108 protein-coding genes and 1 pseudogene (1 of these 109 cut by a window edge) are annotated in these 115,343 nt (G+C 70.3%); 88 read left to right on the top strand and 21 right to left on the bottom strand.

All coding sequences use genetic code 11. The features are described from left to right. The 7 genes from AB0383_RS31590 to AB0383_RS31560 all read left to right on the top strand — a co-directional run. On the top strand, positions 1-752 hold the 3' portion of the coding sequence (locus AB0383_RS31590; protein ID WP_364171596.1) for a UDP-N-acetylmuramate dehydrogenase. 319 nt of this gene lie to the left of the window's left edge; 752 of the gene's 1,071 nt are visible here — the last part of the coding sequence; its start codon lies beyond the left edge, outside the window; the stop codon is at positions 750-752. Between the two features lie 190 nt (positions 753-942). Continuing rightward, positions 943-2,115, top strand: a complete 1,173-nt coding sequence (locus AB0383_RS31585) for an Ig-like domain-containing protein (protein ID WP_364171595.1) — start codon at positions 943-945, stop codon at positions 2,113-2,115. Between the two features lie 21 nt (positions 2,116-2,136). Continuing rightward, positions 2,137-2,958, top strand: a complete 822-nt coding sequence (locus AB0383_RS31580; RefSeq protein ID WP_364171593.1) for an alpha/beta hydrolase — start codon at positions 2,137-2,139, stop codon at positions 2,956-2,958. Positions 2,959-2,980: 22 nt separating this feature from the next. Further along, complete coding sequence (mshA, locus tag AB0383_RS31575; RefSeq protein ID WP_364171591.1) at positions 2,981-4,288, top strand: D-inositol-3-phosphate glycosyltransferase; 1,308 nt, start codon at positions 2,981-2,983, stop codon at positions 4,286-4,288. Further along, positions 4,285-4,797 carry a YbjN domain-containing protein gene (locus AB0383_RS31570; protein ID WP_364171589.1) on the top strand — a complete coding sequence of 171 codons (513 nt, stop codon included), beginning with the start codon at positions 4,285-4,287 and terminating at the stop codon, positions 4,795-4,797. The genes mshA and AB0383_RS31570 overlap by 4 nt, the downstream gene beginning before the upstream one ends. Before the next feature lie 65 nt (positions 4,798-4,862). Continuing rightward, positions 4,863-5,801 carry a DUF4349 domain-containing protein gene (locus AB0383_RS31565; RefSeq protein ID WP_366189288.1) on the top strand — a complete coding sequence of 313 codons (939 nt, stop codon included), beginning with the start codon at positions 4,863-4,865 and terminating at the stop codon, positions 5,799-5,801. A 433-nt stretch (positions 5,802-6,234) separates the two neighbouring features. After that, positions 6,235-6,984 (top strand): phosphoglyceromutase, encoded by a 750-nt coding sequence (locus AB0383_RS31560; protein WP_364171585.1) that lies wholly within the window; start codon positions 6,235-6,237, stop codon positions 6,982-6,984. A 352-nt stretch (positions 6,985-7,336) separates the two neighbouring features. Here AB0383_RS31560 and AB0383_RS31555 read toward each other — a convergent pair whose 3' ends face one another. Continuing rightward, positions 7,337-8,239: a hypothetical protein gene (locus tag AB0383_RS31555; RefSeq protein ID WP_364171583.1), complete on the bottom strand. Its 903-nt coding sequence runs from the start codon at positions 8,237-8,239 to the stop codon at positions 7,337-7,339. Then, entirely contained in the window at positions 8,236-8,883 is a 648-nt protein-coding gene (locus tag AB0383_RS31550; RefSeq protein ID WP_364171581.1) for a DNA-binding response regulator, read from the bottom strand. Before AB0383_RS31550 ends, AB0383_RS31555 begins: the two co-directional genes overlap by 4 nt. 100 nt (positions 8,884-8,983) lie before the next feature. Between AB0383_RS31550 and AB0383_RS31545 the strand changes: the two genes are divergently transcribed. From AB0383_RS31545 to AB0383_RS31485, 13 genes are all read left to right on the top strand, one after another. Continuing rightward, a complete protein-coding gene (locus tag AB0383_RS31545) occupies positions 8,984-9,868 on the top strand; it encodes an aldo/keto reductase (protein ID WP_366189287.1) in 885 nt (294 codons plus the stop codon). Between the two features lie 137 nt (positions 9,869-10,005). Beyond that, positions 10,006-11,265 (top strand): ATP-binding protein, encoded by a 1,260-nt coding sequence (locus tag AB0383_RS31540; RefSeq protein WP_364171577.1) that lies wholly within the window; start codon positions 10,006-10,008, stop codon positions 11,263-11,265. Next, positions 11,262-11,951, top strand: coding sequence for a response regulator transcription factor (locus tag AB0383_RS31535; RefSeq protein WP_204091841.1), 690 nt, complete (start codon positions 11,262-11,264; stop codon positions 11,949-11,951). Before AB0383_RS31540 ends, AB0383_RS31535 begins: the two co-directional genes overlap by 4 nt. 197 nt (positions 11,952-12,148) lie before the next feature. Further along, positions 12,149-13,132 carry a Ppx/GppA phosphatase family protein gene (locus AB0383_RS31530; protein ID WP_364171575.1) on the top strand — a complete coding sequence of 328 codons (984 nt, stop codon included), beginning with the start codon at positions 12,149-12,151 and terminating at the stop codon, positions 13,130-13,132. Continuing rightward, the gene (locus AB0383_RS31525; RefSeq protein WP_364171573.1) at positions 13,129-13,287 is read left to right on the top strand and encodes a hypothetical protein; all 159 of its coding nucleotides are present in this window, start codon (positions 13,129-13,131) and stop codon (positions 13,285-13,287) included. Before AB0383_RS31530 ends, AB0383_RS31525 begins: the two co-directional genes overlap by 4 nt. Further along, positions 13,284-15,095 (top strand): hypothetical protein, encoded by a 1,812-nt coding sequence (locus tag AB0383_RS31520; RefSeq protein ID WP_366189286.1) that lies wholly within the window; start codon positions 13,284-13,286, stop codon positions 15,093-15,095. Before AB0383_RS31525 ends, AB0383_RS31520 begins: the two co-directional genes overlap by 4 nt. Positions 15,096-15,596: 501 nt before the next feature. Continuing rightward, a complete protein-coding gene (locus AB0383_RS31515) occupies positions 15,597-16,370 on the top strand; it encodes a sugar phosphate isomerase/epimerase family protein (RefSeq protein ID WP_366189316.1) in 774 nt (257 codons plus the stop codon). 121 nt (positions 16,371-16,491) lie between these two features. Then, positions 16,492-17,346, top strand: a complete 855-nt coding sequence (locus AB0383_RS31510; protein ID WP_364171570.1) for a thioesterase family protein — start codon at positions 16,492-16,494, stop codon at positions 17,344-17,346. A 24-nt stretch (positions 17,347-17,370) separates the two neighbouring features. Further along, positions 17,371-18,183 carry a pyrroline-5-carboxylate reductase gene (proC, locus tag AB0383_RS31505; protein WP_364171568.1) on the top strand — a complete coding sequence of 271 codons (813 nt, stop codon included), beginning with the start codon at positions 17,371-17,373 and terminating at the stop codon, positions 18,181-18,183. A 186-nt stretch (positions 18,184-18,369) separates the two neighbouring features. Then, positions 18,370-18,585, top strand: a complete 216-nt coding sequence (locus tag AB0383_RS31500; RefSeq protein WP_101436173.1) for a helix-turn-helix domain-containing protein — start codon at positions 18,370-18,372, stop codon at positions 18,583-18,585. 197 nt (positions 18,586-18,782) lie between these two features. Continuing rightward, positions 18,783-18,884: an AURKAIP1/COX24 domain-containing protein gene (locus AB0383_RS31495; protein ID WP_007030867.1), complete on the top strand. Its 102-nt coding sequence runs from the start codon at positions 18,783-18,785 to the stop codon at positions 18,882-18,884. Between the two features lie 273 nt (positions 18,885-19,157). Beyond that, positions 19,158-20,204: an NAD-dependent epimerase/dehydratase family protein gene (locus AB0383_RS31490; protein WP_366189285.1), complete on the top strand. Its 1,047-nt coding sequence runs from the start codon at positions 19,158-19,160 to the stop codon at positions 20,202-20,204. After that, on the top strand, positions 20,201-21,220 hold the full coding sequence (locus AB0383_RS31485; protein ID WP_366189284.1) for a lysophospholipid acyltransferase family protein: 1,020 nt from the start codon (positions 20,201-20,203) through the stop codon (positions 21,218-21,220). Before AB0383_RS31490 ends, AB0383_RS31485 begins: the two co-directional genes overlap by 4 nt. A gap of 411 nt (positions 21,221-21,631) precedes the next feature. Here AB0383_RS31485 and AB0383_RS31480 read toward each other — a convergent pair whose 3' ends face one another. The 3 genes from AB0383_RS31480 to AB0383_RS31470 form a co-directional block, all read right to left on the bottom strand. After that, a complete protein-coding gene (locus AB0383_RS31480) occupies positions 21,632-22,540 on the bottom strand; it encodes an HAD-IB family hydrolase (protein WP_220247323.1) in 909 nt (302 codons plus the stop codon). Between the two features lie 122 nt (positions 22,541-22,662). Beyond that, a complete protein-coding gene (locus tag AB0383_RS31475; protein WP_366189283.1) occupies positions 22,663-23,745 on the bottom strand; it encodes a DUF5667 domain-containing protein in 1,083 nt (360 codons plus the stop codon). A gap of 123 nt (positions 23,746-23,868) precedes the next feature. Beyond that, on the bottom strand, positions 23,869-24,573 hold the full coding sequence (locus AB0383_RS31470; RefSeq protein WP_366189282.1) for a sigma-70 family RNA polymerase sigma factor: 705 nt from the start codon (positions 24,571-24,573) through the stop codon (positions 23,869-23,871). Positions 24,574-24,892: 319 nt separating this feature from the next. On the opposite strand from AB0383_RS31470, the gene AB0383_RS31465 reads away from it, so the two are divergent. From AB0383_RS31465 to AB0383_RS31455, 3 genes are all read left to right on the top strand, one after another. After that, on the top strand, positions 24,893-26,383 hold the full coding sequence (locus AB0383_RS31465) for an AMP-binding protein (RefSeq protein WP_366189281.1): 1,491 nt from the start codon (positions 24,893-24,895) through the stop codon (positions 26,381-26,383). 26 nt (positions 26,384-26,409) lie between these two features. Then, a complete protein-coding gene (locus AB0383_RS31460; protein ID WP_364171556.1) occupies positions 26,410-26,649 on the top strand; it encodes a glutaredoxin family protein in 240 nt (79 codons plus the stop codon). 82 nt (positions 26,650-26,731) lie between these two features. Beyond that, complete coding sequence (locus AB0383_RS31455; protein WP_364171554.1) at positions 26,732-28,297, top strand: molybdopterin-dependent oxidoreductase; 1,566 nt, start codon at positions 26,732-26,734, stop codon at positions 28,295-28,297. 727 nt (positions 28,298-29,024) lie between these two features. On the opposite strand, the gene AB0383_RS31450 is transcribed toward AB0383_RS31455, so the two are convergent. Then, the gene (locus AB0383_RS31450) at positions 29,025-29,408 is read right to left on the bottom strand and encodes a hypothetical protein (RefSeq protein ID WP_366189280.1); all 384 of its coding nucleotides are present in this window, start codon (positions 29,406-29,408) and stop codon (positions 29,025-29,027) included. Between the two features lie 495 nt (positions 29,409-29,903). On the opposite strand from AB0383_RS31450, the gene AB0383_RS31445 reads away from it, so the two are divergent. The 15 genes from AB0383_RS31445 to AB0383_RS31375 all read left to right on the top strand — a co-directional run bounded on the left by AB0383_RS31445 (position 29,904) and on the right by AB0383_RS31375 (position 42,384). Further along, positions 29,904-30,809, top strand: coding sequence for a redox-sensing transcriptional repressor Rex (locus AB0383_RS31445; RefSeq protein WP_364171548.1), 906 nt, complete (start codon positions 29,904-29,906; stop codon positions 30,807-30,809). Continuing rightward, positions 30,806-32,122: a glutamyl-tRNA reductase gene (locus tag AB0383_RS31440; protein WP_364171546.1), complete on the top strand. Its 1,317-nt coding sequence runs from the start codon at positions 30,806-30,808 to the stop codon at positions 32,120-32,122. The genes AB0383_RS31445 and AB0383_RS31440 overlap by 4 nt, the downstream gene beginning before the upstream one ends. A 3-nt stretch (positions 32,123-32,125) precedes the next feature. Next, positions 32,126-33,076, top strand: a complete 951-nt coding sequence (hemC, locus tag AB0383_RS31435; RefSeq protein WP_220245941.1) for a hydroxymethylbilane synthase — start codon at positions 32,126-32,128, stop codon at positions 33,074-33,076. A 101-nt stretch (positions 33,077-33,177) separates the two neighbouring features. Further along, positions 33,178-34,710 (top strand): bifunctional uroporphyrinogen-III C-methyltransferase/uroporphyrinogen-III synthase, encoded by a 1,533-nt coding sequence (locus AB0383_RS31430; RefSeq protein ID WP_220245942.1) that lies wholly within the window; start codon positions 33,178-33,180, stop codon positions 34,708-34,710. Between the two features lie 67 nt (positions 34,711-34,777). Continuing rightward, positions 34,778-35,008, top strand: coding sequence for a type II toxin-antitoxin system CcdA family antitoxin (locus tag AB0383_RS31425; protein WP_364171542.1), 231 nt, complete (start codon positions 34,778-34,780; stop codon positions 35,006-35,008). Further along, positions 35,001-35,402, top strand: a complete 402-nt coding sequence (locus tag AB0383_RS31420; protein WP_364171540.1) for a type II toxin-antitoxin system VapC family toxin — start codon at positions 35,001-35,003, stop codon at positions 35,400-35,402. Before AB0383_RS31425 ends, AB0383_RS31420 begins: the two co-directional genes overlap by 8 nt. 122 nt (positions 35,403-35,524) lie before the next feature. Next, entirely contained in the window at positions 35,525-36,496 is a 972-nt protein-coding gene (gene hemB, locus AB0383_RS31415; RefSeq protein ID WP_364171538.1) for a porphobilinogen synthase, read from the top strand. A 25-nt stretch (positions 36,497-36,521) separates the two neighbouring features. After that, positions 36,522-37,193 (top strand): hypothetical protein, encoded by a 672-nt coding sequence (locus AB0383_RS31410; protein WP_364171536.1) that lies wholly within the window; start codon positions 36,522-36,524, stop codon positions 37,191-37,193. After that, on the top strand, positions 37,193-37,645 hold the full coding sequence (locus AB0383_RS31405) for a hypothetical protein (protein ID WP_364171534.1): 453 nt from the start codon (positions 37,193-37,195) through the stop codon (positions 37,643-37,645). The genes AB0383_RS31410 and AB0383_RS31405 overlap by 1 nt, the downstream gene beginning before the upstream one ends. Before the next feature lie 32 nt (positions 37,646-37,677). Further along, positions 37,678-38,013, top strand: coding sequence for a hypothetical protein (locus AB0383_RS31400; protein ID WP_220245946.1), 336 nt, complete (start codon positions 37,678-37,680; stop codon positions 38,011-38,013). 85 nt (positions 38,014-38,098) lie between these two features. Then, on the top strand, positions 38,099-39,397 hold the full coding sequence (locus AB0383_RS31395) for an HlyD family efflux transporter periplasmic adaptor subunit (protein ID WP_366189279.1): 1,299 nt from the start codon (positions 38,099-38,101) through the stop codon (positions 39,395-39,397). Beyond that, positions 39,394-40,098 (top strand): ABC transporter ATP-binding protein, encoded by a 705-nt coding sequence (locus AB0383_RS31390; protein WP_364171530.1) that lies wholly within the window; start codon positions 39,394-39,396, stop codon positions 40,096-40,098. The genes AB0383_RS31395 and AB0383_RS31390 overlap by 4 nt, the downstream gene beginning before the upstream one ends. Beyond that, the gene (locus AB0383_RS31385; protein ID WP_364171528.1) at positions 40,095-41,297 is read left to right on the top strand and encodes an ABC transporter permease; all 1,203 of its coding nucleotides are present in this window, start codon (positions 40,095-40,097) and stop codon (positions 41,295-41,297) included. The genes AB0383_RS31390 and AB0383_RS31385 overlap by 4 nt, the downstream gene beginning before the upstream one ends. Positions 41,298-41,309: 12 nt before the next feature. Further along, the gene (locus tag AB0383_RS31380; RefSeq protein ID WP_366189278.1) at positions 41,310-41,981 is read left to right on the top strand and encodes a DUF5666 domain-containing protein; all 672 of its coding nucleotides are present in this window, start codon (positions 41,310-41,312) and stop codon (positions 41,979-41,981) included. Between the two features lie 172 nt (positions 41,982-42,153). Continuing rightward, positions 42,154-42,384, top strand: coding sequence for an acyl-CoA dehydrogenase family protein (locus AB0383_RS31375; RefSeq protein ID WP_366189277.1), 231 nt, complete (start codon positions 42,154-42,156; stop codon positions 42,382-42,384). Here AB0383_RS31375 and AB0383_RS31370 read toward each other — a convergent pair. After that, positions 42,351-42,965, bottom strand: coding sequence for a TetR/AcrR family transcriptional regulator (locus AB0383_RS31370; protein WP_366189276.1), 615 nt, complete (start codon positions 42,963-42,965; stop codon positions 42,351-42,353). The genes AB0383_RS31375 and AB0383_RS31370 overlap by 34 nt on opposite strands. A gap of 74 nt (positions 42,966-43,039) precedes the next feature. Here AB0383_RS31370 and AB0383_RS31365 point away from each other — a divergent pair, with 74 nt between their 5' ends. Further along, entirely contained in the window at positions 43,040-44,068 is a 1,029-nt protein-coding gene (locus AB0383_RS31365) for a hypothetical protein (protein ID WP_364171520.1), read from the top strand. A 133-nt stretch (positions 44,069-44,201) separates the two neighbouring features. Here AB0383_RS31365 and AB0383_RS31360 read toward each other — a convergent pair whose 3' ends face one another. After that, positions 44,202-44,690 carry a TspO/MBR family protein gene (locus AB0383_RS31360; RefSeq protein ID WP_366189275.1) on the bottom strand — a complete coding sequence of 163 codons (489 nt, stop codon included), beginning with the start codon at positions 44,688-44,690 and terminating at the stop codon, positions 44,202-44,204. A 229-nt stretch (positions 44,691-44,919) separates the two neighbouring features. On the opposite strand from AB0383_RS31360, the gene hemL reads away from it, so the two are divergent. The 7 genes from hemL to AB0383_RS31325 all read left to right on the top strand — a co-directional run bounded on the left by hemL (position 44,920) and on the right by AB0383_RS31325 (position 52,336). Further along, a complete protein-coding gene (gene hemL, locus AB0383_RS31355; protein ID WP_366189274.1) occupies positions 44,920-46,224 on the top strand; it encodes a glutamate-1-semialdehyde 2,1-aminomutase in 1,305 nt (434 codons plus the stop codon). After that, positions 46,221-46,847, top strand: a complete 627-nt coding sequence (locus AB0383_RS31350; RefSeq protein ID WP_220245956.1) for a histidine phosphatase family protein — start codon at positions 46,221-46,223, stop codon at positions 46,845-46,847. The genes hemL and AB0383_RS31350 overlap by 4 nt, the downstream gene beginning before the upstream one ends. Then, the gene (locus tag AB0383_RS31345; protein WP_366189273.1) at positions 46,844-47,422 is read left to right on the top strand and encodes a TlpA disulfide reductase family protein; all 579 of its coding nucleotides are present in this window, start codon (positions 46,844-46,846) and stop codon (positions 47,420-47,422) included. The genes AB0383_RS31350 and AB0383_RS31345 overlap by 4 nt, the downstream gene beginning before the upstream one ends. Positions 47,423-47,537: 115 nt before the next feature. Next, a complete protein-coding gene (locus AB0383_RS31340) occupies positions 47,538-48,311 on the top strand; it encodes a cytochrome c biogenesis CcdA family protein (protein ID WP_364171512.1) in 774 nt (257 codons plus the stop codon). Next, a complete protein-coding gene (locus tag AB0383_RS31335) occupies positions 48,308-49,912 on the top strand; it encodes a cytochrome c biogenesis protein ResB (protein ID WP_364171510.1) in 1,605 nt (534 codons plus the stop codon). The genes AB0383_RS31340 and AB0383_RS31335 overlap by 4 nt, the downstream gene beginning before the upstream one ends. Positions 49,913-49,915: 3 nt before the next feature. Continuing rightward, positions 49,916-50,893: a c-type cytochrome biogenesis protein CcsB gene (ccsB, locus tag AB0383_RS31330; protein WP_364171508.1), complete on the top strand. Its 978-nt coding sequence runs from the start codon at positions 49,916-49,918 to the stop codon at positions 50,891-50,893. A 90-nt stretch (positions 50,894-50,983) separates the two neighbouring features. After that, positions 50,984-52,336 (top strand): AAA family ATPase, encoded by a 1,353-nt coding sequence (locus tag AB0383_RS31325; RefSeq protein ID WP_366189272.1) that lies wholly within the window; start codon positions 50,984-50,986, stop codon positions 52,334-52,336. Positions 52,337-52,399: 63 nt separating this feature from the next. Here the strand turns inward: AB0383_RS31325 and AB0383_RS31320 are convergent, their stop codons facing one another. Then, the gene (locus tag AB0383_RS31320) at positions 52,400-52,585 is read right to left on the bottom strand and encodes a hypothetical protein (protein WP_220245962.1); all 186 of its coding nucleotides are present in this window, start codon (positions 52,583-52,585) and stop codon (positions 52,400-52,402) included. Between the two features lie 286 nt (positions 52,586-52,871). Continuing rightward, positions 52,872-53,084, bottom strand: coding sequence for a BldC family transcriptional regulator (locus tag AB0383_RS31315; RefSeq protein WP_072474890.1), 213 nt, complete (start codon positions 53,082-53,084; stop codon positions 52,872-52,874). A gap of 376 nt (positions 53,085-53,460) precedes the next feature. Between AB0383_RS31315 and AB0383_RS31310 the strand changes: the two genes are divergently transcribed. From AB0383_RS31310 to AB0383_RS31300, 3 genes are read left to right on the top strand one after another with little or no spacing between them, the layout of a single operon-like run. Then, a complete protein-coding gene (locus AB0383_RS31310; protein WP_220245963.1) occupies positions 53,461-53,934 on the top strand; it encodes an Lrp/AsnC family transcriptional regulator in 474 nt (157 codons plus the stop codon). An 11-nt stretch (positions 53,935-53,945) separates the two neighbouring features. After that, entirely contained in the window at positions 53,946-54,257 is a 312-nt protein-coding gene (locus AB0383_RS31305) for a DUF4229 domain-containing protein (protein WP_364171503.1), read from the top strand. Then, positions 54,254-55,330 carry a PLP-dependent cysteine synthase family protein gene (locus AB0383_RS31300; RefSeq protein WP_364171501.1) on the top strand — a complete coding sequence of 359 codons (1,077 nt, stop codon included), beginning with the start codon at positions 54,254-54,256 and terminating at the stop codon, positions 55,328-55,330. Before AB0383_RS31305 ends, AB0383_RS31300 begins: the two co-directional genes overlap by 4 nt. A gap of 232 nt (positions 55,331-55,562) precedes the next feature. Here AB0383_RS31300 and AB0383_RS31295 read toward each other — a convergent pair whose 3' ends face one another. Genes AB0383_RS31295 through AB0383_RS31280 form a run of 4 tightly spaced genes read right to left on the bottom strand, consistent with a single transcriptional unit; the run spans position 55,563 to position 58,741 of the window. Further along, positions 55,563-56,432 carry a 1,4-dihydroxy-2-naphthoate polyprenyltransferase gene (locus tag AB0383_RS31295; protein ID WP_364171499.1) on the bottom strand — a complete coding sequence of 290 codons (870 nt, stop codon included), beginning with the start codon at positions 56,430-56,432 and terminating at the stop codon, positions 55,563-55,565. A gap of 34 nt (positions 56,433-56,466) precedes the next feature. Beyond that, positions 56,467-56,598, bottom strand: a complete 132-nt coding sequence (locus tag AB0383_RS31290; protein WP_285970766.1) for a hypothetical protein — start codon at positions 56,596-56,598, stop codon at positions 56,467-56,469. Between the two features lie 51 nt (positions 56,599-56,649). Then, positions 56,650-57,801 carry an o-succinylbenzoate--CoA ligase gene (menE, locus tag AB0383_RS31285; protein WP_366189271.1) on the bottom strand — a complete coding sequence of 384 codons (1,152 nt, stop codon included), beginning with the start codon at positions 57,799-57,801 and terminating at the stop codon, positions 56,650-56,652. 16 nt (positions 57,802-57,817) lie between these two features. Further along, a complete protein-coding gene (locus AB0383_RS31280) occupies positions 57,818-58,741 on the bottom strand; it encodes a 1,4-dihydroxy-2-naphthoyl-CoA synthase (RefSeq protein WP_364171495.1) in 924 nt (307 codons plus the stop codon). Between the two features lie 96 nt (positions 58,742-58,837). Between AB0383_RS31280 and menD the strand changes: the two genes are divergently transcribed. Continuing rightward, positions 58,838-60,523, top strand: a complete 1,686-nt coding sequence (gene menD, locus AB0383_RS31275) for a 2-succinyl-5-enolpyruvyl-6-hydroxy-3-cyclohexene-1-carboxylic-acid synthase (RefSeq protein WP_366189270.1) — start codon at positions 58,838-58,840, stop codon at positions 60,521-60,523. 3 nt (positions 60,524-60,526) lie between these two features. Here the strand turns inward: menD and AB0383_RS31270 are convergent, their stop codons facing one another. Next, positions 60,527-60,865 carry a hypothetical protein gene (locus tag AB0383_RS31270; protein WP_366189317.1) on the bottom strand — a complete coding sequence of 113 codons (339 nt, stop codon included), beginning with the start codon at positions 60,863-60,865 and terminating at the stop codon, positions 60,527-60,529. Further along, positions 60,853-61,251, bottom strand: a pseudogene (locus AB0383_RS31265) (phosphotransferase); the annotation flags it as partial. The pseudogene AB0383_RS31265 and the gene AB0383_RS31270, both read right to left, overlap by 13 nt. Positions 61,252-61,390: 139 nt before the next feature. Here AB0383_RS31265 and AB0383_RS31260 point away from each other — a divergent pair. Together AB0383_RS31260 and AB0383_RS31255 are read left to right on the top strand one after the other, a co-directional pair. Beyond that, entirely contained in the window at positions 61,391-62,908 is a 1,518-nt protein-coding gene (locus AB0383_RS31260; protein WP_364171489.1) for a M1 family metallopeptidase, read from the top strand. 17 nt (positions 62,909-62,925) lie between these two features. Continuing rightward, positions 62,926-63,399, top strand: coding sequence for a DUF3592 domain-containing protein (locus tag AB0383_RS31255; RefSeq protein WP_364171487.1), 474 nt, complete (start codon positions 62,926-62,928; stop codon positions 63,397-63,399). Positions 63,400-63,601: 202 nt separating this feature from the next. On the opposite strand, the gene AB0383_RS31250 is transcribed toward AB0383_RS31255, so the two are convergent. Then, a complete protein-coding gene (locus tag AB0383_RS31250; protein ID WP_220245973.1) occupies positions 63,602-64,444 on the bottom strand; it encodes an inositol monophosphatase in 843 nt (280 codons plus the stop codon). 224 nt (positions 64,445-64,668) lie between these two features. Here AB0383_RS31250 and AB0383_RS31245 point away from each other — a divergent pair, with 224 nt between their 5' ends. The 20 genes from AB0383_RS31245 (at position 64,669) to AB0383_RS31150 (ending at position 88,294) form a co-directional block, all read left to right on the top strand. Then, a complete protein-coding gene (locus AB0383_RS31245) occupies positions 64,669-65,739 on the top strand; it encodes a glycosyltransferase family 1 protein (RefSeq protein ID WP_366189269.1) in 1,071 nt (356 codons plus the stop codon). 3 nt (positions 65,740-65,742) lie between these two features. Next, the gene (locus AB0383_RS31240) at positions 65,743-66,846 is read left to right on the top strand and encodes a glycosyltransferase (RefSeq protein WP_366189268.1); all 1,104 of its coding nucleotides are present in this window, start codon (positions 65,743-65,745) and stop codon (positions 66,844-66,846) included. Positions 66,847-67,995: 1,149 nt separating this feature from the next. After that, a complete protein-coding gene (locus AB0383_RS31235) occupies positions 67,996-68,700 on the top strand; it encodes a demethylmenaquinone methyltransferase (protein WP_366189267.1) in 705 nt (234 codons plus the stop codon). Further along, positions 68,697-69,989 (top strand): geranylgeranyl reductase family protein, encoded by a 1,293-nt coding sequence (locus AB0383_RS31230; RefSeq protein ID WP_366189266.1) that lies wholly within the window; start codon positions 68,697-68,699, stop codon positions 69,987-69,989. Before AB0383_RS31235 ends, AB0383_RS31230 begins: the two co-directional genes overlap by 4 nt. Before the next feature lie 504 nt (positions 69,990-70,493). Continuing rightward, positions 70,494-70,910, top strand: coding sequence for an NADH-quinone oxidoreductase subunit A (locus tag AB0383_RS31225; RefSeq protein ID WP_354884578.1), 417 nt, complete (start codon positions 70,494-70,496; stop codon positions 70,908-70,910). Between the two features lie 4 nt (positions 70,911-70,914). Then, positions 70,915-71,463, top strand: a complete 549-nt coding sequence (locus AB0383_RS31220; RefSeq protein ID WP_220245978.1) for an NADH-quinone oxidoreductase subunit B family protein — start codon at positions 70,915-70,917, stop codon at positions 71,461-71,463. A 5-nt stretch (positions 71,464-71,468) separates the two neighbouring features. After that, on the top strand, positions 71,469-72,245 hold the full coding sequence (locus AB0383_RS31215) for an NADH-quinone oxidoreductase subunit C (RefSeq protein WP_364171478.1): 777 nt from the start codon (positions 71,469-71,471) through the stop codon (positions 72,243-72,245). Then, complete coding sequence (locus tag AB0383_RS31210) at positions 72,242-73,615, top strand: NADH-quinone oxidoreductase subunit D (protein WP_364171476.1); 1,374 nt, start codon at positions 72,242-72,244, stop codon at positions 73,613-73,615. Before AB0383_RS31215 ends, AB0383_RS31210 begins: the two co-directional genes overlap by 4 nt. Then, entirely contained in the window at positions 73,612-74,475 is an 864-nt protein-coding gene (nuoE, locus tag AB0383_RS31205) for an NADH-quinone oxidoreductase subunit NuoE (RefSeq protein ID WP_364171474.1), read from the top strand. The genes AB0383_RS31210 and nuoE overlap by 4 nt, the downstream gene beginning before the upstream one ends. Continuing rightward, the gene (gene nuoF / locus AB0383_RS31200; RefSeq protein ID WP_366189265.1) at positions 74,475-75,764 is read left to right on the top strand and encodes an NADH-quinone oxidoreductase subunit NuoF; all 1,290 of its coding nucleotides are present in this window, start codon (positions 74,475-74,477) and stop codon (positions 75,762-75,764) included. Before nuoE ends, nuoF begins: the two co-directional genes overlap by 1 nt. Then, positions 75,761-78,226 (top strand): NADH-quinone oxidoreductase subunit G, encoded by a 2,466-nt coding sequence (locus AB0383_RS31195; RefSeq protein WP_366189264.1) that lies wholly within the window; start codon positions 75,761-75,763, stop codon positions 78,224-78,226. The genes nuoF and AB0383_RS31195 overlap by 4 nt, the downstream gene beginning before the upstream one ends. An 11-nt stretch (positions 78,227-78,237) precedes the next feature. Then, on the top strand, positions 78,238-79,566 hold the full coding sequence (gene nuoH, locus AB0383_RS31190; protein WP_364171997.1) for an NADH-quinone oxidoreductase subunit NuoH: 1,329 nt from the start codon (positions 78,238-78,240) through the stop codon (positions 79,564-79,566). Continuing rightward, positions 79,553-80,095: an NADH-quinone oxidoreductase subunit NuoI gene (gene nuoI / locus AB0383_RS31185; RefSeq protein ID WP_364171470.1), complete on the top strand. Its 543-nt coding sequence runs from the start codon at positions 79,553-79,555 to the stop codon at positions 80,093-80,095. The genes nuoH and nuoI overlap by 14 nt, the downstream gene beginning before the upstream one ends. Next, positions 80,092-80,967: an NADH-quinone oxidoreductase subunit J gene (locus AB0383_RS31180; RefSeq protein WP_366189263.1), complete on the top strand. Its 876-nt coding sequence runs from the start codon at positions 80,092-80,094 to the stop codon at positions 80,965-80,967. Before nuoI ends, AB0383_RS31180 begins: the two co-directional genes overlap by 4 nt. Then, entirely contained in the window at positions 80,964-81,263 is a 300-nt protein-coding gene (gene nuoK, locus AB0383_RS31175; RefSeq protein ID WP_326567987.1) for an NADH-quinone oxidoreductase subunit NuoK, read from the top strand. Before AB0383_RS31180 ends, nuoK begins: the two co-directional genes overlap by 4 nt. Before the next feature lie 10 nt (positions 81,264-81,273). Beyond that, positions 81,274-83,181 (top strand): NADH-quinone oxidoreductase subunit L, encoded by a 1,908-nt coding sequence (gene nuoL, locus AB0383_RS31170; RefSeq protein ID WP_364171466.1) that lies wholly within the window; start codon positions 81,274-81,276, stop codon positions 83,179-83,181. A 1-nt stretch (position 83,182) separates the two neighbouring features. Then, positions 83,183-84,733, top strand: a complete 1,551-nt coding sequence (locus AB0383_RS31165) for an NADH-quinone oxidoreductase subunit M (RefSeq protein WP_364171464.1) — start codon at positions 83,183-83,185, stop codon at positions 84,731-84,733. 18 nt (positions 84,734-84,751) lie between these two features. Next, entirely contained in the window at positions 84,752-86,329 is a 1,578-nt protein-coding gene (gene nuoN, locus AB0383_RS31160; RefSeq protein WP_364171995.1) for an NADH-quinone oxidoreductase subunit NuoN, read from the top strand. A gap of 178 nt (positions 86,330-86,507) precedes the next feature. After that, on the top strand, positions 86,508-87,587 hold the full coding sequence (locus AB0383_RS31155) for an AAA family ATPase (protein ID WP_366189262.1): 1,080 nt from the start codon (positions 86,508-86,510) through the stop codon (positions 87,585-87,587). Then, positions 87,584-88,294, top strand: a complete 711-nt coding sequence (locus AB0383_RS31150; protein WP_364171460.1) for an HNH endonuclease — start codon at positions 87,584-87,586, stop codon at positions 88,292-88,294. The genes AB0383_RS31155 and AB0383_RS31150 overlap by 4 nt, the downstream gene beginning before the upstream one ends. Before the next feature lie 56 nt (positions 88,295-88,350). Here the strand turns inward: AB0383_RS31150 and AB0383_RS31145 are convergent, their stop codons facing one another. After that, the gene (locus AB0383_RS31145; RefSeq protein ID WP_364171456.1) at positions 88,351-89,001 is read right to left on the bottom strand and encodes a hypothetical protein; all 651 of its coding nucleotides are present in this window, start codon (positions 88,999-89,001) and stop codon (positions 88,351-88,353) included. A gap of 290 nt (positions 89,002-89,291) precedes the next feature. Here AB0383_RS31145 and AB0383_RS31140 point away from each other — a divergent pair, with 290 nt between their 5' ends. Together AB0383_RS31140 and AB0383_RS31135 are read left to right on the top strand one after the other, a co-directional pair. Beyond that, on the top strand, positions 89,292-90,341 hold the full coding sequence (locus AB0383_RS31140) for a polyprenyl synthetase family protein (protein WP_364171993.1): 1,050 nt from the start codon (positions 89,292-89,294) through the stop codon (positions 90,339-90,341). A 14-nt stretch (positions 90,342-90,355) separates the two neighbouring features. Then, positions 90,356-91,648: a hypothetical protein gene (locus AB0383_RS31135; protein ID WP_364171454.1), complete on the top strand. Its 1,293-nt coding sequence runs from the start codon at positions 90,356-90,358 to the stop codon at positions 91,646-91,648. Positions 91,649-91,869: 221 nt separating this feature from the next. On the opposite strand, the gene AB0383_RS31130 is transcribed toward AB0383_RS31135, so the two are convergent. The 3 genes from AB0383_RS31130 to AB0383_RS31120 all read right to left on the bottom strand — a co-directional run bounded on the left by AB0383_RS31130 (position 91,870) and on the right by AB0383_RS31120 (position 95,713). Beyond that, positions 91,870-92,934, bottom strand: a complete 1,065-nt coding sequence (locus AB0383_RS31130) for a 2-oxoacid:ferredoxin oxidoreductase subunit beta (protein ID WP_364171452.1) — start codon at positions 92,932-92,934, stop codon at positions 91,870-91,872. Continuing rightward, entirely contained in the window at positions 92,931-94,874 is a 1,944-nt protein-coding gene (locus tag AB0383_RS31125; RefSeq protein ID WP_364171450.1) for a 2-oxoacid:acceptor oxidoreductase subunit alpha, read from the bottom strand. Before AB0383_RS31125 ends, AB0383_RS31130 begins: the two co-directional genes overlap by 4 nt. Positions 94,875-95,266: 392 nt before the next feature. Then, positions 95,267-95,713, bottom strand: coding sequence for an Lrp/AsnC family transcriptional regulator (locus AB0383_RS31120; RefSeq protein WP_220245995.1), 447 nt, complete (start codon positions 95,711-95,713; stop codon positions 95,267-95,269). 74 nt (positions 95,714-95,787) lie between these two features. Here AB0383_RS31120 and ddaH point away from each other — a divergent pair, with 74 nt between their 5' ends. From ddaH to AB0383_RS31050, 14 genes are all read left to right on the top strand, one after another. Next, entirely contained in the window at positions 95,788-96,639 is an 852-nt protein-coding gene (gene ddaH / locus AB0383_RS31115; RefSeq protein WP_366189261.1) for a dimethylargininase, read from the top strand. An 88-nt stretch (positions 96,640-96,727) separates the two neighbouring features. Next, complete coding sequence (locus AB0383_RS31110; protein WP_364171446.1) at positions 96,728-97,378, top strand: polysaccharide deacetylase family protein; 651 nt, start codon at positions 96,728-96,730, stop codon at positions 97,376-97,378. Positions 97,379-97,695: 317 nt separating this feature from the next. Next, positions 97,696-98,406 (top strand): glycoside hydrolase family 75 protein, encoded by a 711-nt coding sequence (locus AB0383_RS31105; protein WP_366189260.1) that lies wholly within the window; start codon positions 97,696-97,698, stop codon positions 98,404-98,406. A gap of 235 nt (positions 98,407-98,641) precedes the next feature. After that, a complete protein-coding gene (locus AB0383_RS31100) occupies positions 98,642-99,973 on the top strand; it encodes a nucleotide sugar dehydrogenase (protein ID WP_366189259.1) in 1,332 nt (443 codons plus the stop codon). Then, a complete protein-coding gene (locus AB0383_RS31095) occupies positions 99,954-101,150 on the top strand; it encodes a glycosyltransferase family 4 protein (RefSeq protein WP_366189258.1) in 1,197 nt (398 codons plus the stop codon). The genes AB0383_RS31100 and AB0383_RS31095 overlap by 20 nt, the downstream gene beginning before the upstream one ends. Before the next feature lie 143 nt (positions 101,151-101,293). Next, positions 101,294-102,643 (top strand): exopolysaccharide biosynthesis protein, encoded by a 1,350-nt coding sequence (locus tag AB0383_RS31090; protein ID WP_366189257.1) that lies wholly within the window; start codon positions 101,294-101,296, stop codon positions 102,641-102,643. After that, on the top strand, positions 102,640-104,376 hold the full coding sequence (locus AB0383_RS31085; RefSeq protein WP_364171436.1) for a Wzz/FepE/Etk N-terminal domain-containing protein: 1,737 nt from the start codon (positions 102,640-102,642) through the stop codon (positions 104,374-104,376). Before AB0383_RS31090 ends, AB0383_RS31085 begins: the two co-directional genes overlap by 4 nt. Before the next feature lie 14 nt (positions 104,377-104,390). Next, positions 104,391-106,316: an asparagine synthase (glutamine-hydrolyzing) gene (asnB, locus tag AB0383_RS31080; protein ID WP_366189256.1), complete on the top strand. Its 1,926-nt coding sequence runs from the start codon at positions 104,391-104,393 to the stop codon at positions 106,314-106,316. 7 nt (positions 106,317-106,323) lie between these two features. Then, entirely contained in the window at positions 106,324-108,504 is a 2,181-nt protein-coding gene (locus AB0383_RS31075; RefSeq protein ID WP_366189255.1) for a bi-domain-containing oxidoreductase, read from the top strand. After that, on the top strand, positions 108,504-110,417 hold the full coding sequence (locus AB0383_RS31070) for an alginate lyase family protein (protein WP_366189254.1): 1,914 nt from the start codon (positions 108,504-108,506) through the stop codon (positions 110,415-110,417). The genes AB0383_RS31075 and AB0383_RS31070 overlap by 1 nt, the downstream gene beginning before the upstream one ends. 18 nt (positions 110,418-110,435) lie before the next feature. After that, positions 110,436-111,959 (top strand): right-handed parallel beta-helix repeat-containing protein, encoded by a 1,524-nt coding sequence (locus AB0383_RS31065; protein ID WP_366189253.1) that lies wholly within the window; start codon positions 110,436-110,438, stop codon positions 111,957-111,959. 2 nt (positions 111,960-111,961) lie between these two features. Then, positions 111,962-113,206, top strand: a complete 1,245-nt coding sequence (locus AB0383_RS31060) for an O-antigen ligase family protein (protein WP_366189252.1) — start codon at positions 111,962-111,964, stop codon at positions 113,204-113,206. Then, positions 113,203-114,396, top strand: coding sequence for a glycosyltransferase (locus AB0383_RS31055; protein ID WP_366189251.1), 1,194 nt, complete (start codon positions 113,203-113,205; stop codon positions 114,394-114,396). Before AB0383_RS31060 ends, AB0383_RS31055 begins: the two co-directional genes overlap by 4 nt. A 143-nt stretch (positions 114,397-114,539) precedes the next feature. After that, complete coding sequence (locus tag AB0383_RS31050) at positions 114,540-115,181, top strand: phosphatase PAP2 family protein (protein WP_366189250.1); 642 nt, start codon at positions 114,540-114,542, stop codon at positions 115,179-115,181. The last annotated feature ends 162 nt before the right edge of the window (positions 115,182-115,343 follow it).

Here is a 115,343-nt window from a genome sequence, read left to right as displayed (position 1 = left end):
GCATCGGCGGGCTCGAGTGCCTGTCCGGCATCCCAGGCTCCGTCGGGGCGACACCGATCCAGAACGTCGGCGCGTACGGCTGCGAGGTCGCCGAGTCCATCGTCTCGATCGAGCTCTACGACCGCGCCGCGCGCGAGGTGCGCACGGTCAAGGCCGACGAGCTCGGCTTCGCCTACCGCACCAGCGTGCTCAAGGGCACCGACAGCGGCGTGGTGCTCAGCGTGCGCTTCCGCATCGACCCGGCCGGCGAGTCCGCGCCCATCCGCTACGCCGAGCTCGCACGCACGCTCGGTGTCGAGATCGGCGCGAAGGTCCCCGCCGCCGCCGCGCGCTCCGCGGTCCTGGGCCTGCGCCGCGGCAAGGGCATGGTCCTCGACCCGGCCGACCACGACACGTGGAGCGCCGGCTCGTTCTTCACGAACCCGATCCTCCCTTCGTCCGACGTCGAGGCCGTGCTCGCGCGGATCACCGCGGTCGTCGGTGCCGATGTCGCCGTGCCCCAGTACCCGGCCGACGCCGGCGTGAAGCTCTCCGCCGCTTGGTTGATCGAGCGCGCCGGCTTCGCCAAGGGCCACCCGGGCCCCGGCGGCCGCGCGTCGCTGTCGACGAAACACACCCTCGCCCTGACCAACCGCGGCACCGCCACGACCACCGACCTGCTCACCCTCGCCCGCGAAGTCCGCGACGGCGTCCAGTCCCGCTTCGGCGTGACGCTGCACCCAGAACCGCTGCTGATCGCCTGTTCGTTCTGATCCCGTCACAACGCTGTCACCAGCGGAACCGCCCGGCGGATGAAACGTCTTGTCGACATGACGCGGGCCGCACTCACTGGGTGAACCCGGCGTCGGCAGGTAACGTCGAGGCGCTCACCGGCGCTGACAGCGTGGAAGCATCGGCTGGTGCGGGCACGGCGTTGTTCAAGAACAGGGGAGGTTCACGGGGATGGAACGGCGCACGGTGTTCAAGGCGGTGCTCGCCGCGGGGGCGGGGGCACTCGCGGCCGCGTGTTCGACCACCACGAACGGCACGGCGTTGCCGCTCGGCGGGAGCGGGGAGGACGGCGGCAAGCCCGTGGACCCGGTGGCGAAGATCACCGCCACGCCGGCCGTGAACGCCAAAGACGCTGACGTCCGCGAGCCCGTGGTCATCAAGGTGACCGACGGCAAGCTCAGCGAGGTCAAGGTCACCAACTCCGACGGCGACGCCGTCAAGGGTGACCTCGCGGCCGACGGCCTCACCTGGAAGAGCTCAGAATCCCTCGGCTACGGCAAGACCTACACCTACGCCGCCAAGGCCACCGGCACCGACAACCGGCCCGTGGAGCTCAAGGGCTCCTTCGCGACGGTCAACCCGGCCAAGCAGCTGCGCGCCACGCTCAACCCGGCCGACGACGCCCACGTGGGCGTCGCGATGCCGATCAGCGTGAAGTTCAAGGAAGCGCCCAAGGACCGCGCGGCCGTGGAGAAGGCGTTGAAGGTGAAGACCGACGTCGAGGGCTCGTGGGGCTGGCTCTCGGCCACGCAGGTGGACTGGCGGCCGAAGGAGTACTGGCCCGAGAACACGACCGTGGAGGTCGAGGCCAACCTCTACGGCGTCGACCTCGGCAACGGCGCCTACGGCAAGGCTGACGTGACCACGAAGTTCAAGATCGGGCGCAACCAGGTCGTGAAGGTGAACACCCCCGACCACGTGATGAAGGTCTACCGCGGCGGCTCCGAGTACAAGAGCTACCCGTGCGCCAACGGCCTCGACTCCGATGTGAACCGCAACACACCCAACGGCACGTTCATCGTGATGTCGAAGGAGCCCACGGCGGTGTTCGACAACGCCCGCTACGGCTACACGAACGTCAACAAGAAGTGGGCCTGCCGCATCTCCAACCACGGCGAGTACATCCACGAAAACCAGGACAACGCAGCCAACATCGGCAAGACCAACAACTCCCACGGCTGCGTCAACCTGCTGGAAGCCGACGCGAAGGACTACTTCGACTCCGCGCTCATCGGCGACCCGGTGGAGGTGACCGGTTCGCAGCTTTCCAGCCCCACCGGCTCCGACGTCAAGGACTGGTTCTACGACTGGTCCACCTGGAAGACGCTGTCGGCGGTCAAGTGAAGCGTGCTACGAACTGACGTCGTGAACACCGAAGTGGTCGGTACCTCCGGCGTGCGTATCGCGTTGCGCGTCGAGGGTGCCCAGAACTCGCGTCCGATCGTCTTCGTGCATGGCTGGGCCCAGTCGTCGCGCGCGTGGGCAGCCCAGCTGGCCGACCCGGCGCTCACGGAGCGGTTCCGCCTGGTGGCGATGGACCTGCGGGGCCACGGTGCGTCCGACGTCCCGGCGGCCGGCTACGACGACCCGCGCCAGTGGGCCGACGACCTCGCCGCCGTGCTCGATTTCGCCGGCCCCGACGCGATCGTCGTCGGCTGGTCCTACGGTGGGCTCGTGATCGCCGACTACCTGCGGGTGCACGGAACGGCACGGCTGGCCGGGATCGTGCTCGTCGGTGCCATCACCGAGATCGGCCGGGGCCGCGAAGGCGGTAAGACCGGATCGGTCATGCGGGCCGCGCTGCCCGCGGCGCTCTCGGACGATCCCGAGGTCGCCGTGCCGGCGTTGGTGGAGTTCACCCGTGCCCAGGCGAACGCCTCGGTGCCGGGCACGTTCGCGCAAGCCCTGCTCGGGATGTCCTTGGCGGTGCCGCCGGCTGTCCGCGCGGCGCTGTTCAAGCGCGACGTGGAGAGCTCGGAAGAGCTGGCCAAGATCGACAAACCGGTACTGGTCGTGCACGGCACGGCCGACCGCGTGGTCGATCCGTCGGCAGCGGAATATTCGGCCGGGAAGATTCCAGGGGCCGTTCTGCGTTGGTTCGTTGATGCGGGGCATCTGCCGTTCGTCGAGGACGCGGGGGAGTTCAACTCCGCGCTGCGGCGGTTCTCCGGGGAAACAGCCGAGTAGCGCACACAGGAGTAGTGACCAGGTGACCATCTCCTCTCTGTCGGGGTTCCGCGCTGCGCCGCGTCGCATCGCGGTGCTGTCCGTGCACACCTCGCCGCTCGAACAGCCGGGCACCGGCGACGCGGGCGGAATGAACGTGTACGTGCGCGAGACCGCCACCGAGATGGCGCGCCGCGGCGTCGAGGTCGAGGTGTTCACCCGCGCGACCTCGTCGGACCAGCCGCCGCTGGCCGAGCTGGCGCCGGGCGTGACCGTGCGCCACGTGCAGGCCGGCCCGTTCGAGCCGCTGGGCCGCGACGAGCTGCCCGCGCAGCTGTGCGCGTTCACCTCGGGCGTGCTGCGGGCCGAGGCGTTTCACGAGCCCGGCTACTACGACCTCATCCACTCGCACTACTGGCTCTCGGGCCAGGTCGGCTGGCTCGCGCGCGACCGCTGGGGCGTGCCGCTGGTCCACACCGCGCACACGCTGGCGAAGGTCAAGAACTCACTGCTCGCCGACGGCGACAAGCCCGAGCCGCGCACGCGCGTGATGGGCGAGGACCAGGTGGTGGCCGAGGCCGACTGCCTGGTCGCCAACACGCAGGTCGAGGCCCGCCAGCTCGTGGACCTCTACGGCGCCGACCCGCACGCGGTGCACGCCGTGCCGCCGGGCGTCGACCTCGACCGCTTCACGCCCGGTTCGCAGGCGCTGGCGCGCGACGCGTTCGGACTGCCGCGGGACGCCGTGGTGCTGGCGTTCGCGGGCCGGATCCAGCCGTTGAAGGCGCCGGACGTGCTGCTGCGCGCGGCCGCCGAGCTGCTGACCCAGCGGCCGGAGCTGCGCTCGAAGCTCGTGGTGCTCGTGGTCGGGGGGCCGTCGGGTACCGGGCTGGAGCAGCCACAGGCGCTCAAGGAGCTGGCGTGGACGCTGGGCATCCAGGAGCAGGTGCGCTTCCTGCCTCCGCAGCCGGGGCAGAAGCTCGTGGACGTGTTCCGCGCGGCCGACGTGGTCGCCGTGCCGAGCTACAACGAGTCGTTCGGGCTCGTGGCGCTGGAGGCGCAGGCCTGCGGCACCCCCGTGGTGGCCGCCGAGGTCGGCGGGCTGCCGGTCGCGGTGCCGCACGGCGTGTCGGGACTGCTCGTGCCTTCGCACACGGCCACCGACTGGGCCGACGCGCTGGCGGCCGTCGCGCTGCGGCCGGAACGCCGGCGTGAACTCGGTGCCAACGCCGTGCTGCACGCCCACCGCTTCTCCTGGAGCCGCACCACGGACTCGCTGCTGGAGATCTATGCTCAGGCGACCAAGGCGTTCCGCGGAGCGCTCGAAGTGCGGGCGGAGGTGGCCGTGTGAGCCTGGACGCGACGATCAAGTCCACTTTGGACGCCGCCGAGCTCACGTACGACCGGCGTGGCGAAGGAAAGTACTTCGTGACGTTGCCGGGCACGAAGAAGCTCCAGACCAACTGCTGGCTCGTGGACGGCGACCACGCGTTCTCCGTGGAGGCGTTCGTGTGCCGCCGTCCGGACGAGGCGCACGAGCAGGTGTACCGCTTTCTGTTGCAGCGCAACGCCCGGCTCTACGGTGTGCACTACACAGTGGACAGTATCGGCGACATCTACCTCGTCGGGCGCTTCGGCAAGGAGACCGTGACCGACGCCGAGCTGGACAAGATCCTCGGGCAGGTGCTCGAAGCCGCCGACGGTGACTTCAACACGTTGCTGGAGATCGGGTTCGCGTCATCGATCAAGCGCGAGTGGGACTGGCGTGTGTCGCGCGGGGAGTCGCTGGCGAACCTCCAGGCGTTCAAGCACCTCGTGGCGCCCGAGAAGCCGCACGAGCCGGGCTTGACCGAGTCGTGACTCGGCCCGTGCAACGCCGCTGACGCCGGGGTCCGTCCGTCTGCCACCCGAGTGGAGGAGGACGGATGAGAACTCGATGGAGATGGGTGCTGGCCGGCGCCGGGTTGCTGGTGGCGCTGGCGGGGTGCACGGCGAACGGGCCGAGCTCGACGGAGGCCGACAGCGGGGTGGCCGCCGGGCGCGCGGCCGTGCCCCAGCAGGGACTGCCTCAGCAGGGGGTGGCGCAACCCGGTGTGCCGCAGCAGGGCCTGACCACGAAGGGCCCGGTTCCGCCGGCGGTGGGGGTCGCGGGGACCACCGACCGCAAGCTCGCCCGAAGCGCACGACTGGACCTCTCGACCCCGAAGCTCGACGATGTCGTCTCGCGGGCGCGGGTGATCGCGACCGGAGCCGGCGGGTACACGGGCCAGGAGAGCACGCTGGAGTCGTCCGCGACCCTGAGCCTCGCCGTGCCCGCCGAAAAGCTCGACGGGGTGCTCGACCAGCTCGCCGGGCTCGGCAAGGTCACCAAGCGGGAGCTGAGCTCCCAGGACGTCACCGCCCAGGTGGTCGACGTGGACGCGCGCCTGGCGACGCAGCGCGCGAGCGTCGACCGGATCCGGGCGTTGCTGGCGAAGGCGACGTCGATCTCCGAGATCGCGAGTGTGGAGAGTGAGCTCACCAACCGCGAAGCCGCGCTCGAGTCACTCGAACAGCAGCAGAAGGCGCTCGCGGGGAGTGTCGCGATGGCGACAGTGGCACTGTCCGTGACCGCCGAGGTCGTGACCGGTCCCGGGCAGACATCCGATGACTTGCCCGGCTTCCTCGCGGGGCTCGCCGGTGGCTGGGACGCGTTCCTGACCTTCGGCGGCGGCGTCCTGACGGCGCTGGGGGCGATCGCACCGTTCGCCGTGGTGCTCGGGATCCCGGCCGGGGCGGTGTGGTGGTGGGTGCGCAAGCGGCGCCGTTCACGGCCGGCCGGTGACACGGCAGACGCGGCTGTCCCCGCCGGACCTGCGGGATAACGGGAAAGGCGGGACGGCTCGAGGGAGGGGGGAGTCGCGATCTCGAGCCGCCCCGCTGAAGTTCCCGCCGATCAAGGACCCGGTGACGAGGGGGATGCCAACGGGGCCGGCGGGCCGCGGCTCGGCAGGGGGGAGACGAGCCGCGGTCATAGCCCGCCGTCAGCCGGGGAGTGCGTGGAATCCGGCTGAGCGGGACATGCCAAACCTGTCAGATGTCCACCTGTAATCACAAGACTACTCGTTACTCTATTCGAGTGAACTTCGCGAAGCGGGATAACAGCGCGCAGCACATTGCACCCTTTTCGCGGCTTGTTGACGGGCTGACTTCTGTTCGGGTGAAGGTGTTACTATAGGGTAACACACTCTCTGTAGAACATCGTTCAAGCGGGACTCACCAGTCACGAACCTGGTCCGCTCTGGCAGGCTGTGGGCCATGGCCGAACTTGGGACGCTGGTGCTGCTGCGTCACGGACAGAGCACGTGGAACGCGGAAAACCTGTTCACCGGATGGGTGGACGTGCCGCTTTCGGAGACGGGCGAGCGCGAGGCTCGCCAGGGTGGCCAGCTGCTGGCCGAGGCGGAGCTGCTGCCGGACGTGGTGCACACGTCGCTGCTGCGCCGCGCGATCGGCACGGCAAATATCGCCCTCGACGCCGCCGACCGGCACTGGATCCCCGTCAAGCGCGACTGGCGGCTCAACGAGCGCCACTACGGTGCGCTGCAGGGCAAGAACAAGAAGCAGACGCTGGAGGAGTTCGGCGAGGAGCAGTTCATGCTCTGGCGCCGCTCCTACGACACCCCGCCGCCCGCCATCGACCCGGCCGACGAGTTCAGCCAGGCCGGCGACGCGCGCTACGCCGACCTCGGCGACAACGCGCCCCTGACCGAATGCCTCAAGGACGTCGTCGAGCGCCTCCTGCCGTATTGGGAGTCCGCGATCGTCCCCGACCTGCGCGCGGGCAAGAACGTCCTGGTCGCCGCGCACGGCAACTCGCTGCGCGCGCTCGTCAAGCACCTCGACGGCATCTCCGACACGGACATCGCGGCCCTCAACATCCCCACCGGCATCCCCCTGCGCTACGACCTCACGGACGACCTCCAGCCCATCAAGCCGGGCGGCCTGTACCTCGACCCGGAGGCGGCGGAGGAAGCCGCTGCCGCGGTGGCGAACCAGGGTCGCTGAGCCTCACCAACTCACGGACGAAGGGCCACTGCGCGAGCTGCGCGGTGGCCCTTCGGCATGTCAGAGGGCCGCGGACGTCCGGAGTCGCGGCGCCGTGCGGCGGGCACGGGGGCTGAGGTCGAGCGACCGTCGCTTGTCGCCGAGCCGGCCTGGAGGCCGCGGGGTAAGGCACCGCGGCGGTGGATTGGTCGAGCTGGCGCTGAGGTGTGGCGGCGAATGTCGCGGAGTCAACCGGCGCCCTGATCGGAAGCCGCGGCCGTTGCGAAACCGGCGCGAGTGAGCCTCACCCAGTCACGGACGAAGGGCCACTGCGCGAGCTGCGCGGTGGCCCTTCGGCGTAGACGGGAGTGGCTCAGGCAGCGTTCAACGGGTCGATCGCCGACACCTTCCAGCCGCCGTCCGATTGGCGGGCCAGGGTGAGGCGGACGGGGATGGTGCGGTCCTGTGGGCCGCCCTGTTGCCGGGTCGAGACGACGGCGTCGAGGAGGACCGTGGCGGTCTTGCCGTCCGCGGAGGCCGACGACACGGCGGCCGCGGACTGGGGGTTGAAGGAAGCCTTGGCGCCGCTGCTTTTCATGCTGTCGACGGTGGTCTGGCGGGTCGCGCGGAACTGCGTGAGGAGCGGGTCGACGGCGACGCTCTCGTAGCCGTCGTACACGGCGTCGGCGTTCTGGGCGTCGACGGTCAGCAACACCGAGCCGGCGTGCCGGGCGGCGGTGAGGGCGGAGTCGCGGGTGACGGCGGGGCGCGGGGCGCCCGGGTCGGCCGCCGGGCCGAGGGTGCCGCGCGGGTTGAGGTTCAGGTCGCTGACGCGCCAGTGGTCGCCGGCCGGCGCGGCGGTCACGAGGACGACCGCGAGCGCCGCGTTGGTCTTGCCGTCGGGGGTCTGGCTCTGCTGCTTGATCGCGGCGAGCACCGTGGCCCCGCTCGGCGACAGGGCGGCGACGCCCGAATCGATCACGTGCGTCTGCGTCTTCACCGGAGTGGTCTTGATCTGTGCGAAGGTCTGGTCGAACTGCGTGCGGGCGTTGCCGGTGAAGTACTCCTGCTCGTTCTTCGCCACCGCGGCCGTGTCCGTGGAGTCGAAGCTGAACACGGTCTCCATGGCCTTCTTGATCCCCGCGGTAGCGTCGCTCGTGGCCTTCGCGTCGACGTAGGCCAGGTTGGCGGGCTGTGGCGGAACCACGGCCTTCCCGCCCACCGCCGAGCTGCACCCGGCAGCGAATAGGGCGAGCACCACGACACCACGCTTCACAGCAGACCGGCCTCCTTCGCGCGCGCCCCGGCCTGGAACCGCGACGTCGCCCCCAACGCTGCCATCAGCTCCGCGACGTAGCGTCGGTAGGTCCGCAGGCCGACGCCCATCGTGCGCGCCGCGGTCTCGTCGGTGCAGCCCGACAGCAGCAAGTCCAGCAGCTGCGGCGTGTGCCGGCGCAGCTCGGCGTAGCGCGTTTCGAACGCCGCGAGATCCGTCGACGACCGCCACGCGGCCTCGAACAACGACGAGATCCCGTTGACGAGGTCGGGTCGCGAAAGGACGGTGTAGCTGCGCCCGTCCGGCGTGACCTCGGCGGCGAGGATCGCGAGGCGCCCGTCGAGGATGATCGTCTCGTTGATCTCGCGCTCGGTGATCCGGATCTGCGCGCCGGCCTCGCGCAGGAGGCGCAGGTGCTCGACGCTCGCCTCGTCCAGCAGCACGCTCGGCACGTAGATCTTGCGCGCCCGCCGGCCTTGCAGGTCGGGCACCGGGGGCACGCCGGTGCCCGGGCGCGAAGCCGCCCAGGTGAAGAGGGTGTTCGCGGCGCACGCGATGTCCGTGGCGCTGCCGAACAGGTGGGCGGTGCGGTCGAAAAGCTCGCGTTCGCCGCGCACGGTCACGACGTCGTCGACTCGAGTCACGCACTCCAGTGTCACCTCGTGGAGCGACCGCGGCCACTGCCGGGTGGCAGCTTCCTGCCAATCCGGGCGACGCGAAAGCCGCCGGGTCACGCTGGAAGTCATGACCCAGACAGCACTTCCCGCCGCGGCCGCCGGCACGTGGCAGCTCGGTTCCCTGACCGTCAACCGTCTCGGCTTCGGCGCCATGCGGCTCGTCCCGTTCGCGGGCGGCACCGGCGCCGACCGCGAGCGCGCCCTCACCGTCCTGCGCCGCGCGCTGGAGCTCGGCGTGAACCACATCGACACGGCGGCGTTCTACTTCACGCCGGAGTTCTCCTCCAACGAGATGATCAACACGGCGCTCTCGCCGTACGCCGACGACCTGGTCCTGACCACGAAGGTCGGCCCCGGCCGCGACCCGTCCGGCGAGTTCCTGCCCTTCGCACGGCCCGACCAGCTGCGCGGCCAGGTCGAGGAGAACCTGCGCCAGCTCGCGCGCGACCACATCGACGTGGTCAACCTGCGCATCGGCACGGGCCTCGGCCGCGGCTCGGGCTCCATCACCGAGCACTTCGGCGCCCTGGCCGAGCTGCGCGAGGCCGGCCTCATCCGCGAGCTGGGCATCTCCAACGTCGGCCCGGAGCACCTCACGGAGGCGCTGGCGATCGCGCCCGTGGTCTGCGTGCAGAACCAGTACGGCCTCACCGCGGTCCGCGAGGACGACGAGCTGCTGCGGCTCTGCGGCGAGCACGGCGTGGCCTTCGTGCCGTGGTTCGCCGTCGCGAGTGGACAAACCGACGAAACGGCCGTCGAAGAGCGGGTGGCGACGGTCGCGAAGCGCCACGACGCGACCTCGGCCCAGGTCCGTCTCGCGTGGACACTCGCTCAAGGTGATCACGTGCTCGCGATCCCGGGCACGGGCAACCCGGACCATCTGGCACAGAACGTCGCCGCCGCGCAGCTGCGCCTGACGGCCGACGATCTTGCCGAGCTCGACGGAGCGTGAACATTTGTCCGGAAGATCTCGGCCGGGTGAACGGGGCCTGACACCAGGGCGAACTTGTCCCCTGTAGGTGTCACGCGCCTCACGACCGGGCTTCCAGGACTGGTCCGAAAGGCTACCGGGATGCTTACGATTCCCTCGTGACCACGCCTGTTGCCCTGATCTCGGCCATCGGCGCTCTTGTCGTCGGCGCGGTCGTCGGGTTCCTCATCGCCCGGGCTCGGGCCCGGAAGGAGACGGCACGGCCGGCGGGACCGACCGTGGCGGAGCTCCTCGAACGGCTGATCCGGTCGTCCCGGAGCGGCGTTGTCGTCCTCAACCGCTTCGGTGACCTCGTGCTGCACAACCCGAGGGCCTACGAGCTCGGCCTGGTGCGCGTGAACCAGGCCGACCCGCGGGCCCGCGCCGCCGCCGAGCAGGTGGTGGAGACCGACGAGCCGATGGAGATCGACCTGTCGCCGCTCGAGAACCGCGGGCGGCGACAGCCCGAGGCGGTGCTCGGCGAGGTCCGCCCGCTCGGCGACGGCTTCACCGTGGTCGAGGCCGTGGACCACTCCGAGGCCATCCGCCTGGAAGCCGTGCGGCGCGACTTCGTGGCCAACGTGAGCCACGAGCTCAAGACCCCGGTCGGCGCGATCGCGCTGCTCACCGAGGCCGTGCTCGACGCCGCCGACGACGTGGACGAGGTCCGCCGCTTCGGCAGCAAGATCCTCCGCGAGTCGACCCGGCTGGGCACGCTCGTGACCGAGCTCATCGCGCTTTCGCGCCTGCAGGGCGCCGAACGGCTGCCGGACCTCAACGTCGTCGAGGTCGACGCCGTGGTGCGGGAGGCGCTCGGCCGGACAACGTTGTCAGCGGAGTCGGCGGAGATCACCATCACCACCGACACGGCGAGCGGCCTGCTCATCGAGGGCGACCGGACACTGCTGGTCACGGCGCTGTCGAACCTGCTGGAGAACGCGGTCGCGTACTCGTCGCCGGGCAGCCCGGTGTCGATCTCGCGCCGGCTCGCCGACGGCATGGTCGAGATCGCCGTGACCGACCGCGGCATCGGCATCGCCGAAGACGAGCAGCAGCGCGTGTTCGAGCGCTTCTACCGCGCGGACAAGGCCCGCTCCCGCGCCACCGGCGGCACGGGGCTGGGCCTGGCGATCGTGAAGCACGTCGCGGCCAACCACGGCGGTTCGGTGGGCCTGTGGAGCCGACCCGGCACCGGGTCCACGTTCACGCTGCGGATCCCCGCGCACGTCAGCCCCGAGCCCGGCGGCGACGGCGCGCGTGGCAAACAGCAGACCCAGCCCGCCACCGTGGTGCGGCAGGACAAGACCCCCGAGCGGACACCCCGGCTCGTGGCAACCGGGCAGGAGCTCTCCGGCCCAGACCATGGAGGAAACCTGTGACGAGGGTTCTCATTGTCGAGGACGAAGAGTCCTTCGCCGACCCGCTCGCCTTCCTGTTGCGAAAGGAAGGTTTCACGGCCGCGGTGGCCGGGACGGGACAGCAGGCGCTCGAGGAGTTCGACCGCAACGGTGCCGACATCGTGCTGCTCGACCTCATGCTCCCAGGCATGAGCGGCACGGACGTGTGCAAGCAGCTGCGCCAGCGTTCGGCCGTGCCGGTGATCATGGTGACGGCGCGCGACAGCGAGATCGACAAGGTCGTGGGTCTCGAGCTCGGCGCCGACGACTACGTGACGAAGCCCTACTCGGCCCGGGAGCTCATCGCGCGAGTGCGCGCGGTGCTGCGCCGCGGCGGCGAGCCGGGCGCGGAGGGCGAGCTGGCGCCGCTGGTGCTCTCGGCCGGGCCCGTGCGGATGGACGTCGAGCGGCACGTGGTGACCGTGGACGGCGCCGAGGTTTCGCTGCCGCTCAAGGAGTTCGACCTACTGGAGTACCTGCTGCGCAACGTGGGCCGCGTGCTCACGCGCGGCCAGCTGATCGACCGCGTGTGGGGCGCCGACTACGTCGGGGACACCAAGACCCTCGACGTCCACGTGAAGCGCCTGCGCTCGAAGATAGAGCCCGACCCGGGCTCCCCTCGCCACCTCGTGACGGTGCGCGGCCTCGGGTACAAGTTCGAGACGTGAGCCGCCGGTAGGGAAAACACCGGAACACGGCCGGGGTGGCGGGGTTTTTTCTTGCCGCTCCGGCCGTTTTGGGTCCCTGGGGAAACGCTTCATTTTTCACCCTGTGCGGGCGTCCGGCCACGCAGAGTCGAGCCCGGACCGAGTGGTGTTGGTTACAGTTTCGAGACCTGGCTGTGGGACCGGTACGCTGGATCCTCGTGCGCCTAGGGGTACTCGACGTCGGGTCAAACACCGTCCACCTGCTGGTGGTCGACGCCCATCGTGGTGCGCACCCGACGCCCATGCACTCGGAGAAGGCCGTGTTGCGCCTCGCCGAGCAGATCACGCGATCCGGCGAGCTCAGCCGTGCGGGCTCCGACGAGCTGGTCCGGGCCGTGGAGTCGGCGCGCGCCGCGGCCGTCCGGCTCGGGTGCGAAGACGTGCTGGCGTTCGCGACGTCGGCCGTGCGAGAAGCCAAGAACGCGGCGAAGGTGCTGGCCAGAGTCGCGGAAGAGACCGGCGTCGAGCTGAGGGTGCTCTCCGGCGTCGACGAGGCGCGCCTGACTTTTCTGGCCGTGCGGCGGTGGTTCGGCTGGTCGGCCGGCCAGGTGCTGGTGCTCGACATCGGCGGCGGCTCGCTGGAGGTCGCGATGGGCCGCGACGAGGAACCCGTGCTCGCGGAGTCGTTGCCGCTGGGAGCCGGGCGCACCACGCGCACACGTTTCCGCCACGACCCGCCCACGCGCTCGGAGGTCGTGGCCACCTCCGCGTGGCTGGAGGGCGAGCTCAGCGGGCTCGCGAAGAAGGTCGCGAAATGGGGTGAACCCGATCGGGTGGTGGCGACGTCGAAGACGTTCCGCTCCCTGGCCAGGCTCACCGGTGCGGCCCCCTCGGCGGCAGGCCCGCGCGTGCGCCGTACGCTCACGGACACCGCGTTGCGCCAGCTCATCGCCTTCATCTCGCGCATGCCCGCAGCGGACCTCGCGCAACTCGAGGGGGTCAGCTCGAGCCGGTCGCACCAGCTCGTGGCGGGTGCGCTGGTGGCGCAAGCCGCCATGCGGGCGCTCTCCCTCGAAGAACTCGAGATCTGCCCGTGGGCACTGCGAGAGGGTGTCATTCTGCGACGGCTGGACCATTCCAACGGCGCGGACGAAACTGGGGCCGCCCTCACCGGCGTTTCGGCGAACGGGGAGGACCGGTGACAGCAGTGGACTGGACTTCGGTGACGGAAAACAGGCACGGTGGAGAGGTGACGGATATGCACAGCACGGTGTTCAGCGCGCGCGGCGCCGCCTGCGTCCGGCCGCCGGCACGTGCCGTGGCCAACCCCGAGCGCGCTTTGGACAGCACGGTATGACCGACGAGAACGGCGCCCCGCCCCAGAAGACCGTGGCCGAACTGCTCGCCCAGCACGGGCAGCAGGTCGAGGGCTCACGGCGGCGCAGGCGGCGCGCAGCCGACGACGACGAAGCCCCCGAGCAGCAGCCGGAGAGCGGCCGTCGCGCCGCGGGTGTGAGCGACACCGCCCCGCAGGCGATCATCGACCGCGTGACCAGCGACGGCGGCACTCCGCCGCCGCCTTCGCGCTCGGCGGGTGGCCGTCGTCGTTCGGACGGGCCCGCGGCCCCCGCGCCGCGGGCGGTGCCGCAGGAGTCGGGGCCGTTGCAGCGTCCGCCTGCTGCTCCTGTGCCGCCTGCCGGTCCTCAGGGACCGGGTGGGATGGCTGGTCCTGGTCCTGGTCCTGCGGGTCCGGGTGGCCCGGGTGGCCCTTCCGGCCCGCCGACGCGGTCGGTCCGGCCGGTGAACGGGCAGCAGGACTCAGGGTTCGTTCGTCAGCCTTCGCCCGAGTCGGGGCAGTTCGCCCGACCGCCGGCTCCGCCGCAGGAGTCCGGGCAGTTCGTGCGGCCGCAGGAGACGGGGTACACGCGCCCGCCGGCTCCGCCGCAGGAGTCGGGTCAGTTCGTACGGCCGCAGGAGTCGGCGCAGCTCCCGGTTCCGCCTTCGCCGTCAGCCGAGTCGAGCCAGTTCGTGCGTCCGCCGGCGCCGCCGCAGGAGTCCGGCCAGATGCCGGTGCCGCCGCGCGGCCGTCCGACGCGGCAGCAGCCGGTGCCGCCGCCGGGTGCGGAAGAGACCCGCAACCAGGTGCCGCCGGTCCGCCGACGTCCCGGTCCGCCACCCGCGCCGGGCGGCACGCTCGCGTCGCGGCTCGACGGTCTTGACGGCACGCCCGACGCCGACGTGCCCGAGCCGCCCATGGCCAGTGGCGCGTTCCCCACGGGTGCGCCGCAGCGTCCGCGCCGCGCGCCGGCCCGCCGTCCCGCGCCGCAGCAGGACCCGCACACGGAGCAGTTCGACGCCGTGGCCGGGGTGGAGCCGGCGGCGCCCGAGGTGGCTCCCGGTCCTGGGCCGGGTGGTCCCGGCCCCGGCGGTCCTGGCCCGGGTGGCCCTCCCGCTCAACCGCCGGGCTTGGCGGGTTGGCGCAAACGTCGTCAGCAGGAACAACTCGAGGACACCGAGATCGGCGTGATGCCGGTCGTCCCGGGCGAGTCCGCCGACGCCTACGCCGACGAGGATTACGCGGCCGACGACTACGCCGAGCCGTACGCCCCCGAGGGCGACTACGACGGTGGCCCGCCCACCATGGCCGCCCCCGCCGACTTCGACGCCGGCCCGCCCACCGCGGGCTACCCGGCGCCCATGCCGTTCGCCCCTGGCGGCGGCCCCGTCGACGACGACCTGTCCGAGTACGAGCGCGAGTTCGCCCAGCCGGGCTCCCCGGACTTCGACGGCGACGACTACGGCTACGACCAGCACGGCGACTACGAGGACGACTACGACGACGACGTCGCCCCCGAAGAGCCCGCCGCCGCTCCCGTGGCCGCCGAGCCGGCCCTCGAAGGCTCCCCTGGCAAACAGTGGCTCACCCTCGCGGGCCAACTGGCCCTCGGCGTCGTCGGCGGCGCCGCCGTGTGGCTCGGCTTCAACTGGCTCTGGGTCAACCTCGCGCCGGCCGCCCTCGTCGGTGCCCTGCTGGTGATCGTGGCGCTGGTGTGGATCGTCCGCAAGATCCGCCGCGCGGAAGACCTGCAGACGACGCTGCTGGCCATCCTGGTGGGGCTGGTGGTGACGGTGTCACCTGCCGCCCTGTTGCTGGTGGGGCGCTAGCCGTTTATCGCGTCGGGACTCCCGGTCTCCGCTTCGGCGGGCCGGGAGTTCTCGCGTTTCGGCCCGCGGGCGCTTTGGCCCCCACTCACCAGCCAGCCGCCTGCCAACTCACCACCCACGCAAGCCACACCCACCCTCGCAACCGCCGCCCACCCACGCGACGAAACCTGCACCCAGCCCCACCCTGGCACCCCGATCCGAAGCCTCCTTGCGGCCGGCGACGTGTCGTCAAGGCACGCTTTCCCGCCTTGACAACACGTCACCGGCCGTCAACACAATCCAGCTTCGGGGTGCACTCCCAACGCGAGCCGCCCTGCGAGGACACCGACCTCCCCAACGCAAGCCGCCCTGCGAGGACAACGACCTCCCCAACGCAAGCCGCCCTGCGAGACCCTGCTTTCAGCCGAGGACACTTCCCACCCAACCCGCACCCGACCACGCCCACCCCTGGCAAGGCAGGATGTCCCCGTGAACGCGCCTGAGAAGCCGATACCCGTGGGACTGAGCACTGCGTCGGTGTGGCCCCTGCGGGCCGGGGCGGCGTTCGAACTAGCAGCAGAACTCGGCTACGACGGCGTCGAAGTCATGGTCTGGGCCGACCCCATCAGCCAGGACGTCGCCGCAGTGCGTCGCTGGTCGAAGCGCACAAACGTACCCATCCTGTCGATCCACTCACCGTCGCTGTTGATCACGCAGCGGGTCTGGTCGCCGGATCCCGAGATCAGGCTGCGGAAGTCCGTGGAGGCCGCGGAGCAATTGGGGGCGCGGACGGTCGTCGTGCATCCGCCGTTCCGGTGGCAGCGGCGCTACGGGGACGCGTTCGGGGACCTCGTGGACGAGCTGGAAGAGAAATCCGGCATCGAGGTCGCCGTGGAGAACATGTTCAAGGTGCGTCCGCCGGGTGGGTCGCGGAATACACGGGTGTCGGCGTTCCGGCCGTCGATCGATCCCACGGACGTCGGGTTCCGGCACTACACGCTTGATCTTTCCCACAGCGCCGCCGCGAGGATGGACGCGCTCGCGCTGGCCGAGCGGATGGGGGAAGGCCTGAGCCACGTCCACCTCGCCGACGGCACCGGCGTGCCCAAGGACGAGCACCTCATTCCGGGCCACGGGGGCCAGCCGTGCGCCGAACTGCTGGAAAAGCTGGTCAGCGACAGCTTCACCGGTCAGGTCGTGCTCGAAGTCAACACACGCCACGCCATCGCAGGCGCTGAGCGGGCCCGCGCCCTCGCGGAGGCGCTGCTGTTCGCCCGGTTACACCTCGGACAGTGACCCGGCCGTTAGCATGATCGGCTGTCCGGGCGGTCCCAGGCCCGCCGACACCCTCTTCCGGCTCATCGACACGTAAAGTGCCGACCGTGAACTCGTTGCGATCGTTGAACTTCTCCGCCACATGCGCCGCCGTGGCCGGCCGTTCGTGAGCCGGGCCGAACAGACGGCGACGGCGTTCGACGCGGCCAGCGCGGTCCGTTCCCTCGGAGACGGCACCTTCACGGCCACGCTGAGGGCGGAATGGGCGATCGCGAACCACCCCCACGGAGGGTTCCTCCTGGCCCTGCTCGCCAAGGCCGCCACGGCTGTGCTCGGTGAACGCGGCGAACCCACAGCCGAGCCGCTGGTCGTCAGCGCCGAGTTCCTGCACGCACCGGCGCTGGGTCCGGTGCTGCTGCGCACCGACGTCCGCAAGGTCGGCCGCCGCGCGTCGGTGGTCGGGGTGCGGCTGGAGCAGCGCGGGCGCAGCTGCGTGGAGGCGCGCGTGACGACCGGGCGGCTGCCGATGCGCCGCCCGGACTGGAGCGACCTGCCGCAGCTGCCGGCCGAACCGCCTTCGGGCGCGGTGCCGCTGGGCGCCGAAACCTCCGAAGGCGTGTTCAACCTCTCCTCCAGCTGCGAGATCCGCGTGGACCCGGCCACGGCGGGGTACCTCGCCGGGCGCGCCGGCGACCCACCGCGGCTGAAGTTGTGGGCACGTCCGCGAGACGGGATCGGCGACGTCTACTTCGCACTCCTCGCGGGCGATCTCAACCCGCCGGTGGTGGCCAACCTCGGCCGCGTCGGCTGGGCGCCCACGGTGCAGCTCACGGCCTTCCTGCGCACCCGCCCGGCCCCCGGCTGGCTGCGCATCCTGGTGGAATCGCGTTCGGTGCACGAGGCCTGGTTCGACTCCGACGCCACGGTGGTCGACTCCCAGGGCCGCCTCGTCGCGCAGGCGCGCCAGCTCGCGCTCGCCCCGGCACCCGGAGCCTGACGCGCGTTTGGCACTCTCAGTGGCATGAGTGTGATTGCGGTGCTGGGCGCGGGAAAGATCGGCGAAGCCCTCCTGTCGGGGCTGCTGCACGGGGGCCACGCGCCCGGCGACCTGCTCTTCACCGAGCGCTACGAGGGCCGCGTCCGCGAGCTCGAGGAGCGCTACCCGGGCATGCGCGCGGCCACGGTGGAGGACGCCGCCAAGCGCGCGGACGTGCTCGTGGTCGCCGTGAAGCCGCAGGACATCGAGCCGGTGCTGGCGGAGCTGGCGCCGCTGCTCGGCGCGTCCTCGCTGGTCGTCTCGCTCTGCGCGGGGCTGCCGACGGCGCTGTACGAGCGGCGCCTGGCCGACGGGGTGCCTGTGGTCCGCGTGATGCCGAACACTCCGATGCTGGTCGGCGAGGCCATGAGCGCGATGTCGCCCGGCCGCTACGCCACCGCCGAACACCTCGCCACGGTCCACGAGCTGCTCTCGCACGTCGGCCAGGTCGTCGAGGTACCCGAATCGCAGCAGGACGCCGTCACGGCCCTCTCAGGCTCGGGACCGGCCTACTTCTTCTACCTGGTCGAGGCCATGATCGACGCCGGCATCCTGCTCGGCCTGCCGCGCGCGCTCGCGGGGCAGCTGATCATCCAGTCGGCCGTGGGCGCCGCCAAGATGCTCGCCGAGGGCAAGGACCACCCCGTGCTGCTGCGCGAGGCCGTCACGTCGCCCGCCGGCACCACCATCAACGCGATCCGCGAGCTCGAAAAGCACGGCGTCCGGGCGGCTCTGCTGGACGCGATCGAGGCCGCGCGTGACCGCTCGGAAGAGCTCGGCCGCGCCCACGAGGACTGACAAAACCGGCAAATCAGACCCAAGTGGGTAATCCGTGCGGCGAAAACCCGCAGGTAGGGGCCCATCTCGGTGACAGCCGTCGCACTAGTCCCACGTGTCCCGCTACCCTCTGGAAGAGCACGTGCGTGTCGATACCACAGGTGGGGAAGCCTCGTGGCGCGACACGTGTCGAAGGACGCGGTAATCATGTCGCCGAACAAGAAGGAGGATTTGCCCTCGGTCGGGCAGGTCCAGTTTTTGACGGTCGCCGAGGTGGCCACGCTGATGCGGGTCTCGAAGATGACCGTGTACCGGCTGGTGCACTCGGGTGAGCTCCCCGCTGTGAGAGTGGGGAAGTCGTTCCGGGTTCCCGAAAAGGCCGTGCACGAGTACCTGCAGGGTGCCTACTTCGACGTCGGATAGCAGCTCAGTGCGGCGCGCCGCTCCGTTGAGGGCGGCGGCGGGGCGGGGTCTGATCGGTCGCCGGGCATGTGCTCACCCATGCCCGCCGACCGGCCCGCGTCGGCACGCGGGTAACCTGGTAAATCGCTCGTGCCTGTGCGCTCCACCCGTTGGACGCTGCGCCGGGCAGCGTGACCGACGACAACTGAGGAGCGCCCATGGGTTCCGTGATCAAGAAGCGCCGCAAGCGCATGTCCAAGAAGAAGCACCGCAAGTTGCTTCGCCGTACGCGAGTGCAGCGTCGCAAGGCCGGCAAGTGAGCCAGCCCCACAGCTGATGCGCCGTGGCCCGTCCAGTCTCTGGACGGGCCACGTCCATTTCGTGGGCCTTCTCCCCCGATCGAGTGAGGCGTGAGCCGCAATTCTCTGGTGGAGTTGTAAATACGAAGTAAGACCTGGTCAGGGCATCCCCTGGCGCCGGTAACATCGGTGGGGCGTCCGCGCGATGCTTCCAATGAGTGCAGGCTCGTGCACTTCGGGTGATCATCCACCCCCTTACGCCCAGCCGAACAGCCCAGCCGCACAGGGAGTCCCATGCCGTCGAACATCGTGCTCGTCACCGGGGTCGCGGGAGACCTGGGCGGGAAGCTGCTCGCCCGCCTCGGCACCAACTCCGCCTTCGAGCGCGTGATCGGCGTCGACACCGCGCCGCCCGCGAAAGACGTCCTGCAGCGGATGGGCAGCGCCGAGTTCGTGCGCGCCGACATCCGCAATCCGCTGATCGCCAAGGTCATCAGCAGCGCCGGCGTCGACACGGTCGTGCACACGGCGTGCCTGGCCCACCCGGCCGGCCCGAGCCGCCGCTCCGCCGTCAAGGAACTGAACGTGATCGGCACCATGCGGCTGCTGGCTGCCTGCCAGAGCTCGCCGAAGTTGCGCAAGCTCGTGGTCAAGTCCACTGCGGCCGTCTACGGCGCGGGGGCGCGTTCGCAGGCCGTGTTCACGGAGGACTCGGAGCTGATCCCGGCGTCGTCCAGCGGCTACGCGAAGGACGCCGTGGAGATGGAGGGCTACGTGCGCGGCCTCGCCCGCCGCCGGCCCGACGTCACGGTCACGCTCGCGCGCTTCGCCAACATCATCGGGCCCGAGGTCGACACGGTGCTCTCGCGCTACTTCGCGCTGCCGGTCGTGCCCACCGTCTTCGGCTACGACGCGCGCCTGCAGCTGCTGCACGCGTCCGACGCGCTGGGCGTGCTGGAGCAGGCCGTGCTGCAGGACAAGCCGGGCGTGTTCAACGTCGCGTCGGAAGGGGTGCTCGGGCTGTCCCAGGCGATCCGCCGGGCGGGCCGGGTGGGGCTGCCGATGCCGAGCGCCGTGGTGCCGTCCGTGGGCAAGGTCCTGCGGGGCGCGCGGGTGGTCGACTTCTCGGCCGACCAGGTCCGCCTGCTGAACTTCGGGCGGGTCGTGGACATCACGAAGCTCAAGAAGGAGTTCGGCTACCAGCCGCGCTTCACCACGCGCGAGGCGTTCGACGACTACACCGCGGGTCGCGGCCTGCGCCCGGTGTTCGACGGCGCCCGGCTGGCCTCGCTGGCCGGCAAGGTCGTCGTGGCCGCCGCGACCGGGCAGGCCGGCCGATGAGCCCCGTGACCGGAAGTGAGGCGCACACCGTGAACGGAGCCGAGGCTCAGGTGATCCCGCTCCGCAGCCCGGGACGGGTTTCGCCGCCTGCCGCGCCGCCGGCGTCGTCTTCGGAACCGTCTTCGGACGCGCCGGTGGTGGCCTTCCCTGCCGCCCCGCCGTCTCCCGCCGAGCCGGAACCCTTGCCGGAGTCCGTGCGCTCGGCGCTGGCCTTCCTGCGAAACCGGCTGACCGGCGACTACACCGTCGACGAGTTCGGGTTCGACGCCGAGCTCACCGAGACCCTCGTGCTGCCGCCGCTGCGCGCGCTGTACGAGAAGTGGTTCCGCGTCGACACCTTCGGCGTCGAGAACCTCCCGGCGACCGGCGGCGCGCTGCTCGTGTCGAACCACTCGGGCACCTTGCCGCTCGACGCGTTGATGACCGCCGTCGCCGTCCACGACAAGACGGGCGGGCGCCACCTGCGCGGCCTCGGCGCCGACCTGGTGTTCAAGATGCCGCTGGTGGGCTCGATCGCGCGCAAGTCGGGCCAGACGCTGGCCTGCAACGCCGACGCCGAACGCCTGCTGAGCGCCGGCGAGCTCGTCGGCGTGTGGCCGGAGGGCTTCAAGGGCATCGGCAAGCCGTTCTCCGCGCGCTACAAGCTGCAACGCTTCGGCCGCGGCGGCTTCGTCTCCGCCGCGATGCGCGCGGGCGTGCCGATCATCCCCGTGTCCGTCGTCGGCGCGGAGGAGACCTATCCCAAACTCGGCGACATCCGCCTGCTCGCGCGGCTGCTCGGCCTGCCGTACTTCCCGGTCACGCCGTTCTTCCCGCTCCTGGGCGCGCTCGGCGCCGTCCCGCTGCCTACGAAGTGGACCATCGAGTTCGGCGAGCCCATCCGCACGGACGACTACACCCCGGACGCCGTCGACGACCCGATGCTCGTGTTCACCCTGACGGACCAGGTGCGGGAATCCATCCAGCAGACCCTGTACCGCCGCCTCGCCCAGCGCAAGAACATCTTCCGCGGCTGACCCGCCCGCGGCGCCCAGCGTGGACGTCAGCGGCGCCGGTAAGCCATCCCCGCCGCGACGGCGCCCGCGAGAGCCTCGCGTCGAGGCGCGGAGCCGCCAGAATGGCTTCGGCTGCGCGGGAAGCGCGCCGCGCGGCGACTTCGGACGCGGCTGGGTCCGGCGGGTTCTGTCAATGCGTTGCCGTCGCGCACAGTCCCTCGGCGGCGCCAGCGAAACCGTCAGCCGCGCCGGTAAGCGATCCTCGCCGCGGCGGCTCTCGCGAGAGCCTCGCGTCGAGGTGCGGAGCCGCCAGAATGGCTTTGACTGCGCGGGAAGCGCCGGCCGTGCGCCGAATCGTGGCGACTCCAGCCGGGGTCGGGCCGGCGGGTCTTGCGAGCGCGTTGCCGCCCTGCTCGGCGACCGGCGACGACGTCAGCGGCGCCGGTAGGCCATCCCCGCCGCGACGGCGCCCGCGAGAGCGCCCGCGCCCAGGACCGACGGGACGCCGATCTTCGCCGCCTTGCGGCCCGTGCGGAAGTCGCGGATTTCCCAGCCGCGGGCGCGGGCCACGTCGCGCAGGCCGGAGTCCGGGTTGATGGCCACGGCGGTGCCGACGGCGGACAGCATGGGTACGTCGTTCTGCGAGTCGGAGTACGCCGTGCAGCGCTTGAGGTTCAGACCTTCGCGCGAGGCGAGCGCGCGGACGGCGTGGGCCTTCGCGCGGCCGTGGAGCAGGTCGCCGACCAGGCGGCCCGTGTAGACGCCGTCCTTGGTTTCCGCGACGGTGCCCAGGGCGCCGGTCAGGCCGAGGCGCCGGGAGATGATGGCGGCGAGCTCGATGGGTGTGGCGGTCACGAGCCACACGCGCTGGCCCGCGTCGAGGTGCATCTGGGCGAGCGCGCGGGTGCCGGACCAGATCTTGTCGGCCATGAGCTCGTCGTAGATCTCTTCGCTGATGCTGGTGAGCTCTTCGACGGTGCGACCGGCCACAAAGGACAGTGCGCGTTCGCGGTGGGACTTGATGTCCTCCTTGTTCTCGCGCCCGCCCAGGCGGAACTTCACCTGCTGCCACACGAAACCGGCGAGGTCGGAGGAGGTGAAGAACTTCCGCGCCGCGAGGCCGCGCGCGAAGTAGAAGATCGACGCGCCCATCATCATCGTGTTGTCCACGTCGAAGAACGCGGCCGCGGTCAGGTCCGGCGGCGCCGGGGGCACGGCGGGCTCGGCGTTCGCCGTGATCTGTGCGGCCTCGGCCGACGCCTCGCCCGCGAGCGTGGCGAGCCGTTCGAGCTCCTGACTCTTATCCTTGCCACGCCAAGCTGACACGCACACCGCCTCCACGTTCGGGCACGTCCCGGCGGCCGGGAACGGCCGGGTCCTGACGCACAGCGTAGCGACCATGCGACTCACCCGTTCCAGGTGTGGTGAGGGCCTCGATCAGGGGTTGCCGACGCGCCGCGTGATCACCCGATGACGATGGGTGGAAGGCCCGGCAGTAGCGGCGGGATCGAGATCAACGGCGGCGGCGGGCTGGTCGTCGGCAGCCTCGGCGTCGTCGGCGAGGTGATCGGCGGCGCGAACACCGGCGGCGGAGTCGTGGAGCTGCCGCCGGAGGTCGGCACCGGCGTGCTGGACACGGCCAGGTCCGGCGAGGACGACGTCCCGGTCGCCGGCGGCACCCCGCTTTCGGTGGGCGTAGGGGTGGGGCCGGGGGACGAAGGCGAAGTCGGCGCGGAGCCGCCAGTACGTGCGGGCTGCTGCGTACACGCGCCCCGCGCCGGAAGCAGGCCCAGTTCGTCGGAGCTGCCCGTGGTGATCTCGTAGCAGTTCAGCCGTGACACCAGCGCCGACGTCCGCTGCTGCACGCGCGTCAGCAGCCCGCGCGCACCACTCAGATCCGCGCGCGCGGACGTCGGGATCCGCGGCTGTTCGGCCGCCAGCAGCCGCGCCTGCTCCTTCGTCCACGTCTCGAGCTCCGACAGCTGCGTGCGCCCGCTGGCACCCGTCGCCAGGGCCGTCAGCGCCGTGACGCCCGCGCGGACGTCGCTGCTGAAATCACCGAGAGCCGTCCGGTACGCCGAAGGCGAAGCGTCCGTCATCAGCCCCAGCTCGCTCACGCGGTTGGCCGCGAAGTCCAGGTGCTTGCGTGCCTTGGCCTCGTCGCCGAACGTCAGCCCCAGCGACGTCTCCTCGCCCGCGCGCTTCACGGTGTACAGCGCGTCGCCCGGCATGGCGTTGCGCGACAGCAGCAGCGTCAGTCCCGCCAGCCCCAGCACGAGCGCGATGCCGGCCGCCACGAGATCGGCCATCCGAGGTTTCCACCGCCGGCGCGCGACAGGCTCGCCGAGCCGGCCCTCGATCTCCGCCCGGATGCGCTCGCGCGTCTCGACGTCGGGCGCGCCCGCCTCGTCCAGCGAGCGCAGGGCGGCGACCACGGCCAGCTCGTCGGCGAACTCGCCGTGGCGCTCGACGGGCGACGGGTCCAGAGTGCGATCGAACCGCTCGTTCTCGGCTCGATCCCGCGAAAACCACCCGGGCACGCCCACGGTGCTGCTCCGTCTCCACAAAGCTTCTCAAAGCTCTACAAGCCCCGGCCCTGACAGCCGGTCTGCGTGGAGAAACGATTAAGAAGACGAAGAAGTTACGGTTGCGCCGGGACGTGAAATAAGTCAGTGCAGCCCGGTGGGCAGCAATTGGGCCAGACGGCGGACAGCGCGGTGCTGCAACGCCTTGATCGCGCCCTCGTTGCGGTGCATCACCTGGGCCGTCTCCGCGACCGACAGCCCCTGCAGGAATCGCAGCACGATGCACTCGCGCTGGTCCTCGCCCAGCTCGGCGACGCAGCGCAGCAGCTCCGCGCGGGTGGCGCCGGCGATGGCCTGCTGCTCCGGCCCGGCCTGCGCGGCCGGCCCGACGGCCGAAACCGGTGCCGAGCCCGGCTCGCTCACCTCATCGGTCACGACCTCGAGGCGGAAACGGCTGGACTTCACGTGGTCGAGGATCAGGTTGCGGGCGATCGTGACGAACCAGGCGCCGACGTCACGGCCCTGGTAGCTCACCGACGTGATCCGGCGCAGCGCGCGCAGGAACGTCTCACTCGTGACGTCCTCGGCCAGTTCGCGGTCGCCGAGGCGGAACAGCGCGTAGCGGTAGACGACGTCGACGTACCGGTCGTAGAGCTTCCCGAACGCGGAGGAGTCGCCCTCCTGCGCTTCGCGGACGAGGTCCCACGCCTCGATCTTGGCGGCTTCGGCGGGGTCCGGGGCCGGCGCGGCCTCGGTCGCCCGGGTCAGCGGGACGGCGGCGGGGCGCCCGAACGCACGTTCTGCGAACATCACGACGGGGCCGCGGTTCGCGGTGGTCGGCAGGGTCACAGAGCGGCACCTCCTGCGGTCCGAAGGCCGCGCGGGCGGCCTTCGCGATGGGCAGTGCCCCTGTCCCCCACGCGAGCGAGGAGGGGCCGCGCCGCGTGTTCCACGACCGCGTAAACGGCGCAGACCAGCAAGTTCGTCACGGTGACTCCCTTTCTCGCGTCACCCGGCAGTGATCAACGCCACCCGGCGACGCAGTGCAGCATACGTGTAGTTACCGCGAAGTAGGTAGAGGTCCCGCGGTACCGGAGGTGCGACGATCGCGCGGCATCCCCGTTACGGGTGACAAGATGACAAAGGGCTACAGCAGGAAGGGGGCCCGGTGGAGGGTGTCGCGCAGCTGCTCACCAAGGCGGCGGCCAGGTGGGCGGACGAAACGGCCGTCACCGAGACCGGCACGGGGGCCACGCTCACCTGGCGGGAGCTCGACGAGGCGGCCCACGCGCAGGCGCGGCGGCTCGTCGAAGCCGGTGTGGAGCCGGGCGACCGGGTCGTGCTGCGGCTGCCGACGTCGGCGGATTTCGCCGTCGCCCTGTACGGAGTGCTGCGCGCCGGCGCGATCGCAGTGCCGCTCTCTCCGCAGGCGCCCGCGCCGGAGCTGGAGCAGCTGCTGTCGCACTGCGACCCCCGGTTCGTGATCCAGCGGGATGACGTAGACGACACTGAGTTGCCTGACGGCCTCACGGCGTTGTCACCACGCGGCGAGCTCGGGGGAGACCCCGTCGACCTCGGCCGCGGCGGCGAGGACATCGCGGTGATCTCCTACACCTCCGGCACCACCGGCCCGCCGCGCGGCGTGCTGCTCTCGCACCGCGCGCTGCTGGCGAACCTCGATCAGCTCAGCCGCGTCGAGGGCGTGCTGGTGCACGAGGACCGCGTACTCGTGACCATCCCGCTGTTCCACGTCTACGGCCTCGGGCCCGGCCTGCTGCAGGCGACGTCCGTGGGCGCGACGCTCGTGCTCTCGGAGCGCTTCGAGCCGGCGAAGACGCTGGACGACTGCGCCGAGTACCGCGTCACGTCGATCGCCGGCGTGCCGACCATGTACATGGAGTTCGCCGACCTCGGCGCCGAGGAGCTGGCACGCGGGCTCGCGACCGTGCGGATGCTGACCTCGGGCGCCGCGCCGCTGCACCCGCGCGTGCTGACGGCGATCCGCGAGGCCACCAGCCACGACGTCTACGAGGGCTACGGCCTCACCGAATGCGCGCCCGTGGTCACGTCGACGCTGGTCACGGGCTACCCCAAGCCTGGCTCGGTCGGGCGGCCGCTGCCCGGCATCGAGCTGCGGCTGGTGGACAGCGACGGCACCGAGGAGGGCGTGCCGCTCGACGCGGACGACGTCGCCGACGTCTTCGAGTCCGGCGGCGACACCGGCCTGGTGTCGATCCGCGGCGCGAACCTGTTCTCCGGCTACTGGCCCGACGGTGCGCACGGCCCCGACGCCGAGGGCTGGTTCCGCACCGGCGACGTCGGCTACCTCGACCTCGACGGCGACCTGCACCTGGTCGACCGCGCCAACGACCTGATCATCGTCAACGGCTTCAACGTCTACCCCCACGAGGTCGAGGACGTGATCTCGCGGCTGCCGGGCGTGGCGGAGGTCGCCGTGGTCGGGGTCGTCGACGAGCGCAGCGGCGAGGCCGTGAAGGCCGTGGTGGTGCCGGCCGACGGCGCGGCGCTGTCGGAGCAGCAGGTGAGCGACCAGTGCGCGGCGAACCTGGCCGGATACAAGGTGCCGCACCTCGTGGAGTTCGCGGATAACCTGCCGCATTCGGCCACCGGGAAGCTGCGGCGGCTCAAGCTGCGCTGAGTGCGTCCGGCCGGTCCTAGACTGCGGTGGTGCATCAGGTGACGGTGATGACGCGCGCCGGCTGCCACCTCTGCGAGGTGGCCGAGGCCGAGGTCGCGCGGATCTGCGGCGAGCTCGACGTGCCGTGGGAGCTCGCGGACGTCGACAGTGACGCCGAGTGGCGAGCCGAGTACGGCGACCAGGTTCCGGTGATCCTCATCGACGGTGCGGAACACGGGTACTGGCGCGTGGAGGAAGAGCGGTTCCGCCGGGCCCTGACCGGATAGTTCCGCCGGATAGTCCGATGCGGTAATCAAGTCGTAAGGGTTCCTGGCGGTATCGGGGCCTGAGCCCGCCGAAGATGGTGGGGTGAGCGCGTTGAAGGAAGCCCCGCAGGTAGTCAAGCCCCCGGAGCCGCGGCGGCTGTCGTTGCCGATCGCGTCGTTGATCGGGCTGGCGGCCTTGGTCACCGCATTGGGCGTGGGTCATCTCATCGCCGGCTTCGTCGGTTACAACGCGTCGCCGTTCGTGGCCGTCGCCGACTTCGTGATCGCCCACAGCCCGCACGCCGTGGTGGTGTGGGCGGAGCAGACGCTCGGCACGGCGGACAAAACGGTGCTGAAGATCGGCCTCGCCGTGGTGCTGGTGCTGTTCGCGGTGCTGGCCGGGCAGGTTTCGCGCCGGACGCCGCGGGGTGGCCAGATCGTGGTGGTGCTGCTCGGCATCGCCGGTGTCGCGGCCGTGTACGAGCGCACCGACGTCGGGCAGCTCGCGCTGCTGGCGCCCGTGGTGTCGCTGGCGGCTTCGGCGTTCGTGTTCACCTGGCTGCACCACTACGCGCTGCCGCCGGCGTTCGACGACAGCCGTCCGCCGAAGGGACCGACACGACGGCAGGTCCTATCGCGCGGAATCGGCGTCGCGGCGGGCGCGGGGGTCGCGGCTGTCGCCGGGCAGGCGATCTCGGCCACCACAGGCAACGCCGACCAGTCGCGAGCCGCCGTGGGACCGCTCGTCGCCGCGCGCAAGGCCCCGCCGCTTCCGCCGGACGCCGATTTCCAGAAGCTGGGCTCGCCGCCGTTCATCACGCCGAACTCTGACTTCTACCGCATCGACACGGCGTTCGTGGTGCCGCAGGTGCGCACCGACGAGTGGAACCTGAAGATCCACGGCCTCGTCAACCGCGAGGTTTCGTTCTCCTACAACGACATCCGCTCGCGGCCGCTCGTCGAGCGCGAGGTCACGTTGACGTGCGTCTCGAACGAGGTCGGCGGGGATCTGATCTCCACGGCCAAGTTCATCGGCGTGGACCTCGTCGACCTGCTCAATGCGGCCGGCGTGCAACCGGCCGCGGAACAGATGTACGCGACGAGCATCGACGGCTTCACCTGCAGCACCCCCGCCAAGATCGCCCTCGACCCCACGCGCGGCGCCATGCTCGCCATCGGCATGAACGGTGAACCCCTGCCCGTCGAACACGGTTTCCCCGCGCGCATCGTCATCCCCGGCCTCTACGGCTACGTCTCCGCGACGAAGTGGGTCACCAGCCTCGAGTTCGCCAAGTGGGACGACCGCCAGTCCTACTGGCTGCAGCGCGGCTGGGCCGAACAGGCGCCCATCAAGACCGAGTCGCGCATCGACACCGCCAAGGTGACCTCCGGCAAGCTCCGCGTCGCCGGCACGGCGTGGGCCCAGCACATCGGCATCGCAAAGGTCGAGGTGCGCGTGGACCAGGGCCCGTGGCAGCCGACCACCCTGTCGACCGAGGTCAACAAGGACACCTGGCGCATGTGGTGGACCGACCTGGCCGTGCCGCCCGGCAGCCACACCGTGACGGTGCGGGCCACCGACCAGTCGGGCTACACGCAGACGGACCAGGCCGCGGAGCCCGTGCCGGACGGCGCCTCGGGCTGGCACTCGGTGACGGTCAACGCCTGACGCGTGCTCAGCCGAGCCGGGCGTGGGTGAGCAGCTCCCGAGCTGCTCCAGCGCGGGCTCCACGCGGTCGAGATCGAACCGCCCTTCGTCCCAAACGACGACCTCGCCGCCATCGATGCGAAACGGTCGCGGGTGGGCGGTGAGCGACGCCTGCGCTTCGGACGTGAGCACCGTGGCGTCGCCCTCGAACACGAACCGCCGATCGAAGTCGGGATTACCGGTCGTGCTCCCGCCCACGCCCAGCCGTCCCACGACGACACCCGCAACCCCGCGGCGCCGCACAGTGAGCATTGGCGCGCGGGCGACCTTCACCGCGTACACCTGCAGGTACAGCCGCTCGGCGCTGTCGTTGCTGTCGACGTCGAAATGCCCGAGGACCTCGCTGTACTCGAACGCGGTGAACTCGCGCCCGTCGTGACTTCCGCTCACGGCGCGCCAAGCCCGCGGCCGTCGTCTTCGCCCGAAGGGATAACCGTGGCACCGCCCCAGCAACTGGGGAGCCCGTTCCCGGTACGTCCACCCCGCTCGCCCGCCCCGGCGGCGAAGGTCGCGGTCCGCCGCCGGTACCCGCGCAGGTACCAAAGCCCGTAACCGCCGACGACAAGCGCCAGGACGACGTACCGGTACCAGTGCCCGGCCAACGCCCGCCCCACCTCGACGTCGACGCCCGACGGGCTTCAGCCCGGCAGCTACCGAAACAGCTGTTCCGGGTCGACGGCAAGCACCCTCACCGGCCGTGGACCCCATTCAGCAACGGCACCAGCTCGGCCAGATCCGCCACCGCCGGCTCCACCCGCTGGGTGTTGAACCGGCCGCCGTCCCAGGTCTCGGCCATGCCCGCGACCACTCGGAACAGGCGGCCGTGCCGGCGTAGCCACTCCTGCATGGCGGGTGTCACCGGGCCGTAGGTGACCCAGTCCTGGTCGAACGGCTCGTCGCCGGTGCCGGCGCGGTTGAAGCCCAGGTCGCGGGCGAGCCGGCCCAGGGTGTCGCGCGGGGCGGCGTAGACCTCGGACGCGGGGAAGGGCAGACGCACGCCCGTGAGCTGCGTCCAGCGGCGCCGGGCGCGGTTCTGGTGGCCGACGACCTCGCTGTACTCGAAGGACAGCACCTCCAGCTCACGCCGGCGTCCCGCGACGGCGTGCAGGCGCGCCGGCGCCGGCCGTAGCCCTCGAACGGGCGGCCGTAGCAGCGGCCGACGAGGTCGGGCTCGCGTTCGGTGTAGGACCAGCCGCGTTCGGCGGCGAAGGACTGGATGGCGGCGCGGTGGCGCTGGTAGCGCCGGTAATACAGGTAGGCGCCGCCGATGACGACGATCGGTGAGATCGCGTACCAGATCCAGTGGGTGGCCATCAGCCTGAGCAACCTCCGAAACGCGGGCAGGACGCGGATGATCTTGCCCGGCCGGCCTCGGTGCTCGGCGCTGCTCGCCCCGCGGTCACCTGATCGGGGGCAGGTGTGCGTCGCGTCATGTCGATGACCAGTGACTTTGTGCGCGCGTTCACAAGTGGACTACCGTAGAGTGTCGTCCCGCAAAAGCCCGGCATTGAACCGGACGTCAGTCGCGGGGTCAAGAGATGCGACCCAATCTTGAGGAGTGGCCGGCGTGGTGACACAGCGGGGGAGGCGCAGCGGTGCCGAACCGCCCGCTGAACCACCCCGCCGGGCCGCGAAGGGCAACGGCCGCGCCCGGCGGGCGGCGCCCGATGCCGACAACGCGCCCACGGCGGAGATGCCCGCGGTCGACAGTGCCGTCGAGACCGCCGTCCGCGCCAAGCAGATCCCCGAAGCGGCCGTCGCGCGCCTCGCCGTCTACCTCCGGGTCCTCTCCGGCATGGCGGAGCAGGGCGCGACCACCGTCTCCAGCGAAGAGCTCTCCGCGTCCGCGGGGGTGAACTCCGCCAAGCTGCGCAAGGACCTCTCCTACCTCGGCTCGTACGGCACGCGTGGTGTCGGCTACGAGGTGCAGGTGCTGGTCAGCCAGATCGAACGCATCCTCGGCCTCACCCGCCAGCACCGCGTCGCCGTGGTCGGGATCGGTAACCTCGGTCACGCGCTGGCCAACTACGGCGGGTTCCCCGGCCGCGGTTTCCCCGTCGAGGCGCTGTTCGACCTCGACCCCGACCTCGTCGGGGTTCCCGTAGGGGGTCTGCCCGTCTCGCACCTGGACGAAATCCCGCGAGTTTGCTCCGAACGGCAGATTTCCATCGGGATCATCGCCACACCTCCTACCGCTGCGCAGTCCGTGTGCGACAGGCTGGTGGCGGGCGGCGTCCAGTGCATACTGAACTTCGCGCCGGTGGTGCTCCAGGTGCCGGCGCACATCGAGGTCCGCAAGGTCGACCTGGCGGTCGAACTTCAGATCCTCTCGTTCCACGTGGCTCGCCGTGCCGATGACGCCCTGGCAATTCAGGGGAATACCGGGTTACCCGACGCCGGCCTGCCGCTCGACAATGGCAGCAGCGGCAACGGACAGGCAGACGGCGGTCTTGGAATGGTGGTGCGCGGATGAGCGTGTTGGCGGTCGGGCTCTCCCACCGAAGTGCGGAGCTGACCACGCTCGAACGGGCCGCCGTGCCCGCCGAAGAGGTCGCCAAGGTCCTGCACGAACTGCAGCAGGCCGAGAGCGTGAGCGAGGCCATGCTGGTCTCCACATGCAACCGCATCGAGGTCTACGCGGTGGTCGAGACGTTCCACGGCGGCGTCAACGACGTCTCCGACGTGCTCGCCCGCCAGGCCGGCATGGAGCCGGCGGAGCTCTACGACAACCTCTACGTGCACTACGCCGGCGCGGCCGTCGAGCACCTGTTCTCCGTGACCTCGGGTCTCGACTCGATGGTTGTCGGCGAGACGCAGATCCTCGGCCAGATCCGCTCGGCCTACGCCACCGCGCGTGAGGCCGGCACCGTCGGGCGCACGCTGCACGAACTGATCCAGACGACGCTGCGCGTCGGCAAGCGCGTGCACTCCGAGACGGGTCTCGACCAGCTGGGCGCGTCCGTGGTGTCCGAGGCGCTGGCCGCCGCGGGTGATCTCGTGGGCAAGCACGCCCTGATCGTCGGCGCCGGCTCGATGGGCGCGCTGACCGCGTCGCACCTGCGCAAGGCCGGCATCGGCGAGATCACGGTGGCCAACCGCACCGAGGCCAAGGCCGCGCGCCTCGCCGAGAAGACCGCGATCGAGGGCGTGCCCGCGCGCCCCGTGCCGCTGTCCGAGCTGGCCGACGCCGTGGCGAAGGCCGACGTCGTCGTGTCGTGCACCGGCGCGCAGGATGCCGTGTTCCTGCCCGAGCACGTGCCCGCCCGCGCGGGCCGCCCGCTCGTGGTGTGCGACCTGGGCCTGCCGAAGGACGTCGACGCGGCGGTTGCCGACCTCGTCGACGTCACCGTTGTCGACCTCGAGACGATCCAGCGCCGCATGCGCGACGCCGGCGCCCCGACCACCGAACGCCAGACGATCAAGGCCAACGGCATCGTGCTCGACGAGGTGCGCGACTACCTCGCCGGCCAGCGCAGCGCCGAGGTCACGCCCACCGTCACCGCGCTGCGCCGCCGCGCGGCCGAGGTGGTCGACGCGGAGCTGCTACGTCTGGACAACCGCCTCCCGGACCTCGACACGCAGGTCCGCGAAGAAGTCGGCCGCACGGTCCGCCGTGTCGTCGACAAACTGCTGCACGCGCCCACCGTGCGGGTGAAGCAGCTGGCCGCCGAGACGGCCGACACCGACTACGCCAACGCGTTGCGCGAGCTGTTCTGCCTCGACCCGCAGGCCCCCGCGGCTGTGGCGAGCCCCACCGCCGTGCCGCCAGACATCGAGAAGAAGTAAGCAGTGGACAGAGTGATTCGCATCGGGACGCGGGGCAGCAAGCTCGCCGTCGCGCAGACCGAGACCGTGGCCGACAAGATCCGCGCCACTGGCGCCGAGGTCGAGATCGTCACGGTGACCACCCCCGGCGACGTCTCCAGCAAGCCGATCCCGCAGATCGGCGTCGGCGTGTTCACCTCGGCGCTGCGGGAAGCCTTGCTGCGCAAGGAAATCGACGTCATCGTCCACTCGTACAAGGACCTGCCCACGGCGCCGGCGGCCGGCATCGTGCTCGCCGCCGTGCCGCCGCGCGAGGACCCGCGCGACGCGTTGATCGCCCGCGACGGCCTCACGCTGGGTGAGCTTCCGCCCGGTTCGAAGGTGGGCACGGGGGCGCCGCGGCGCACCTCGCAGCTGCTCGCGCTGGGCCTCGGTTTGGAAATCGTGCCGATTCGGGGCAATATCGATACCCGCATGCGCAAGGTGACCGACGGCGAGCTCGATGCCGTGGTGCTCGCGCGTGCCGGACTGGCCCGGATCGGTCTGGTGGGGGCGATCACCGAGACCCTCGACCCGATCCAGATGCTGCCCGCTCCCGCGCAGGGGGCGCTGGCGGTGGAGTGCCGGGCCGAAGACGTGGACGTGGAGCACCTGCTCGCGTCCAGTTTGGACGACGAGGGCACGCGGGCCGCGGTGACGGCCGAGCGTTCCCTGCTGGCCGCGCTCGAGGCGGGGTGCAGCGCACCCGTGGGTGCGCTCGCCGAGATCGTCGAGGACCTCGACTCCGAGGGCGCGGTCGTGGAACGGATCTCGTTGCGCGGCACCGCGGCCGTCGAGGGCGAGAACGGTGCGGTCGACATGCTGCGGGCTTCCGCACTCGCCGACTTCACCGAGGCGGAGCAGCTCGGCCGGACGTTGGCCGCCGAGCTCCTCGACCTCGGTGCCGGCGCACTGCTGTCCGGCCCCGCCCAGTGACGCAACCCGCAGAGCACTCGAACGACCAGCACCCGAACGACCAGCACCACACACCTGCGGCCGATGCCGTACCCGGTCGCCTGACAGGAGAAACGCCAGAGATGACCCCCGCTCGCAAGACCGCTGGGCGCGTCGCCTTCGTGGGCTCGGGCCCCGGTGACGCCGGGCTGCTCACAGTCCGCGCCCAGGAGCTGCTCGCCAAGGCCGAGGTCGTGGTGACCGATCCCGACGTGCCTGCCGCCGTCCTCGCCTTCGCCGCTCCCGGCGCCGAGGTCCGGCCCGCCGTCGGTGAGCCCGCCGACGTGTCGAAGGACCTGACCACCGAGGCCAAGGCCGGGCGGCTCGTGCTGCGCCTGGTCGCCGGCGACCCGCTGACCACCCCCGCCGTGGTGAACGAGGTGCAGGCCGTGGCCCGCACGTCCGCCGTGTTCGAGGTGATCCCGGGCGTTTCCCCCGGCGCCGCGGTGCCGGCCTACGCCGGTGTCGCACTCGGCGGCACCCATACCGAGGTTGACGTCCGCGGCGAGGTCGACTGGGCGGCGCTCGCCGCGCAGCCCGGCCCGCTCGTGCTGCACGCCACCTCGGCGCACCTCGCCGAGGCCGCGAGCCGGCTCACGGAGAAGGGCATGCCGCCGTCCACGCCCGTCGCGGTGACGGCCAACGGCACCATCAACACCCAGCGCACCCTCGACTCCACGCTCAGCACGCTCGGCAACGACGCGGGTGAGCTCGTCGGCCCGCTGATCGTGACCATCGGCCAGGCTGCCGGGCATCGCTCGAAGCTGTCGTGGTGGGAGTCGCGCGCGCTCTACGGCTGGAAGGTCCTGGTGCCGCGCACCAAGGAGCAGGCCGGCGAGATGGCCGACCGGCTGCGCAGCCACGGCGCGACCTCGCACGAGGTGCCCACGATCTCCGTCGAGCCGCCCCGCAGCCCGGCGCAGATGGAGCGCTCGGTGAAGGGCCTCGTCGACGGCCGCTATCAGTGGATCGTCTTCACCTCCACCAACGCGGTGCGCGCGGTGTGGGAGAAGTTCGAGGAGTTCGGCCTCGACGCCCGCGCGTTCTCCGGCGTGAAGATCGCCTGCGTCGGCGCCTCGACGGCCGCCAAGGTCCGCTCGTTCGGCATCATCCCCGAGCTGATCCCGTCGGGCGAGCAGTCGTCCGAGGGTCTGCTCGCCGAGTTCCCGCCGTACGACGACGTGCTCGACCCCGTGGACCGCGTCCTGCTGCCGCGCGCCGACATCGCCACCGAGACCCTGTCGGCCGGCTTGCGCGACCGCGGCTGGGAAATCGACGACGTCACGGCCTACCGCACGGTCCGCGCCGCCCCGCCGCCCGCCGAAACCCGCGAGATGATCAAGACCGGCGGCTTCGACGCGGTCTGCTTCACCTCGTCCTCGACGGTGCGCAACCTGGTCGGCATTGCCGGCAAGCCGCACACGCGCACCCTGGTCGCGTGCATCGGCCCGAAGACCGCGGAAACCGCCGTGGAGTTCGGCTTGCGCGTCGACGTCCAGCCGGAGAAGGCCGACGTGCCACACCTGGTGGACGCCCTGGCGGAGCACGCCGCCCGGCTTCGCGCGGAGGGGGCCCTGCCGCCGCCTCGGAAGGCGAAGCGGGCGCGTCGTAGCTGACGGTTCGTGGTTGCTCAAGGCCCCTTCCTGCTTCGACGGGAAGGGGCCTTGTGTGTATAGTGTGTGTATGGCGAGGGTGAACGTCTATATCCCCGATGACCTGGCTGAACGAGTGAAGGCCGCGGATCTCAACGTGAGTGCCCTCGTTCAGGCAGCGCTTGCGGACGCATTGCAGCGTCAGGCCACCGACGCCTGGCTCGACGCGCTGCCGGCTCCGCGCCGCGCCGTTTCTCACGATGCCGTGCTCTCCGCGCTCGACGGCGCCCGGGCAGAACTGGGCGATGCGGCGGATGCCTGATTCTCCGGTGGAAATCGCGGTTCTCGACGCGTCCGTCCTCGTTGATCTCCTCGCAGGCACCAGCTACGCCGACGCGGCGAAGTCACGCTTGCGCGGCACCGTGTTGCACGCGCCCGCGCACCTGGACGCCGAAGTCCTTTCGGCCCTGGGTCGGTTGCAACGCGCGGGAGAGCTGACCACAGTGGAGGTTGAGGTCGCCCTGGGCGTGCTGACGAACTTTCCGGTCACGCGCCACTCGGTCTTCGAGCTTGCTCCCGGAGCGTGGGCTCGGCGTGCTGATCTCAGGCTGGCCGATGCGCTGTACATCGAGCTGGCCGCGCGGCTGCGTACGGCCGTGCTCACCACTGATCGCCGGCTTGCCCGCGCGAGCGCGCTCGCCGAAGAGATCGCCTGACGCCAGAGCGCGCGAAAAGCCCGGCCTTCTCGTGTCCTGAGTTTCCAGACACCTTGTCAGAACGTGGTTTTTCCCGAGGGCAGCCGAACTGATCGCCTGCGTGCCGGAGTACCGTGAACGGCGTGTTCCCTGAGCATCGACCCCGCAGACTCCGTACCACGCCGGCCATGCGCAGGCTGGTCGGTGAAACGACGCTTCGCCCGCGTCAGCTGATTCTGCCCATGTTCGTGGCCGAGGGCGTGGACGCGCCGCGGCCGATTCAGAGCATGCCGGGGGTTGTGCAGCACACCCGGGACACGCTGCGGAAGGCCGCGGTGGAGGCGGTGAACGCCGGCGTGGGTGGGCTGATGCTGTTCGGTGTGCCGGCCAAGAGGGACGCCGAGGGGTCCGGCGCGGTTGACGAGAACGGCATCCTCAACGTCGCGCTGCGGGACCTGCGCCAGGAGCTCGGGGACGCGACCGTCCTGATGGCCGACACGTGCCTCGATGAGTTCACCGACCACGGCCACTGCGGCGTGCTCGACGCGGACGGCGCCGTGGACAACGACGCGACCCTGCGCGTGTACGCGGAAATGGCCGTGGCGCAGGCGGAAGCGGGCGCGCACGTGCTCGGGCCCAGCGGCATGATGGACGGCCAGGTCGGTGTGATCCGCCGCGCGCTCGACGAGGTGGGCCACAGCGACAAGGCGATTCTCGCCTACTCGGCCAAGTACGCCAGCGCGTTCTACGGCCCGTTCCGTGAGGCCGTCGACTCGCAGCTCAAGGGCGACCGCAAGACCTACCAGCAGGACCTGGGCAACGCGCGAGAAGCGTTGCGCGAGATCGAGCTGGACCTCGGCGAGGGCGCCGACATGATCATGGTCAAGCCGGCACTGTCCTATTTGGACGTCATCAAGGCGGCGGCGGACATCTCGCCGGTTCCGGTGGCGGCGTACAACATCTCCGGCGAGTACGCGATGGTCGAGGCCGCCGCGGCCAACGGCTGGCTCGAGCGCGAGCGCACGATCCTGGAGGTGCTCACGTCGATCCGCCGTGCGGGCGCCGACCTGATCCTCACGTACTGGGCCGCCGAAGCCGCCGCCTGGCTCGACTGAGCCCGCACTGGGCTAGAGTCCACGAGTGGCCGAGAAGGACGACAACACCGCCGAACCCGCGGGGCTGACCAGCGACGACCTCGCGAAGCCGGAGCCCGCGCCGAACGAAGCCGGGCAGGCCGAGCACGTCGAGCAAGCCGAGCCGGCCGGGCCTGGCGGGCACGTCGAAGAGCAGGCGAAAGAGCTCCCGACCGGCTTCCCCAAGGCGCCGCCCGTCGCGTCGTACCCGGGGTACCTGGAGAACACCGAGGAGCCTGCGAAGGCAACGGCTCCCGGACCGGTGCGGGCCGCCTTCATCCTCACGATCGTCGCGTCCGTGGTGCTGCTGATCGGCCAGGTCGTCACGATCTTCTTCAAGCAGCAGCTCGTCGACCAGGCTGTGAAGGCGACTGCACCGGGCCGCAAGCTCGACATGGCGCAGCTCGAGTCCAACGCCACCACGCTCGTGTGGGCGCTGTTCGTCGGCGCGCTGTGCTTCGGCATCATCATGGTGCTGTTCGCCTACAAGGCCCGCGAGGGCACGCGCTCGGCCCGGACCGTGGTCACAATGCTGGCGCTGCTGGGGCTGGTGTTCCAGCTCGGGCTCGTGCGCAGCGTGTTCTCAGTGGTGTCGTCGCTGCTGCTGGTGATCCTGGTGGTGCTGCTGTACCTGCCGAGCACCAGGGACTTCTTCCCCAAGGTCGGCAAGAAGCTGTAATGGACCGCACGCTCTACTCCGAACCCGGTGTCGGCTGGCGCTCGCTGGTCTGGGGGCCGCTGTTCGCGGTGCTCGGCGCGGTGGCGGAGCTGGCGACTGGTGGCCCGGTGCACTGGATTCCGTGGTTGCTGATCGCGGTCGCGCTGTGCGGGCTCACGATCCCGTGGGTCTACGCGCGCCGGCGGTTCCTCTCGCTGGAAGTGACCACGCAGGCGTTGCGCCAGGGCCGCGAAAGCATCGAGGCCAAGCGGATCGCGGACGTCACCGACGTGGGCACCCCCGTCGGCGCGCGGGTGCTCGGCGGTGGCTGGAGCGTGCCGAACAAGTACGACGAGCTGCCCGTGAAGCTCGACGACGGCACGGTCGTGCTCGCGTGGGCCCGTGACGTCGAGGCGCTGAAGGCGGCACTCACCCGGCTCGTCGAGGCGAACGAGGCGAACGAGGCGAAATGACGCAGGGCCCGAAACCTGAGAGGCTTGATCCCGTGATCGACCTTCCCCAGCCGACCGGCGCCGACCTCTGGCCCGGCGATTCGGCCAAGGCGGCGCGGCTCAACCAGCCGTGGCGCGCGTTCGTGGCGCTCGGCGAGCTGGTCGTGGCCGCGGTCGTGCTGTGGCTGGCGTTCCTGCTGTGGCACGCGGGCGTCGTCACGGTCGTCACCACCGCCGGCGACGGCGCGCAGCTGGCTTCGCAGCGGTACTTCGGTGGGCACATCGCGGGGGCGCTCGCGCTCGGCGCGCTGTGCGCCGTGCTCGTGGTGGACGCGGTTCGTCAGCTGCTGCTCGCGGTGAGTGCGCGACACCGTCGCAACAAGCACTGAGTCCGCAACTCGAGGCGCCACATCCACAGCTGGCCCACAGGGAACCAACAGCTGACTGCTAAGCAGCGCCACCAGTGTTGCGCCCATGACGCGGCTGCGTACCCGGACATGGGTCATCAACGGGGTGCTGGTCGTACTGCTCGGCGGTGCGGCTTTCGGGATCTACCAAGCATTCACGCCGGCGGGCAACACCGCCCAGGCACAGACCCGCACCACCCCGGTGCGCCGCGGCGACGTGACCGAAACGGTCTCCGCCGCGGGCACCCTCTCGAGCGGCTACACCGGCGCCGCCAACTTCACCACCTCCGGCAAGGTCACGAGCATCGACGTGAAGGTCGGTGACGTGGTGAGCGCGGGCCAGAAACTGGCCACGATCGACTCGACTCAGGCCGAGAAACAGCTGCAGGTGGCCAAGGACAACCTCACCGTGGCCGAGGACAACCTCGCCGACGGCGAGGACGCCGCCACCTCGGACACGAGCTCCGGTTCCGGCCAAGGACAAGGCCAGGGCCAGTCCCAGTCGCCCCAGGAGTCCACCACCTCGCTGCAGGCCAAAGTGGACCAGGCACAGCTCGACGTCGACACGGCCCAGGCGGCCGTCGACGCGACGGTGCTCACCGCGCCGGGCGCCGGCACCGTGACCGCGATCAACGGCACCGTCGGCCAGCAGGCCGGCAGCGGCGGGTCCGGAAGCTCCGGCGGCACGGGCTCCTCGGGCGGCACCGGCGGCACCGGCGGCAACGGTGGCAACGGTGGCAACGGTGGCAACGGCCAGAGTGCGTCGAGCAGCTCGTCGTCCACCGGCTTCGTCCAGATCACCGACATGACCAACCTGCTCGTGGACACCTCCGTGGCCGAGATCGACGTGAGCAAGGTCAAGGCGGGCCAGAAGGCCACCGTCACGCTCAACGCCTCGCCCGACCAGCCGATCCAGGCGTCGGTGTCGAAGATCGACCTCACGCCCACGACCAGCGGCAGCGTCGTGTCCTACGGTGCGCAGCTCACGCTCAACAACCCGCCGTCGGGGCTGCGGCCCGGGCAGTCGGCGAGCGTCGTGATCACCGTCGCGGAGGCCGACAACGTGCTGAGCGTGCCGGCCGCCGCGGTCACCACGGCGGGCACCACGAACGTCGTCACGGTGCAGCAAAATGGCCGCGATGTGCCGAAGCAGGTGCAGATCGGCGTGCGCGGTGAATCCACTGTGGAGATCAAGTCGGGCCTCAACGAGGGCGACAGCGTGGTCCTCACGGCCGCGTCGCCGACCACGACCACGAGCGGCGCCGGACAGCGCGGCGGCGGAATCGGTGGCTTCGGTGGAACGGGTGGCGCCGGCGGCGGCTTCCGCGGTGGCCAGGGTGGCTTCGGTGGCGGGGGACGCGGATGAAACCCGTGATCGCGGTCTCCGGACTGCGCAAGACCTACGGCTCGGGCGAGACGGCCGTCCACGCGCTGCGCGGGGTCGAGCTGGTCGTGCGGCCGGGGGAGTACGTGGCCATCATGGGCGCGTCCGGCTCCGGCAAGTCGACGCTGCTGAACATGCTGGGCTGCCTCGATGTGCCGACCTCCGGCAAGTACCTGCTCGACGGCTTCAGCGTCGCGGACCTCAACGAACGCCAGCTCGCCCTGCTGCGCAACCGCAAGATCGGCTTCATCTTCCAGTCGTTCAACCTCGTGCCGCGCACGAGTGCGTTGTCCAATGTAGAACTTCCACTCGTCTACAGTGGACTGCGCCGGGCCGCGCGCCGGGCAAGGGCGTTGGCCGCGCTGGAAATGGTGGGGCTCACCGAGCGCGCCAAGCACCTGCCGAGTGAGCTTTCCGGTGGGCAGCAACAGCGGGTCGCCGTGGCGCGAGCGCTGGTGACCGGGCCGGCGCTGCTGCTCGCCGACGAGCCCACCGGCAACCTCGACCGCGCCAGCACCGAAGATGTGCTGGGCGTGTTCGACCGGCTCAACGCCCTGGGCCGCACCATCGTGGTGATCACGCACGAGGACGAGGTCGCCGAGCACGCGCACCGCGTGGTGCGGGTCAGCGACGGGCGGATCGTGGCCGACGAGCTCAACCGCAGCGTCGGAGTGGTCGCGTGAACGTGTTCGAGGTGCTGCGCTTCGCCGTGCGCGGCCTCACCGCCAACAAGCTGCGCTCGACGCTCACCACGCTCGGCATCACGATCGGTGTCGCGTCGGTGATCCTGCTGGTCGCGGTGGGCAACGGCGCTTCGGCTGCGATCGCCGCCAGCATCCAGGGGCTGGGCACGGACGTGGTCAACGTGTCGCCCGCGCGCGGCGGTGGCCAGGGCAGCGAGGCGCGGCCGCTGACCGTGCAGGACGCCCACGCGCTCGTGGACCCGGTCGGCGCGCCCGACGTGAAGGCCGCTTCGCCGGTGGTGAACACCAACGCGACCGCCACTTACGGGCAGACGTCGTACGACATCTCCTCCGTCGCGGGCACCGAACCGGCCTACTTCGCCACCACCAACCGCCAGATCGCCGACGGCGCGCTCTTCACCGCCGAGGACGTGACGCAGGCGCGCAAGGTCGTGGTGCTCGGGCCCACCACCGCGCAGTCGATCTTCGGCACCGCCGAGCCGGTGGGCAAGAACGTGCTGCTCAACAGCATCCAATTCACCGTGGTCGGCGTGCTGCAGGCCAAAGGCAGCACCGGGCTGACGAACGCCGACGACGTCGCCATCGCGCCGATCAGCGCGGTGCAGAACTCGCTCGCCGGCTACGGCAACCTCAGCCAGATCGCCGTGCAGGCCACGTCGGCCGACTCCGTGGCGCTCGCGCAGGCCGAGATCACCGCGATCCTCAACGCCCGCCACGGCATCCGTCTCGGCGGAACACCCGACTACCAGATCCAGAACTCCGAACAGCTGCTGGCGACGCGGACATCGGCCACGCAGACGTTCACCGTGCTGCTGGGCGCGGTCGCGGCGATTTCCCTGCTGGTGGGCGGAATCGGCGTCACGAACATCATGCTGGTGACCGTGACCGAGCGGATCCGCGAGATCGGCATCCGCAAGGCGATCGGTGCGCCCCGGGCGGCGATCCTCGGCCAGTTCCTCGCCGAGGCCACGATGCTGAGCCTCTTCGGCGGGTTCCTCGGCGTGGTGATCGGCGTGGTCGGCAGCCAGTTCAGCTTCGCGGGCATCACCCCGGTGGTGGTGCCGTCGTCGATCGTGCTGGCCTTCGCGGTGTCGGCACTGATCGGTCTCTTCTTCGGCAGTTTCCCGGCGAACCGGGCCTCGCGCCTGCGCCCGATCGACGCCCTCCGGCACGAGTAGGAGCCTTCGCACATGTCTTCGTCCACCCAGTCGCCCGGGTTGGGAAATCCCGTCCCCGACGAGCCGACGACCGAGTTTCCGCCGGTGACGGCGCCGTTGACTGCTTCGCTTTCTCCTTCTCCTGAGGAAATCGTGGCTTCCCCGGCCGTCGAGGGTGACCTCGACCAGGAGATGAAGCGGGTCGCCAAGCCGTTCGGCAAACCGACGTTCGTGCTGGCCGGCCTGCTCGTGATCGCCCTGTCCTTCGCCGGCGGCGCCTGGACGCACTCGGCACTCGGCTCGAGCGGTGGCGGCGGTGCCGCCGCCGCCCGCACCGGCGGCCAGCAGGGTGGCGCCCGCGGCGGCTTCGGCGGCCGCGGCACCGGCCAAGGCACCGGCACCGGCCAGGAAGGCGCCGGCCAACAGGGCGCGGGCCAGGGCGCCGGCGGCTTCACCGGCGCCCGCGGCGGCGCCGGCCGCGGCACCGTCGGCACGGTCGAAAAGGTCGACGGCACCACCGTCACCCTGAAAACCGTGCAGGGCGCCGACGTCACCGTGTCCACTTCGGACTCCACCACCGTCGGCCTCACCCAGCCCGGTAAACTCTCCGACCTCAAACCCGGCGCCACCGTCACGGTCCAGGGCCGCCCCGGCTCCGACGGCACCGTCGCGGCGCAGGCGATCGTGCAGCAGCCAGCCCGCTGACCCCACTCGCCTCTTGCGTAGCCATTTGTCGCTCTCGGTAGACCCCGTGGACGCGTGTGGGGGTCTACGTCGACGGTTGTATTACGGCGGCAGAGGACTGTGATCACACAAGGAGGAGAAGGGTTCCGATGTCAACGTGGCATCCCATCTTGTTTTGCGAGAGTCCGCTCAAGTGATCGCCAAGGTGTCCGGCTCCGAAACCGCGGTCGAGGTGATCAACGACCTGGTCAAGGTCGTCGGCGTCACCGCCTACGACGAGAACTTCCCCCTCGTCCGTCACCTCATGGACGCGCTGTCGTACCCGGTCCTCGAAGGCGGCAACGTCGGCGTCTGCCGCAGGCAGCTGCAGGAGCTGATCCGGACGCCCGGCTACGACCCGCCGTCCGCCTCCGGCCTGGCCTGAGCGGCGGTCAACGCCGGCACCAGCGGCGCGAGAGCGGACCGCAGCAGGTCCGCCACCGAGCCCGAAACCACGACAAAGCCCGAGGTCACTGGCTGGGCCCACTGTTCGAGCGCGATCCGCACGGCGGCGGCGACGGCGGCCGCCAGCACGCGGGCGGTGGGCCCGTCCGGCACCCGCTCGGCCAGCACGGAGGTCAACGGCGGTTCCAGAGCCTCCGCCGAGCGCGCGTACGCGGTGCGCAACGCGGGGCTCGTCGTGATGAGCAGCAGCGCTTCGCGGGCGTCTTTGTCGGGCTCGGTGTACTGCTTCACCACGGCTTCCACCACCGCGTCGGCCAAGCTGCCCGAAGAAGCCCGGACGGCGGCCGCGACCCGCGATTCACGATCGCTGGTCACCGCGAAGACGATCGCGTCCTCCCGGCTGGCGAAGTAGTTGTTGTACGTCCGCGGCGAAACCCCGGCGGCTTCGGCGATGTCGTCGACCCGCACGTTCTCCGGGCCACGTTCCCGCGCCAGCCGTAACGCGGCGGAGCTCAACGCCGTGCGGGTGGCTTGCTTCTTGCGTTCACGCAGACCGGTCACCGGCCCAGTAAAGCCTAAAAACTGCGGATCCGCAATCTTGCGTGCGCGCAACTTTGAGAGCTAGTCTCCCCGCCATGAGAGCCAACGGCATTGCCTACGACACCGGATTCCTCAAGAACGGGGCCACTTCCTGGGACGACTTCGACCCGGACGTCGTCCGGCGCGAGCTCACGATCATCCGCGACGAGCTGCACTGCACCGCCGTCCAGCTCGTCGGCGGCGTTCCCGAGCGGCTGGAGATCGCCGGCCGGCTCGCCGCCGAGCTGGGCCTGGAGGTGTGGTTCTCGCCGTACCCGCTGGACCTGACCGTCGACGGGTTGCACGAACTGTTCGCCGACTGCGCCGAACGCGCCGAGCGGATCCGCCGCACCGGGGCGGAGGTCGTGTTCGTCGCCGGGGCCGAGCTGTCCGTGATGGTCCAGGGCTTCGCCGACGGCGCCACGCTGGAGCAGCGCCTGGCCTGGCTGCTCGGCGACCCGGTCGACCGGCCCGCGCGCCTGGTGAAGGTGAGCGAACGCCTCAACGACTTCTTCCGCGAAGCCGTGCCCGCGATCCGCAAAACCTTCGGCGGCAAGGTCACCTACGCGGCCATCCAGTTCGAACGCGTCGACTGGGACCTGTTCGACTTCACGACGCTGGAGCTGATCCGCTCGGCCGCCGTCGCCGACGTGTTCCGCGAAGGCGTACGGACGTTGACACAACAGGACAAACCCGTGGTCATCACGGGGTTCGGCACGGCCACTTGGCGCGGCGCCGGTGACGTCGCGCCGCGCAGCATGGAGATCGTCGAGAACGACGAGCACGGCCGGCCGATCCGGCTGAAAGCCGTCTACGAACGCGACGAGCCCGGCCAAGCCCGGTACCTGACCGAGCTCCTGGAGATCTTCGAAGAAGAAGGCGTGGACAGCGCGTTCGTCTACCTCTTCGCCCTGCGCACACACCCGCACCGACCCGACGGCGACCCGCGCGACGACCTCGACCTCGCGGGCGGCGGCATCGTCAAGGTGCTCGAAGGCCGCAGCGGCACGACGTACCCGGGCCTGCCGTGGGAACCCAAGGCGGCTTTCCACGCCGTCGCCGAGCGTTACCGCATCCAGCGCTAGTTTCCCGGCCGGGTGCCGCCTTAACCGGCGGTACCCGGGCAGCGGCTCTTCACGAAGCCGCTCACTCTCGAACCGGTACGCACCACCGCCTTCAGCCGTGGCACCGTCGCCCACGTCTTCACGGCGCGCGAGGCTAGTTGAGGCTCTCGTTCAGCGCGATGATCGCCACGTTCAGCGCCGTCGCGTAGACGATCCAGAAGAAGTACGGCAGCAGCAGCACCGCGGCCAGGTGCGAGCGGCGGTAGAACAGCCCGATCGTCATCAGCGTGGTGAAGCCGAGCAGGATGATGTCCACGCAGGCCAGCCGCGTGGAGCCGCCCGCGAAGAACAGCGGTGTCCACAGCAGGTTGAACAGCAGGCTGACGCCGTACATGGCGAAGCCCTGCGTCTCGCCGTCTGTGCGCCAGTAGACCCAGCCGGCGAACGCGAGCAGCACGTACAGGAGTGTCCACACGGGACCGAACAGTTTCGCCGGTGGTGCCCAGTCCGGCAGGATCAGCCGCGCGTACGTCTCGGGCGCCGACGTGGCCGCGAGCGAACCCACGATGGCGACCACGGCGACCAGCACGAAGAACACCACGAGCACGACCCAGGGGTTGCGTCTGTGCGTGGGCGTGGTCACGTTCCCTCCCCGTCACGCCGCCTCGGCGGTACCTGGCTGAACCGCCGTGATCGGCAGGTTACCAATCCGACCAGAGGTAGGCGGGGACCAAACGGACGTTTACCAGGTTTCGCGACCGTCCCCGCCGTCACTGTGGTCGGATTGGCTACGAGCAGCACAGTGGAGCACCGCGGCCTGCGCGCGCGACGTCGGCCGCCGGCAATGCTCGGGGATTTGCGAGACTGGACGGGTGAGCACTGGCACCGAGCAGTCCAAGGTTTGGTTCGAACGCGCGAAGGCGGCCGTCCCGGGCGGGGTGAACTCGCCGGTGCGGGCGTTCAACTCGGTCGGCGGCACCCCGCGTTTCATGGTCCGCGGCGAGGGCCCCCACCTGTGGGACGCCGACGGCAACCGCTACGTCGACCTCGTCTCGTCCTGGGGCCCGATGATCCTCGGGCACACCCACCCGCGGGTGGTCGAGGCCGCGCGCGCGGCCGCCACGAGCGGGCTGTCGTTCGGCACGCCGACGATCGGCGAGGTCGAATTGGCCGAGGAGATCATCGGCCGGGTCGAGCCCGTCGAGCAGGTGCGCCTGGTCAACTCCGGCACCGAGGCGACGATGAGCGCGATCCGCCTCGCCCGCGGGTTCACCGGCCGCGCGAAGATCGTGAAGTTCGCCGGGTGTTACCACGGTCACGTCGACGCGCTGCTGGCCCAGGCCGGCTCCGGTGTCGCGACGCTCGGACTGCCGACCTCGCCCGGCGTCACGGGCGCGCAGGCCGCCGACACGATCGTCCTGCCCTACAACGACCTCGACGCCGTGCGGAAGTCCTTTGTGGAGAACGAGGGCGAGATCGCGGCGGTGATCACGGAGGCGGCCGCGGGCAACATGGGCGCGATCGCCCCGGATGCCGGGTTCAACGCGGGCCTCGCGGAGATCGCCCACGAGCACGGCGCGCTGCTGATCATGGACGAGGTCATGACGGGCTTCCGCGTCTCGCGCGCCGGCTGGTTCGGCCTCGAAGGCGTGGCCGGTGACCTCTACACCTTCGGCAAGGTCATGTCGGGCGGGCTGCCGGCCGCCGCGTTCGGCGGTCGCGCCGACGTGATGGCCAAGCTCGCGCCGGGCGGTCCCGTCTACCAGGCGGGCACGCTGTCGGGGAACCCCGTCGCGGTCGCCGCGGGCCTCGCGACGCTGCGAGCGGCCGACGACGCGGTCTACGCGGCGCTCGACGCCAACGCGAAGCGGCTCGGCGGCCTCTTCGACGCGGCGCTGACCGAAGCGGGCGTCGCGCACAACGTGCAGTACGCCGGCAACCTCGTGAGCGTCTTCTTCGGTGATAGCGCCGTCCGCGACTACGCGGGCGCGCAGGCAACCGAGACCTGGCGCTTCCCGGCCTTCTTCCACGCGCTGCTCGACGCCGGCGTGTACGCGCCACCAAGCGCGTACGAGGCGTGGTTCGTGAACGCCGCGATGGACGACGACGCGTTCGGCGTGATCGAGGCGGCGCTGCCGGCCGCCGCCCGCGCCGCGGCCGAGGCGGTCAAGCCGTGACCACTGTCGTCCACCTCCTGCGTCACGGCGAAGTCCACAACCCCGACAAGATCCTCTACGGCCGCCTGCCGAACTTCCGGCTGTCCGACCGCGGGCAGCGCCAGGCGCTCACCGTCGCGGAAGCCGTGGCCGGCCACGACCTCGCGCACGTCGTCGCGTCGCCGCTGCAGCGCGCCCAGGAGACGGCGGCGCCGATCGCGGCCGCCCACCGCCTCGACATCGCGACCGACGAGGGCCTGATCGAAGCGGGCAACGTCTTCGAGGGCCAGCGCGTGGCCGTCGGCGACGGGGCACTGCGTCAGCCCAAGGCGTGGCCGCACCTGGTCAACCCGTTCCGCCCGTCGTGGGGCGAGCCGTACGTCGAGATCGCGCACCGGATGCTCGGCGCGGTGTACCGCGCCCGCGAGCAGGCCGAGGGGCGCGAGGCGCTGTGCGTGTCGCACCAGCTGCCGATCTGGACGCTGCGCCGGTTCCTCGAGGCCAAGCGCCTGTGGCACGACCCGCGCAACCGCCAGTGCTCGCTGGCCTCGCTGACGTCGCTGGTCTTCGACGGCGAGGCCCTCGTGGACATCGTTTACAGCGAGCCCGCGGGCACCACGGACCCGAAGGTGACGGGCGCATGAAGCGGGCGATCGGCGCTCTGCTGGCCGCCGCGCTGCTGGTGGCCGGTTGCTCCACGGGCAAGGACGCCGTTGTCTCCGGCGGCACCTTCACCTTTGTCTCGCCCGGCGGGCAGATCGACATCACCTACCCGCTCGACAAGCGCCAGACGGCCCCGGTACTGGCCGGCGACGACCTGATGAACGAGGGCAAGCAGCTCTCGCTCAACGACTTCGCGGGCAAACCGGTGGCGATCAACCTGTGGGGCCAGTGGTGCGGGCCGTGCCGCGTCGAGACGCCGGAACTGGAGCAGGCGGCCAAGCAGCTCCAGCCGCTCGGCGCCGCGATCATCGGCCTCGACGTCCGCGACCCGGCCCGCGACGTCGCCCAGGACTTCGTCCGCGACCGCAACGTCACGTACCCGTCGATCTGGGATCCGTCCGGCCGCGTTCTCCTGCAGCTCCAGGGCTATCCGCGCAACATCATCCCGTCGACGATCGTGCTGGACAAGCAGCACCGCGTGGCCGCGGTGTTCCTGCGGCCGGTCCTGGCCTCGGACCTTTTGCCGGTGATGCAACGGCTGGCCGCGGAGAAATAACGCGTCCGGCGCAGCCGGTCACCGGCGGGACCTTGGTCCCCTTCGGGCTGTGGCGTACGTCCTGTGAGTTGCCCCCGCCCGTCTTACGCGAAGCTCACTGCCTACTCTCAAGTGCGTGAACTCCGTGTCCGAGCTGGCGATCTCCGGACCGCTGCTGCTCGCCGCGGGCGTGGCGTTGCTGGCCGGCGCGATCTCGTTCGCGTCGCCCTGCGTGGTACCGCTGGTGCCCGGGTACCTGGCTTACCTGGCGGCGCTGGTGGGAGCCGACGCGCCGGCGGTGAGCGTCAACGAGGAACGCAAGAAGGGTCGCTACGCCGTGCTCGGCGCCGCGGGTCTGTTCGTGCTCGGGTTCACCGTTGTGTTCGTCGCGACGCTCGGCACGCTCGTCTGGCTCGCCGACACCCTGCTGATCAACCAGGACCTGCTGCAGCGCATCGGCGGCGTGCTCACGATCGCGATGGCGCTGGTGTTCCTCGGCTGGATCCCGGGCCTGCAGCGAGAGGTCCGCTCGCACCGCGTGCCGGGTGGCGGGATCTGGGGCGCGCCGCTGCTGGGTGCGGTGTTCGGCCTCGGCTGGACCCCGTGCATCGGCCCGACGCTCTCGGCTGTCACGAGCCTCGCGAGCGCCACGGGCGGGGCGGCCGCGCGCGGCTACCTGCTGGTGCTCGTCTACTGCCTGGGCCTCGGCCTGCCGTTCCTGCTGATCGCGCTCGGCGCCCGCTGGGCCGTGCGCGCCACCGACTGGCTGCGCCGCAACGGCCGCCGCGTGCAGCTCATCGGCGGCGGGCTGCTGATGGTCGTCGGCATCCTGCTCGTCACCGGACTCTGGGGAGACGTCATGGGCTGGCTCCGCAACTCCGTCGCCTCGAACCTGGTGCTGCCACTGTGACGACCACCGAAGCGCCCCCCGCCAACCCGCAGCGCCCGTACAAGCCTTCGGCCGGCAAGCAGCTGCTCGCCTTCCTGCGCAACACCTGGCGCGGCCTCACGTCGATGCGCACCGCGCTCGTGCTGCTGTTCCTGCTGGCGCTCGCCGCGCTGCCCGGCGCGCTGCTGCCGCAGAACCGGCTCAACGCGGCCAAGGTCGACGAGTACATCTCGGCCCACGGCTGGTGGGGCACCCTGCTCGACAAGCTGGAGTTCTACGACGTCTACTCCAGCGTCTGGTTCTCGGCGATCTACCTGCTGCTGATGATCTCGCTCATCGGCTGCCTCACGCCGCGCAGCTGGGACTACGTCAAGCAGATGCGCGCGAAGCCCGTGCTGACGCCGCGCAACCTGGCGCGGATGCCGCACCACCGCATCGTCCGCACCTCGCGCACGCCCGAGTCGATCCGCGAAGACGTGCGCAAGCAGCTGTCCGGCTGGCGCAAGATCGAGCGGGATGAAGACGGCGGCTACAGCATCTCCGCCGAACGCGGCTACCTGCGCGAGACCGGCAACCTGCTCTTCCACTTCGGCATGCTCGGCCTGATCATCTTCTTCGCCCTCGGCAAGCTCTACAGCTACGAGGGCCAGGTCATCGTGCAGGCCGACGGCAGCCAGTTCTGCAACTCCGGCATCTACAACTACGACTCGTTCGAGGCCGGCCTGCGCATCGACGGCACCGACCTCGACGCGTTCTGCGTGAAGGTCAACGACTTCACCGCGAACTACACGCCCGCCGGTGAGGCCGACTACTACCACTCGAACATCCAGTACCAGTCGGGTGCCGACCTCACCACGAACACCTGGCGGCCGTACAACCTGCAGGTCAACGACCCGCTGCGCACTGTCGGCGACCGCGTCTACCTGCTCGGCAACGGCTACTCGCCCCAGTTCACCGTGACTTTCCCGAACGGCGAGAAGCGCACGCAGAACACGCAGTGGCGGCCCACCGACACGACCACGATGCTTTCGCAGGGCGCCACCAAGTTCGACCAGCCGGGCGTGACCGACGAGATCCAGCGCCGCACCAAGCAGCTCGCGATCACCGGGGTGCTGGCGCCGACGTCGTTCGTCCACGAGGGGATCCTCACCTCCACTGCGCCCGAGCTGAACAACCCGATGGTCGCCGTCGACGTGCTGCGCGGCGACCTCGGCCTCGACGCGGGCCGCGGGCAGTCGGTGTTCGAGGTCGACCAGGGCCTCGTGGCCGACGGCCGCCTCAAGCGTGTGGCGCGGCAGAACCTGGCCATCGGCCAGTCGGTCACGCTCGACGACGGCACCAAGGTGCGCTTCGACGGCGTGAACAAGTGGGTGAACCTGCAGATCTCCCACGACCCCACGCAGGTGTACGTGCTCGGCTTCGCGATCGTGATGTTCGTGGGCCTGGGCGGATCGCTGCTGGTCAAGCGGCGGCGGGTGTGGGTGCGGGTGCGCCCGGGTGACGACGGACACGCGGGTACCGTGATCGAGGTCGCCGGGCTGGCGCGCACCGACCAGGCAGGGTACGGCGAAGAGTTCCAGCGGATCAGCGAACGGCTGGTCACGGGCCGGAAAGGCAGCTGAGGCATGCAGATCAATGAGACGTTGTCGCAGTACAGCGACTGGTTCTACACCACCACGGTGGCGATCTACGTCCTCGCGCTCCTGCTCTCGCTGTTCGAGCAGGCCTTCGGCGCGAAGGGCCGCCGCGCCCACGAGCGCAGCGCGCAGAAGTCGCTGGTCGGCGCCGGCGGGCCGGTGATCGAGGACGCCGACAACCCGGCCGAGCCCGATGCCCCGCGCGAGGTCGGCCGCGCCGAGCGCATCGGTCGCATGGGGGCCTCTCTGCTGGTGCTGGGCGCGCTGCTGCAGCTCACCGCGATCGTGCTGCGCGGGCTCGCCGTGCACCGCGCGCCGTGGGGCAACATGTACGAGTACGGCATGGCGGTCACCTTCATCACGGTGGTCGCGTGGCTGATCGTGATCCGGAAGTTCCCGGTGCGCCACCTCACGGGCTTCCTGCTGCTGCCCGTCGTGATCCTGATGTTCATCAACGGCACGCTGCTCTATACGGTGGCCGCGCCGGTCGTGCCCGCGCTGCAGTCCTACTGGCTCTACATCCACGTGTCGGCCGCGATCATCGGCTCCGGCGTGTTCCTCGTGCCCGGCGTGGCGAGCGTGCTCTACCTGTTCCGCACCGCGTACGACAGCAACCCGGCCAAGTTCCCCGGCTTCGGCCCGAAGCTCCCGGCCGCCGACGTGCTCGACCGCATCGCCTACCGCGCCACGATCGTGGCCTTCCCCATCTTCACCTTCGGCGTGCTGTGCGGCGCGGTGTGGGCCGAGGCCGCGTGGGGCCGGTTCTGGGGCTGGGACCCGAAGGAGACCGTCGCCTTCATCGCGTGGGTCGTTTACGCCGCATACCTGCACTCCCGCGCCACCGCGGGCTGGCGCGGCACGCGGGCGGCCGTGATCAACATCGTCGGCTTCGCGGTGACGATCTTCAACCTGTTCTTCGTCAACCTGGTGACTGCCGGACTGCACTCCTACGCAGGGGTGAACTGACCGGGGGTCCACGCGGTTCGTAACACTCCACCCGACTACCGTCGATACCTGGAGGATCCAGCAGGCGGTGCGATCGGGAGGTTGGCAGCGGTGACCGGACCCAGCGAAGAGGCGGCCACCCGGACGGAGTCCGGCGGTGTTCCAGGGCAGCCCGAGCAGGCTCAGGCACAGCCCGAACCCACTCCGGAACCGGCGGCCGAACTGTTCTCCGACGAACGTACGGACTCGACGCCGCACCCGTCCGCGGACGCGTACGAGGCCCAGCCGACTCAGGTCGTGGCCTCGCCCAACCCGAACTCGGGCCCGCACGCCGTGCCGGGTCAGCCTGTTGCTCAGGCGGGCCAGCCGGCACAGCCCGGCCAGGTTCCGCCCGGGTATGCGCAGCAGCAGTACGACCAGAACCTCCCGCCGCTGCAGCCGCAGCAGCAGTACCCGCCCGCGGGTTACCCGCAGCAGCAACCGCCGTCGCAGCAGCAGCCTTCGGGCCTGCCGCAGCCGGGCGGCCGGCACTCGGCTGTGCCCGACGACCTGACCACCGCGCACCTGGTGAAGCAGGCGAAGCGCACGCCGCAGTCCGGCTGGCGCAAGGCGCTGTACGTGGGCACCGGCAAGCTGCTCAACCCCGGCGAAAGTCCGGCCGACACGCGCCGGCGCGAGCTGATCGCGCGCGTGAACCAGCCGCTGCGCGGGTGCTACAAGATCGCGATGCTCTCGCTCAAGGGCGGAGTCGGCAAGACCACCACCACGACGACGCTGGGCTCGACCTTCGCGTCGCTGCGCGGCGACCGTGTGGTGGCCGTGGACGCGAACCCGGACCGCGGCACGCTGTCGCAGAAGATCGCGATCGAGACCACGGCGACCGTGCGGCACCTGCTGCGCGACGCCGAGAAGATCACCCGCTACAGCGACGTCCGCTCGTACACCTCACAGGGCTCCAGCCGGCTGGAGATCCTCGCCAGCGAGCAGGACCCGGCCGTGTCGGAGGCCTTCTCCGAGACCGACTACCGGCGCACGGTCAACCTGCTGGAGCACTTCTACAACATCGTGCTCACCGACTGCGGCACCGGCTTGATGCACTCGGCGATGAAGGGCGTGCTCGACGTCGCCGACTCGCTCGTGGTCGTCTCGTCGGGCTCCGTCGACGGTGCGCGCAGCGCCTCGGCCACGCTCGACTGGCTCGAGGCCCACGGCTACGGCGACCTGGTGAAGCGCTCGGTCGTGGTCATCAACTCCGTGCGCCCGAAGGGCAGCTCGGTCGACCTCGACAAGCTCTCGGCTCACTTCGGCGCCAAGGTCCGCGCCGTGTGCCGCATCCCGTTCGACGCGCACATCGAGGAGGGCGCGGAGATCGAGCTGGAACGCCTCGGCGGCGACACGCGTCTGGCGCTGCTGGAGCTGGCGGCGACCGTGGCCGATGGCTTCGGGGCGCAGCAGTACCGCTGACACTTGATGGATGAACGGCGCCCCGGGCCTGCCTGGCCTGGGGCGCTCTTTACGTTCCGGCGGTCACGCGTCCGGGTCGTCGGTGGGCCGCTTGCGCTGCTGCTCGCCGAGCTTGCGCAGGAAGTCGGGGTCGTCGTCGGGGGCGAGGGTCGGCCGCCGGTCCGGCACGCCGATGCGTTGCGCCCCGAAGGCCCGCCACAACAGAACGGCGATGGTGATGGCGCCCACCGCTGCGAGCAGAGCGATCATGCCCGGTCCTTCCGTCGTGCAAGGCCTTGCCGACTCCCCACATTACCAATCCGGCCAAAAGTAGGTGGGTACGCAACGGAGGGGCGCCCTGTCTGGCACCGTTCCCGCCGTGGCTGTGGTCGGGTTGGTCACCGGAAGCACAGTAACCCGAAATCTCCTCGGCGGCCCGGAGCGAGGTCACGACGACACGACCGCGGTTCGTGGACCGGGTACGACGAAGGGTCGTGACCGGTAAGAGGTGCGGGAAGTCACCTCTTACCACTCACGACCCTCTCGTCGCGGTGGTTCAGGCCTTGCGGGCCGGTTCGCTCGCGTCGGTGGTGAGCTCGGCGAGGAGCTCGTTCACCTCGGACTCGCGGAACCTGCGGTGCCCGCCCGGGGTTCGGATCGAGCCGATCCGGCCGGCCGTGGCCCACCGGGTGACCGTCTTCGGGTCCACCCGGAACAAGGCGGCCACCTCACCCGGAGTGAGCAACCTTCCGCCCATCGTCGCGGTCATTTTCCGCCTCCTTAACGACCTACTTGCTATACCGGAGGCATCGGGCCTTTCGCCCGTCGCGCCGGGGTAGCCAACGCGGCAATCGTGGCACTTCACCCGTCGGGTACTCGAACGGTTGTCCTTGAGTAAAGAGCCCTTAAAGTGCAAAAGGGACATAACCTCTGGCGTCCTCCCGTGTGTGAAGTCCTTGTTCAAATGGCTCTGACCAGGAGGTTTTCTTCTGCGGAGCGGCGACCTCAGGTAAAGACGCGCTAAAGGGGCATCGCGGGCGATAGCGGCCATCGGCGACGTTGTGACGCAGTAGACACTCTGTGGCGTTGATCGGGGCGCCTTACCTTCCCTGCGGCCGGCGCGGGCCGCGAAGCATAATGAGCCCGTGGATCAGCTGGACCGGAAGATCATCGCGGCGTTGCGGGTCAACGGCCGGGCCACCTACGCCGACCTCGGCCGCTCCGTCGGTTTATCGGCCTCGTCGGTGCACGAACGAGTCGGCAAGCTCGAGGCCGCGGGGGTGATCACCGGCTACCACGCGATGGTGGACCCGGGCACCGTCGGCCTGGGCGTCACGGCGCTGGTGGGCATCCACCCGACGGACACCGCCACCGACGAGGACGTGGCCACCGCGCTCGGCGAGCTCGCCGAGGTGGAGAGCTGCTACGCCGTGGCCGGCGACGAGGCGTTCGTGGTGAAGGTGCGCGTGTCGACCGTCGACGAGCTGGAGCACACCCTCGGGCGGCTGCGGCGCATCCCGGGCGTCGGGCGCACCAACACGACGGTGGTGCTCTCGACGCGCTTCGAGGGCCGTCCGAACAACGCGGGCCTGGACGAAGAGGCCGAGAACAAGGCGTAGCCTCCCTTGATGTGAGCGAATCGCCGGAACACGAATCGCCGGAACACCTGCCCCGTGACCTGACGCTGTACCTGGTCGCGCGCTTCGCACTGGTGGCCGTGGTCGCCTTGGTGCTGTCGCTGGTCGGGGTGCCGCTGCTGGTGTCCCTCCTCATCGGGCTCGTCGTGGGCCTGCCGCTGGGTCTGCTGCTCTTCCGCAAGCTCAACGCGCGCGTGACGGCCGGGCTGGCCAAGCGCAACGAGTCGCGGGCTCGCGCGCGGGCCGCGCTACGCGCCCAGCTGCGCGGTGACCTCCCGGCGAACCCGGGCGACGAGGCCGCGTGAGCAGGCTCCACAACCGCGCCTGGGTGCGTGAGGCCGTCCGCATCATCGAGGCCGACGCGAACCGCAGCGCCGACACCCACCTGCACGTGTTCCCGCTGCCCCAGGAATGGGGCGTCGACCTCTACCTGAAGGACGAGTCCGTGCACCCCACGGGCTCACTCAAGCACCGGCTCGCCCGGTCGCTGCTGCTCTACGGCCTGGTCAACGGCCAGATCGGCCCGGACACCACGCTCATCGAGGCCTCCAGCGGCTCGACGGCGGTGTCCGAGGCGTACTTCGCGCGCATGCTGGGGCTCAAGTTCGTGACCGTGGTGCCGCGGCGCACGAGCAAGGAGAAGATCGCCCTCATCGAGTTCTACGGCGGCGAGTGCCACTACGTCGACCGCGCCCCGGACATGTACCCGGAGGCCGAACGCCTCGCCGCCGAGTGCGGAGGGCACTACCTCGACCAGTTCACCTACGCCGAGCGCGCGACCGACTGGCGTGGCAACAACAACATCGCGGAATCGGTGTTCGCGCAGATGCGCGCCGAGCGGCATCCGGTGCCGTCGTGGATCGTGGTCGGCGCCGGGACGGGCGGCACGAGCGCGACGTTCGGGCGGTATGTGCGGTACAAGCGCCACACGACCAAGATCGCCGTGGTGGACCCGGAGAACTCATCGTTCTTCAGTGCCTGGGAGACCGGGGCGCTGGACTACTCGACGGGGATGCCGTCGCGGATCGAGGGGATCGGCCGGCCGCGGGTGGAGCCGTCGTTCGTGCCCGGGGTGATCGACGAGATGTTCTCGGTGCCGGATGCCGGGTCGCTTGCCGCCATCCGGTTGTTGCGCGATCACACGGGGCACTGGGCGGGTGGGTCCACGGGGACGAACCTGTACGGCGCGTTTTTGCTGATCTCGCGGATGATCGCCGAGGGACAGGCCGGGTCTGTCGTCACGTTGTTGTGTGACGGTGGGGATCGGTATGCGAACACGTACTACTCGGATGAGTGGTTGGCGGAGCAGGACCTCGACATCGCGCCGTATCGGGCGAAGTTCGATGAGTTTCTGCTGACCGGTCGGTTTGAGGGGTAGGCCTTGTAGGTCCTTGTGGTCCTCGCAGGGCGTGTTGCGCTGGGAGAGCACCCCGAAGCTGGATTGTGTTGACGGCCGGTGAGCCGTTGTCAAGGCGGGAAAGCGTGCCTTGACAACGGCTCGCCGGCCGCACGGAGGCTTCGGATCGGGGTGCCGGGGCGGGTCTGGGTGCTGGGTTTGGTTGGGTGGGTCTGTTGCGTTGAGTGGGGGGCGGTGTGTCGCCTGGGTGTGGTCAGAGGCTGAGTGCGAGGGCGCTGAGGACTGCCCAGGCGAGCATGGCCAGGCCCGTGTCGCGGAGGGCGGGGATGAGTTCGCGGCCGACCTTGCCGCTGCCGACTGCGCGGACGGACTTGAGCAGCATGGGGGCCGTGACCAGGGCGATGAGTTGCAGTGGGTGCCAGATGCCGAGGACCACCGTGAGCACGTAGGGCACCGTCACCAGTGCGAGGTACAGGCGGCGGGTGCCGGTGTCGCCGAGGCGGGTGGCGAGGGTGCGTTTGCCCGACTCGATGTCGGTGGGGATGTCGCGGAGGTTGTTGGCCGTCAGCACGGCCGTGGAGAAGCAGCCGACCGCGACGGCGCAGCCCAAGCCGGCCCAGCTGACGCGCCCGGCCTGCACGTAGAGGGTGCCCAGGACGCCGGCGAGGCCGAAGAACACGAAGACGGCGATCTCGCCGAAGCCGTAGTAGCCGTAGGGCTTCTTGCCGCCTGTGTAGAACCACGCGCCGAGGATGCAGACGCCGCCCATGATCAGCAGCCACCAGAAGCCGGTGAGGGCCACGAGCAGCAGGCCAAGGACGCCGGCCAGGCCAAGACACACCAGCGCCGCCGCGAGGACGGCCTTCGGGGCGGCTGTGCCGGAGCCGACGAGTCGCAGCGGGCCGACGCGGTTCTCGTCGGTGCCGCGCACGCCGTCGGAGTAGTCGTTGGCGTAGTTCACGCCGATGATCAGAGCGAGCGCGACCAGCAGCGCGAGCACCGAACGCCACCACGAGAACGCGTCCAGCGCGATCGCCGCCCCGACGCCCGCGACCACCGGCGCGATCGCGTTGGGCAGCGTCCGCGGGCGGGCGCCTTCGATCCACTCACTCACTGTCGCCATGGTCGTTATTCAACGCCATGCGATCTTCACCCGATCAGGAACCCGTGACCTGCCACGTGAGGGTCCCGCTGCTGTTCGGCTCGTCGGCCGACGCGGCGCCCGCGCCGATGAGCAACCCCACCGCAAGAGTCACGACCGCCACGGCAGCCTTCGTCCACCTCGTCATACCCCGAGGCAACCGTGATCACTGGCACCCTGTCAACGATCCGGCGGGATTTCACGCCGTCCGTCGGGCGAACAGGGCTTTGACGGCTGCCCGGTCGATCTTCCCGGGGCCACGCAACGGCAGTTCGGCCGTGAACTCGACCTGCTTCGGCGCCGCCGCGGCACCCAGTTCCTCGCGGACGACGGCCCGGAGCGTTTCGCCCGCGACCGGTCCCTCCGCGACCACCAACGCGACCACTGCTTCACCCCATTGAGGGTCCGGGATCCCGACCACGCAGACGTCGCGCACGCCCTTGATCGCACCGAGCGCCCGCTCCACCGACCCCGCCGACACCTTCACACCGCCGGTGTTGATCACGTCGTCCGCGCGGCCGAGGACCTCGACGCGGCCGTCGTCGAGCAGCCGCCCACGGTCGGACGTGCGGAACCAGCCGTCCTGGAACGACTCCTCGGTGAGCGATGGTGCGAGCCGGTAGCCGTGGGCCAGCACCGGCCCGGAGATCCGCAGCCGCTCATCGGCATCCGGCTCCACGCGCACCCCGTCGAGCGGCACCCCGTCGTAGACACAGCCACTCGCGGTCTCGCTCATGCCGTACGCGGGGACGATCCGCACGCCGGCCTCGACAGCCCGCGTACGCAGCTTCGCCGACGTCGCCGCAGCGCCCAGCACGATCCCGTCGAACGCGCGGGCCGCGGACAGCCCGGCCCCGCCGTCGTCGAGCAGCCGGACGAGCTGCGTCGGCACCAGCGCCGTGTACCGCGGCCCGTCCTCGGCCAGCACCGGCGCGGCGGCCGTGGCGAACTCGTCCGGCCGGAAGCCCGCCCCGGTCAGGACCGCGGCTTTCGTGCCCGCCAGCCGCGCGCGGACCAGCACTTGCAGGCCGCCGATGTAGTGCGCCGGCGTGGCGAGCAGCCAGTGGCCCGCCCCGCCGAGCCGCGCGTGCGTGGCGGTGGCCGACGACGTCAGCGCCCCCGGCGAGAGCAGCACGCCCTTCGGCGCGCCCGTCGACCCGGACGTGGCGATGATCACGGCCGTGTCCGGTTCGGCCGGGGTGTCCGGCGCCATGGCCTCGAGCACGCCGGGCGCGGCCGGGTCGGCCGAAGACAGCGGCAGCACGGCCTCGCCGCCGTCCAGCGCCGCCGCCACGGCCGTGTCCAGGGTGGACACCGCTTCGGCGCTCCCGTCGAGCCACACCACACGCACGAGGTCTCCCGGTGGATCAGTAGTAGTACGGGACGTCGGACCAATCCGGGTCCCGCTTCTGCAGGAACGCGTCGCGGCCTTCCACGGCTTCGTCCTGCATGTACGCCAGCCGCGTGGTCTCGCCGGCGAAGAGCTGCTGGCCGACGAGGCCGTCGTCGATCGCGTTGAACGCGTACTTCAGCATGCGCTGCGCCGTCGGGGATTTGCCGACGATGGCCCAGCCCCACTCCAGCGCCACCTTCTCCAGATCGGCGTGGGGGACGACCTCGTTCACCGCGCCCATGTGGTGCATCTGCTCGGCGGTGTAGTCGCGGCCGAGGAAGAAGATCTCGCGGGCGAACTTCTGCCCGACCTGGCGGGCCAGGTAGGCGGAGCCGTAGCCGGCGTCGAACGAGCCGACGTCGGCGTCGGTCTGCTTGAAGCGCGCGTGCTCGGCGGAGGCGAGCGTGAGATCGCACACGACGTGCAGCGAGTGCCCACCGCCCGCGGCCCAGCCGGGAACGACCGCGACCACCGGTTTCGGCATGAACCGGATCAAGCGCTGGACCTCGAGGATGTGCAGCCGGCCGGCGCGCGCGGGGTCGACCGTGTCGGAGGTCTCCCCGCTTGCGTACTGATACCCGGAGCGTCCGCGAATACGCTGGTCACCGCCGGAACAGAACGCCCAGCCGCCGTCCTTGGGCGACGGCCCGTTGCCGGTGAGCAGGACGCAGCCGACGTCGGAGCTCATCCGGGCGTGGTCGAGGGCGCGGTAGAGCTCGTCGACCGTGTGCGGGCGGAAGGCGTTGCGGACCTCCGGACGGTCGAACGCGACGCGGACCACCCGTTTGCCGGAGCGGCTCTCGGCAGAGCGGTGGTAGGTGATGTCGGTGAAGGCGAAACCTTCGACCTCGGTCCACGCGGCGGGGTCGAACAGCTCGGAAACTAGGGCGTCATCCACGTTTGGGAGAATAGGACCTGTGGACATCTCTGCTGTGCCTGATGCCGCCTCCGCGGGAGGTAGCGCGTCTGTGGGCGACCTACCCGGAGCCTGCCGGTGAACCCCTCCACCGCGCAGGCCAGGGTCATCGTCGACGAACTGGTCCGCAACACCGTGTCCCACGTAGTCCTCTGCCCGGGCTCGCGTAACGCACCGCTGTCGATCGCGCTCTACGACGCGGCCGCGGCCGGGCGCCTCAAGCTCCACGTGCGCATCGACGAGCGCGGTGCCGCGTTCCTCGCGCTCGGCATCGCCGCCCGCACGGGCCGGCCATCGGCGGTGGTCTGCACCTCCGGCACGGCGGCCGCGAACTTCCACCCGGCCGTACTCGAGGCCGACCGCGCGGGCGTGCCGCTGATCGTACTCACGGCCGACCGCCCGCCCGAGTTGCGTTCCGCCGGTGCCAGCCAGGTGATCGACCAGTACCAGCTCTACGGCGACGCGGTGCGCTACTTCGACGAGCTGGCCGTCGCCGAGCGGCGCGCCGGCCAGAACTCCTACTGGCGCAGCCAGATCTGCCGCGCGTGGAACGCCGCCTACGGCGAGTGGCGCAGCGGCCCGGTGCACCTGAACATCCCGTTCCGCGAGCCGCTGGTGCCGGACCTCGACGACAGTGCCGGCGCCGACGAGTGGTACGAGTCCACCGAAGGCCGCGCCGACGGCGAACGCTGGACCGAGCTCCCCGACTTCGGCGCCCTGCCGTCCTTTGTGGTGCCCTCGGCCCGCCACGGCCTCGTGATCGCGTGCGACACCGGCGTGCAGGCGGCCAGCGAGTGGGCCGAGCAGCACGGCTGGCCGGTGGTTTCGGAGACCGGTGGTTTGGGCCTGTCCGGCTCCACGGCCATCTCGTCGGGCGCGTGGCTGCTGGGCGTCGAGGAGTTCATCTCGCGGCACAAGCCGGAGCAGGTCCTGTGCCTCGGCCGGCCGACGGTGTTCCGGCAGGTCCAGAAGGTGCTCTCGGACCCCGCGGTGGAAGTTCTGCTGGTCCGCCCCGACTCCGACTGGCCCGCGCCGGCGCACAACGTCCGCCAGGTCGGCCAGTGGTTCGCCGAGCCCACGAAGCCCGCGGACCCGGAGTGGCTCGCCGGCTGGCAACGCGCCGACGCGGCTGCTGCCGCGGCCGTTTCTCGCGCTCTGGCCGAGGAGCCCTGGCCCAGCGGGTTGAGCGTCGCTTCGGAGCTGGTGGACGCCCTGCCGCAGGGTGCCCTTCTGGTGGTGGGTTCCTCGAACCCGACCCGCGATGTCGCCCTGGCCGGGACCCTGCGTCCCGACGTGCTCGTCCACCGCAACCGCGGCGTCGCGGGCATCGACGGCACGGTCTCCACGGCCATCGGTGCGGCCACCGTGCACCGCGCGCCTTCGTACGCTTTGCTGGGCGATCTGACTTTCTTGCACGACGCTTCCGGCCTGCTGACCGGCCCCGCCGAGCAACGTCCGGACCTCACCATCGTCGTCCTCAACGACGACGGTGGCGGGATCTTCTCGCTGCTGGAGCAGGGCGCACCCGAGCACGCGGACAGCTTCGAGCGAGTGTTCGGCACTCCCCACGGCGCCGATCTGGGCGCGTTGTGCGCGGGCTACCGGGTGCCACACGTGGTGGCCACTTCGGTGTCGGAGTTCCGCGCTGCGTTGAAGCCCGCGCCGGGCCTGCGGGTCGTCGAGGTGCGTGTGGACCGCTCGCGCCACCGCGACCTGCACGCGCGGCTGCGCAAGGCCGTGGCCTCGGCCGTCGGCAACGGCTGAGGTTCAATCCAGCGCGGTCCGCCACGCGTCCTCGTGGGCGTCGAGGTAGTCGGCGGTCGCGAGCCAGTACGGGCCGTCCTCACGCCAGATGCGCGACCACGGCTGCACTGGGGCGTTCGTCCGCAGGAAGCCGTGCATCGCGCGGGCGCGGCGGCCGAGCGCGTCCGGGAGCTCGGCTCGTTGGCGCTCGTCGAGGCCGTAGCCGTCGGTGAACGCGCGCAGGCGGGCGGCGACTCCGCGATCGGCCGGTCGGCGCGCAGGTCCGCCGCGGTCTGCGCGGTGTAGGCGAGGTCCCACATCGTCGACGCCGGCGCCGTGCAGTCCCAGTCGATCAGCACCCACCCACGCTCGGCGCGCACGATGTTCCACGGCGCGACGTCGTTGTGGCACACGAGTTCTTCGCGGTCCGGCGGGATGAGCCGCTGCCAGGCCGCGTCCGGCGGCGGCGCGAAATCCGCCAACGCCTGGTGCAGCTCGGCCAGCGTCCGGCCGAGGTCGTGCAAGTCGCCGGGGGAGTACGGACCGCCCACCTCGCCCGGCACGAACTCCAGCACCTGCCGGCCGCGCTCGTCGCGCCCGAGTGGCCTCGGGGCCGCGCGGAACCCGACCGAACGCAGGTGCGCCAGCACCGCGTCCACGGCCTCGGTCCACGGCCCGGCCGGGCGCCGGACCGTGTCACCGACGCGAACGATGCCGCTTGTCACGTTCCCGACCAGTGGTTCTTCCATCACACGATCGAGAATCGCCGCCCCGTCAAGCGATTACCTTTCGCAGTCCCAGCGGGTAAGAACCTCCCAACGGACGTACCTCGCAACTCGAACTCTGGCTACGTTCGAGCGCGTTGATCACCGTCTGGGAGGAAACGCCATGCGTGGAAGAGGTCGGGCCGGGCTCGGGTTGGTCGCGGCGGGAGTGGTGTCGGTGCTGGTTGCGGGGGTGGCGTCGGCCGCGCCGCAGCCGGGGGCGCCGGGGGTGGGTGATCCGTACTACCCCAACGCCGGCAACGGCGGCACCGACGTCCTGCACTACGACATCCGCCTGACCTACCAGCCGGACACCGACCGGCTGGCGGGCACGACGACCCTGCTGCTCACCGCGACGCAGGATCTGTCGCGGTTCGACCTCGACTTCGCGCTCAAGGCCAAGAGCGTGCTGGTCGGCAACGAGGCCGCGACCTTCGCCAACCAGAACGGCAACGGCGAGCTCGTCATCACCCCCGTGCACCCGCTGCTCAAGGGCCAGACCACCACCGTCGTCGTCGCCTACGACGACACGCCGTCCACCGAGGCCGTCGACGGGCTGCACGGCTGGAAGCACGGCGCGTTCGGCGCGCTGGGCGTCGATGAGCCGCAGAGCGCGCAGTGGTGGTTCCCCTCGAACGACCACCCCACGGACAAGGCCACCTACGACGTCAGCATCGAGGCGCCGGACGGTAACGCGGCCATCACGAACGGGACCCTCGTGCGCAAGACCCAGTCGCGCGCCGGCTGGACGCGGTGGAACTGGCGCAGCACGAAGCCGCAGGCCACCTACCTGACGTCGTTCGTCGTGGGCAAGTACGAGGTGAACCAGTCGACGACGCCGGACGGCAAGCCGTTCATCACCGCGTACGGCTCCGACCTCGGCGACTCCCTCTACGCGGCCAAGGCGAGTGTCGAGCGGACGCCGGAGATCGACGCGTTCCTGGTCACGCAGTTCGGGCCGTTCCCGTTCGAGGCCGAGGGCGGCGTGGTCACCAGCGGCATCACGTTCTCGCTCGAGAACCAGACCCGCCCCACCTACGGCCTGAAGAACTTCCTCAACGGCTCCAACACCACCCTCATCGCCCACGAAAACGCCCACCAGTGGTTCGGCGACAACGTCTCGCTCGGCAAGTGGAGCGACATCTGGCTCAACGAGGGCTTCGCGTCCTACGCCGAGTACCTCTGGTCCGAGCACGAGGGCGAGGGCACCACGGCCGAGCTCGCCCAGTACGCCTACGACTCCTACGCCGCCGACGACGCGTTCTGGCAGGTCCTGCCCGGCGACCCGGGCGAGGAGAACCAGTTCGACGGCGCCGTCTACGACCGCGGCGCGATGGCTTTGCAGGCCCTGCGCACCACCGTAGGCGACGACGCGTTCTTCGCCATCCTGCAGAAGTGGCAGGCGACGAAGGCCGGCGGCCACGGCGTGATCCCGGAGTTCGAGGCGCTGGCGGAGCAGGTGTCGGGCAAGCCGTTGCAGGCGTTGTTCCAGACGTGGCTGTACGCGTTGGGCAAGCCGGCCGTCGGTCCGAACGGTGCTGCCGCTCGGGCTGTGCGGGCGGGCCACGCTCTGGTCAAGCCGAAGTCCTACGACCAGATCCGGGCCAACCACCGCATGCTCGCCGCCGCAGGGGAACGGTGAGGCACTAAACTCGCGACGTGACGGTCAGGCGTGAGCGGGCGAGGCGCATCGGATGGTTCGCCGTCCTCGGTGCCGCCTCGCTCCTCACCGTGATGTGCGTGAGCCTGCTCTTCGCGGCGATCCGCAACGACAACGCCATCGAGTCCCACCTCGGCACGGCCACGGCCACCGTCGAGTCCGTGAACTTCGACCGCACGATCATCCAGTTCCAGAGCCCGGACGGCATCGTCCACAGCCCGGCCAACGGCGTCCTCTACCCGTCCGGCCTCCTGGCGGGCCAGCTCGTGGCCATCGAGTACGACGTCACGAACCCCGACCGCACCGCCCGCGTCGCCGGCCGCACCGCGACGCTCACCCTCCTGCCCCTGGGCACGACGATCCTGTTCACCTGGCTGGTCGCGGGTCCGCTGATGTGGTGGCTGCGCCGTCTGATCAAGCGCGACCGGGCCGCTCGGGCGGCGGCCGAGGTGCCGGAAGTCCCGGTCGCCTGACCCGCGTGGTTCGTCTTGGCCTGCGGCGCCGACCCTCTCGCTGCGTGCCTCGGTCGCTGCGACGTGGTTATGGCGGCTCCGCCGAGGCGCGCGGTGTTGGCTTCGTGTCCACCCGGCGCCGAATTCGCGGCGACGTGATCGCTGCGCGGCCTGATCGAGCGCAGTGCTCAGACGACCGAGAGCCGGCCGCCCGAGCGCCGGATCAGGTCGTGGCGACCGTCGCCGTCTCCTGCCACCAGCTCAGGACCTCGTCCGCGACCCCCGGGGCGGCCACCAGAAGGCCGTCCGTCGGCAGCGTCGTGTCCTCGCCGTGCTTGTCCAGCACCACCGCGCCGGCCTCGATGGCCATGGCGACGGAGCCCGCGACGTCCCATTCGTGGTAGCTGTGCAGCACCGCGGCGGCCGCGTGGCCGAGCGCGACCTGCGCGATCGACAGTGCGGCCGAGCCCAGCACCCGCACGCCCGCGTGGGCGGCCGCCGCGCGCTCGATGAAGCCGCCCATCCCCGGCCACGGCCCCTTGCGCGCGAGCTCGGTGCAGACGATGGCGCCGGCCGTCACGCGGCGGTCGACGAGCTGGATGGGCTTGCCGTTGGCGCGGGCGCCGCGGCCGCGGGCGGCGGCGTAGATCTGGGCGCGGTACGGGTCGGCGACCACCCCCACCACCGGCCCGGACGCGTCGATCAGCGCGAGGCTGTAGGCGCACCACGGCACGCCGGCGACGTAGTTGGCGGTGCCGTCGACGGAGTCCACCACCCAGCGGTACTCGGCCACGTCGGCGCCGTGGTCGGCGCCGAACTCGTGGCCGACCACGGGTATGCCGGGGAACTCGGCCGTCAGCACCCGGCGGGTGTGGCGCTCGAGGATGCGGTCGGTGTCGGTGACCCAGTCGAACGGGGAGTCCAGGGTCGAGGGGTGGGCTCCGCGGCCCGCCGTCGCGGTGATCACGTCGGTGGCGTCGTTGGCCAGCCGGCCGGCCACCTCGAGAGCCCTCGAGAGCAGCCCCGGCTCCACGGGCTGCGACGGCCTGGAGGACAAGAGGGTCATGCCTGCTTAGTCTGGGCCGTCCTGGTTTCCGGGACACGACCTTGAGGTGACATGTCGTGGCGAATCTGTCGACGGACTGTGTTCGGAAGCCAACGCTTCGGAGTGTTCGAACACCGTTGGCCCATCGGTCACGAAGGATTGGTCCGGGTCGCGCACGCCGGTGCGACAGTGGCCGGGTGCGAGTCGCCATAGTCACCGAAAGTTTCCTGCCCCAGGTGAACGGCGTGACGAACTCTGTGCTGCGGGTCGTCGAGCACCTGGTCGACCGCGCCCACGACGTGCTCGTGGTGGCGCCGGGACCAGGGCCCGAGTCCTACCGCGGCGCACCGGTCGTCCGCATCCCCGCGCTGGACGTGCCCGGCGTGCACTCCCTGCCGATCGGCCTGCCGACGCGCACCGTGCTCACGGCGCTCAGCGGCTTCCGCCCGGACGTGGTGCACCTGGCCTCGCCCTTCGTGGTGGGCGCGCGCGGCCTGGCCGCGGCGCGCCGCCTGCGGGTGCCGTCGATCGCCGTCTACCAGACCGACATCGCGGGTTTCGCCACGTCGTACGGCTTCGGCATCGGCGCGCGCGCTGCCTGGCGCTGGGTGCGCCGCGTGCACTCGCGCGCCGACCGGACGCTCGCCCCGTCGTCGGACTCCGTCGAGCAGCTGCGGCTGCACGGCGTGCCCCGCGTGCACCGCTGGGCGCGCGGCGTGGACATCGACCGCTTCTCGCCGTCGCACGCCGACCCCGCGCTGCGGGCCGAGCTGGCGCCCAACGGCGAGCTGCTCGTGGGCTTCGTCGGCCGGCTGGCGCCGGAGAAGGAAGTCGACCGGCTGGTGTCACTGGCCGGCGTGCCCGGCATCCGCGTGGTCGTGGTCGGTGACGGCCCCGAGCTGCCCTCCCTGCGCGAACGCCTCCCCGGCGCCGCCTTCCTCGGCGCGAAGTACGGTGACGAGCTGTCAGTCGCGTACGCGAGCCTCGACGTGTTCGTCCACACGGGACCGCACGAGACGTTCTGCCAGGCCGTGCAGGAAGCCATGGCCTCCGGCCTGCCGGTGCTCGCCCCCGACGCCGGCGGCCCGAAGGACTTGGTGTTGCCCGGCCGCACGGGGTACCTGCTGCCCGCCGACCGCGACGAGTTCGGCCGCGCGCTTGTCGAGCGCATCGACGACCTGCGCGACGCCGCCCTGCGGGCGCGGCTGGGGGAGAAGGCCCGCAAGGTCGTGCTGGGCCGGACGTGGCCCGCGGTGTGCCGGGAGCTGGTGGGTCACTACGAGGCCGTGCAGGACCGGGCCGCGCGCGCGGCCTGAGCGATGCACATCGTCCAGCTGGCGAACTTCTACGGGCCGCGCTCGGGAGGGCTGCGGACCGCCCTGCACCACCTCGGCGCGGGCTACGTCGCCAGCGGGCACCGCGTGACCCTCGTCGTGCCGGGCACCCGCTATGCCGTGGAGACGCTGCCCACGGGCGTGCGGCGGTACTCGCTGCCGGCGCCTCGGATCCCCGGCACGGGCGGCTACCGGGCGGTCGACCCGCATCGCGTGCGGTCTGTGCTGCGGCGGCTTTCGCCGGATCGCCTGGAGGTCTCGGACCGGCTGACGCTGCGCGGGATGGGCACGTGGGCTCGCCGCAATGGTGTTCCCAGCACGGTGATTTCCCACGAGCGTTTAGATCGTCTGCTGGAGCAGTTTCTTCTGCCGCGGCCGGTTGCGCGCGGTGTCGCCGACGTCGCCAACCGCCGGATGGCCGCCAGCTACGACACGGTCGTGTGCACCACCGCCTTCGCCCGCGCCGAGTTCGACCGGATCTCCGCGCCCAACGTCCGCCGGGTCCCCCTGGGTGTCGACTTGGCGACCTTCGCGCCGTCGATGCGCTCGGACTCGTGGCGGCACTCACTGGCCGATGGCGCGGATGCGCTGTTGGTCCACTGTGGACGCTTGTCGCCCGAGAAACACGTGGAGCGCAGCGTGGATACGGTCGCCGAGCTCACGGAGACCGGCGCCCGCGTGCGCCTGGTGATCGCCGGCGACGGGCCTCGAAGACGCGCGCTGGAGCGCCGCGCCCGCGGCCTCCCCGTGACGTTCCTGGGATTCCTCTCCGGCCGCGACGAGGTCGCTCGCTTGCTGGCCACCGCCGACGTCTCGCTCGCCCCGGGCCCGCACGAGACGTTCGGGCTGGCCGCCCTCGAAGCCCTCGCCTCCGGCACCCCCGTGGTGGTCTCCGCGTCGTCCGCCCTGCGCGAGATCGTCCGCCCCGGCTGCGGCGCCGCCGTCGACGACCACGCCCCTGCCTTTGCGACCGCGGTCACGGGGCTCTTGGACAGCCCCGAAGACCTCCGCCGCGCTGCCGCTCGGGCCCGTGCGGAGGAATTCGCGTGGCCGGAGTCGGTGCGGGGGATGCTCGCCGCTCTCGGCTGACGTCGGGTGGGTTGACGTCGGGTGGGGTCGACGTCGGGTGGGTTTGATCCGCGCGGGCCAGCCCAGCCCGGGGCAGTCCACTCCGACCAATCCACTCGGGCAGTCCCGGGCCCGACCGCATCGCGACCGGCGCGACGGGTCCCTTCGCGCCGCGCGACGGCCACGAGCGGACCTTTCGTGCCACAGGCGGAGCGTGAGCGGATCTTTCGTGCCATCCGCGCGGCACGAGGGGACCGTTCGTGCTGGTCTGCTGGGTGCGAGTGGTCCTGTCGCGAGGGGCCGGGTTGCGCCAACTCGAGCTGCGCGAGTGGACCTTTCGTGCCGCAGCCCGGCGTGCGAGGGGACCGATGGTGCCGTGTTGGTGGCGCGAGTGGGCCGTTCGTGCCGTTGGCCGGGTGCGCGGGGACCGATCATGCCGTGTCGGAGGGGCGATTCGGCCGTTCGTGCTACGTAGGTGCGGCGAGTGGGCCGTTCGTGCCGTTGGCCGGGCGCGACGGGACCGACGGCGCCGTGTTGGTGGGGTGAGTGGATCTTTCGTGCCATCCGCGCGGCACGAGGGGACCGTTCGTGCTGGTCTGCTGGGTGCGAGTGGTCCTGTCGCGAGGGGCCGGGTTGCGCCAACTCGAGCTGCGCGAGTGGACCTTTCGTGCCGCGGCTGGCGTGCGAGGGGACCGATCGTGCCGTGTTGGTGGGGCGAGTGGATCTTTCGTGGCATCCGTGCGGCACGAGGGGACCGTTCGTGCTGTGCGGATGGGTGCGAGTGGTCCTCTCGCGAGGGTCCGGTTGCGCCAACTCGGGCTGCGCGAGTGGAACTTTCGTGCCGCCGGCAGGGTGCGACGGGACCGATCGTGCCGCGGGCGGTGGGGCGAGCGGACCGTTCATGCCGCGTTGGTGGTGCGAGTGGACCTTTCGTGCCGATCGCAGGGCGCGAGTGGACCGTTCATGCCGCGGGCGGCGGGCGAGTGGATCCCTCGCACCGAGCCAGCCGCATCGACCGGCCCCCGCCCCCGCGCACCCGCGACCGCAGGCCAACCCACAGCCCACCCCACCCCGCGCCCACCCGAGCCCAACCCACCCACCTCAGCCACCTGACCAGCAGCTGAGCCACCCTCAGCACCCACCCCGCACACCACTGTCTAGATTCGACGCATGCCCCGCGCAAGCCTGGACAAGGATCCGCACGAAGTCGCCGCCATGTTCGACGGTGTGGCGTCCGGTTACGACCGGGCCAACTCGTTCATGACGTTCGGGTTCGACCGGCGCTGGCGCACCACCACGGCGCGGGTGCTCGACGCCAAGGCCGGTGAGAAGGTGCTCGACCTGGCGGCCGGCACCGGCGTCTCCACGGTCGAGTACGCGCGCAACGGCGCCTACTGCGTCGCCGCTGACTTCTCGCTCGGCATGCTGCGCGCGGGGCTGCGCCGGAAGCTGCCGATGGTGGCGGCCGACGCGCTGCACCTGCCCTTCGCCGACAACTCGTTCGACGCCGTCACGATCTCCCTCGCGCTCAGGAACTTCGTCGACACCAAGGCCGCGCTCACCGAAATACTCCGCGTGGTCAAGCCCGGCGGCCGGCTGGTCATCTGTGAGGTGTCGACGCCCTCGTTCGCGCCCATCCGGTTCTTCTACCGGCGGTTCATCCTGAAGCTGCTCACCTGGGTCGGCAGCCGCTCGTCGACGAACCCCGAGGCCTACTCCTACCTGGCCGAATCCATGCTCGCGTGGCCCGATCAGCGGGCGCTGGGCGAGATCATCGCGAGCGCCGGGTGGACCGAGGTCGAGTGGCTGAACCTCACATTCGGCGTCGTCGCCATTCACCGCGCGAAGAAGCCCTCCGTAGACTCGTCAGCATGACGATCTCCCGCCGCAGCCCGGACCACGACGCCGAAGTGATCGTGGTCGGCGCCGGACCGGCCGGTTCCACCGCGGCCACGTACCTCGCGCGCGCGGGGGTCGACGTGCTGCTGCTGGAGAAGACCGAGTTCCCGCGCGAGAAGGTCTGCGGCGACGGCCTCACGCCCCGCGGCGTGAAGCAGCTGATCGACCTGGGCATCGACACCAGCGAGGACAACGGCTGGGTCCACAGCCGCGGCCTGCGCATTCTCACCGGCGACCTCACGCTCGAGCTCGACTGGCCCGACCTCACCAGCTACCCGCCCTACGGCGTCGCCCGCACGCGTCAGGACTTCGACGACCTGCTGGCCAAGACCGCGGTCAAGGCCGGCGCGCGCCTGTACGAGCGCACCACCGTCACCAACGCCATCACCAGCTCGTCCGGTCGCGTGATCGGCGTCGAGGCGAAGGTCGGCCCCGAGAAGACGCCGGTGAGTTACCGCGCGCCGCTCGTGCTGGCGTGCGACGGGGTGTCCGCGCGGCTCGCGCTAAGCGTCGGCATCGAGAAGAACGAGAAGCGCCCCATGGGCGTCGCCGTGCGCCGGTACTACAAGAGCCCGCGCCACGACGACCCGTTCATCGAGGGCCACCTCGAGCTGTGGGACCGCTCGGACCCGCGCAACCCGAAGCTCCTGCCGGGCTACGGCTGGGCGTTCCCGCTCGGCGACGGCACGGTGAACGTCGGGCTCGGCATGCTCTCGACGTCCGCCTCCTTCCGCAACACCGACTACCGCGCGCTCCTGCGCCAGTGGCTCGACGGCACGCCCGAGGAATGGGGCTACCGCGAGGAGAACGCCATCGGCAAGGTCGGCGGCGCCGGCCTCCCCATGGGCTTCAACCGCACCCCGCACTACCGCGACGGCCTGCTGTTGCTCGGCGACGCCGGCGGCATGGTGAGCCCGTTCAACGGCGAAGGCATCTCCGCCGCGATGGAGTCGGCGCAGCTCGCGTCGGAGGTCGTCGTGCAGGCGCTCGCCCGCCGCGAAGGCCCTTCGCGCGAGCGCGCGCTGCAGGGTTACCCGCGCGCCGTCGGCGAGCTGATGGGCGGCTACTACCGCCTCGGAAACGTCTTCGCGAAGCTCATCGGCAACCCGAAGGTCATGCACGTGTGCACCAAGTACGGTTTGCGGATCAACAAGATCCTTCCGTTGGTGTACAAGGGACTTTCCGGCTGCTATGACGCCAAGGGCGGCGACGGCGTCGACCGCCTCATCGCGGCCCTCGCCCGCGCCACGCCCAGCCCCCGCTGATCCGAAGCGACAACCCGAGCGACACCCCGGGCAACATCCGAACGACCCCGCACCGGCTCGCAGGCGTCCCGCGAGCCGGTGCGCCAATACCCGGCTGGAGCAATGGTTGCCCAGCCGGTCAGGTGGGATACGTCACAAGATCACGTCCGGATTGTCCCCGGCTACACCGGTAATCAACCCCTTATTCGCTGGTCCCGCGAGTGCGACCTGCGCTGCACCGTCCTGGCCGTGCGGTCAAGTTAGGTAAGCCTTATACCACGGCCCCTAGAGACGGCCGTGTGAGTCGCGTCCTACACTCCCCCCATGCTTGTGAATCGCTTCACATCCACGACGAGTGGCTTGTGAACTATTTCACAAGCGACCTGCGGTCCAACCACGGGCCGTAAGGGTGCCCTGACCCTCGGCGGTGTGACCCAGCTCCCTTAGGGTGCCGACGAGGAAGCGGACCACCACCCGAGAAGCAACCCGCAGCGGCGCGGAAAGGATGGCGAAGACCCCGTGCTGATGTTGCCCGTGCTGGCGCAGGCCGACCCCAGTGGAGCTGCGGCCGCGCCTGGCCTGAAGGTGTACCTGCCGCTCGTCCTGTTGTTCGTGCTGGCGCTCGGTTTCGCCACCCTGTCGGTGCTGCTGGGCCCGCTCGTCGGCCCCAGCCGCTACAACAAGGCGAAGCTCGCGGCCTACGAATGCGGGATCGAGCCTTCGCCGCAGCCGCTCGTCGGCGGCGGCCGGATGCCGGTGGCGTACTACATCACGGCGATGCTCTTCATCCTGTTCGACATCGAGATGGTGTTCCTCTACCCGTTCGCCGTGAACGCGAACGCGCTCGGTGTGTTCGGCCTGGTGGAGATCGTGCTGTTCATCGTTACGGTCGGGTTCGCGTACGCCTACGTGTGGCGGCGCGGCGGCCTGGATTGGAACTGAAGCCATGGGCCTCGAAGAGAAACTCCCCAACGGCATCCTGCTGGCCAGCCTCGAGGGCCTGGTCAACTGGGCGCGCAAGAACTCGCTGTGGCCCGCCACCTTCGGGCTCGCGTGCTGCGCGATCGAGATGATGACGGTCGGCGGTTCCCGCTACGACATCGCGCGCTTCGGCATGGAGCGCTTCTCCGCCACCCCGCGCCAGGCCGATCTGATGATCGTGGCCGGCCGCGTGACGCAGAAGATGGCTCCCGTCCTGCGCCAGATCTACGACCAGATGGCCGAGCCGCGCTGGGTGCTGGCGATGGGCGTGTGCGCCTCCTCCGGCGGCATGTTCAACAACTACGCCGTGGTGCAGGGCGTCGACCACGTGGTGCCGGTCGACATGTACCTCCCCGGCTGCCCGCCGCGTCCCGAGATGCTGCTCGACGCGATCCTCAAGCTGCACGCCAAGATCCAGGACGAGCCGATCAACGCCCGCCGCGCCGCCATCCGCGCGGCCAGCGGCGCGCGCACCGAGCTGATCGCCTCGTCGATCAAGTACGCGAAGAAGTGAGCCCGGTGCCCGAGAACCCCGAAACTCCTCAGACGCCCGAGACCGGTGGCGAGCAGTCCAGCGCCGAGCGGCCCGAAGCCGGCCTCGAGCCGCAGGGCACCACGCCCGCGGCTCCGGTGGAGCCCGTCGTCGCCGGCCGCGCCCGCAAGGGCATGTTCGGCGTCACCGGCAGCGGTGACACCTCCGGTTACGGCGGCGTGCGCCTGCCCGCCTACAGCCCGCCCCCGGCTGAGCGCCCGTACGGCGGCTGGTTCGACGAGTTCGCCGACGAGTTCTACGCGGCCTTGGCGGACAACAAGGTTCCGGCCGCGGCGATCCTGCAGACCACGGTCCACCGCGACGAGATCACCTTCTACGTCGACCGCGAGCACCTCCTGGAAGTGGCCCGCGTGCTGCGCGACGACACCGGCCTGCGCTTCGAGCTGCTGAGCTCGGTGTCCGGCGTGGACTACGGCGTGGACGTGCCGCAGCGCCTGCACTCCGTGTACCACTTCACGTCGATGACCTACCGGCGCCGCATCCGCGTCGAGGTCACCCTCGACGTGGACGACGCGCACGTGCCCTCGCTCGTCGGGCTCTACCCGACGGCCGACTGGCAGGAGCGCGAGACCTGGGACATGTTCGGCATCGTCTACGACGGACACCCCGCGCTCACCCGCATCCTCATGCCGGACGACTGGGACGGTCACCCCCAGCGCAAGGACTACCCGCTCGGCGGGATCCCGGTCGAATACAAGGGCGCGGAGATTCCGCCGCCGGACCAGCGGAGGTCGTACTCGTGACAACCAGCGAGAACCTTTCTGACGTCACCACCGGCACCGACACGTCCGCCGAAGGCGCCGAGAGCTTCGAATACGCCGACTCGCGCGACACCACCGAAGGCCGCGTCTACACGGTCTCCGGCGGCGACTGGGACGACGTCGTCTCCGACGCGCAGCACGACGAGCGCATGGTCATCAACATGGGCCCGCAGCACCCGTCGACGCACGGCGTGCTCCGGCTCGTGCTGGAGATGGAGGGCGAGACCGTCACGCAGCTGCGGTCGGTCATCGGCTACCTCCACACCGGCATCGAGAAGAACTGCGAATACCGCACCTGGACGCAGGGCGTCACGTTCGTGACGCGCATGGACTACCTCGCGCCGCTGTCCACGGAGATGGCCTACTGCCTCGGCGTGGAGAAGCTGCTGGGCATCAAGGCCCCGCCGCGCGCGGAGCTGCTGCGCGTGATGCTGCTGGAGATCAACCGCATCGGCTCGCACCTGGTCTACATCGCCACCGGCGGCATGGAGCTCGGCGCCACCACGGCGATGACGCTCGGCTTCCGCGAGCGCGAAGAGGTGCTGCACCTGCTGGAGCACCTGACCGGGCTGCGCATGAACCACGCGTTCATCCGCCCCGGTGGCCTCGCGCAGGACATGCCGGCCGACTTCCAGGAGAAGGTCTCCGCGTTCTGCAAGGTGATGGACAGCCGTCTTCCCTTGTACGACAAGCTCTTCACCGGTCAGCCGATCTGGCGCAACCGGCTCAAGGGCGTGGGTGTCCTGCCGGTCGACGCGTGCCTCGCGCTCGGCGTCACCGGCCCGATCCTGCGTTCGGCGGGCCTGCCGTGGGACCTGCGCAAGACCGAGCCCTACTCGCGCTACGACGAGATCGAGTTCGACGTCCCCACCTCGACCGACGCCGACTGCTGGGCGCGGTACCTCATCCGCGTCGAGGAGATGCACCAGAGCCTGCGGATCATCAAGCAGGTCCTGAAGATGCTCGAACCGGGCCCGGTCATGGTCGAGGACAAGAAGGTCGCGTGGCCCGCGCAGCTCTCGATCGGCAGCGACGGCATGGGCAACTCGCTCGAGCACGTCAAGAAGATCATGGGCCAGTCGATGGAGTCGCTGATCCACCACTTCAAGCTCGTCACCGAGGGCTTCCACGTGCCGCCGGGCCAGGTGTACTCGCCGGTCGAGTCGCCGCGCGGTGAGCTCGCGGCGCACCTGGTGTCCGACGGCGGCACCCGGCCGCTGCGCGTGCACGTGCGCGAACCGAGTTTCGTGAACCTGCAGTCGATGCCCGCGATGGCCGAGGGCGGGCTGGTGGCCGACGTGATCGCCGCGGTCGCGTCGATCGACCCGGTGATGGGGGGAGTGGACCGATGACGTACTCGACGGCAGTTCCGGAGCCGGGGCCGCACGACGCGAAGACGACGCACGCCGCGGCGGGCGCCGACACCGACGTGGTCGGCATCGCGCCCGACCCGGCCGCGGCCGCAGGCATTCTGGCGGACAACCCGGCCGTGGACGTGTTCGAAGAGGACACCCACACGCGGGCGAAGGAGATCATCGCCCGCTACCCGGTGGCGCGCTCGGCGCTGCTGCCGATGCTGCACCTCGTGCAGTCGGTGCAGGGGTACGTCAGCCAGGAGGGCATTTCCTTCTGCGCCAAGCACCTCGACCTCTCCGACGCCGAGGTCAGCGCGGTCGCGACGTTCTACACCATGTACAAGCGCCGCCCCTGCGGTGAACACCTGGTGAGCGTCTGCACCAACACGCTGTGCGCGGCGATGGGCGGCGAGGCGATCTACAAGAAGCTCCAGACGCACCTCGGTTCCGATGCCGCGCCGCTGGGCCACGAGGAGACGGCGGGCACGCCGAACGAGCCCGGCTCGATCACGCTGGAGCACGCCGAGTGCCTCGCGGCCTGCGACCTCGCCCCGGTCATCCAGGTCAACTACGAGTACTTCGACAACCAGACGCCGGAGAAGGCGGTGGCGCTGGTCGACGCGCTGCAGGCGGGCAAGAAGCCGGCCCCCACGCGCGGCGCGCCGCTGACGAACTTCAAGGGCGCGGAGCTGCAGCTGGCCGGGTTCTTCCCGGAGGACGAGCAGACTTACCGCGGGGACGTCGACGGGCCGTCGCAGGCCGTCGAAACCCTGCGGGGCGCGCAGATCGCGGCCGATCGCGGCTGGACCGCGCCGGCGACGCAGGACGTTCCGCTGCCTGAGTTGGAGAAGAAGTAATGCCCGATCCCATTACTCCGGTCCTCACGAAGCGCTGGCTGTCGCCGAACTCCTGGCGCATCGAAACCTACGAGCAGCTCGAGGGCTACACGGCCGCGAGCAAGGCACTTGCCGGCACGCCCGAGCAGCTGGTGCAGGTCGTCAAGGACTCCGGCCTGCGCGGCCGCGGCGGCGCGGGGTTCCCGGCCGGCGTGAAGTGGTCATTCATGCCGCCGAACTTCGACAAGCCGCACTACCTGGTGATCAACGCCGACGAGGGCGAGCCGGGCACGTGCAAGGACATCCCGCTGATGATGGCCGACCCGCACTCGCTCATCGAGGGCTGCATCATCGCCTCGTACGCGATGCGGTCGAACCACTGCTTCATCTACGTGCGCGGTGAGGCCCTGCACTGCATCCGCCGGCTCAACGCGGCCGCGCGCGAGGCGTACGCCAAGGGCTACCTCGGCAAGAACATCTTCGGCACCGGCTACGACCTCGAGCTGACCGTGCACGCCGGCGCCGGCGCGTACATCTGCGGCGAGGAGACAGCGCTGCTCGACTCGCTGGAAGGCCGCCGCGGCCAGCCGCGCCTCAAGCCGCCGTTCCCCGCGGCCGCCGGTCTCTACGCCGCGCCGACCACGGTGAACAACGTGGAGACCATCGCGAGCGCGCCGTTCATCATCAACGCGGGCTCCGACTGGTTCCGCGAGATGGGCCGCGAGAAGTCGCCCGGTCCGAAGATCTACTCGATCTCCGGCCACGTCGAGAAGCCCGGCCAGTACGAGTGCCCGCTCGGCACCACGCTGCGCGAGCTGCTGGAGCTCGCCGGCGGCATGAAGGACGGCATCCCGCTGAAGTTCTGGACGCCGGGTGGCTCGTCCACGCCGATGTTCACCGCCGAGCACCTCGACGTGCCGCTCGACTTCGAGGGCGCGGCCGAGGCCGGCTCGATGCTCGGCACCACCGCGGTGCAGGTCTTCAACGAGACCGTGTCCGTGCCGTGGGCCGTGATGAAGTGGACCGAGTTCTACGAGCACGAGTCCTGTGGCAAGTGCACGCCGTGCCGCGAAGGCACGTACTGGCTCGCGCAGATCCTGGAGCGCATGGTCGAGGGCCACGGCACCGCCGAGGACATCGACACGCTGCTGGACGTCTGCGACAACATCCTCGGCCGCTCGTTCTGCGCCCTGGGTGACGGCGCCGTGTCGCCGATCCAGAGCGGGATCAAGTACTTCCGCGAGGAGTTCCTCGCGCTGTGCGAAAAGAACAAGGCCGCCCAGCCCGAATTGGTGGGAGCTCAGGCATGACGATCGCGCCCGACAAGCCCGCGACCACGGAGACCCCGGTCCCCGAAGGCCACGTGAAGCTGACCATTGACGGTGAAGAGGTCATCGCGCCCAAGGGCGAGCTGCTGATCCGCACCGCCGAGCGGCTCGGCACGGTCATCCCGCGCTTCTGCGACCACCCGCTGCTCGACCCGGCCGGCGCCTGCCGCCAGTGCCTCGTCGAGGTGGAGATGGGCGGCCGGCCGATGCCGAAGCCGCAGGCCTCCTGCACGATGACGGTCGCCGACGGCATGGTCGTGAAGACGCAGCTCACCTCGCCCGTCGCCGACAAGGCGCAGCAGGGCGTGATGGAGCTGCTGCTCATCAACCACCCGCTCGACTGCCCGATCTGCGACAAGGGCGGTGAGTGCCCGCTGCAGAACCAGGCGCTGGCGCACGGCCGCACGGAGTCGCGGTTCGTGGACACGAAGCGCACGTTCCCGAAGCCGCTGCCGATTTCCACGCAGGTGCTGCTGGACCGCGAGCGCTGCGTGCTCTGCCAGCGCTGCACGCGGTTCTCCGCGCAGGTGGCGGGCGACCCGTTCATCGAGCTCCTCGAACGCGGCGCCCACCAGCAGATCGGCACCGCCGAGACGGCCGACGTGCTGGACCTGGCCTCGCGCACCACCAGCGGCCAGCCGTTCCAGAGCTACTTCTCCGGCAACGTCATCCAGATCTGCCCGGTCGGTGCGCTCACCAGCGCCGCGTACCGGTTCCGGTCGCGTCCGTTCGACCTGGTGTCCTCGCCGAGCGTGTGCGAGCACTGCTCCTCGGGCTGCGCGGAGCGCACCGACTTCCGCCGCGGCAAGGTGCAGCGCAAGCTCGCGGGCGACGACCCCGAGGTCAACGAAGAGTGGCTCTGCGACAAGGGCCGCTTCGGGTTCCGTTACGTGCAGGCCGACGACCGCATCCGCCGCCCGCTGGTCCGCAACGAGGCCGGCGAGCTGGAGGAGGCCTCCTGGACCGACGCGCTGCGCACCGCGGCCGCCGGGCTGGCGAAGGCCAGGAACGGCAAGGGCGTCGGGGTGCTCACCGGGGGCCGGCTGACCGTCGAGGACGCCTACGCGTACTCGAAGTTCGCCCGGCTCGCCTTGCGCACCAACGACATCGACTTCCGCGCCCGCGCGCACTCGGCCGAGGAGCTGGCGTTCCTCACCTCGTCGGTCGTGGCCACCACGCCGGAGACCGGCGTGACCTTCGGCGAGATCGAGCGGGCCCGCACGGTCCTGTGCGTGGCCTTCGAGCCCGAGGACGAGGCGCCGATCGTGTTCCTGCGGCTGCGCAAGGCGGCCCGCAAGAACCGCACCCGCGTCGTCCACTTGGGACAGTGGACCACCTCGTCGGTGCGCAAGACCTTCGGTGAGCTGCTCGCCTGCGTGCCGGGTGGCGAAGCCGCCGCGGTCGACGGCATCGCGCAGCACGCGCCGGACCTCGACTCCGCCCTGGCCGGCGGCAACGCGGTGATCCTCGTCGGCGAGCGTGCCGCCGAGGTGCCGGGCCTGCTCTCCTCGCTGCGGGCGCTGGTCGAGCGCACGGGCGCGCGCCTCGCGTGGATCCCGCGCCGGGCGGGCGAACGCGGCGCGCTGGCCGCCGGTTGCACGCCGACGCTGCTGCCGGGCGGCCGTTCCGTCTCCGACGACGCGGCCCGCGCCGAGGTCGAAAAGCACTGGGGCACCGCGCTTCCGGCAGAGCCCGGCCGCGACACCACGGGCATCCTGGAAGCCGCTTCCGGCGGCGGCCTCGACGGCCTGGTCGTCGGCGGGCTCGACCCCAACGACCTGCCCGACCCGGACCTGGCCCGGCGCGCGCTCGACAACGCCGGCTTCGTTGTCAGCCTGGAGCTGCGGGCGAGCGAGGTCACCGAGCGGGCCGACGTGGTCCTGCCGATCGCGCCGTCGGTCGAGAAGGCGGGCAGCTACCTCAACTGGGAAGGCCGCCGCCGCCCGTTCGACATCACGGTGGAAGGCACCGGGGCTCTCTCCGACGGCCGGGTGCTCGACACCCTCGCCGTCGAGATGGACGTGGACCTGTTCACGCAGACGCCGGCCGCCGCGGCGGGCGACTTCGCCAAGCTCGGCCAGGGCACCACGAACTGGGGCCACATCGCCACCGGGGCGCAGGCCGCGCCGGTGCCGGGCGCCGGCCAGGCCGTGCTCGCCACCTGGCGGCAGCTGATCGACAACGGCTCGCTGCAGGACGACGAACCGCACCTCAAGGGCACGCAGCGCAAGCCCGTGGCCCGGCTCTCGGCGAAGACCGCCGAAGGCCTCGGCGTCGCGGTCCGCGTGTCCACCGAGCGCGGCTCGATCACGCTGCCCGTCGAGGTCGCCGACCTGCCCGACGGGGTCGTCTGGCTCCCGGGCAACTCCGACGGCTCCGCCGTCCGCGCCGCACTCGCCGCGGGCCACGGCGCGCTGGTGCAGATCTCCGGAGGTGAACAGTGAGCCCGCAGCTCATGCCGTTCCTGGCGCAGATGCCGGACGCCGCAGAACGCGCTCGCCTGCTCGCGGACGACCCGTGGTGGCTGATCCTGCTCAAGGCGGTCGTCATCCTGCTGATCGGCCCGATCCTCACGATCTTCCTGATCGTGTGGGAGCGCAAGGCGGTCGGCCGGATGCAGAACCGGCCCGGCCCCAACCGCGTGGGCCCCGGCGGGTACCTGCAGTCACTGGCCGACGCGATCAAGCTCCCGTTCAAGGAGCAGATCATCCCGGACACCGCCGACCGCAAGGTGTACTTCCTCGCACCGGTGCTGGCCGCGGTCCCCGCGCTGATCGCGCTTTCGGCCATCCCGTTCGGCCCGGTCGTCTCGATCTTCGGCCAGACGACCACGCTGCAGCTGGTCGACCTGCCGGTCGGCGTGCTGGTGATCCTCGCGTGCTCGTCGATCGGCGTGTACGGCATCGTGCTCGCCGGCTGGTCCTCCGGCTCGCCGTATCCGCTGCTCGGCGGTCTCCGCTCGGCGGCGCAGGTGATCTCCTACGAGATCGCGATGGGCCTCTCGATCGTCGCGGTGATCCTCTACTCCGGGTCGCTGCAGACGTCCGAGATCGTGGAAGCGCAAGCCCACGGCTGGTACTTCTACATGCTCATCCCGAGCTTCGTGATCTACCTGATCTCGATGGTCGGCGAGACGAACCGCGCGCCCTTCGACCTCCCCGAGGCCGAGTCGGAGCTGGTCGGCGGTTTCCACACCGAGTACAGCTCGATGAAGTTCGCGATGTTCTTCCTCGCCGAGTACGTGAACATGGTGATCGTCTCGGCGTTCTGCACCACGCTGTTCCTGGGCGGCTGGCGGTTCCCGTTCGTCGGCGACGACTCGCCGCTGAACCAGAACTGGTGGCCGATGCTCTGGTTCTTCGCGAAGCTGTTCGTGCTGCTGTTCGGCTTCATCTGGCTGCGCGGCACGCTGCCGCGGCTGCGATACGACCAGTTCATGCGCCTGGGCTGGAAGGTCCTGGTGCCGATCAACCTGGTCTGGATCCTTGTGGTCGTCGCGATCAAGACCATCCAGTGGAGCTGGCCGCAGATCCTCGTCGGCGTCGGCGTCGTGCTGGTGGTGCTCGTGCTGATCAGCCTGGCGGTGCCGAACAAGAAGCTGCCGGAAGGCGACTACGTCGACCTCACGGGTGGCGGGTTCCCCGTGCCCCCGCTGGACCTGAAGGTCCCCGAAAGCACTCCGCGCCAGAAGGCGCTGGCCAAGGCGGAAGCGAGGGCGGCCCGGCGCAAGCCGGCGGCCGTCGGCACCGCAGCACAGGAAGGGGCAGAAGATGGCGGCAACTGACTTCCTGAATCCCATCAAGGGTTTCGGCGTCACCTTCGCGATGATGTTCAAGAAGGTCGCCACCGAGGAGTACCCGGAGGCCGGTGCCCCGGCCGCGCCGCGGTACCACGGCCGCCACCAGCTCAACCGCCACCCGGACGGACTCGAGAAGTGCGTCGGCTGCGAGCTGTGCGCCTGGGCCTGCCCGGCCGACGCGATCTTCGTCGAAGGCGGCAACAACACCGAGGAGGCCCGCTTCTCCCCGGGTGAGCGGTACGGCGCGGACTACCAGATCAACTACCTGCGCTGCATCGGCTGCGGGTTGTGCATCGAGGCCTGCCCCACGCGGTCCCTGACGATGATCAACTTCTACGAGCTCGCCGACGACGACCGCCAGCGGCTCATCTACACCAAGGAAGACCTGCTCGCCCCGCTGCTGCCCGGCATGGAGCAGCCGCCGCACCCGATGCGCCTGGGCGACAACGAGCAGGACTACTACGTGAACGGTCCCGAGCTGGAGAAGGCGCAGCAGCAGGAGGCCAAGCAATGATCGCGGCAGTTCTCGCGCAGGCGCCCGCCGCCGCGTCGACCACCGTGACGGTGGGCGAAGCGATCGCGTTCTGGATCCTCGGCCCGCTCGCCCTGCTCGGCGCGCTCGGGATGATCTTCTCGCGCAACGCCGTGCACTCGGCCCTGTGGCTGGTGCTCACGATGCTGAGCCTGGGCGCGCTCTACATGACGCAGTCGGCGCCGTTCCTCGGGTTCACGCAGATCATCGTCTACACCGGCGCGATCATGATGTTGTTCCTGTTCGTGCTGATGCTGGTCGGCCGCGAGAGCTCCGACTCCGTGGTCGAGGTCCTGCGCGGGCAGCGGTTCGCCGCGACGATCCTCGGCATCGGGCTCGCCGCGCTGATCGCCGCCGGCGTTTTCCGCTCGATGGTGAACGTGACTCCGGCTCCGGCGCTGGATCCGTACGCCGCCAACGGCGGTGGCGCGGGCGGCCTCGGGCGGATCATCTTCACGCAGTACCTCTTCCCGTTCGAGCTCACGTCGGCGCTGCTCATCACCGCCGCGCTCGGCGCGATGGTGCTGGCGTTCACCGACCGCCACAAGAAGGGCGGCAAGCTCCCGCAGCGCGAACTCGTGAAGCTGCGTTTCCGCGGCGAGCACGACCGCCCGTCGCCGCTGCCCGGCCCGGGTGTGTTCGCGACGGCCAACTCCGTCGCCGTGCCGGCCCTGCTGCCCGACGGTTCGATCGCGCCGGAGTCGCTCTCGGCGATCATCGAGTCCACGTCGGCGCTGCAGCTCATGCGCGAGCGCAAGCTCATCGCCGACGAGGGCCCCAAGCCTGACGCCCACGCGCTGGTCGGCGGCGACAGCGTTGCCGCGGGCACCGAGGAAGAAGGGGAAGGAAAGTGACCCCGAGCTACTACCTGCTGCTGTCGGCGTTGCTGTTTTCCATCGGCGCCGTGGGCGTCCTGGTCCGCCGCAACGCGATCGTCGTGTTCATGTGCATCGAGCTGATGCTCAACGCGGTGAACCTCAGCCTGGTCACGTTCGCCCGCATCAACGGCGGGCTCGACGGCCAGGTGATGGCGTTCTTCGTGATGGTGGTCGCGGCCGCCGAGGTCGTGGTGGGCCTGGCGATCATCATGGCCATCTTCCGCACCCGGCGCTCGGCCTCGGTCGACGACACCAACCTGCTGAAGTACTGAGAGGGCGAGCGTGACCGCATCATCGTGGCTGCTGGTGGCCCTTCCGGCCCTCGGCGCCCTGATCCTCCTGTTGGCCGGGAAACGGGCGAAGGCCTGGGGGCATCTGCTCGGCACCGCCACCGTTGCCCTGGCCTTCGTCTACGCCGTGATCCTGTTCTTCTCGACGGCGGGCAACGCGACCGAGAACGTCAACCTGTACTCGTGGATCCCCGCGGGTCAGCTGCAGGTCGACTTCGGCCTGCGCATCGACGCACTGTCGCTGACGTTCGTCCTGCTGATCACCGGCGTCGGCATGCTGATCCACTTCTACTCGATCGGCTACATGGCCGACGACGAGGGCCGGTACCGCTTCTTCGCGTACCTGAACCTCTTCGTCGCGTCGATGCTGATCCTGGTGCTGGGCAACAGCTTCGTGACGCTGTACCTCGGCTGGGAAGGCGTGGGTCTCGCGTCCTACCTGCTCATCGGCTGGTACCAGAACCGCCCGTCCGCGGCCACCGCCGCGAAGAAGGCGTTCCTGATGAACCGCGTCGGTGACGTCGGGCTCGCGCTGGCGATCTTCCTGATGTTCAAGTACACGGGCTCCACCGGCTACACGCAGGTCTTCGAGGGCCTGACCAACGGCCAGATCCCGCCGGGCGCGATCACCGCGATCGGGATCCTGCTGCTGCTGGGCGCCTGCGGTAAGTCGGGCCAGTTCCCGCTGCAGGCCTGGCTCCCGGACGCGATGGAGGGCCCGACCCCGGTTTCGGCCCTGATCCACGCGGCAACGATGGTCACCGCGGGCGTCTACCTCGTCGCCCGCTCCAACGTGATCTTCTCCGCGACGCCGGACGGCCGCCTCGTAGTCACGCTCGTCGGCGCGGTCACGCTGCTGATCGGGTGCATCGTCGGCTGTGCCTACGACGACATCAAGAAGGTGCTCGCCTACTCCACCGTCAGCCAGATCGGCTACATGATGCTGGCGGTCGGCCTCGGGCCGGGCATCTACGCGCTGGGCATCATGCACCTCGTGGCCCACGGCTTCTTCAAGGCCGGGCTCTTCCTCGGGGCCGGTTCGGTCATGCACGGCATGAACGACGAGGTCGACATGCGCAAGTTCGGCGGCCTCGCCAAGAAGATGCCGATCACGTTCGTCACCTTCGGCCTCGGATACCTCGCGCTGATCGGCTTCCCGTTCCTCGCGGGCTACTACACCAAGGACGCGATCATCGAAGCCGCGTTCGGCCAGGAAGGATGGCGCGGCTGGGTGTTCGGCCTCGCCGGCATCATCGGCGCCGGGCTCACCGCGTTCTACATGACGCGCCTGATGATGATGACCTTCTTCGGCAAGTCACGCTGGAAGGAGATCAAGAGCTCCGACGGGCGCGACTTCCACCCCCACGAGTCCAAGCCGATCATGTGGATCCCCATGGCGATCCTGGCGATCGGGTCGGTCGGCTCCGGTGCGTTCTTCGCGATCGGCGACCGGTTCGAGAACTGGCTGGCCCCCACTGTCGGCGCGTTCCACGAGGCCGAGCACGCCCCGATCTCGGCGGCGGCGATCCCGTGGCTCACCCTCGCGCTCGCCCTGATCGGCGCGCTGCTCGCGATCTGGATCTTCCGGCCCGGCCGCGACATCCCGGTCGAGCGCCCGCAAAACGTCTCCTGGGTCGTCCGGGCGGCTCGCAAGGACCTGTACGGCAACGCCCTCAACGAGACGCTGGTCGCCCGCCCGGGCACCTGGCTCGCGCGGGCGCTGGTGTACGTCGACAACCGCGGGGTCGACGGGGCGGTCAACGGCCTCGCCGCGGCCCTCGGCGGCGGGTCCGGCCGGCTGAGGCGCATGCAGACCGGGTTCGTCCGGTCGTACGCGCTGTCCATGCTCGGCGGCACGTTCCTGCTTCTGGCGGCCCTTCTGCTGGTGAGGTTCTCCTGACATGACTTGGCTCCTGGCGCTCATCCTGCTGCCGCTGGTCGGCTCGCTGGTGCTGGCGTTCCTCAAGGGGAACGACCGGGCCGCGATCGCGACCGCGCTCGTCGTGTCCATTGTGGAGTTCCTGCTGATCATCCCGTTCTGGGCGAGCTACTCGCCCTCAGGCGCGCGGATCCAGCAGGCCACCTCGATGGACTGGATCCCCACCTTCGGCATCCACATCTCGTTCGGCACCGACGGCATCTCGCTGATCATGATCGCGGTGATCGCCCTGCTGGTGCCGATCGTCGTGGGCGCGCTCGGGCTCACCGACAAGCTCCCGGCCGGCCGCAGCGCCGGCGGGTTCCTGTCGCTGATCCTGCTGCAGGAAGCGATCACGATCGGCGTCTTCGCGGCGACCGACGTGTTCCTCTTCTACGTGCTGTTCGAGATCATGCTGATCCCGATGTACTTCCTGATCGGCGGCTACGGCGGCGCGAACCGGCAGTACGCGGCCGTGAAGTTCTTCCTCTACTCGTTCCTCGGCGGCCTGATCATGCTGGCCTCGGCGATCGGCGCGTACTCGCTGGCGTCGGACAAGCTCGGCAAGGGCACGTTCGACTGGGCCACGCTGGTCACGGTCGTGCGCGACGCCCCGACGGGCACGCAGATCTGGCTGTTCCTCGGCTTCTTCCTCGCGTTCGCGATCAAGGCGCCACTGGTGCCGTTCCACACCTGGCTACCGGACGCCGCGAGCCAGGCCCCGATCGGCGTCGCGGTGCTGCTGGTGGGTGTGCTGGACAAGGTCGGCACGTTCGGCTTCCTGCGCTACTGCCTGCCGATGTTTCCCGAGGCGAGCAAAGCGCTCGCGCCACTGGTGCTGGTGCTCTCGGTGATCGGCGTGATCTACGGCTCGATCCTCGCTGCCGGGCAGAGCGACATGAAACGGTTCATCGCCTACGTCTCGATCGCCCACTTCGGGTTCATCTCGCTGGGCATCTTCGCCTTCAACGAGCAGGCGATGATCGGCTCGGTGTCGTACATGCTGAACCACAGCCTCTCGACCGGGATGCTCATCGTGGTGATCGGCCTGATCGTGATGCGCGGCGGGTCCACGCGGATCTCCGACTACGGCGGCATGGCGAAGGTGACCCCGCTGCTCGGCGGGATGCTGCTGATCGCCGGTCTGTCCGCGCTGTCGCTGCCGGGCACCAACTCGTTCGTGAGCGAGTTCCTGGTGCTCATCGGCTCGTTCGTGACCCAGCCGGTGTACACGATCATCGCGACGGTCGGCATGGTGCTCGCCGCGGCCTACGTGCTGTGGCTCTACCAGCGGATCATGCAGGGCCCGGTGCGCGGTGACGCGCTCATCGGCGTGGGCGGCGGCCCGGGCACGGCGATGGCGCCGGAGCTCGGGGCCAAGAAGGCCATCAAGGACCTCGGCGGGCGGGAGATCGCGATCCTGGCCCCGATGGTCATCCTGATCATCGGCCTGGGTTTCTACCCCAAGCCGGTGCTCGACACGATCACCCCGTCGGTGCAGGCGACGCTGTCTGCCGTGCAGGGAGGCAAGTAAACCGTGCTCGACAGTCTCATTGGGCCTGTTCTCTCCCAGGCTCCGTCGGCCCAGGTGGCGACACCTTCGGTCGACTACGCGGCCGTGCTGCCGTTGCTGATCATCTTCGGCGTCGCGTGCGTCAGCGTGCTGGTGGAGGCGTTCGCGCCGAAGGCTTCCCGCTGGCACGCGCAGGTCTTCGTGACCCTGGCCGCGATCGTCGCGGCCGGCGTCGCCCTGATCAAGTACGTCACCGGCTCGTCGTCGACGAAGGCGGGCGTGACCACATTCGCCGGTGCGATCTCGGTGGACCAGCCGTCGCTGTTCCTCTGGGGCACCCTGCTCCTGCTGGGGCTCGGCGCGGTGTTCCTCATCGCCGACCGCAAGGTGGAGCCCGGCGGCGCGTTCGTGGCGCAGGCCGCGATCAGCCCCGGCACCGTGCAGGACCGCGCGCAAGCGGTCGGGACGGTGACGTCGCAGACCGAGGTCTTCCCGCTCACGCTCTTCGCGCTCGGCGGCATGATGGCCTTCACCGCGGCCAACGACCTGCTCACGATGTTCATCGCGCTCGAGGTGCTGAGCCTCCCGCTGTACCTCATGTGCGGCCTGGCCCGGCGGCGCCGGCTCATCTCGCAGGAGTCGGCGGTCAAGTACTTCCTGCTCGGCGCGTTCTCCTCGGCGTTTTTCCTCTACGGCCTCGCGCTGCTCTACGGCTACGCGAACTCCGTGAAGCTCGCCGACATCGCCAACGCCGCGGCCGGCTCGGACCGTTCCGACACGCTGCTGTTCGCGGGCCTCGGCCTGCTGGTGGTGGGTCTGCTGTTCAAGGGTTCGGTCGGCCCGTTCCACACCTGGACGCCGGACGTCTACCAGGGCGCGCCGACTCCGGTCACGGGCTTCATGGCGGCGTGCACGAAGGTCGCCGCGTTCGGCGCCATCCTGCGCGTGTTGTCGGTCGCGTTCTCTTCCACGAGCTGGGAGTGGCGCGGGGTCCTGTGGGCCGTCGCGATCATCTCGATGGCGATCGGCGCGATCCTCGGCCTCACGCAGACCGACGTGAAGCGCATGATCGCGTACTCCTCGATCGCCCACGCGGGCTTCCTGCTCGTCGGCGCGATCGCGATGACCGAGGACGGCCTGTCGAGCACGCTGTTCTACCTGCTCGCCTACGGCTTCACCACGCTCGCCGCGTTCGGCGTGATCAGCCTGGTCCGCGACTCCAGCGGTGAGGCGACGCACCTGTCTGCCTGGGCGGGGCTGGCGAAACGGTCGCCCGTACTGGCCGGGGTGTTCACGTTCTTGCTGCTGGCGTTGGCCGGCATTCCGCTGACCAGTGGGTTCGTGGGCAAGTTCGTGGTGTTCTCCGCGGCCTTGTCGGACGGCATGGCTCCGCTGGTGGTGATCGCGCTCGTGTTCAGCGCGGTGGCCGCGTTCTTCTACCTGCGCGTGATCGTGCTGATGTACTTCTCCGAGCCCGCGGCCGACGGCCCGACCGTCGCCATCCCGGGCGGCTTCACCACGGCGGCCATCACGCTCGGCGTGGTGGTGACGCTGGTGCTGGGCCTGGTGCCTTCGTTCGCTCTGAGCTGGGCCAGTTCGGGTGGTTTTGCTTCGTAGGGTTCTGAACCACTCCGCGAGATCGCGCCGGTTTCTTCCTGCCCGATGTGGGCGGCCCCCGGGGCCGACCATGTCGGGCAGGAAAAAGCCGGCTTAAAGGCGATCTCGCACGCGGCGGCGGAGCCGACGCCAAAAGCACAGCGGCCTTCTGCTTGTCCGGGCAGATATGCTTTTTCACATGCACATCGAGCGGGTGCGGATCACGGACGTCCTGGGGTTCCGTGGTGCCCGCACGGTGGACCTGAAGCTGCCGGGGCCGGGCTGGACGGTGCTGGCCGGGCGCAACGGGTCGGGCAAGACGACGTTCCTGCGCGCGCTGGCGCAGGCGCTCGTGCAGCCGCCGTTCGCCGAGAGCCTGGTCGCTGAAGGCAGTTCGATCGACGTCGACGTGGTGGGCGAGGGGCCGGCGTTCTGTGCCGGCTACGGGCCGTTCCGGCGGCTGGCCGGGGGAGCGCCGGAGGCGCAGTCGCTGATGCGCGGCGAGTTCGCGCGGGTGGCGAGCCTGTTCAGCGAGGACGCTTCGCTGGCCGAGGGCGTGGCGTGGCTGATCAACCAGCACCTGCGCGCGCTGGAGGGCAAGGCGGGCGCGCGCGAGCTGAAGGACTCCGTGCTGGAACTACTGGGGGACGGCCTGCTGCCCGACGGCTACCGCGTGCGCGACGTCGACTCCGACGGCCTCTGGGTCTCCTACCGCGGCGACCGGTTCCCTCTGCGGGAGATGAGCGACGGGTACCGCACGGTCACGGCGCTCGTCGTCGACCTGGTGCGGCAGCTCGCGGACGCGGGGCTGGGCATCGACGCGTCGGGCGTGGTGCTGATCGACGAGGTCGACGCGCACCTGCACGTGTCGTGGCAGAAGCGCATCGGGCCGTGGCTGAAGGCGCACTTCCCGCGGATCCAGTTCGTGGTGAGCACGCACAGCCCCTATGTGTGCCAGGCCGCTGATCCGGGTGGCCTGATCCGCCTGCCGGGGCCGGACGAGCAGGAGCCGCCGCGCGTGGTGACCGACGAGCTGTACCAGCGCGTGGTCTACGGCAGCGGCGACGACGCCGTGCTGTCGGACCTGTTCGGGCTCGACACACCGTACTCGCCGCGGGCCGTGGAGCTGCGTGAGCACCTGGCCGAGCTGGAGCTGCTCGTTGCCACGGGCCAGGCGGACGCCAACGGCCTGCGCGAGTGGGAGCAGCTGCGCGACCGCCTGAGCAGCTCACCGCCCAGCCGCGTCGACGACGCCACGCGCCACTTCGACGAACGGTGATCGCGCTGCGCCGGGTGGCGCTGCCGTTGACTGTGTCCGCTGAGCTGGTGCGGCTGACCGCGCGGATTCCCGCAGGGGACAACAAAACCGCGCGTCGCTTGTGGACTTCCGCGCGCGGGGCCCGCCGGTCGATCCGCTCGCAGCTGGCGCTGATGGCCTCGGGCCGCGGCTACTGCATGTACTGCGGCGATGGTCTCGGGTCCACTGTGGACCATTTCGAACCGGTGGCGCGGGCGCCGCATCGCGCGTTCGACTGGCTGAATCACCTGCTGGCGTGCGAGTACTGCAACAGCCACCACAAGCGCGACCGGTTTCCGCTCGACGCGTCGGGACAGCCACTGCTGATCGACCCGACGGCCGAAGACCCGCTCGATCACCTCTTCCTGGTGCTGTCCATCGGCACCTACCGCGCGTTGACCGACAAGGGCCGCGCGACGATCGAGGTGTGCGGCCTGAACCGGCCCCTGCTGGAACGCGGGCGCGCCGCCGCCGTGGACCAGGTGGCGGCGCTGGTGTTCCACTGGTGGAACGGCTCCGCCGAGACCCGCCGCCGCGCCATCTGGACCCTGCGCGACCAGCCCCACGCCGACGTCCTGCACGCCATGCTCCGCCAGGCTCTGCTGCCAGGCGCCCCGCGCATCTTCTCGGACGCCTCTCTGCTCGACCTGCTGCGTGACTCCGAACTCCGTGCCGCTTTGTTGGCCTGAACGCAGTGAAGGGCACCTTGAGGAACTCCCTCAAGGTGCCCTTCACGGTCTCTTGATTACGGCGTGGGGGAGCAGGCTGTACGGCCGACCGTCACCGAGCCGGTGATGCCCGAGGTCGGGAGGAAGTCGATGCGCAGCATGGTGAGACTGATGCTGCCGTCGCCGGGGAGGGTCTGGGTGTTGAACACCGCGTTGGCCAGCACGGTGCCCCCGGCCTTCGTGATCGGCTTCGTGTAGCCCGCCGGCACCGGGGATGGCGGGCCGGTGATGCCGGCCAGGCCGCTGAAGGTCCAGTTGGCGCTCGTCTGCCGCTGCACGGCGTCGCACGTGACGGTGTAGCTCGACAGCCGGATGCGCGGCCCGCCGGCGCTGACGAGGGCCGAGAGCTCGAAGTTCTTGCCCGTGGCCGTCGACTTGGTGCTGGTGGTGTCGTTGTCGGGGTCGACCACCGTCGTCGTGCAGGACGACGTGCCGCCGCCCCAGCTCAGGCCCGTTTTGCTCAGCGAGCCCGTCGACGCGCTGGTCGGGCCCTCCACCGCACACGGCGCCAGCGTCGGCACGGTCACCGTGGTGGAGCCCTTGGTGAAGCTCGCCTCCCCGAGGTCAGCCGCGCCCGCGGGCGTCTGCGCGTGCGCCACGCCGCCGGCCACCACGCTCCCCGCCATCACCACCGCCGCGACGAGCCCCGTCTTCACGTTCTTCAGCATGTCCTGACCTCCCTGCACTCAAGCCGCACGGACCGCGCCGGCGAACTCCCACTGAGTGAATATCCGCGCGCCCGTTTCGCCCGTTGCGCTGCCGGGCGTTGATCACTCGTCCGTGCCGGGGGATCAACCCGTTCGGGGCCCGGGCTTGACTTCTGGGACCGGGTTGCCCCTCGGTGTCATGTTCGTCACCGTTTCCCCTGGACAGCGGGTAAACGGCGTACCAGGGGTAGCCACTACTCTGAAAGCCGGATAACCCGACCGGCGCATGAGAGAGCGGAGCCGACGTGTCTGTGTCTTCACCACCCCCGGGGGCGGGAGCCACCGCTGCGCGGGATGGCGCCGTCGAGGACCTCCGCGCGACCGTCGGGCTGCAGATCGAGGACGAGAAGCTGCTGAGGGCGATCGCCGGCGGGCTGGCGGACGTCGAGGCGATGCTGCGGGACGTCGTGAAGAGCGATGTGCAGGCGGTGCACGACGCGGCGTTGCACCTGGTCGAGGCGGGGGGCAAACGTTTCCGGCCCCTGTTCACCCTGCTGTCGGCGCAGTTCGGGCCCCGCCAGGATGACCACGTGCTCATCGCGGCCGCCGCGGTGGAGCTGGTGCACCTGGCGACGCTGTACCACGACGACGTGATGGACGAGGCGACCATGCGGCGCGGCGCGGAGAGCGTCAACGCGCGCTGGGACAACACCGTCGCGATCCTGACCGGCGACTTCCTCTTCGCCCACGCCTCGCGCCTGGTCGCCGACCTCGGGACGGACGCGGCGCGCATCATCGCCGAAACGTTCGGCGAGCTCGTGACCGGCCAGATGCGCGAGACGGTCGGCCCCGGCCCCGGTGACGACCCCGTGGAGCACTACCTCACCGTCATCGCGCAGAAGACCGGCTCGCTGATCGCGACGTCCGGGCGGTTCGGCGGCATGATGTCCGGCGCCCCCGAGGGGTACATCCAGGCGTTGCGCCGGTTCGGCGAAATCATCGGCACGGCGTTCCAGATCTCCGACGACATCATCGACATCGCGTCGCCGTCCGACGAGCTGGGCAAGGCGCAGGGCACGGACCTGCGCGAAGGCGTTCGCACGCTGCCCATGCTCTACGCGCTGGCCGACCCGGACACCGACCCGCGGCTCGTGGAGCTGCTAGCCGGCCCGATCGCCGAGGACGAGGTGGTCGCCGAAGCTCTGGAGCTGCTGCGCCGCTCGAGTGGACTCGAACGCGCGCGCGTCACCCTTTCCGACTACGCTTCGCGGGCACGTGCCGAGCTCGCCGCGCTGCCCGCTTCCCCTGCGCGCGACGCTTGCGAGTCGGTCGCCGACTACCTGGTCGCGCGGACGCATTAAAAGGGGCAGAGAAGATGTCCATTTTCGGACAAGTCTGGCTGTGGAGCCTGTTGGCGTTCTTCGTCGGCGCGCTCGTGGCCTGGTTGGTCCTCGTGGTGCCTGCGCGCAAGCGCATCCGTGAGCTGGAAGAGGCGCTGGCGTCGGCGCACACCGAGAACGCGCGCACGCCGGCCAACGCGGCCGCGCTGGCCGCCGCGTCCAGCCGGACGTCGGTGCTGCCGCCGGTGGACGCTCCCGTGGCTTCGGAACCAGCGTTCACGTCCGACTTCGCGGAACCCGACAGCGAGCCGGCGTGGGCCCGCGACGAGCGTGAGCACGCGCCCACCGAGCTGATCGCCGCGGCGCCGCCCGCCGGGTTCGACCCGGAGGCGGAGTACGACGCCGAGTACCGCACCGCGCAGGAGCCGGGCGCTTCGCCCGAACCGGACGAGCCGGCCCTGGCGTCCTCCGTGGACAGTGGCGACGTCTACCGCGCGGCCGCGACGGAGTACCTCAGCCCGGTCTCGCGCGAGCCGGACAGCGATTACCGCCACGCGGCCGATCTCGAGGACGAGGACCTCGCCAGCGGCTACCACCGCGCGGTGGAACCGTTCGAGAGCAAGCTCGAACCCTTCGAGAGCACGCTGGAGCCCTCGTCGTTCGAGAGCCGTCCGGAGCCCTCCGACGAGCCGGTGTCGCTGTTCCAGCCCGCGCCCGCGGCGGAACAGTCCGAATCGGACTGGTTCTCGAAGGAACTGCCGGAGCGTTCGCCCTTCGAGGACACGCCGGGTGGTGACTACCTCGACGAGCCCGAGTCCACTGAGCACCTCACGCCGGCTCCGGCCATGGCGAAGCAGGCGACCACGGTGGAGGAGTCCGAAGAGTCCACAGAGGAATCTCTAGAGCCCGGCGGCCTGCCCAAGCGCCAGCCCCGCGAGTCCCCACGCGGCGGCTTCGAGGCGCCGCGGCCGATCCAGCCGTCGATGCGCCCCGTCGAACGCCGCGAGCCCGACCTCACGGGCGCGCACAGCGGTTCGCTGTTCGAGCCGTCGGTGCAGCCCAACCAGGTTGCCGCCATGGCCGCCCCCGAACCGCCCCCGGCCCGCGACACCGGCGAGGACTCCGTGCCTCCCGGCCCCTTCGGCCCCGGCTCCGCCATGCCCCGCCCCGGCGGCGGCCGCCCCTCGGACGCCTTCGCGGTCAAGGCCAGCGTCACGGCGCTCCGTTACTGCACTGAGGAATCGCCGCAGTTCCCCCGCATGGTCGCCGAGGTGTGGTTTCGCACTTCGGCCGATGCTGAACGAGTGGGGTTCCGGCCGCTTTCCTGATCTGCCTTCGGCTGTATTTTTGGCGTCGGCTCCGCCGCCGCGGGCGAGATCGCCTTTGAGCCGGCTCCTTCCCACCCGACATGGTCGGCCCGGGGCCGCCCACACCGGGCGGGAAGAAACCGGCGCGATCTCGCAGCGTGGTTGAGTTAAGTCTTACCCAGCAACGAAAGAAGGCCTCCCCGCCGAGTGCGAGAAGGCCTTCTTTCGTGTCAGACCGAGGCCTAAACAACAGTCCAGGTGTCTTTGCCTCGCAGGAGGCCCTGCAGGTCGGGCTTGCGGGCGGCGCGGGCCTCTTCCACCTGGGCGCGGGCGCCGTCGTCGTAGGTCGGGCGCTCGACCTGGCGCAGGATGCCCGTGGGGACGTGCGTGAGGTTCTGGTCGCCCAGGCGGGTCAGCGCGAAGGCGTACGACGTGTCCGCGATGGTCGGGTCGTGGACGACCAGGTTGTCCTCGCCGATGTCGCTCACCTTGGCGATGTCCAGGCCACCCCACTCGCCGCGGCGGACGCCGAACTCGCCCTCCGCGCCGAAGCGCATCGGCTCGCCCGCCTTCAGCGGGATGAGCCGGGAGGCGGCCTCGTCCTTGTCCTTCAGGACGTCGAACGCGCCGTCGTTGAAGATGGGGCAGTTCTGGTAGATCTCGACGATCGCCGAGCCGCGATGGCGGGCCGCCGCCTCGAGGACTTCGGTGAGGCCCTTGCGGTCGGAGTCCAGCGCGCGGCCCACGAACGACGCCTCGGCGCCGATCGCCAGCGACAGCGGGTTGAACGGCGTGTCCACCGAACCCATCGGAGTCGACTTGGTGACCATGCCCTGGCCCGAGGTCGGCGAGTACTGGCCCTTGGTCAGGCCGTAGATCCGGTTGTTGAACAGCAGGATCTTGATGTTCACGTTGCGGCGCAGCGCGTGGATCAGGTGGTTGCCGCCGATGGACAGCGCGTCGCCGTCGCCGGTGACGACCCACACCGACAGGTCCGGGCGCGTGGTGGCCAGGCCGGTCGCGATCGACGGCGCGCGGCCGTGGATCGAGTGCATGCCGTAGGTGTTGAGGTAGTACGGGAAGCGCGACGAGCAGCCGATGCCCGAGATGAACACGATGTTCTCGCGCTTGAGGCCCAGCGTCGGCAGGAACGACTGCACGGCGTTGAGCACCACGTAGTCACCGCAGCCGGGGCACCAGCGCACTTCCTGGTCGGACTTGTAGTCCTTGGCCTTCTGCGGTTCGTCGGTGGTGGGAACGAGGTCCAGACCGCCGAGCTGCGGCAGTCCGAGGTCGATGGCGGTCACTTGACGCCCTCCGGGATGGTGCTGGTGATGATGTCGGCGAACACGTTCTGCAGCTCTTCGGCCTTGAACGGCAGCCCCGCCACCTTGGTGTACGAGTGCACGTCCACCAGGAACTTGCCGCGCAGCAGCAGCGCGAGCTGGCCCAGGTTCATCTCCGGCACCACGACCTTGTCGTAGGACCGGAGCACCTCGCCCAGGTTCGCGGGCAGCGGGTTGAGGTGACGCAGGTGCGCCTGCGCGATCGGCATGCCCAGCTTCCGCACGCGCCGGCAGGCCGCGCCGATCGGGCCGTAGGACGAGCCCCAGCCGAGCGCGAGCACGCGCGCCTTGCCGCCCGACGGGTCGTCGACCACCAGGTCGGGCACGTCGATGCCGTCGATCTTGGCCTGGCGCAGCCGCACCATCTTGTCGTGGTTGTCCGGGTCGTAGGAGATGTGCCCGGTGCCGTCGGCCTTCTCGAGGCCGCCGATGCGGTGCTGCAGCCCCGGCGTGCCCGGCACGGCCCACGCGCGCGCCAGCGTCTCCGGGTCGCGCACGTACGGCCAGAACTCACCGGAGTCGTTGGTGGCGTTGGGTTCCGTGGCGAACTCGACGCGCAGGTCCGGCAGGTCCTCGACGTCGGGGACGAGCCACGGCTCGGAGCCGTTGGCGATCGCGCCGTCGGACAGCAGCAGCACCGGCGTGCGGTACTTCAGCGCGATCCGCGTGGCCTCCAGCGCCGCGTCGAAGCAGTCGGCGGGCGACAGGGGCGCGATGATCGGCACGGGCGACTCGCCGTTGCGGCCGAACATCGCCTGCAGCAGGTCGGCCTGCTCGGTCTTGGTCGGCAGGCCCGTGGACGGGCCGCCGCGCTGCACGTCGATGACCACGAGCGGCAGCTCCGTCATCACGCCGAGGCCGATGGTCTCCGACTTCAGCGCGATGCCGGGGCCGGAGGTCGAGGTCACGCCCAGCGCGCCGCCGTACGAGGCGCCCAGCGCCGCGCCGATGCCGGCGATCTCGTCCTCGGCCTGGAACGTGATGATGCCGAAGTTCTTGTGCTTGGACAGCTCGTGGAGGACGTCCGACGCCGGGGTGATCGGGTAGGTGCCCAGCAGGATCTGCAGCCCGGACTGCTGCCCGGCCGCCACGATCCCGTACGCCAGCGCCGTGTTGCCGGTGATCTGCCGGTAGGTGCCCTGGTCGAGCTTTGCCGGCGCGACCTCGAACGTCGTGGCGAACGACTCGGTGGTCTCGCCGTAGTTCCAGCCCGCGCGGAAGGCCAGGATGTTGGCCTCGGCGATGTCCGGCTTCTTCGCGAACTTCTCGCGCAGGAACCGCTCCGTGCCCTCGGTCGGCCGGTGGTACATCCACGACAGCAGCCCGAGCGCGAACATGTTCTTGCACCGCTCGGCGTCCTTCTTGCCGAGGCCGGTGTCGGCGAGCGCGCCCTGCGTCAGGGTCGACATGGCGACCCGGTGGACCTGGAAGGCCGACAGCGTGTCGTCGTCGAGCGGGTCGTTGTCGTACCCGACCTTCACGAGGTTGCGCTTGGAGAACTCGTCGGTGTTGAGGATGATCGTGCCGCCCTGCGGGACGTCGCGCAGGTTCGCCTTCAGCGCCGCGGGGTTCATGGCCACCAGCACGTCGGGCCGGTCGCCGGGCGTGAGGATGTCGTAGTCGGCGAAGTGCACCTGGAACGACGAGACGCCCGGGATCGTGCCTTGTGGCGCGCGGATCTCGGCGGGGAAGTTCGGCATCGTCGACAGGTCGTTGCCGAAGGCCGCGGCCTCGGACGTGAACCGGTCGCCCGTCAGCTGCATGCCGTCGCCCGAGTCACCGGCGAACCGGATGACGACCCGGTCGAGCTTGCTGACTTCGGTCGACCTCGAGCTGGTCAAGGCGGCGTGACCGTTACCGGCCTCCGCGCCCCCGAGACCGCCGTTCGCACTCGTGCTCATAGGTCAGGGAATCCCTCTCTCCCGACGTGCTGCGACCCCGGGTCGGCCCCCGGGGAAACGCCCGCCCGGCGATGTCGGCTGGATCACCAGGCCTACCCCGAGGTTACTCGTCGAGGACTCGGGAGTTCCCGAAGTGTGGGGTACCCGGAGTGGAAGCCTTCATCCCGTTACCGGCGGCAGGCGCCCTTTGTTACCTGTGACCGATGGTAACGGGATTTCCGGGGGACCCGCAGTGACGCACGTCTCCCACCGATGGGCCACACAAACCGGATTTCCCGGTCTGTGGCATGGACGATGCCACCGGATGGACTGGTCCCGCATCTGCGTCCCGGCATGTGGATAAGTTCATTCGAGTTCCCGATGAAGTCCGGTGGTTCGACCAGGCCCGCCGGTCAGCTCTGCGGGTTCGGCGGCCGCTCCAACAGCCGCGACAGGACGACCGTCGAAACGGTGCGGTCGATGATCTCCAGCCCGCGCAGCCGTTCGAGTGCCGTCTCGAGGTGGTGGATGTCGGCGGCGCGCAGGTGCACGATCGCGTCGGCCGCGCCCGAGACCGTGTAGGCGGCCACGACCTCCGGCAGCGGTTCAAGCCGCGCGCGGATGCGGGCGGGTGTGACGTTGCCCTGGCAGTGCACCTCGACGAAGGCCTCGGTGCCCCAGCCGAGTGCCTCTGGGTCGACAACCGCCGTGAAGCCGCGCAGCACGCCGGTTTCCAACAGCCGGTCGACGCGGCGCTTGACCGCCGGGGCGGACAATCCGACGACTTTGCCGATCTCGGCGTAGCTCGAACGCGCGTTGGCCACCAGGCAGGAAACGATTCGCTGGTCGATGGTGTTCACACGCAATGTTTAGCAGGTATGTGCGCAGCGAACAGCGATTGATTGCGCGGTTAGGCCGACCTTACCCTTCAATCATGCAGGCAGAGTCTGTGCAGCGAGTTCCCACCACCCGCCGTTACCTGATGTGCCCGCCGCGGTTCTTCGCGGTGGACTACGTGATCAACCCCTGGATGGACCCGACCGCGCCGGTCAGCGCCGACGTCGCGGTGGCCCAGTGGACCGAGCTGCGCGACACCTACCGCCGCCTCGGCCACACCGTCGAGGAGATCGAGCCGCAGCCGGGCCTGCCCGACATGGTGTTCGCGGCGAACTCCGGCACCGTCGTGGACGGGCGTGTGCTCGGTTCGCGCTTCCGGGCGCCCCAGCGCGCGGCCGAGGCCGAGCACTTCCGCCGCTGGTTCGTCGAGCACGGCTACCGCGACCTGACGATGCCGGAGCGCATCAACGAGGCCGAGGGCGACTTCGCCTGGACGGGCAAGCTGCTACTCGCCGGCACCGGCTTCCGCACCGACCCGGCCGCGCACGCGGAAGCGCAGGAGGTGCTCGGCGTGCCCGTGGTGTCGCTGAGCCTCGTCGACCCGCGGTACTACCACCTCGACACGGCGCTGTTCGTGCTCACCGAAGCCGACGCCGGGACCGACACCACGGCCGCGCAGATCGCCTACTACCCGGAGGCCTTCTCGCCGGGCTCGCAGCGAGTGCTGCGGCGCCTGTTCCCCGACGCCGTGATCGCCACGGCCGCCGACGCCGAGTGCTTCGGCCTCAACGGCGTCTCCGACGGGCGCAACGTCGTGCTGCCCCTGGAGGCCGTCGGGCTGGGTGCGCAGCTGGCCGAGCGGGGCTATGAGCCCGTCTACCTGGACATTTCCGAACTGCGGAAGGCCGGCGGCGGGCCGAAGTGCTGCACTTTGGAGATTCGCAAATAACTTTGTGTAGATAGTGTAACTACTCCATTTGCCACGTCGATTAATCGAGATACAGGAGGTCCGAGGCTCCGAACCGGGACGAGGTGCGATGGTCAACTTCACCGTGCACGGCATCGGCAGACCCCAGCGCGCGCTCGATCCGGGCGAAGACGAGCGCTGGATCACGGTGGAGCAGTTCGAGACCTTGCTGGACGTCGTCGCGAAGTGTCCTGAATCGCGGCTGACCTTCGATGACGGCAATGTCTCCGACGTCGAGATCGCGTTGCCGAGGTTGGTGCAGCGCGGGCTGCGTGGGGAGTTCTTCCCGCTCGCCGGCCGCGTCGGCTCGCGTGGGTTCGTGGATCGCGCCGGGTTGCGTTCGCTTGTTGCCGCCGGGATGGATGTCGGCTCGCACGGCTGGGACCGGTTCGGTGCGCGGCGGTTCGAGGAACGCGTGCTGCGGCGCGAGCTTGATGCGGCGCCGCGGTTGCTGGGGGAGTTGAGCGGGCGGGCGGTGTGCCGGTACTCCCTGTCCGGGCGTCGGGTGGACCGGCGCGTGCTGGGCCGGTTGAGGGCGGCCGGGGCGACGCGGGTGTACGCCGGCTCTGGGCCCGGCAGTTCGGGTGTTCGAGGTGGCGAATGGTTGCAGAACCGCGTCGAGGTGCATCGGGATCTGGACCGTCAGTGGGCTGAGGGTGTGCTGGTGGGTCGGTACGGGCACCGCTGGCCCGGTCGATTGACGGGGTTGCTGGCGTTCTGAGTCTGCGGTCCGTCGCGGGGCGGCTCGCGTTGGTGCCGGGCGGGGTTTTGGGGGCGGCGTGTGCGGTCGGCTGGCTTTGGGTGGGTGGGGGTCCGCTGCGCCGCGTTGTGTACCGGTGTTCGGGACTTCGGTTTTCCGGTTTCGTGAACGGTTTCCCGGTGCACCAGCGGTTTCGTCAAGCATTGCCGGCTGGTGGGAAAACCACTGACGGCCGAGGTCTTGTCACCGTGCGCGCCCGGGTGCATCCTGTGCGCTACGCCGCATGAGTAAGGAAACTTTCCTAACTAACAGTTTCTCTTGACTGACAGGGAGCCTCGATGAGGAAGCTGATCCTGTTCGCGACCATGGCGATCGTCGCCGCGGTGATGCCGGCGGCGGTGGCGTCGGCCTCGGCAGCGCCGGCGGGTCCGGACCACGCCCAGGTCGCCGCGGCGCCGGCCGCGGGCCCGACGGCGGCGCAGCTGCTGGCGAAGACCAACAGCTGCAACCAGATCTCGAACGGCAAGTACAAGACCGACGAGGACGCGGGCTCCAAGACCGTCGCCGTGTGCGACGCCAATGGGGCCGTGTTCTGGAAGGCCGACATGGACATCGACTGCGACGGGCAGCGCACGTTGCAGTGCAACGAGGACACCGACTGCTGTTTCCAGGGCGACACGGCGTTCCACCAGAGCGACGGAAAGCCGCTGAATGCCGCGACGTTGCCCTACATCGTCGTGCCGAGCTCCAGTGGCACGTGGAACTACTCGTCCTCCGGTCTCAAGGGCGGCGGTTCGTGCGCGGTGATCTACAACGGAAAAGTCGAATACACCGTCATCGGTGACACCGGGCCGACCGGGATCATCGGCGAGGCTTCCTACGCGACGGCCAAGGACCTCGGCATCAACCCCGATCCGTCCAACGGTGGCACCGACTCCGGCGTGACCTACATCTGCTTCAAGAACTCGAAGGTCTCACCGATCGAGAACCACGGCACGGCCACGAGCACCGGGCAGAACCTGGCCGGCACGTTCGTGAACAACAACTGAACGCGACGGACAACGGCGCCGGGGAAGCTTTGTCGAGCTTCCCCGGCGCTTCGTCGATTCTTGGCGGAAATGGCGCTACGGCAACGAAAAATGTTGTCGAGACCACTACGAGAGGCCGAAAAAGCGCACAATCGATACGCAAATCCGGTTGCCATTTCTCCACTGGCCTGAACGGGTAACGAACTGCGTCCGCGCGCCGACCAACCGATCAGCGAATGCGGGCGGAGGTTCAAGCGTGAGGATCAGTGTCTTCGGGCTGGGGTACGTGGGGTGTGTGTCCGCGGCTTGTCTGGCGGGGAACGGGCACGAGGTCGTCGGGGTCGACGTGAACCCGGTGAAGGTGGACCTCGTGACGCGCGGCAACGCGCCGGTGGTCGAGGAGCGCATCGGAGAGCTGACGGCCGAGGTCGTGGCGTCGGGGGCGCTGCGCGCGACGACCGACGTGGCCGAGGCGGTGGCGGCGACCGACATGTCGCTGGTCTGCGTGGGCACGCCTTCGGCGCCCAATGGCAGCCTCTCCACCGAATATCTCGAACGCGTGGCCGACGAGATCGGCGAAGCGTTGGCGCACAAGGCTGTGACGTCCAAAGAGCGCCGCCACACGGTGGTGTTCCGCAGCACGATGCTGCCGGGCACCTGTCTCGACCTGCTGGTGCCGATCCTGGAGAAGTCCAGCGGCCGAACCGCGGGCGTCGACTTCGGCGTGGCGGTGAACCCGGAGTTCCTGCGCGAGGGCACCAGCGTGCGCGACTTCTTCGACCCGCCCAAGACCGTGATCGGCGAGCTCGACACGGCCAGCGGCGACATCGTGGCCGAGCTCTACACGGGCCTGCCCGGCGACGTCTTCCGCGTGCCGATCCCGGTCGCGGAGATGACCAAGTACGCCGACAACGCCTTCCACGGCTTGAAGATCGGCTTCGCCAACGAACTCGGCGCCGTCTGCCGCGCGCTGGGGCTCGATTCGCACAAGGTGATGGACGTCTTCCTCGCCGACCGCAAGCTCAACGTGAGCCCCGCGTACCTGCGCCCTGGCTTCGCGTTCGGCGGTTCGTGCCTGCCGAAGGACCTGCGCGGACTGGTCTACGCCGCGCGCCGCGCCGACGTGTCGGTGCCGATCCTCGAGCACGTGCTGCCCTCGAACGAAGATCACCTGCAGCGCGCGTTCGACCTCGTCGCGCGCACCGGCAAGCGCAAGGTGGGCCTGTTCGGCCTGTCGTTCAAGCCGGGCACCGACGACCTGCGTGAGAGCCCGCTCGTCGAGCTCGCCGAGCGGCTGCTCGGCAAGGGCTTCGACCTCAAGATCTACGACGCCAACGTGAGCCTCTCTCGGCTCATGGGCGCCAACCGCGAGTACATCGATGCCCGGCTGCCGCACCTCGGGCAGCTGCTCGCGGGTTCGGTCGAGGAGGTGCTGGAGCACGCCGAGGTGTGCCTCGTCGGCACCTCCGACCCGGCCGTGCTGGCCGCGCTTCCCCACGGTGGCGAGCAGACGCTCGTCGACCTCGTCCGCATCCCCGACGCCGAGGTGCGCCGGGCCGAAGAGGGATATGTCGGCCTTGCCTGGTGACAAGAAAAAAGCCCTGATCCTGGTCGAGAACCTCTCGGTGCCGTTCGACCGCCGCGTGTGGCAGGAGTGTCAGACGCTGCGCGACGCCGGCTGGGAGGTGCACGTGATCTGCCCGCAGGGCACGAAACGCGACACCGAACCCGAAGCCGTGATCGATGAGGTGCACATCCACCGCTACCCGCTCAAGGCGGCGACCGGTGGCCCCGCCGGCTACCTGCAGGAGTACGGCTCCGCGGTGTGGCACACGTTCCGGCTGGCCCGCAAGGTCGGCCCCGTCGACGTGGTCCACGCCTGCAACCCGCCCGACCTGTTGTTCCTCGTGGCGCGGATGCTCAAGCGCCAGGGCGCGAAGTTCATCTTCGACCAGCACGACCTCGTGCCGGAGCTGTATTTGTCGCGCTTCGACCGTGGTCAGGACTTGCTCTACCGCGGCGTCTGCGCGCTCGAGCGCGCCACCTACCGCGCGGCCGACGTCGTGATCGCCACCAACGAGAGCTACCGCCAGGTCGCCCTCATCCGCGGCGGCAAGCGGCCCGAGGACGTGTTCGTGGTCCGCAGCGCGCCCGTGGTCGAGCGATTCCACGAGGTGCCGGTGGAGCCGGAGCTCAAACGCGGCAAACCACACCTGCTCTGCTACCTCGGCGTGATGGGGCCGCAGGACGGTGTGGACTACGCGTTGCGCGCGCTGGCTTCCCTGCGTGACGAGATCGGCCGCGACGACTGGCACGCCGTGTTCGTGGGCGCCGGCGACGCGTTCGACGACGTGGTGGCGCTGTCGAAGGAGCTGGGCCTGGAGAACCAGGTCGAGTTCACCGGCCGCGTCTCCGACGCCGACCTGCTGCGCTACCTGTCCGCGGCCGACGTGTGCCTTTCGCCCGACCCGCTCAACCCGCTCAACGACGTGTCGACCATGAACAAGATCATGGAGTACATGGCGATGAGCAAGCCCATCGTCTCGTTCGAGCTGCGGGAGGCCCGCGTCTCCGCGGCCGACGCCGCGCTCTACGCGCCGGCCAACGACGTCACCGAGTTCGCGAAGCTCGTCGCGGTCCTGCTCGACGACCCGGACGAGCGCGTCCGGATGGGGCAACTCGGCAAGGCGCGGGTCAGCGGGCCACTGGCCTGGGCGAACTCGCAGAAAGCCCTGCTCGCCGCGTACGAGCGGGCAGTGCGCTGAGCCCACGTGCTTGATCGCGGTTTGAACAAGGTTCGTGCGTTCGGTGTAACCAACGCCTCCAGCACGACGACGGGGTCAGTGACCGGTACGCCACTTTCGGAGGGGAGACCCCGGTTTTGAGTGACGACACGGTACGACTTTCGATGGTGGGACAGGTTCTGCGCAGACGCTGGAGGGCGCTGCTGATCCTGGTGGTCGTGGGGGCGGGCGTCGGTGCGGGGGCCTCTGTCGTGCTCTCGCCCGGTTACGAGACCACGGCGAGCGTGCTGCTGCAGGGCCCGCGCCAGGCCGACGAGCTGCTGACGCAGGCCCAGGTGGCCACCAGTTCGGTGGTGCTGGACCGCGCGGCCGCGGCGCTCGGCATGCGCGAGGCCGGTCCGGACCTCCAGAAGAAGGTCACGGCCTCGGTGGCGCAGGGCAACGTCGTGGCCATCAGTGCTTCGAGCGACAGCCCGGAGCACGCCCAGCAGCTGGCCGATCAGGTGGCCAAGGAGTTCGTGAAGTACTCCACGCAGCTGCTGTCCAACTCGGCCGGCTCGTCGGCCCAGCTCGCGCAGGAGCAGCGGGAGGCGCTGCGCCAGCAGGTGGCGCAGACCAACCAGCGCGTCCTCGACCTGTCCCGTTCGGTGTCCGACGGCCAGACGGTGGAGGGCGTGCAGGTCCGCACGGAGCTGCAGGGCCTGCGCACCTCGCTGGAGCAGGCGATGAACAACCTCGACGCGGCCGACGCGGCCACGGGCGCCGGCAACATGGTCGTGATGGGGCCGTCGGAGAAGCCGACCTCACAGGCTCCGCCCACGCTGGCGCAGCTCGCCGGGGGCGGCGCGATCCTGTTCTTCCTCATCGGCCTGCTCAGCTACCTCTTCGGGGCGCGCAGCGACCGCCGGCCGCGCAGTGAGATGGAGATCGGCTCGGCGCTGGGCGCGCCGGTGCTGGCGAGCGTCGACGTGCCGGAGACCGGTGAGCCGGAGCGCGCGACCGGCTTCCGGGGCGCGCTGCGCCGGATCACGGGCAGCGACAAGCCGTGGAACCTGCCGGAGGTGCCGGCTTCGGCCGACGAGTCCAGCCGTGAGGTGCGCTACCGCCGGGTGTTCGCCCGGCTGGGCACCGACCGCGACGGCGTGCTGCGGGTGCTCGTGCTCGTCGCCGCCGGCGACAGTGCAGCGCGGCGCGCGGCGACGCAGTTCGCGAAGGTCGCCGAGACCGAGCGCGTGCGGGTGGAGCTGACGATCACGGAGGTCACCGTGGGCTCCGGCGTGCAGCCGACCGTGCCGGACGGCACCGCCGGGGTGCTCGTGGTGCTCTCGGTCGGCAGCCGCAGCGCATGGGAGCTCGTGGCGATCGCCGAGGCGTGCGCCGACGCGGGCCACGAGGTGCTCGGCGCCGTGCTCACGCGTCAGGTCCGCGTCACCGGGAAACCGCGGAGAGTTCCCGCCTCGGCGGATCCACCCCAGGTCCCGGTGGACCGTGACGCGATGGCAGGTTCGTCATGACCAGTTCGCAGAGCTCCTCGCCGCCACTGATCGACCTGCAGAGAATCGTCGTCGCCGTGCGCCGGCACCGCCGGCTGTGGGTCACCTTCGCGTTGCTGGGCCTGGTGGTCGGCGGCGCCGTCGCCGTGCTGCTGCCGGCCCCGCCGACCGCGATCACCAAGGTGATCGTGATCCACCCGGACGACTCGCCGACCGACAGCGGCACGCTGATGCGCACCGACGTCGCCGTGCTGGAGACCGCGAAGATCGCGTCGGCCGCGCTGCAGAAGGTGCACAGCACCGAGGCGACCGAAGACTTCCTGAAGGACTACACCGGCCTCGGCCTGACCAACAACGTCATGCAGGTGACGGTCACGGCCAAGACCAAGGAAGACGCCGTCGCGAAGGCGCAGGCGCTGGCCGACGTCTTCATCGCCGACCACGTGCAGCGCAACCAAGCCGCCGCGACCGCGCAGGCCAAGGCGCTGCTCGACCAGCGCACGCAGGCGCAGCAGCAGCTGGCGCAGATCGACTCGCAGGCCGCGACCGAGGCCGACAAGGGCAGCCGCGCGAACGCCGGCACGCTGGAGCAGCTGTACACCCAGCGTGCGGACCTGGTGTCGAAGATCGCCGACCTGCAGAACCAGGCGCAGCAGGCGGGTATCGGCACACCGCAGGTGGCCGCGGGCACGCAGATCGTGGACGCGCCGGCGATCCAGAAGGTGTCCTTCCTCAAGACGGTCGCCACCAACGGCGCCATCGGCTTCGCGCTCGGCCTCGCCCTCGGGCTGGCCCTGGCGATGGTCACCGCGCTCGTGCGCGACCGGCCGGTGCTGCGGCGCGAGGTCTCCGAACACCTCGGTGCGTCGGTGATCGCGCAGCTGCCGTCGAAGCTGCGCGGCCCGAAGCGGTTGTGGGCCAAGTCGAAGCCGGTCGTCGAACGCAAGCGCGTGGCCGTGACGCTCGTGCGTTCGGCCCGGGCCGAACGCGGGCCGCTGTCGTTGCTGGAGCTCGGCGCGCCCGGCGTGGCCGCGGGGCTCGCGGTGGACATGGCGGCGGAGCTGGCCGAGGACGGACCGGTCGTGGTGATCGACGATCTGCCGCGCCACGACGCGAAGCGCCTGGCGGTGGCCGGCGACGTGAAGGTGGTCGAGGTCGGAGACCCGTCGATCAAGCGCGCGGTGTACCGGCTCGGCGTCGGCACGGTCGCGCCCGGCACGGCGTGGACGGACCTGGAGTACCTCGGCACGGAGACGGTGCTGGTCGTGCGCTCGGGGCACGCGAACACGTTGTGGCTGCACACCGTAGCCCGGCAGCTCGCCGACTGCGGTATCCCGATCCTGGGTGTGGTGCTCGTCGATCCGGACCCGAAGGATCAGACCGACGGGACGCTGTGGGACGGCCTGCACACCGCGTTGCGCGGGCGGGCGTCCGTGGTGGCGGCCAAGCAGATCGAGAAGCCGGCCGAGCCGCCGCGGAAGTTCGTGGAGCAGGAGCCGGAGAAGCCGATCGACTGGCCGGTCGAGCATGACGTGAACGACGCAGCGACGACCATTGAGGCGTCGGTCGTCAAACCGGCCAAGCCCGCGATGCCCGTCGAGACCAAGGGTCACCTCGAAGCGCCGACCCGCCGGCTCAGCCCGGTGCCGCGCAAGCCCGAGGAGCGCGCGCCGGAACAGCGCAAGTCCCAACCCGGCAACTCCGAGATGCCGACCAAGAAGTTCGCGCCCGTCCAGTCCGGTCCGGAAAGCTAGAGAGGGTCACGCACATGTGCGGCATCGCAGGTGCCTACCACTGGCCGGACGGCGGCCCGCTCACCGATCGGCTCACGAAGTGCCTCGCGCACCGAGGGCCGGACGGTTCGGGGCGCTACGACCAACGCGCCGGCGCCGGGGAAGTCCACTTCGGACACCGCAGGCTGTCGATCGTCGACCTGTCCGAGACGGGCGCGCAGCCGATGGTGGCCGAGGGGCTCGCGCTGACGTACAACGGCGAGCTCTACAACGCCCCGGAACTGCGCGCGGAGCTGGAGGGCAAGGGCGTGCGGTTCCGCGGCACGTCCGACACCGAGGTGCTGCTGCGCGCGTGGCGCGAGTGGGGCGTCGACTGCCTGCCGCGGCTGCGCGGGATGTTCGCGTTCGGCGTCTTCGACGAACGCACCGGTGAGCTCACGCTGGTGCGCGACCAGCTGGGCATCAAGCCGCTGTTCTTCGTGCGGCGAAACGGTGGCGTCGCGTTCTCCTCGGAGCTCAAGGCGCTGGCCACCGAGCTCGGCGGCACGCTGGAAGTCGACAAGGCGGCACTCATCGCGTCGCTGCTGTACTACTGGGTGCCCGACAGCCGCTGCGCGTACCGCGAGGTCGAGAAGCTGCAGCCCGGCACGTGGGTGCGCTTCCGCCCGGGCGGCACGAGCGAGCGCGGCGCCTACTGGTCGCTGCGGCAGGTCGCGGAAGAGGGGGAGGCCTACAGCCGTCAACACAGTGGCGACGTCGACCTCCACCAGGTGATTGCCGACTCCACGAGCAAGCACCTGCTCTCCGACGTCCCGGTCGCCACGTTCCTCTCCGGCGGCCTCGACTCCAGTTACCTCACCGCGCTCGCCGCGCGTCAGCAGCCCGGGATCTCCGCGTACACCATCGGTTTCCGCGCCGAGGACGCCAAGTTCGAGGCGATGCCGGACGACCTGAAGTACGCGCGCATCGTCGCCGAGCAGTTCGGCGTCGACCTGCACGAGATCGAGATCGCGCCGCAGGTGCTCGACCTGCTGCCGCGCATGACCTACCACCTCGACGAGCCCATCGGCGACCCCGCGGCCATCAACTCGTTCCTCATCTGCTCGGCCGCGCGCGAGGCCGGCGTGAAGGTGATGCTGTCCGGGATGGGCGCCGACGAGATGTTCGCCGGCTACCGCAAGCACTACGCGAACCAGCTCGCCCTGCGCTACCAACGCGTTCCTGGCCTGGTGCGCAAGCCGATCGAGACCGTGGTGGACCGCTTGCCGGTCGCGTCCGCCAGCCGCGGCTACCGCACGGTGCGGTTCGCCAAGCGGTTCCTGTCGTTCGCGGAGCTGCCGGAGGAGACGGCGTTCCGGCGCAGCTACACGATGTACGACCGCGGCGAGCTGCTCGGCCTCGTGAACCCGGACCTGGCCACCGACGTCGACGACGTGCTCACCGAACACGCGGACACCTACCACGACCAGGCGCTGAGCGACTACGTCAACCGCATGTGCCTGGCCGACACGCGGATGTTCCTGCCCGGCCTGAACCTCACCTACACCGACCGCTCGACGATGGCCGCCTCCACCGAGGTGCGCACGCCGTTCGTCGATGTCGAAGTGGTCAAGGCGGCGTTCCGGGTGCCGGGAAACAAGAAGATCGTCGGCCGCCAGGGCAAGGCGGCGCTCAAGGAAGCCGCGCTGGCGATCCTGCCGAAGGAGATCGTCTACCGCCCGAAGGGTCTCTTCAGCGCCCCGCTGCGGGCCTGGATGAGCCGCGACCTGGCCCCGCTGGTCCGGGAGGTCGTGAACGAGGGTGTGCTCGTCGAATCCGGGTTCCTGCAGCGGGAGGCCCTGCAGAAGCTCGTGGCCGAGGACGCCGCCGGGCAGCAGGACCGCGCGAAGCACCTCTGGCACGTGTTGACCCTCGAGTACTGGTACCGCGCCGCTTCTTCCACCGTGATCTCAAGCAGCTAGGAGTGCTGTGAAGCAGGTAGTGCAGAACTACAAGAGCGGGGAGCTGGCCCTCCTCGACGTCCCCGTCCCGGCCTGCAAGCCGGGCGGCGTGCTCGTGCGCACGGTGTACTCGCTGATCTCGACCGGCACCGAGATGATGAAGGTGTCCGAGGCGAGCATGTCGATGATCGGCAAGGCGCGTTCGCGGCCGGACCAGGTCGCCAAGGTGATGCAGAGCGTCGCGACCAACGGCCTCGCCGCCACCTACCGCAAGGTCACCAGCAAGCTCGACTCCTACACGCCGCTCGGCTATTCGCTGTCCGGGGTGGTCGTGGAGGTCGGTGCCGGGATCGACGACGTCGCGGTGGGCGACGTCGTGGCGTGCGCGGGCAACGAGCACGCGCTGCACTCCGAGCTCAACTGGGTGCCCAAGAATCTCTACGCCCGCGTGCCCACCGGCCTCGAACCGCGGCACGCGGCGTTCGGCACGGTCGGGTCGATCGCGATGCAGGGCGTGCGCCGCGGTGAGCCGCAGCTCGGCGACCTGGCGCTGGTGATCGGGCTCGGCCTGATCGGACAGCTCGTGGTGCAGCTGCTGGTCGCCTCCGGCGTGCGCGTCGTCGGCGTGGACCCGGACCCGTCGCGGTGCGAGCTGGCCGAGCGGCTCGGCGCGCTGACCTGCGCGCACCCGGGCTCGGGCACGGTGGACAACGCCGTCGCGGAGCTGTCCGGCGGCCACGGCGTGGACCAGGTCTACCTCGCCGCGGGCGGCGCCTCGAACGACCCGGTGGAGCTGGCCGCGCGGCTCGCGCGAGACCGCGGCCGCGTGGTCGACATCGGCAAGATCTCGCTCAACCTGCCGTGGAACGCCTACTACGAGAAGGAGCTCGACGTCCGCTTCTCGCGTTCGTACGGACCGGGCCGCTACGACCCGGAGTACGAACTCGAGGGCCGCGACTACCCGATCGGTTACGTGCGCTGGACCGAGCGCCGCAACATCGAGTGCTTCCTCGACCTGGCCGCGCGCGACAAGCTCGACGTCGAACCGCTGATCACGCACACCGCCGACTTCTCGACGGCCGTGGAGACGTACAAGTCGCTGCAGGACGGTGAGCTGAAGGCCGTCGCGGTGCTGTTCCAGTATCCGGCCGGCCCCGAGGACGAAGCGGGCCCGGTGGTGTCGTCGGTCGCGCTGCCCGCGGAGACGGGCACCCGCGCGACCCCGCGCGGCCGGCTGCGCGTCGGGTTCGTGGGGGCCGGCAACTACGCGTCGTCGATGCTGCTGCCGCACCTGGTGGAACAGGACCGCGTGGCGCTGTCCGAAGTGGTCACCACGTCGGCGCTCTCGGGCGCCAACGCCAAGCGCAAGTTCGGTTTCGCCCGTGCCACCACGGACCTCGACGCGCTGCTCGCCGACGAGTCGGTGGACACCCTGTTCGTGGTGACGCGCCACAGCTCCCACGCCGAGCTCACCCGCCGCGCGCTGCTTGCCGGCAAGGCCGTGTTCGTGGAGAAGCCGCTGGCGCTGTCGGAGAAGGAGCTGCGCGGGATCGTCGAGGCCATCGAGGAGTCGGGCAACAACCGGCTGCAGGTGGGCTTCAACCGTCGCTTCGCGCCGCTGCTCAACGAGGCCAGGGTGCAGTTCGGCCCGCGGCTGGGTCCGGCCTCGGTGCGCTACCTCGTGAACGCGGGCCGCCTGGAGTCCAACAGCTGGTACAACCAGGCCGACTCCGAGGGCTCCCGGTTCGTCGGCGAGGGCGGGCACTTCATCGACACGGTGAGCTGGTTCCTCGGCAGCGACCCGATCTCGGTCTACGCCACCGCGACCCCGGGCAACGACGACCTGCAGGTGCTGCTGCGCTACGCCGACGGCTCGACCGCGGCCATCAGCTACGTGACCAGCGGCTCCACGTCGTTCCAGAAGGAGACGCTGGAGGTGCTGGCCGACGGCAAGGTGCTGAAGTTCGACGACTTCGCCCGCGCCTCGGTGTACGGCAAGAAGCGCTGGGCCAGCTCGCGCATCCCGAAGGGCCGCGACAAGGGCCAGAAGGCCGAGATCGAGGCGTTCGTGACCGCGCTGACCACCGGTGTCGCGATGCCGATCGGCGTCGAGTCGCTGGTGAACACGACGCTGGCCACGCTCGCCGTGAACCGCAGCCTCGAGACCGGCGCGCCGGTGCGGCTGGAGCCGAAGGAGGTGCTCGGCTGATGGATCCCGCCTGGTACCTGCGAAGACTCTCGGCGATGAGCCCAGCCGAGGTCGCCGGGCGCGCCACCGACATGCTGCGCAAGCAGCAGTGGCGTGGGGTCGCGAAGCAGAAGGCCACGTGGCTGTCGCACCGCGCGTTCGAGCGGCCGGCGGGCATCGAGGACGTGTCGGCCGAGGCACGCGCCGAATTGCTGGCCACGGCCGAGCGGCTGATGGACGGCCACGCCGAGTACTTCGGGGTGGAGCGCGCTGACCTCGTGACACCGGACTGGTCGTTCGACCCGAAGACCGGCCGGCACGCGCCCGCCGACGCGTACTCGTTCGACATCGCCTACCGCAGCGAAGACGCGGTCGGCGACATCAAGCAGATCTGGGAGCCCTCGCGCCACCAGCACCTCACCGTGCTGGCCGCCGCGTACGCGCTGACTGGCGAAGACCGCTACGCCCACCGTGTGGCCGACCACCTGAAGTCCTGGTGGGCGGCCAATCCGCCGATGCGCGGCGTGCACTGGGTGAGCGGCATCGAGCTCGGCATCCGGCTGCTGTCGTGGGTGTGGGTGCGCCGGCTGCTCGACGGCTGGACGGGCGCGTCCGGCCTGTTCGAGGACAATCCCGAGGCGCTGCACCAGATCTGGCATCACCAGCGCTGGCTCGCGGCGTTCCCGAGCCGGGGTTCGTCCGCGAACAACCACGTGATCGCCGAGGACGCCGGGCAGCTCGCCGCCGCGTGCGCGTTCGACTGGTTCCCCGAGTCACCCGCCTGGCGTGACGCGGCACTGAAGTCGCTGGACACGCAGCTACAGGCCAACACGTTCGCCTCCGGGCTCAACCGCGAGCTGGCCACGGAGTACCACGGCCTGGTGCTGGAGCTGGGGCTCGCGGCCGCGCTGGAAGCCGGCCCGCTGGTGCCGACGTCCACCTGGCTCGTGCTGCGCCGGATGTGCGACGCGCTGGCGTCCATTGTGGACGCCGAACTGCGGCCACCGCGCCAGGGCGATGCCGACGACGGCTACGGCCTGATTGTCGACGGCACCGGCACCAGCCGCTGGGCTTCGCTGCTCGCGACCGGCGACGCGTTGTTCGGCCGGCAGGAGTGGTGGCCGAAGGTGCCGGACGGTCTCAGGAACACCGTCCGGACCTCTCTGTTCGCTTCGCTCGGCGGTGTCCCCGAGCTCACCGATCCGCGACCCCCTCGGCGGATGGACGACCTCTTCGACGCCGGCATGACGATCCTGCGCACCCCGGCCGAGAGCACCGCCGAGCCGGAGATCTGGGTCCGCTGCGACGGCGGCCCCCACGGCTTCCTCGCCATCGCCGCCCACGCCCACGCGGACGCGCTGGCACTGGAGGTCCGCCACGAGGGCGTCGACATCCTCGCCGACCCGGGCACCTACTGCTACCACGGCGAACCCGAGTGGCGCTCCTACTTCCGCTCGACGCTCGGCCACAACACGCTGCAGCTCGGCGACACCGACTCCTCGGCGTCCGGCGGGCCGTTCCTGTGGACCCGGCACGCGCAGACCCGCACGCTCGCAGTCGGCCCGGTGCGCTGGCGCGCCGAGCACGACGGCTACGCACCGGCCGTGCACCGCCGCTGCGTGGAGCTGGAGGACCGGACGCTGACGATCCTCGACGAGGTCGACGGCGACCTGATGCTGCCGGCGAAGCTGGCCTTCCACCTCGGCCCGCTCGTCGAGGTGACCCTCGACGACAGCACAGCGCTGCTGAGCTGGCCCGGCCACACGGCAACGTTGGCGCTGCCGCCGACGTTGACCTGGACCGCGCACCGCGGCGAGACGAGCCCGCCGCTCGGCTGGTACTCCGCCGGCTTCGGCCGGCGCGAACCGTCGACCACACTGATCGGCACTGGTACGGCCGCCGAACCCTTGACCACCACGTTGAGTTTTCAATAGATCGAGAGGATCCACCCGGTGCGATCGACCAGCAGGCTTGTGCTGTTCCTGGGTCTGCTGTGCCCGCTCGTCCTCGCCGGGTGCACGAGCGCGCCCGACGACGACGCCGCGTCGAGCCAGGCCGCGGCGACCTCGGCGGCGCCGTCCGGGCCGGTGGCGGCGGTGTGCGACAAGACGCCGCCCGGACCCGCCACCGCACCCGCGGGCGCGGCGGCCGTGGCGGTGACCGACGACTTCGCCGCGAAGGTCCGTGGCGCCCCGGCCGGCACCACGTTCTGGCTCGCGCCGGGCAGCCACCACCTCGGCGACGACCGGTTCGACCAGGTCCAGCCCAAGGACGGCGACGTGTTCGTCGGCGGGCCGGGCGCGGTCCTCGACGGGCGCAAGATCAACCAGTACGCCTTCACCGGCCACGCGAAGAACGTGAAGATCACCAACCTCACCGTGCAGAACTTCGTCGCCCCGCGTGACGAAGGCGTGGTGAACCACGATTCCGGCGATGGCTGGGTCATCCAGCACACCACTCTGCAGGACAACGACGGCGCGGCCCTGATGGCCGGCAACAAGCAGCAGGTGCTGGACAACTGCCTGCGCCGCAACGGCCAGTACGGCATGAACGCGTTCTCCGCCGACGACGACATCACCGGGCTGGTGGTGCGCGGCAACGAGATCACCGGCAACAACACCGGTGACTGGGAGAAGAAGATCGACGGCTGCGGCTGCACCGGCGGCATCAAGTTCTGGTCCGTGAACGGCGCGGACGTGATCGGCAACTGGGTGCACGACAACCGCGGCACCGGCCTGTGGGCCGACACGAACGACAACGACTTCCTCATCGAGGGCAACCTCATCGAGAACAACGACAGCGCGGCGATCATCTACGAGACCAGCTACAACGCCGTGATCCGCAACAACACCATCCGGCGCAACAACCTCGTCGACGGCCGCGACTACGCCGACCGCGGCGACTCGTTCCCGACCGCGACGATCTACATCTCCGAGTCCGGCGGCGAACCCCGGGTGAAGGCCCGCACGTCGAAGCTCGAGATCTACGGCAACGTGTTCGAGAACAACTGGAACGGCATCACCCTGTGGGAGAACGCCGACCGCTTCTGCAACAGCCCCGCCAACACCTCCAGCGGCGTCTGCACGAAACTCCAGCCCGACACCGCCAAGTGCGCCGCGCCGGCGATCGCGCAGAAGCCGCTCTACGACGACTGCCGCTGGAAAACCCAGCGCGTGGACATCCACAACAACCGCTTCACGCTGCAGCCCTCGGCGATCGGCTGCGAGGAGACGTGCGGGCGCATGGGACTGCTGTCGAACTTCGGCACCTACCCGGACTGGTCGCCGTACAAGGGTGACGTGGTGCAAAACGCGATCACCTTCAAACAGGGCAACAGCTGGCACGACAACGCGTACACCGGCCCGTGGACCTTCATCGCCACCGACATGAGCCACGTCCTCGGCATCGGCGAGTGGGAGGGCGCGCCCTACAACCAGGACGCGCGCACGACGTACGAGCGCGGCGGGGGAGGGTGACCATGGCGGTACTGGCCGACATCCGGCGACCGACACCGGCGGAGACCGGCGAGCGCACCCCGAAGCTCGTCGGGGCCGCGTGGGCGCTGCTGATCCTCAACACGCTCGGCTCGACCGGCGCCGAGACCGTGATCCCGCTGCCGCGCGCGGTGAGCCAGCTCGTGACCATGGGCGCGCTGATGACCGCGTTCGTGATCGCGCTGGCGCTGAACCCGCGGCTGAAGATCCGGCCGAGCGCGTACCTGTTGCTGCTCACGCTGCTGCTGGTCACGAGCACCGTCGCGAGCCTGCACCTGGAAGCCGGGTTCGGGTCGCTGTTCCGGTGCTTCCGGTTCGGGGTGTTCCTCGCGACGCTGTGGCTGCTCACGCGCTGGTGGAACGGATCGTTCACGTTCGTGCGCCACCACATCAAGATGTTCAGCGCCGTGCTCGTGTCGGTGGCGATCGGGCTCGTCATCGCGCCGGGCAAGGCCATGCCGGAGAGCTACGGCGGCCGGCTCGCGGGCGCGATCTGGCCGCTCACACCGCCGCAGGTCGGGCAATACGCGGCGGTGATCGCGGGCCTGGCGGCGCTGCTGTGGCTGGGCAAGCGCACGACGATGACCAGCGCGCTGATCGTGATCGTGCCCTCGCTCGGGCTGCTCCTGCTCTCGCACACGCGCACGGCGACGCTCGGTCTCGTGGCCGGGCTCGTGGTCGCGCTGCTGTCGCTGGCCATGACGAACGCCCGCGCGCGCAAGGTGTTCACCACGTTCGTACTGGTGGCGGGCTTCTCCGTGGTGGTGCTCGGCGGGCTGTTGCAGGCGTGGTTCTTGCGCGGGCAGAGCGAGGAGAACTTCTCCAGCCTCACCGGCCGCGCGAAAGTGTGGGACGCGCTGCTGGCCGCGCCGCGCACGGTCAACGAGTACATCTTCGGCGTGGGCCTCACCGACAAGTCCTACGACGGCCTGCCGATCGACAACAGCTGGCTCGCCGTCTACCACGAGCAGGGGTTCACTGGCATCGCGATCGTCGCGGCGTTCCTGCTGGTGCTGGTCGCCGTGGCGGTGCTGCGGCCGCCGTCGCTGGCGCGCGCGTGTGCGATCTTCCTGATCACGTACTGCATTTCCGCGTCCTACACTGAGGCCGGGCTCGGTGACGCGTCGCCGTACCTGCTGCACCTGGCGCTGGCCGCGTCGCTGCTGGCCCAGGGCACGGTGCGGGCCGCTTCCGACGAAGAGTTCATTCCGAAGGGGCAGCCCGCATGAAGGTGCTCGTGGTCCACAACCGCTACCGCTCGGAGCAGCCGAGCGGGGAGAACAACGTGGTCGACGCCGAGACGGCTTTGCTGGCTGCCGGCGGCCTTCGGGTTTCGTTGTTCGAGCGGCAGAGCGACGACATCGCAGCCATGTCTTTGCCCCGCAAGGCTTTGGTGCCGGTGCAGGTGCCGTGGAACCGTTCGGCGCGCGCTGAGCTGACGGCTCGGTTGCAGGTCGAGCGGCCGGATGTGGTGCACGTTCACAACACGTTCCCGCTCCTGTCGCCGTCGGTGCTGGCTGCGTGCGCGGACGCGCGGGTGCCGGTGGTGGCGACGCTGCACAACTACGGCATGGTCTGCCCGCCGGGCACGCTCTACCGCGACGGGCGAATCTGCACGGACTGCGTGGGTGGCGCGCCCGTTCCCGCGGTTCGGCACGGGTGTTACCGGGGTTCGCCCGCGGCGACGGTGCCGATGGCCGCGAACCTCCTGCTGAACCGCTCGCGGTGGCGTTCTGACGTGACCCGCTTCTTCTGCATCTCCGACGCCCAGCGGCGCTTGCTGGTGGACGCCGGGATGCCGGCTTCGAAGATGACGGTGAAGCACAACTTCGTCACCGATCCGGGCGTTCGGCGGGTGGGCGAGGGTTCCCACGTGCTTTTCCTCGGGCGGCTGACGGAGGAGAAGGGCGTGCCGCTGCTGATGGCGGCTTGGGACCGGCTCGGTGGTTCGCTCGGCTTGCCGCTGGTGATCGCGGGCACCGGGCCGCTTTCGGAGGATGTCGCTGCTTGGGCCGCTTCGCGCACGGACGTCTCGTACGTCGGGCTGCAGGACAAGGCGGCTTGCCAGAAACTGACCGCCTCGGCGGCCGCGGTGGTCGCGCCTTCGGCGTGGCTGGAGGCGTTCGGCCTCGTCGTGGTCGAGGCCATGGCCGCCGGCGTGCCCACCATCGCGCCCTCGCACGGCGCGTTCACGGAGCTGGTCTCCGACGGAGTCACGGGCGTGCTGCATGCGCCGGGTTCCGCCTCGGCCTTGGCCGACGCCCTCCGCGACGCCCTCGCCGATCCCGAACGCAACCGCAAGATGGGCGACGCCGCACGCCAGCGCTACGACGAGGACTTCACGCCGGCCGTGGGTTTCCGGCGGTTGGTCGAGGGCTACGAGGCCGCCATCGCCGCCCACCGCTTGACACCAAGGTGACGACCGAAACCGTACGGTCCCATCAGAGGTCCCGCACGGACGGGCACCGCGGCTGAAAGGGCGCTCGCCTCCATGCAGACCTCCCGCTTCCCCACTCCCACGCTCTCCGCGCCGGCGAGATCTGCGCTGATCGGCTCCGCTCGATGAGATCCGCCGTCCGCGCGGCGCCGCCCGCGTTGCCGGTGTCCGTGCGCACGCCGGTGTTGGTCGCGGCCGGTCTCGGGTTGGTCGTGCTGGTGGTGCTGGCGGTCCTGTTCGCCGGGGAGTCCCAGCCCACCGCGTTCGACACCCCGCTCCTGCCCGGCCCGGACCTGCTGCCCGACCCGTGGTGGTACGTCGCCACCGCCGTGGACTTCGTGGGCGAGCCGGTGGGCTCTGCGATCGTGATCGTGCTCTTCACCGGCGGCGTCCTGCTGGCCAGGCGGCCGCGCACCGCTGTGCTCATTCTGGTCGGCTGCGGGCTCACGGTCGCCGTGACCTCACTGCTGAAGCCCATCACCGGCCGCGTCATCCACGGCCACTTCCTCTCGTACCCGAGCGGCCACACGGCCTTCGCGACGGCGCTGGCCCTCATCGGCGCCTTCCTCCTGGCCGACCGCCTGAGCCGCCCGGCCGCGCTCACCGTTACCGCCGTGCTCGCGCTGGCCGCGGCGCTGCTCATGGCCTGGGCCGAAGTCGGCCTCGGCGCGCACTACCCGACCGACACCATCGGCGGCTTCGCGGCGGCCCTCGTGATCATCCCGGCGACGGCGTTGGCCGTCGACCGGATTGCTGTGCGGCTGTAGAGCGTGGGTCTCTGGGGTTTGGATCTCGCAGGGCGGAGTGAGGTTTGAGGTCCTCGCAGGGCGGCGTTTGTTTGGGGGAGCACCCCGAAGCTGGATTGTGCTGACGGCCGCTGTTGCGGTGTGAAGGGGGGAAATCGGGTCGGTGCAACCGCTCACGGCGGG

Source organism: Amycolatopsis sp. NPDC051373, assembly GCF_040689465.1.
Taxonomy (GTDB): Bacteria; Actinomycetota; Actinomycetes; order Mycobacteriales; family Pseudonocardiaceae; genus Amycolatopsis.
This window is presented reverse-complemented; position numbering and strand designations above follow the sequence as displayed.

What these genes read in the sequence shown, in the direction of transcription:
- AB0383_RS31585 (WP_364171595.1), top strand. Translation starts at nt 943, where the DNA reads ATGGAACGGCGCACGGTGTTCAAGGCGGTGCTCGCCGCGGGGGCGGGG.
- AB0383_RS31565 (WP_366189288.1), top strand. Translation starts at nt 4,863, where the DNA reads ATGAGAACTCGATGGAGATGGGTGCTGGCCGGCGCCGGGTTGCTGGTG.
- AB0383_RS31560 (WP_364171585.1), top strand. Translation starts at nt 6,235, where the DNA reads ATGGCCGAACTTGGGACGCTGGTGCTGCTGCGTCACGGACAGAGCACG.
- AB0383_RS31545 (WP_366189287.1), top strand. Translation starts at nt 8,984, where the DNA reads ATGACCCAGACAGCACTTCCCGCCGCGGCCGCCGGCACGTGGCAGCTC.
- AB0383_RS31520 (WP_366189286.1), top strand. Translation starts at nt 13,284, where the DNA reads ATGACCGACGAGAACGGCGCCCCGCCCCAGAAGACCGTGGCCGAACTG.
- AB0383_RS31510 (WP_364171570.1), top strand. Translation starts at nt 16,492, where the DNA reads ATGCGCCGCCGTGGCCGGCCGTTCGTGAGCCGGGCCGAACAGACGGCG.
- proC (WP_364171568.1), top strand. Translation starts at nt 17,371, where the DNA reads ATGAGTGTGATTGCGGTGCTGGGCGCGGGAAAGATCGGCGAAGCCCTC.
- AB0383_RS31500 (WP_101436173.1), top strand. Translation starts at nt 18,370, where the DNA reads ATGTCGCCGAACAAGAAGGAGGATTTGCCCTCGGTCGGGCAGGTCCAG.
- AB0383_RS31495 (WP_007030867.1), top strand. Translation starts at nt 18,783, where the DNA reads ATGGGTTCCGTGATCAAGAAGCGCCGCAAGCGCATGTCCAAGAAGAAG.
- AB0383_RS31490 (WP_366189285.1), top strand. Translation starts at nt 19,158, where the DNA reads ATGCCGTCGAACATCGTGCTCGTCACCGGGGTCGCGGGAGACCTGGGC.
- AB0383_RS31485 (WP_366189284.1), top strand. Translation starts at nt 20,201, where the DNA reads ATGAGCCCCGTGACCGGAAGTGAGGCGCACACCGTGAACGGAGCCGAG.
- AB0383_RS31440 (WP_364171546.1), top strand. Translation starts at nt 30,806, where the DNA reads ATGAGCGTGTTGGCGGTCGGGCTCTCCCACCGAAGTGCGGAGCTGACC.
- AB0383_RS31430 (WP_220245942.1), top strand. Translation starts at nt 33,178, where the DNA reads ATGACCCCCGCTCGCAAGACCGCTGGGCGCGTCGCCTTCGTGGGCTCG.
- AB0383_RS31425 (WP_364171542.1), top strand. Translation starts at nt 34,778, where the DNA reads ATGGCGAGGGTGAACGTCTATATCCCCGATGACCTGGCTGAACGAGTG.
- AB0383_RS31420 (WP_364171540.1), top strand. Translation starts at nt 35,001, where the DNA reads ATGCCTGATTCTCCGGTGGAAATCGCGGTTCTCGACGCGTCCGTCCTC.
- AB0383_RS31405 (WP_364171534.1), top strand. Translation starts at nt 37,193, where the DNA reads ATGGACCGCACGCTCTACTCCGAACCCGGTGTCGGCTGGCGCTCGCTG.
- AB0383_RS31395 (WP_366189279.1), top strand. Translation starts at nt 38,099, where the DNA reads ATGACGCGGCTGCGTACCCGGACATGGGTCATCAACGGGGTGCTGGTC.
- AB0383_RS31390 (WP_364171530.1), top strand. Translation starts at nt 39,394, where the DNA reads ATGAAACCCGTGATCGCGGTCTCCGGACTGCGCAAGACCTACGGCTCG.
- AB0383_RS31380 (WP_366189278.1), top strand. Translation starts at nt 41,310, where the DNA reads ATGTCTTCGTCCACCCAGTCGCCCGGGTTGGGAAATCCCGTCCCCGAC.
- AB0383_RS31365 (WP_364171520.1), top strand. Translation starts at nt 43,040, where the DNA reads ATGAGAGCCAACGGCATTGCCTACGACACCGGATTCCTCAAGAACGGG.
- AB0383_RS31345 (WP_366189273.1), top strand. Translation starts at nt 46,844, where the DNA reads ATGAAGCGGGCGATCGGCGCTCTGCTGGCCGCCGCGCTGCTGGTGGCC.
- ccsB (WP_364171508.1), top strand. Translation starts at nt 49,916, where the DNA reads ATGCAGATCAATGAGACGTTGTCGCAGTACAGCGACTGGTTCTACACC.
- AB0383_RS31320 (WP_220245962.1), bottom strand. Translation starts at nt 52,585, where the DNA reads ATGATCGCTCTGCTCGCAGCGGTGGGCGCCATCACCATCGCCGTTCTG.
- AB0383_RS31315 (WP_072474890.1), bottom strand. Translation starts at nt 53,084, where the DNA reads ATGACCGCGACGATGGGCGGAAGGTTGCTCACTCCGGGTGAGGTGGCC.
- AB0383_RS31295 (WP_364171499.1), bottom strand. Translation starts at nt 56,432, where the DNA reads ATGGCGACAGTGAGTGAGTGGATCGAAGGCGCCCGCCCGCGGACGCTG.
- AB0383_RS31290 (WP_285970766.1), bottom strand. Translation starts at nt 56,598, where the DNA reads ATGACGAGGTGGACGAAGGCTGCCGTGGCGGTCGTGACTCTTGCGGTG.
- AB0383_RS31260 (WP_364171489.1), top strand. Translation starts at nt 61,391, where the DNA reads ATGCGTGGAAGAGGTCGGGCCGGGCTCGGGTTGGTCGCGGCGGGAGTG.
- AB0383_RS31250 (WP_220245973.1), bottom strand. Translation starts at nt 64,444, where the DNA reads ATGACCCTCTTGTCCTCCAGGCCGTCGCAGCCCGTGGAGCCGGGGCTG.
- AB0383_RS31240 (WP_366189268.1), top strand. Translation starts at nt 65,743, where the DNA reads ATGCACATCGTCCAGCTGGCGAACTTCTACGGGCCGCGCTCGGGAGGG.
- AB0383_RS31235 (WP_366189267.1), top strand. Translation starts at nt 67,996, where the DNA reads ATGCCCCGCGCAAGCCTGGACAAGGATCCGCACGAAGTCGCCGCCATG.
- AB0383_RS31230 (WP_366189266.1), top strand. Translation starts at nt 68,697, where the DNA reads ATGACGATCTCCCGCCGCAGCCCGGACCACGACGCCGAAGTGATCGTG.
- AB0383_RS31225 (WP_354884578.1), top strand. Translation starts at nt 70,494, where the DNA reads ATGTTGCCCGTGCTGGCGCAGGCCGACCCCAGTGGAGCTGCGGCCGCG.
- AB0383_RS31220 (WP_220245978.1), top strand. Translation starts at nt 70,915, where the DNA reads ATGGGCCTCGAAGAGAAACTCCCCAACGGCATCCTGCTGGCCAGCCTC.
- nuoE (WP_364171474.1), top strand. Translation starts at nt 73,612, where the DNA reads ATGACGTACTCGACGGCAGTTCCGGAGCCGGGGCCGCACGACGCGAAG.
- nuoF (WP_366189265.1), top strand. Translation starts at nt 74,475, where the DNA reads ATGCCCGATCCCATTACTCCGGTCCTCACGAAGCGCTGGCTGTCGCCG.
- AB0383_RS31195 (WP_366189264.1), top strand. Translation starts at nt 75,761, where the DNA reads ATGACGATCGCGCCCGACAAGCCCGCGACCACGGAGACCCCGGTCCCC.
- nuoH (WP_364171997.1), top strand. Translation starts at nt 78,238, where the DNA reads ATGCCGTTCCTGGCGCAGATGCCGGACGCCGCAGAACGCGCTCGCCTG.
- nuoI (WP_364171470.1), top strand. Translation starts at nt 79,553, where the DNA reads ATGGCGGCAACTGACTTCCTGAATCCCATCAAGGGTTTCGGCGTCACC.
- AB0383_RS31180 (WP_366189263.1), top strand. Translation starts at nt 80,092, where the DNA reads ATGATCGCGGCAGTTCTCGCGCAGGCGCCCGCCGCCGCGTCGACCACC.
- AB0383_RS31165 (WP_364171464.1), top strand. Translation starts at nt 83,183, where the DNA reads ATGACTTGGCTCCTGGCGCTCATCCTGCTGCCGCTGGTCGGCTCGCTG.
- AB0383_RS31155 (WP_366189262.1), top strand. Translation starts at nt 86,508, where the DNA reads ATGCACATCGAGCGGGTGCGGATCACGGACGTCCTGGGGTTCCGTGGT.
- AB0383_RS31145 (WP_364171456.1), bottom strand. Translation starts at nt 89,001, where the DNA reads ATGCTGAAGAACGTGAAGACGGGGCTCGTCGCGGCGGTGGTGATGGCG.
- AB0383_RS31135 (WP_364171454.1), top strand. Translation starts at nt 90,356, where the DNA reads ATGTCCATTTTCGGACAAGTCTGGCTGTGGAGCCTGTTGGCGTTCTTC.
- AB0383_RS31125 (WP_364171450.1), bottom strand. Translation starts at nt 94,874, where the DNA reads ATGAGCACGAGTGCGAACGGCGGTCTCGGGGGCGCGGAGGCCGGTAAC.
- ddaH (WP_366189261.1), top strand. Translation starts at nt 95,788, where the DNA reads ATGCAGGCAGAGTCTGTGCAGCGAGTTCCCACCACCCGCCGTTACCTG.
- AB0383_RS31110 (WP_364171446.1), top strand. Translation starts at nt 96,728, where the DNA reads ATGGTCAACTTCACCGTGCACGGCATCGGCAGACCCCAGCGCGCGCTC.
- AB0383_RS31105 (WP_366189260.1), top strand. Translation starts at nt 97,696, where the DNA reads ATGAGGAAGCTGATCCTGTTCGCGACCATGGCGATCGTCGCCGCGGTG.
- AB0383_RS31095 (WP_366189258.1), top strand. Translation starts at nt 99,954, where the DNA reads ATGTCGGCCTTGCCTGGTGACAAGAAAAAAGCCCTGATCCTGGTCGAG.
- AB0383_RS31090 (WP_366189257.1), top strand. Translation starts at nt 101,294, where the DNA reads ATGGTGGGACAGGTTCTGCGCAGACGCTGGAGGGCGCTGCTGATCCTG.
- AB0383_RS31085 (WP_364171436.1), top strand. Translation starts at nt 102,640, where the DNA reads ATGACCAGTTCGCAGAGCTCCTCGCCGCCACTGATCGACCTGCAGAGA.
- asnB (WP_366189256.1), top strand. Translation starts at nt 104,391, where the DNA reads ATGTGCGGCATCGCAGGTGCCTACCACTGGCCGGACGGCGGCCCGCTC.
- AB0383_RS31070 (WP_366189254.1), top strand. Translation starts at nt 108,504, where the DNA reads ATGGATCCCGCCTGGTACCTGCGAAGACTCTCGGCGATGAGCCCAGCC.
- AB0383_RS31060 (WP_366189252.1), top strand. Translation starts at nt 111,962, where the DNA reads ATGGCGGTACTGGCCGACATCCGGCGACCGACACCGGCGGAGACCGGC.
- AB0383_RS31055 (WP_366189251.1), top strand. Translation starts at nt 113,203, where the DNA reads ATGAAGGTGCTCGTGGTCCACAACCGCTACCGCTCGGAGCAGCCGAGC.
- AB0383_RS31050 (WP_366189250.1), top strand. Translation starts at nt 114,540, where the DNA reads ATGAGATCCGCCGTCCGCGCGGCGCCGCCCGCGTTGCCGGTGTCCGTG.